The organism is Phreatobacter sp. (genome assembly GCF_051860605.1).
Taxonomy (GTDB): Bacteria; Pseudomonadota; Alphaproteobacteria; order Rhizobiales; family Phreatobacteraceae; genus Phreatobacter.
The window spans coordinates 54,704-164,931 of record NZ_JBHYDR010000009.1 but is presented as its reverse complement, the minus strand read 5'-3'; the positions used below and the strand labels follow the sequence as shown (position 1 = coordinate 164,931).

The window sequence follows — 110,228 nt, the reverse complement described above, 5'->3', positions numbered from 1 at the left end:
CAGCTCTGGTCGATCTGGTGGCTGGATGCCCGCCGCATCGCCATGGACGCGCCCGTCCACGGCCGGTTCGACGGCGGCATCGGCACCTTTTTCGGCGAGGATGTTCTGGCCGGACAGCCGATCCGCGTGCGCTTCACCTGGTCGGACATCACCCGCCAGTCGGCGCGCTGGGCTCAGGCCTTCTCGGCCGACGGCGGGGCAAGCTGGGAGACCAACTGGGAGATGGAGTTCCGCCGCGCCCGCTGACGGCAGGGACTGCCATTGCGCCGACTTTCCAGCATCAGGCCGGCATGGCATAGCTCGCGGAAGTCCCTGGAGGAGCCGATGCCGATCTATGCCCTGGGCGATGTTGCCCCCGTCCTGCCTGCCGACGACCGCTTCTATGTCGCCCCTGACGCCCATGTGATCGGGGCTGTGCGCATGGCCGCCGATGTCGGTATCTGGTTCGGCTCGGTGATCCGCGGCGACAACGAGTGGATCGAGATCGGCGAGGGCACCAATATCCAGGAAATGTGCATGCTGCACACCGACCCGGGGGCGCCCATGACCATCGGGGCGCATTGCACGATCGGTCATCGCGTCATCCTGCATGGCTGCACGATCGGCGAGGGCACGCTCATCGGCATGGGCTCGACCATCCTCAATCACGCGAAGATCGGGAAGAACTGCCTTGTCGGCGCCAATTCGCTGATCACCGAAGGCAAGGAATTTCCCGACAATTCGCTGATCGTCGGTTCACCGGCCCGCGCGGTGCGCACGCTGGACGAGGCGGCCCTTGCCCGCCTCAAGCTGTCGGCGGCCAATTACGTGCAGAACGCCTACCGCTTCAAGGCCAAGCTGCGGCAGGTCGGCTGACATGACCCAGCCCGTCGTCTCGTTTTTCTATGAGTTCGCCTCGACCTATTCCTATCCGGCTGCGATGCGGGTGGACGAGGCGGCGAAGGCCGCCGGCGTCCGGGTGGCCTGGCGCCCCTTCCTGCTCGGCCCGATCTTCGCCGATGCCGGCCTGACCACCTCGCCGTTCAACCTCAACCGCGCCAAAGGCGACTATATGTGGCGCGACCTGCAGCGCGTCACCGGCGCCCTGGGGCTGGCGCTGACGCGCCCCGATCCGTTCCCGCAGAACACGCTGCTCGCCGCTCGCATGGCGACCGCGCTGCCCGATGACGGCCGGCGCGCCGATTTCTCGCGCGCGGTCTATCGGGCCGAATTCGGCGAGGGAAAGGCGATCAGCGATCCGCAGGTGCTGGCAGCCCTCGCCGACAGGCTGGGCCTTGGCGGCGCCGCGCTGCTGGTGCAGGCCGGGACGGATACGGTCAAGCAGGCGCTGCGGGCAAGCGTTGACGAGGCACGGTCCCACGGGGTCTTCGGTGCGCCGAGCTTCGTCGCCGCCGATGGCGAGCTGTTCTGGGGCAATGACCGGATGGAGCAGGCCTTTGCCTGGGCGAAGGGCGAGAAGCCCGGCCCTGCGGCCGGCTGAGGTCTGGCACCCGGACCCCTGTCGCAATGCTGTCACCTCTCGCCTCTAACGCGGCCCCATGACCCTGCGCGCGATCCTCCTCGACAAGGACGGCACCTTCGTCGATTTCGACCGGACCTGGGGTCCGGCGGCCTTCCGCGTGATGGAGCGCATGGCGGGCGGCGACCGCGCGCGCGTCGAGCGCCTAATGGCGGTGTCGCAGTTCGACGAGGCGGTCATGCGCTTCCACCCGACCTCGCCGCTGGTCGCCGGCTCCTCGGCCGATTACGGCCCGCTCTGGGCGGGGGCGCTGGGGGTGCCCTTTTCCGCCGCGGTGACCGACGCGATGGACGAATTGTTCGTCGAGGAGGGGCTGGTCGCGCTGACCGCCATCGGCGATCCGCCGGCGGTGATGACGGCGCTGAGGGCGCGCGGGCTGGTTCTGGGCATCGTGACCAACGATTCCGAGAACGGTGCCCGCCATCAGGCGGCAAGGCTTGGCATCGACCACCATTTCGATTTCATCGTCGGCTGGGATTCCGGCCATGGCCGCAAGCCCGGCCCGGGCCAGATCGAGGCCTTCCTGCGCGATCACGCCATGGCGCCGCACGAGGTGGCCATGGTCGGCGACAGCCTGCACGACATGCATGCGGCGCGGGCGGCCGGGGTGGTCGCCATCGGCGTCGAGACGGGGCCGCTGGTGCCGGCGGATTTCCATCGGCATGCCGATGTCGTGCTGCCTTCGATCATGGATCTTGCGGGTTGGCTGGATGCGCGCCCCGCCGCTCAGCCAAGCCCTTTGGCGAACGCCTCCCCATCCTGAAGGCCGAGTTCGTAGGCGGCGCGGATGGCCGCCCCGTCGGTCACCGCGAAGCGGCTGGTGAGGATCGGCACGGACGGGCGCGCGACCGTGCGGTTTTCCACCTCCGCCATGGCGCGGCCGGCACGGGTGGTGAGCACCAGCGTGCGGCCGCCGCCGGCCTCCACCTGCGCGATGCGGTCCACCGGCGGATTGTCGACCAGGCCGCCGTCGAGGGCGGGCCGGCCATTGACGGTCCCCACGGGCATGAAGGGCGGCACGGCAGCGGTTCCCATCAGGGCGGCGACGAGGTCTGCCGGGGTTTCGGCCTCATGGGTCGAGACCCAGCTCGGAAACAGGCCGACATGGCGGCCGGCCCGCGAATGGGCGGCCCCCATCCAGACCTTCTCGATCTGGTAGGCGCCGATGGCGGCATAGGCGGCGAGCAGCGGGGGAAAGTAGCGGGGCGGATGGGTCAGCTGGATCAGCACCTCGGGGGCAGCCTTGAGCGCCGCCAGTTCCAGCTCGCCGAAGATGTCGGTGAGCAGGTCGCGATAGAGCCCGCCGACGATGAAGGGCGAGCGACCCTTCAGCACCTCGCCCCAGACGAGTTCCTTCTCGATGGTGGAGCAGGCATCGATGACGATGCGGCGCACCCGCGGACCCTCGCCGATCAGCGAGAAACAGGCCTGGAACGCGCCGGCGGAGACGCCGACCACCAGCGCCGGCGATTGCGGATGGACCGCGTTCAGCGCCTCCCAGAAGCCGCCCTGCCAGTAGCAGCGGTTGCCCCCTCCGGCGAAGGCCACGGCGTCGAAACGGGCTGCGGTCATGGTGGTGCGACGGCCGGTCCTAAGTGTCGGAAGCGCCGATGTTAGGGGCTGTGGCGGCCCCGCGTCGAGACCGGGCAAAAGGTCGCGCGACGGGGTTGCGCAGGGGCGGGCCCGCCGCTATACACGCGGCCTGTTTGCGGCGGAGTGTAGCGCAGCCTGGTAGCGCACTTCGTTCGGGACGAAGGGGTCGCAGGTTCAAATCCTGCCACTCCGACCATCTCTCCCGGCGCGGGAGACTGGTCGCGCCGCGGACATTGTTTCCATCATATCCGGACTGGCCGTGCGGGTTCATCGCCTTGCGGCGTGCGCCTGACGGAACTCTCCCGGCTGACGGGGCGTTGACGTTCTACGTATCAGATACGGAGGACCACATGCCCAGCCGAGACACGCGGCCCGATGACAAACGATCCGACGAGACGGGGACGATCGAGCGGGAGATCATCGACGCAATGCGGACCGATCCGCGCGCCGAGGATGGCCGGATCATCGAGGAAAACGGCACATTGGTGGAGCCCGATCGGCGCCAGATGCCGCCGCCGGCCGAGGCTGAGCCCGGTCCGCAGATCGTCAATGCCGACACGGTGCGTTCGGCTCCGCTCGGTCGCCCGGTGCTGATGGTGCTGACCGTGAGCCTGGCGGCGGCGGCGCTGGTTCTGTTCGTTCTGCTGTGGGGCTTTGCGTCCTGATCGGGCGCCTCCCGGCCACGGGAGCCTGGTCTCCCGTCCGAGCCCAAGGACCTGCTTCAGCAAGTCCTGCTTCAGGCAGTGACGAGGCGCCGGATTCCGGGATTGGGCGGTGGCGGGGAGACGCGGTATTCGCCGCACCAGTCGCTGCGTGACACCGATGGCCAGAGCGCCGTGCCATCGCCCTGCGCGATGGGCGGATGGGCGCGGCACAGCCCGCCATTGTCGCCGCGCGGCGGCTGCCAGAAGTTCCGGCAATTGGCACACATCTCGGCCATGGATGGCTCCGGCTGGTCGAACTTTCAGCCAGTGTCGCGCCTGTGCCCTTACTGCCGGGTTTCCCCGGGCGGGATGCTGTCGCCAGTCGGTGGTTTGGGTTAGCGCAGGGTTTCCATCAGGCCGGCGAGCAGGCGCGCGCGCGGCAGAATGGACGAGACGAGGCCATGCTCCTCCAGCGTGTGGGCGCCGGCACCATCGATTCCAAGCCCGTCGAGGGTCGGCACACCGAGCGCGGCGGTGAAATTGCCGTCCGAGCCGCCACCGGTCATCGGGCAGTCCTGGAGGTCGAAGCCGATGGCCTCGGCGACCGTGCGGGCATGGTCGAGCATGGCGCTGATCGGCGCCGTCTTGGGGTAGGGCGGGCGGTTCATGTCGCCCTCCACCTCGACGCTGACGTCCGGATCGGCGGCCTGCAGCGTCCGGATGCGGCGAACCATCTCCGCACCGGTCTCGGGATCGGGCACGCGCAGGTCGATCTCGGCCGTGCAGGTCTCGGGGATCACATTGGCCGCCGTGCCGCCGCTGATCAGGCCGACGGTGGTGGTGATGCCGCGGTCGTAGTCGGTCATGGCCTCGATGGCGAGGACCTGGCGGGCCATCTCGCGGATGGCGCTGCGGCCGTCCTGGTGGCGCGCGCCGGAATGGGCGGGCCGCCCGTGGGTTGAGATGCGGAAGCGGGCGACGCCCTTCCTGGCCGTGACGATGCGGCCGCCGTCGCGGGCCGGTTCCGTCACCAGCACATAGGCGGCCTTGGCTGCCTCCTCCTCGATGATGGCGCGCGAGGTCGGGCTGCCGATCTCCTCGTCGGGCGTGAACAGGAACGTCACCGGTCGCGCGGTGGGCACGCCGGCCCGCACCAGCGCGCGATAGCCGGCGACCGCCAGATAGGCGCCGCCCTTCATGTCGTAGAGACCTGGCCCGTACAGCCTGTCCCCATCGCGGCGGAACGGCAGGCGGCCGGCCAGCGTGCCCTTCGGGTGAACGGTGTCGACATGGGTGAGCACGAGGATCGGCTTATCGTTGGAATCTCCGGCGGTCGCGACCCTCAGCGTGCCGGCGAAGCCGTCGAGCCCCGGGCGGCGGTCGATGACCACCGGCAGGCCGGCGAAATCGTTCTCGACCTCGTCGAGCACCGCCTCGACGCCGGCAGCGTCGTAGGTCGGGCTTTCCACCGTCACCCAGCGGCGGATGCCCTCGATGATCTCGTCCTCGTCGAGGGGAACGCTGGCGGCTTTCACGCTCATGGTCATGCCTTCACTGCTGTCTCTGCGCGCGGCGCGCGGCAACCCTCAGGTCGTCCAGCGCCGCCACCACCCGCCGGGCATTGACCCCGAAATCCTGCCGTCCGTAGCGCGCGGCCGATCGCATGTCGATGCGGGCGCGGCCGTCGACGGCACGGACGCGGATGACGATGTCGTCCCGGAACCCCATGATGAGCGAGCGGTGCACCATTTCAAACCGCCCCTCGCGGTCCGGCCCGCGATAGTCGAGCCGGTCGAGCACGCGCCAGCCACGTCCTGCGACGAGTTCGGCGATGATCTCGTTGACGTCCTCGGGTGGGAGGTCGATCTCGAGCGGGCGGATTTCCGGGTAGAGGCGGCGCTGCAGCGGGGCGAAGGCAGCCGGATAGGCCACCGGGTTGGCGGTCGCCGGCCGGGCGCTCGCGGCGATGTCGAAGGCCGGCGGGTCGGCCGGATCGGTGGTGATGTCGTTCAACGCCGGATGACCGATGCCGATGGCGAGCGAGGCCACCGGATAGGCGAGGGTGGCAAGGCCGAGCAGCATGGCCGCAACCGCATAGCGCGCGCCGCGATAGCCCGAGAACCAGATCAGCATTCCGGCCAGCGCCGCGGCCACCACGCCGGCTGCCGTAACCCCCAGCCCCGCGGCGAGGGCGGCTGCGGCCTGCGCCCCGTCCAGACGGTCGGTGCGCGCCGCCAGCAGCGCCACCAGCGCCACGCCGATGCCGACCACCGTCAGCCTGAGGCTCCAGACGGCAAGCCGGGAGGTCGGCTCGATGAGGACATGACGGCGCATCTGCGGCGGGATCCGGGTGTCAGTCGGTCTTCTGGCAGATCGCCCGCAGCGCTGTCCATTGTTCCGGCGTCAGGGCCGGTCCGACGCGGGGGCGGTTCTCGGCGGATTGCCGGATGGCCCGTTCGCGCTCGACACCGGTCGGGTGGGTGGCGATCCAGGCAAAAGCGCGCCCGCCGCCGGATGACACGCTCTCGAAGAAGCGGGCGAGCGCGACCGGATCGCCGCCGGCCCGCAGCATCAGTTCGACGCCGAACCGGTCCGCCTCCCGCTCTGCATCGCGAGAGAAGGCTCTCGACATCAGCGTGCGCGAGGCAATGATCACCGCCGTGCCGCCGGCAAAGTCGCCGAAGACGGTGCCGAGCAGGAAGCCGAGGCCGCCGGCCTGGATGGCGGAGCGGAGGCTGTGGCGCAGCTTCACATGGCCGATCTCGTGCGCCAGCACGCCGGCCAGTTCGTCGGGCGACCGGGCACGCTGGATGAGGCCGTTGAAGAGGTAGATGTAGCCGCCGGGCAGGGCGAAGGCGTTGACCAGCCCATGGTCGAGCACCACCACCCGCAGCGGCAGATGCAGGTCGGCCTGGCGCTCGTAGCGGGCGACGAGGTCATTCAGCGCGGCGAGGCCGTCCGGGGCCGTACAGGTCTTGAGCGGCGCGTCGGACACTATGCCGCGCACCTGCGGATCCATGGCCTCGCCGAGGCGGATTTCGGCCGAGGCCGGCACCAGCGGGGCGAGCCGGCCGGCAATGGCCGGCAGCCCGTAGAAGGCCAGCAGCAGCAGCGAGGCGATGGCACCGAGGGCCCAGAACACGACCTTGCGTCGCTCGCGCCGGCCGGTGGCGCCGGCCGTCAGCGTCAGCGGGGCGCGCGCGGCCAGTTCGGCCGCGAAGGCCGCGTCTGTGATCTCAAGCCGTGGCTCGGCCGAGGAGCCGGGCTCGGGCAGGCGGGTGACCGCAAGGCCGGCGCGCGCAAAGCCGTCGATGCGGCGGATGGCCGGATAGGGCCAGAGGGCGAGGCGGTGACCGTCGGAGCCGAAGATCGCCAGCCCGTCGGGATGCAGCGAGACCTCCACCGTCTGACGGCGGCTGGTGATCCCGTCATAGAAGGCTGCCCCTGTCATCGCGGTCAGATCCCGATGCCGAAATCGACGGCATCGCCCAGGCTGTCGCCCATGGCCGAGGCATCGACGTTCCGGGCCGTGACACCGTCGAGCGCGGACAGATTGACCACGGACAGCGATTGGGCGCGGGCGCGGTAGAGGGCGAGGTCGATGAACAGCTGCTTGATGATCCAGTAGGTCCCGAAGCCGATGATATAGAGCAGCATGGCCAGAAGGATGCCAACGATCTCGGTCGCCAGGCCCGCGCCATAGCCCACCAGGGCCGGGACGGCGGCATAGACGACGCCGGTGGCGGCAGACGACACCAGCGACATCACCGCGAAGATGCCGAGGAAGCCGAGGATATACACCCTGTAGGATGTTCCGACGGTGAAGGCGCACGACAGGCTCGCCCCGCCGATCCGCATGCCCTCCATCCGCCAGCGGAACACGATGGCCTGGAAGGCGGGGAACAGCAGCAGCGGCACGGCGAGGATTGCCAGCACCACGCCCATGCCTGCCAAAAGGATCATGAGGATTTCGCCGGTCTGGGGAACCCGCGCGGCGGCCAGATCGACGACCAGCCGATCCAGGAAAGCGTCCGGCAGGGAGCGGACCACCGAGGTGATGATGGCCAGCGGCACGCTGACCGCCAGCGCCCAGAGCACGATGCCGCGGCGCAGCAGCGTGCCAGCGGTGCCGACGAAGGCGCCCTGCACATCGCCGTAGAAGGTCTCGCGCATCTTGATGCGCTCCAGCACGGTGGCGACCCATGGATAGGCGAGGCCGAGCGTCAGAATGACCAGGACGGACAAGCCGAAGGCCTTGGCTGCATAGGTCCAGGCCGAGCCCGTCATCCTGAGGCGCAGGCCGCGGAACGCACTGCGTGAGAGCCGGTATCGCCGGGCGGCATAGACGGCATACTGCCCGAGAAACAGGAAGATCAGGACCACGCCGATCGAAATGACAAACTGCGCCCCAGGCAGGCCGAGCGCCAGGAAGAAGGCCGCGGCCTGGATCGGCACGAGGATGGTCAGCGCCACAAGGAAGCCCTTGAACAGCTCCATGCCGAAGCCGGTATAGGCAATGTATTCGGGGCCGACGGTGGTGTGGCCCCAGTAGAAGCGCCGGATGTCGGTGGTCAGCCAGAACCGGTAGATGCCGAGCGTGACGAGCTGGAGCAGGAACCCCTTCAGCAGAAGACCGAAGAAGGCGCCCGCCTGACCGTAGAAGCGCACGGGCGCATCCGCCTGCGGCGCGGCGAGGCCCGGCGCGACAGCCGGCACGCTTGTACGCACGGCCTGCTCGGCCGCCTCCACCGCGCGCGCCGCGGAGCGCGGTCCCCACGGTCCCTGCCGGGTCGGGTCCTGCCGGGTCAGATCGGTCATGCGTGGCTCCGGACTCGACGGCCCGCCGCCAGTCTAGTCGCGCCGGTGTTTCTGCGCCACGGTGGCGCAGCCACGGCGATCATTGCGTGCGATGTCCCGCGACCCTGTTCAGGCCGTCGGCAGCCGATAGTCCCGGAACTGTTCGCGCAGCGCCATCTTCTGGATCTTGCCGGTGGCCGTGTGCGGGATCTCGCCGACCACCACCACGTCGTCGGGCATCCACCATTTGGCGATCTTGCCCTCCATGAAGACCATGAGGCTTTCGCGAGTCGGCGTGCGGCCGGCCTTGGGCACCACGATGAGCAGGGGGCGCTCGTCCCATTTCGGATGGGCGACGCCGATGACCGCGGCCTCCGCGACGTCGGGATGGCCGACCGCGAGGTTTTCCAGGTCGATGGAGGATATCCACTCGCCGCCCGACTTGATGACGTCCTTGGAGCGGTCGACGATGCGCAGGTAGCCGTTCGGATCGATCGTGGCGACGTCGCCGGTGTCGAAGAAGCCCTCCGCATTGAGGATCTGCCCGCCCTCGCCCTTGAAATAGGCCCCGGAAATGCACGGGCCGCGCACCAGCAGGCGACCGAAGGCCTTGCCGTCGCGGGGCAGTTCGGTCCCGGCGTCGTCGGTGATCTTCATTTCCACGCCGAAGGGCGGATGGCCGACCGTCTCCTTGATGTCGAGCCAGGCCTCGCCCTCGAGGCCTGCGACCTCGGGCTTCAGCGAGCAGACCGTGCCGAGCGGGCTCATCTCGGTCATGCCCCAGGCGTGCATCACCTCGGCGCCATAGACGTCGCGGAACTTCTGGGTCACGGCGCGCGGGCAGGCCGAGCCGCCGATCACCACCTGCCGCAGGTCCGGCAGAAGCGTGCCCCTGGCCTCCAGTTCCTGCAGCAGCATGAGCCAGACGGTGGGCACCGCCGCCGAATGGGTGACGCGGTAGGTGGTGAGCAGTTCGGCAATGCTCGGCCCGTCCATCTTCGCGCCGGGCATGACGATGGTGGCCCCGGCCATGGGCGCGGTGAAGGCGAGCGACCAGCCATTGGCGTGGAACATCGGCACCACCGGCAGGATGGTGTCCTTGGCCGAGAGCCCGAACATGTCGGGCCCGTTGGCCATCAGCGAATGGAGGATGTTGGAGCGGTGCGAATAGACCACACCCTTCGGATTGCCGGTGGTACCGGACGTGTAGCACATGCCGGCCGCGGTGTTCTCGTCGAAGCTCTTCCAGGCGAAGTCCTCGTCGACCTCGCCGATCCAGTCCTCGTAGGCGATCGCGTTCTTGAGGCCGGTCTGGGGCATGTGCGCGCCGTCGGTGAGCACGACATAGCGCTCCACCAGCGGCAGATGCTCCTGCAGCTTTTCCATGAGCGGCACGAAGGTGAGATCGACCATCATCATGCGGTCTTCGGCATGATTGGCGATCCAGGCGATCTGCTCGGGGAACAGGCGCGGGTTCAGCGTGTGATAGACCGCGCCGAGGCCGGTGATGCCATACCAGGCCTCCAGATGCCGCCAGGTGTTCCAGGCCACCGTGCCGACCCGGTCGCCGAGGCCGATTCCATCCTTCTCGAGGCGCTTGGCCACCTTCAGCGCGCGGCGGCGGAGGGCGGCATAGTCGGTCTCGACGATCGGCCCCTCGATGGAGCGGGAGATGACCTTGCGCGCGCCGTGATACATGCCGGCATGGTCGATGACCCTGTGGATCAAAAGGGGCCAGTCCTGCATCAGACCGAGCATGGTTTCCTCCGCGATTGCATGGGCTTGGGCCTTCGGGGGTGGCCTCGTTGGGCAGACCCTAGTGTGCCGGACGCCGCCCGTCCACACCTCTTGCAGCCGCCGTTCGTCGGGGGGCGGGAGCGGGGACGGGAAGCCGGCCCCCGGACGTCGCCGGGGGCGTTGAACCGCCGGGCCGGCGCAGCTATGGTCCGGCCGCTCCGGCGATGGGTCGTCGTCTAACGGTAGGACTCGGGTTTTTGGTACCCGCTATCTAGGTTCGAATCCTAGCGACCCAGCCAGCGCCGGCCGGATGCAGGCGATGCCGGACGCAGGCCATGCCGGACGCAGGCCATGGCTGCCATTGCGTCCATGGAACCTTAGCCGATCTTGGCGGTTGTCAGCGCAGAGGCCCTCGCCGGGCCGCATCCAGTTCAGCAACAGTTCGTACGGAACGCCGCCATGACCCAACGGTTCATGCGAATCTGTGCTGCCGCGCTTTTCGCCCTGGCAGCCACCCATGCTACCGCCCCCGCAGGCGCTGCCAATCCGCGCGCTTCCAATCACTGCCCGATCGAGACGGGTCTGGAGAGCCAATACCTGATGCCGAGCGAGGCCTTCATGCAGGCGGCCGGAGCCGGAACCATGCTCTACCGGGTGATGTCGCTGGTCGCCGGCCATTTCGGCGACTTCGATGTCGAGATGGCCATCGACGGTCCGATCGTCGGCGCGACGAAGGAGAGCCATGCCGAACTGATGAACGCGATCACCAACGAATTCGGCATGATGGGCGCGCCGGACGCCGCGAGCGAGCCTGCCAACCAGCGCTGACCGGTTTGCGCCGATCGGCTAGCGCGCGCAGATCCTGAAATCGTCGCCCTGCCAGCAGGCCCCGTCGCGGCCCGAGCGGCGGGCCGTGCCCCAGCGCGAATTGATACCCCCGGTGGTCAGACCGCGGACATCGGCGACGCCAGGCTCGATCACCATGACCGAGACGACGGAAACGCCCCGGAACAGCGGGGTGTCGGCACCGCCGCGCGCCGACAGCGTGAAGGAGCCGTCGCGGCCCTCGGGCTGGAAGTCGCAGGTGCGGTCCAGCACCACCCGCCCAGCCTGCTCGATGCGGCAGCCGGCATCGCGCGCCGCGGCAGGGCCGACCAGGGCCGGGACCGCCAGCACGGCGGCAAGCATCAGGGATGGGAGAGCAGGAGCAGCGAAGGGACGTCTTGCCGCGGTGCGGCCAACGGCATGTGTGCGGGTCGCGGCCACGCGGAAGGCAACGGCAGGGGGCATGTCAGGCTCCGGTGAGGCAAGGCGAAGACAATCACCCGCGCATTCCAGCCCGACGCTTGCGACGATTCCGAGGCAGAGCCGACACCCCGCCACCAGTCCCGTTCGGATGACCGGCTGCGATCACGCGGCCTTGTGGTGGCGCGCCGTGTTCTTCCAGTAGGTGACGATGGTGCCAATCATGGTGCGATAGCCTGACAGCGAGTCCGGTTTGCGGAACATGGCATTGGCACCGGCCTCGTAGGCCTTGTCGACGGAGGCGCGGCTTTCGTCGCCGGAAATGACCACGACCGGCAGGTGGCGTGTCAATTCATCCGCGCGAACCGCCTTCAGGAAATCGAACCCGGTCATGGCGCCGAGCTTCAGGTCGAGAATGATGACGTCCGGATCATCGACAAGCGGCGGATTCTCACCCTTGACGCCCTCGAAGTGCAGCCGCGCCAGAGCCTCCTCGGCGGAGGTGAAGGTCTCGATCTGACAGTCCGGCAGGGCCTCTTCGAAGAACTGGATCATGAAGCCGATGTCGGTCAGTTCGTCGTCTATGATCATGAGGCGCGTCAAATGGCGCATGTCCGTCTCCGGGAATGTCTGGATGCGAAGCGCACGAACGAGCCCGGCCGCCCCGGCGGATTCTACGTTACCAGACTACGGTCGCGCGGCGCGCTGCGCAATGCCTGCAACGCCGCAAGTGCGATTGCCAACAGGATTGTGCACGCATGACGGGAATTCAGGCGCTGCTTCGGACGCAGGTCCGGGTTGTGCCGCCGTCGCAGACCATCACTTTCGCATCAAGGCCCGCAGCCGCTGGCTCAACAGACTGGACCTCGCGACTGTCGCGCAGCACATGCGCGAGGAAGGCGAGAACCTGAAGGCCCTGCTGGAGCAGCCGGCCACATCTGCCTGACCCCACTGCTCATCCTTTGGGCAGCGATGGTATCCTGACGCCCGGGCGCGATTCGCCGATGCCCGCAAGAAGCCGCCACGCTGGAGGAGAGCCCTTGCAGGCGCCCGCCAAGGGTCCGGATGCAGTGCGGGACCGGCGCCCAGCGCCGTCCCTGTGGTTCTACATTGCCATGCTGGCGGCTGCCTTGACGCTGCCCCTGCTGGTGCTCGCCGGCATCGTGACCTGGCGCTATGCCGAGGCCGAGGCCGGGCGGCTCGAAGCGGCCGCCGCCCAGCGGAACGAAGACCTGGCCAGCGAAGTCGACCGGATCCTCGCGTCCCGGCTCGCCATCCTGCAGGTGCTGGCCTCCTCGCCCGCGCTGGACGGGGCGGGCGACATTGCCCGGTTCGACGAGCAGGCACGGCAGTTTTCGCGCGAGGGCATCGACATTCGCCTGCGCGAACTGTCCGGCCAACTGCTGGTCGACACCGGCCAGCCGCCAGGCACGGCCCTGCCGCACTGGCCCTTGCTGGACGCCATGAACCAGGCCGTGCAGGGCCGCCTTCCGGTTTTTGTCGATCTCTATGTCAGCCGGGGCACCGGCACCTACGCCGTCGCACTGGTCCTGCCGATCGTGCGCGATGGCGAGGTCCGCTATCTCGTCTCCACCATCTTCCATGCGGAGTTCTTCGCGCAGCTGCTCGCCGGAAGGGGCATCCGCCAGCCCTATTTCGCCAGCATCGTCGACCGCTCGGGCCTGATCATCGCGCGATCCGAGCGTCACGCCGAACTGGTCGGCAAGCCGCTGCCGGGCTTTGCCGAATCCCGCGATCCCGCGGGCCGGTGGCGCGGCATCAATTCGCAGGGCGTGACGGTGTCTGGCTATTACCGCCGCTCTCCCCTGTCGGGCTGGATGGTGACGGCGGGTGTGGACGTGGCCGCCCTGCGGGCGCCGCTGAACGTCTCGCTCGCCTGGCTGGCCGCGACCGCGACTGGCCTCGGCGTGCTGGCGGTCGGGCTGTCTGGTCTCATCATGCGCCGGGTCGGCCGCGCGGTGGTGTCGGTCACAGAGGCGGCGTCGGCCATGGGGCGCGGCCAGCTGACCGTGGTTCCGGAGACCGGGATCGCCGAGGCCAACGCCGTCGGCCAGGCCATATCCGAGGCCTCGATCCGCCTGCACCGGCAGGCCGCCCAGCTGGTCAGCGCCAATTCCGCCCTTGAGGATCGGGTCGAGGAGCGGACCCGGGAGCTTGCGGCCAGCGAGGAGCGCTACCGGCTGCTGGCCGATCATGCCAGCGACATGATCGTGCTGCGCAACATCGAGGGCCGCGTCTTTTACGCTTCACCCGCGAGCCTGAAGCTCATCGGCTACAGCCCCGAGGACATGCTGGACGTGACACCGTCGATGCTCGTCCATCCCGACGACATGGAGCGCGTCCGCGCGATCAGCGAGGCGATCGGCGCCGGCCGGGAGAGCGATTTTTCCATCCACCGCCTGAGGCACAGGGACGGACACTGGGTCTGGGTGCAGGCGGCCTTCAGCCGGCTGTCGGGACGGGGGGCCGACGAGCCCAACATCATGGCGGTGGTGCGCGACGACACCGAGCGCCAGCAGTCCGAGGCACGCCTGCGCCAGTCGAACGAGGCCCTGAAGCAGTTTTCCGCCATCGTTTCGCACGACCTGCAGGCCCCGCTGCGCCACATCAACATGTTTGCCGAGATGCTCAAGACGCGGGCCGAGGCCGCCGACCCGCAGACGGCCGAGACTGCGGGCCGGATCATGGCCAGCGCCGAGCGGATGCAACGCCTGATCCGCAGCCTCAACGCCTATACCCAGGTTGCCTATCGCGAGGTGCGGCAGGAGCCGGTGCCGCTGGCCCGCGTGGTCGCCGAGGCCCTGCAGCTTCTCGACGCCGATATCCGCGAGGCCGCGGCCGAGGTGAAGGTCTTCAACCTGCCCATGGTGCTCGGCGATCCGGACCTCCTGGTTCGCCTGTTTCAGAACCTCATCGCCAATGCCGTGAAGTATCGCGGCGAGGCAAGCCCCGTCATCCGCATCCGCTCGCGGCCCGCCGGCCGGTTCTGGGAGATCCGCGTCGAGGACAACGGCATCGGCATCGCCACCCAGCACGGCGAGAAGGTTTTCGAGATTTTTCGCCGGCTCCACCGGGACGAGAGCCGCTATGCGGGCATGGGGGTGGGACTGGCCCTCTGCCGGCGGGTGGTCGAGAGCCATGGCGGCGAAATCTGGCTCGATACCGAGGCTTCGCAGGGCGCCTGTTTCCGGTTTACACTCCCGCGCAGACGGGAGCCTGCCGCACCCCCCGAAGCGGGAGAGGACCATGGCGCGATCCAACAGGCGCATGCTGATCGTTGACGACGATCCGAACGAGGCGCTGTTTCTCGTGGATGCCTTTCGGTCAGCGCCTGAACCCGTCGAGATCCGTCACGCGGAGACCGGAGAGGAAGGTCTGGAAGCCATCGACAGCTTCGATCCCGGCCTCGTCCTGCTCGATCTCAACATGCCGGGCATGGACGGTTTCGACGTTCTGGCCGCGATCAAGGGCAATGACGCCCTCAGGAGCCGTCCCACCCTGATCTTCTCGTCCTCCGAGCGGGATATCGACATCGACCGGTCCTACCGGGGCCACGCCAATGCCTATGTGGTCAAGCCGCGTTCCTTCGACGGCTATCGCAAACTGGCCGAAGACATCGAGCGGTTCTGGTACGAGACCGCACGGGTCTGACGTGGCGGGTCAGTCGTAGCGCAGTTCCGTGGCCTTGCCGCGGAACACCCAGTAGGCCAGCACCGAATAGGCGATGATCACCGGCAGGACCACGCAGGTGCCGATGAAAATGATCATCAGACTCTCCGGCGCGGACGCAGCCTGCCAGATCGTCAGCCGCTCAGGCACCACATAGGGGTAGAACGAATAAGCCAGTCCGGTGAAGCCGAGCACGAAGATCAGCACGGCGCCGAGGAAGGGCACGCTGTCGAGCCGTGCATCGGGCCGCGGCATGCGCGCGAGGAACACCCAAAGGCCGAGGATCAGCGCGCCGGTCATCAGCGGGATCGGCGCCAGAGCGATGATCTCGGGGAAGGTGAACCACTTGGTGAAGATGCGGGAGGAGGCGAGCGGCGTTGCGATCGACACCGCCGCCATGCCGACCACGACGGCGAGCAGGGACCAGCGCGCCCAGCCGACGGCCTTGTCATGCAGGGCGCGCTCGGTCTTCAGGACCAGCCAGGTCGCGCCGATGAAGGCATAGGCGGCGGCAAGGCACACGGCGGTGAGCATGGCGAAGCCGTGGATGGCCCAGCCGCCGGCAAAGCCGGTGACGTAGAGGCCGAGCATGTAGCCCTGCGACAGGGCGGCCAGCAGCGATCCGGCGAAGAAGGCGCGGTCCCACCAGCGCTTGAACGGTGCGCCGGCCTTGGCCCGGAACTCGAAGGCGACGCCGCGCAGGATGAGCGCGATCAGGAGCACGGCGACCGGCAGGTAGAGCGTCGACAGGATGATGCCGTGGGCTACGGGGAAGGCCACCAGAAGGATGCCGACGGCCAGCACCAGCCAGGTCTCGTTGGCGTCCCAGAACGGCCCGATCGAGGCAATCATCCGGTCCTTTTCCTCCGGATTGGCGCCGGGCAGCAGGATGCCGACCCCGAGGTCGTAGCCGTCCAGGATGACATAGGCGAGGATCGACAGACCCATCAGGATGGCAAAGGCGAGGGGCAGCCAGACGGCGGGTTCCAGGGTGGCGGGGTCCATGGCTGTCTCCTCAGGCCTTCGCGACCGCGGGCGGCCCGTCGTCGTGGACGAAGGGGATCGCATCCTTGTCGCGCACCGTCGTGCCGGGCTTTGCCGCCTTGCGGGCGAGATAGAAGATCACGCTCACATAGGCCGCCAGAAGGAACAGGTAGGTGACGAGGTAGGCGGCGAGCGTTGCCGCGATCATCGGGCCGGGAACCGCCGAGACGGCTTCGGCCGTGCGCAGCACGCCCGTGACCAGCCAAGGCTGCCGTCCGATCTCGGTGACATACCAGCCGGCAAGCGTTGCCACCCAGCCGGAAAAGGTCATCGCGACCAGCGCCGCCAGCGTCCATCGGGGCAGGGTGCCCCGGCGCCAGAGCAGCCATGTCGCAAGCCACGCGACGAGCAGCATCAGCATTCCGGTGCCGACCATGATGCGGAACCCGAAGAAGACAGGGGCGACCGGGGGATGATTGCCGCGGAAATCGTCGAGGCCGGGCACCACGCCGCTGGGCGAGTGCTTCAGGATGAGGCTGGCGCCATAGGGAATGGCGATCTCGAACCTGTTCTCCCGCGTGCGCTCGTCCGGCCAGGCGAACAGGACCAGCGGCACCGCGCCGCGCGTCTGCCAGTTGGCCTCCATGGCCGCGACCTTGGCCGGCTGGTGCTGCAGCGTGTTGAGGCCGTGGGCATCGCCGACCGCGATCTGCACCGGGATGAGGATGGCGGCCAGCCGTACGGCGGTTCCGAGCGCGGCATGGACGGCCGGACGGTCGTCGCCGCGCAGGCGCTGGTAGGCCGACAGGCCGGCAACCAGGAAGGCAGCCGTCAGCCCGGAGGCAATGACCATGTGGGTCAGGCGGTAGGGCATCGAGGGGTTGAAGACGATCTGCCACCAGTCGACGGCATGGGCCACGCCGTCGCGCATCTCGTGGCCGGCCGGGGTGTGCATCCAGGAATTGAGGACGAGGATCCAGAAGGCGGACAACAGGGTTCCGACAGCCACCAGGACCGTCGCCAGCGTGTGCAGCCAGTTCGGCACCCGCCGGAAGCCGAACAGCATGATGCCGAGGAACCCGGCCTCGAGGAAGAAGGCGGTGAGGATCTCGTAGGCCAGCAGCGGGCCGGCAATGTTGCCGACCTTCTCCATGAAGCCCGGCCAGTTGGTGCCGAACTGGAAGCTCATGGTGATGCCGGAGACGACGCCGAGCGCGAAGGAAAGGGCGAAGACCTTCACATAGAGGCGATAGGCCTCCATCCACTTCTCGTCGCGTGAGACATTATAGCGCAGCTTGAAATAGATCAGGATCCATGACAGCGCGATGGTCACGGTCGGAAACAGGATGTGGAAGGAAATATTGGCGGCGAACTGGATGCGCGCGAGCAGGGTTGGATCGAGATCGGCCATCGTCAGACCTCCTTGCCATCTCTCTTCGACCGCCCGCCGGGCATGACGAAGAGCCTATCCTTCATTTCGAGAACTTTCACGACTTTCGCGCCGAGGGTGAGCAACTGGACCAGTCGCTCGGTCTCCAGCCGTTGCATCTCGGCATACCAGGAGGTCAGAAGCTCGATCAGCTCGTGCATCTCGCGCATGCGCGCCTGCGCATGGCGTTCGTCGTCCGAGGCCGGCGCCTGCATCAGCAATTCGCGCAGCACGGTGAGCGTCGGGTCGATCTCGCGCTTCTTGCGCTCCTCGACCAGGGTGCGGACGATGGTCCAGACATCGTCGGGAGCGGTGAAGAAGTCGCGCCGGTCGCCCGGCATGTGCTTCAGCCTGACGAGGTTCCAGGCCTGCAGTTCCTTCAGGCCCATGGAGACGTTGGAGCGGGAGACGCCGAGGCGCTCGACGAGATCGTCGGCGCAGAGCGGCCGCGGCGAGGCAAACAGCACCGCATAGATCTGGCCGACCGTGCGGTTGATGCCCCAGCGCGAACCCATTTCGCCGAAATGGAGCACGAAGGCCTGGACGAGCGGGGGGAGGTCCATCGGGGGATGGCTTTCTTTATTTCAGTAAAAACTGAAAATAATGAAAGCCGGGCCGGGCGCAAGATGGCCGACAGCGAGATCAGCAGAGTGTGAGGCGCGGCGTGAGGCCGCACCGGACCTAGTCCGGCAGGATCGCGGTCGCCTCGATCTCGATCTTCGCCGCCTTCTCGACCAGGCGCACCACCTGTACCACGGCCATGGCCGGGTAGTGCTGGCCGAAAATCTCCCGATAGGCGAGGCCGAGCGGGCGCAGGTTGGCGGAATATTCCTCGATGTCGGTGACGTACCAGGTCAGCCGCACGAGGTGATGCGGCCGCACACCGCCCTCGGCCAGGATCGCCGCGATGTTGGAGAAGCACTGGCGCGCCTGGGACGCGAAGTCCTCGGCGAAATTGCCCATCACATCCCATCCGACCACGCCGCCGGTGACGACGATGCGACCGCGGGCGGTCATGCCGTTGGCATAGCCGCGCGGCACGGGCCAGCCTTTCGGGTTGAGGGTAACGGGGCGGGCCTCGTCGTCGGCGATCGGGACGGGGATCACGGGCGGAACGGGCCTGGTCATGACACTTCCTTCGCCGCATCGGGATTTTGGGACTGTGCGCGGCCATCGGCCTCGCGGGCGGCCTGCTCTCGCAGCGCGAAGCGTTGCAGCTTGCCCGTCTCGGTGCGCGGCAACCGGTCCACGAAGACGATTTCGCGCGGATATTTGTAAGGCGCGATCTCGTCCTTCACGAAGGCCTGGAGTTCGACGACCAGCGCCGGCGTGACCGTCACGTCCGGCTTCGGCACCACATAGGCCTTCACGATCATGCCGCGCTCGGTGTCGGGCCGGCCGACGACACCTGCCTCCGCGACGGTCGGGTGGGCGAGCAGAGCCGCCTCCACCTCGGGCCCGGCAATGTTGTAGCCGGCGGAGACGATCATGTCGTCGTTGCGCGCCTGATACCAGAAATAGCCGTCTTCATCGGCCGTGTAGGTGTCGCCGGTGATGTTCCATCCGTCGACGACATAGGTGGCCTGGCGATCATCATCGAGGTAGCGGCAGCCGGTCGGACCGCGCACGGCGAGACGGCCCGGGGTTCCGGCAGGCAGGTTCTCGCCGCCGGGTCCGACGACCTTCGCCTGATAGCCCGGAACCGGCAGACCGGTCGCGCCCGGCCGGATGCGGCCCTGCGGCGCGGCAATGAAGATGTGCAGCATCTCGGTGGCACCGATGCCGTCCATCAGTTCCAGTCCGGTTGCCGCCTTCCAGGCATCAAACGTCGCCTTGGGCAGAGCCTCGCCCGCCGAGACGCATTTCTTCAGCGATCGCCAGTCATGGTCGGAGAGGGCACCCAGCATGGCCCGGTAGGCGGTCGGTGCGGTGAAGCAGATGGTCGGTTTAAATTCAGCGATGGCCGGCAGGAGGTCGCCGGGAGGTGCCTTTTCCAGCAGCACGGTCGAGGCACCGACCCGGAAGGGGAACAGGACGAGGCCGCCGAGACCGAAGGTGAAGGCGAGTGGCGGCGAGCCGATGAAGCGGTCATCGGGGTCAGGCTGCAGCACGTTGCGGGAATAGGCGTCGCAGATGGCGAGGAGGTCGCGGTGGAAATGCATGGTGCATTTCGGCTCGCCCGTGGTGCCGGAGGTGAAGCCGAACAGGCAGACATCGTCGCGGTGGGTCGCCACCGCCTGGAAGGCTGCGGGTGCGACATCGGCCAGTCCGTTGAGTTCGCCGAAGGTGACGCTGCGCTTCAGGAAACGGGAGGTGCCGGCCGCCTTCGTCAGTTCGTCGGTCAGCCGGTCGTCGCACAGCGCCAGCGCGATCTCGGCCTTGTCGAGGATCTGGCCAAGCTCCCTGGCGCGCAGCAGCGGCATGGTGGCCACGACAATCCCACCGGCCTTGATGACCGCCAGATAGGCCGCGACCATGGTCGGGTTGTTCGGCGCGCGCAGCAGTACGCGGTTGCCGGGAACGAGCCCGAATTGGCCGGTGAGCACATTCGCGATACGGTCGATGCGGCCGGCAAGCTGGGCATAGGTCCAGCGCGTGCCGTCCGGCGCCACGACGGCTACGCGCTCGCCGCGCCCTTCCGTCACATGCCGGTCGACGAATTCGGTCACGCAGTTCAGGCGTTCCGGATAGTGGAGTTCCGGCCGGTCGAACAGGAAGACCGGTTGGCGCTCGACCGGTGGCAGGCCGCGTGAGGCGAAGGGATCGACATGCGCTGATGCGGCCATGATCGGCTCCTAACCGGCGACCTTCGATGCCGCAGCCTCAGCCGCGGCGAGATGGGCCCGCGCAATGACGACCTTCTGCACTTCGGTCGCCCCCTCGTAGATGCGCAGCGCCCGGATCTCCCGGTACAGTTCCTCCACCTTCTCGCCCTTCTTCACGCCCAGACCGCCGAAGATCTGGATCGCCCGGTCGATGACCTTCTGCGCATTCTCGGTCGCGACCATCTTGGCGATGGCCGCCTCCTTCGTGATCCGCGGCTGGCCCTGATCCTTGGCCCAGGCGGCGCGCAGCACGAGCAGGGCTGCAGCCTCCAGGTCCGCCACCGAGTCGGCGAGGGATGCCTGGGTCAGCTGAAGATCGGCCAGCGGTGCGCCGAACATGTGGCGTCCGCGCGCCCGGCGGGTGGCCTCGTCGAGGGCGCGATAGCCCATGCCGAGGGCTGCGGCGGCGACCGTCGGCCGGAAGATGTCGAGATTGGCCATGGCCATGGCGAAGCCGCCGCCGGGCCGGCCGACCAGCGCATCGGAGGGAAGGCGGCAATTGTCGAAGCGCAGCGTTGCCAACGGATGCGGCGCGATGACGTCGATGCGCTCGGCGATGGTGAAGCCCGGCGCGTCGGGTGTGACGATGAAGGCCGAGATCCCGCGTGCGCCGGGCGCCTCGCCAGTGCGGGCAAAGACGACGTAGCGGTCGGCAATGCCGCCATTGGAGATCCAGGTCTTGGTGCCGTCCAGCCGCCAGCCGCCATCGACCGGCGTGGCGGTGGTAGCGAGCGCCGCGACATCCGAGCCGGCATCGGGTTCCGACAGGGCGAAGGCGGCAATGGCCCGGCCCTCGCGCACCGGCGGGCAGGCGGCCGCTTTCTGCTCCGCCGTGCCGAACAGCGAGATGACACCCGTTCCAAGACCCTGCATGGCGAAGGCGAAATCGGCGAGGCCGTCGACATAGGCCAGCGTGGCGCGCGTCAGGCAGAGCGTGCGCACGTCGAGGCTTTCCGTCAGCCCGCCCTGGTCGCCGGGCACGCAGGCCTTCAGCCAGCCGGCCTTGCCCATGGCCGCGACGAGACGCCGGCAGGAGCCATCGACGTCGTCGTGATCGACGAGGGGAGGGACCTCGCGCGCCGCCCAGTCCGCAAGGCGCACGGCGTGGTCGCGATGACGGTCCTCGAGAAAGGGCAGGGCGAGCAGGTCAGCGGGGAGCATCTCAATCTCCCTCGAAGACCGGCTTCGTCTTCGCGGCGAAGGCCTCGAAGGCGCGGCGGAAATCCTGCGTGTCCATGCAGATGGCCTGCGCCATGGCCTCGGCCTCGATGGCCTCGTCCACCGACATGGTCCATTCCATGTGGAGCATGCGCTTGGTGATGCCGTTGGCGAAGGTCGGACCCGCGGCGATTTCCTCGGCCAGCGCCGTCGCCTCGGCCAGCACCGTTTCGGAGGATGCGAGCCGGTTGAAGAAGCCCCAGGAATGGCCCTCCTCGCCGCCCATCATCCGGCCGGTATAGAGCAGTTCCGAGGCCCGGCCCTGGCCGATCAGGCGGGGCAGGATGGCGCAGGCGCCCATGTCGCAGCCGGCAAGGCCCACCTTGTTGAACAGGAACGCCACCTTGGCGCGGGCCGTGCCGACGCGCAGGTCCGAGGCCATGGCGATGATGGCGCCGGCGCCCACGCAGATGCCGTCGATGGCGGAGACGATCGGCTGCGGGCAAGCGCGCATCGCCTTCACCAGTTCGCCGGTCATGCGGGTGAACTGCAGCAGTCCCGGCATGTCGCGGCCGGTCAGCGGCTCGATGATCTCGAACACGTCGCCGCCGGCGCAGAAATTGCCGCCCGCACCGGTTATCACTACTGTCTTGATCGACGTGTCGAAGGCCAGCGCCCGGAACAGGTCACCGAGCTCGGCATAGCTCTCGAAGGTCAGCGGGTTCTTCCTCTCCGGCCGGTTGAGGGTGATGGTGGCAATCTTGCCCTTCACCTCCCAGAGGAAATGCGTGGCCTGCCATTCGGCGAGCTTCTGACGATGAGGGATGCGGTGGGTCAGGGGCTGCATGGCGCTTCCTTCAGAGTTCGCCGCCTGCCACCGGCAGGGCGATGCCGGTCACGGCGCCGGCCGCATCACCGACCAGCCAGAGCACGGCCGCGGCCACCTCCTGCGGTCGGATGAGGCGGCCGATCGGCATGGATTTCGTCAGCTCCGCCAGCGCCGTCTCGGGCGCGCGCCCGGTCTTCTCGACGATGGTGCCGATCGAACCGGCGACGAGGTCGGTTTCGGTGAAGCCGGGGCAAACGCAGTTGATGGTGACGCCGGAGGCGGCCGTTTCCTTCGCCAGCGCGCGCGTGAGGCCGACGACGCCATGCTTGGCCGCGCAATAGGCTGCGACATAGGGATAGCCGATCAGCCCCGCGGTGGAGGCGACCGAGACGATGCGCCCCTGGCCGCGGGCGACCATGCCGGGCAGGACGAGGCGGATGCCGTCATAGACGGCGGTCAGGTTCAGCGCGACCATGCGGTCGAAGACCCGGCGGTCGAGACGCCGGGCCGGCTGCGTTTCGGCGGCACCGGCATTGTTGACCAGAATGTCGAGGGGCCCGGAGAAGGTGATCGCCGCATGCAGCGCTTCCGGATCGGTGACGTCGGCAACGACATGGCCCGCGGCCTCGCCGGCCTCCACGACCGCCCGCAGGCGCGCCCCGTCCCGGCCGAGCACTGTGACATGGGCGCCAGCGCCGGTGAGGGCCGCCGCGATCGCCCGGCCGATCCCACGGCCGCCACCAGTGACCAGCGCGCGCTGCCCTGCGAGGGGCCGGCCGGCGGGGGAGCGGGGGGCAGTCTCGGTCGCCATCTGAGCCTCCTGCCCGAATGTTTTAAGCTTCAAATAATTCCGGGCAAGGCCCCGGCGGCCCTTGCCGGGATTTATTTTAGACCTAAACTATTTTCCGGATTGGTTCGCAGCGAGCCTCAAGGACGCAGTTGCCTGATGCAAGGCTGCAGGCCGAGATAGGAGATCTCCATGCGCATCGCGGTGATCGGCGGCGGACCTGGCGGGCTCTATTTCGCCATCCTGATGAAGGCCTGGCAGCCGGCCTGCGAGATCACCGTTTTCGAGCGCAACCGGCCGGATGACACGTTCGGCTTCGGCGTGGTGTTTTCCGATGCGACGCTCGACATTTTCGAGCGCTACGACCCGGAGAGCTACCGGGCAATCACCGAGAACTTTGCCTACTGGGACGACATCGAGGTCCATTTCAAGGGATCGGTGCATCGCATCGGCGGCAACGGCTTCTGCGGCTGCTCGCGGCAGACGCTGCTGCTGCTGCTGCAGGAGCGGGCGCGGGCGCTGGGCGTTGCGATGCGCTTCCAGTCCGAGGTCGAGCCGGATCTTTCGGCCTTTGACGGATATGACCTGATTGTCGCCGCCGACGGCATCAATTCGCGCATCCGCGAGGCCAGCCGCGACCATTTCCGCCCCGAGGTGGACCTGCGCCCCAACCGCTTCACCTGGCTGGGCTCGACCCGCGAGCTCGATGCGTTCTCGTTCTTCTTCCGCGAGACCGAGCACGGCATTTTCATCGCCCACACCTACCAGTACGCCGCCGGCCGCTCGACCTGGGTGATCGAGACGGACCCGGAAACCTTCGTCCGCGCCGGGCTCGACCGGATGGACGAGGAGGCCTCCGCGCGCTTCCTCGAGGGCGTCTTCGCCGAGGAGCTGGCGGGCCATCCGTTGATCACCAACCGCTCCCTCTGGCGGCAGTTTCCGATGATCCGGTCGAGGCGCTGGGTGAAGGACAACGTGGTCCTGATCGGCGATGCCAAGGGCACCGCGCATTTTTCCATCGGCGCAGGCACCAAGCTCGCCATGGAGGATTCCATCGCGCTGTTCGATGCCTTTCGCGCGAAGGGCACCGTCAGGGAGGCGCTCGCATCCTATGAGACCGACCGGCGCGAGGAGGTGGAGCGCACCCAGCATGCCGCGGATGTCTCGCTCGTCTGGTTCGAGCATGTCGACCGGTTCCGCGACATGGATCCGCGCCAGTTCGCCTTCGGGCTGATGACCCGTTCAAGGGCGATCACCTACGAGAACCTGAGGCTGCGGGCGCCGGACTTCGTCGCCGAGGCTGACCGCATGTTCGCCGAGACCGTCCCTGGCGCCGACGTCCACCGGCCGCGGCCGCCGCTGTTCCAGCCGCTCGCCCTTCGCGGCATGACGGTGGAGAACCGGGCCGTCGTCTCTCCCATGTGCATGTATTCGGCGGTCGATGGTCTGCCCGGCGACTGGCACATGGTCCATTACGGGTCGCGGGCCATCGGCGGGGCGGGGCTCGTCTACACCGAGATGGTGTGCGTCGCGCCCGAGGCGCGCATCACGCCCGGTTGCGCGGGCCTTTGGTCCGACGCACAGGAGGCCGCCTGGACGCGCATCGTCGATTTCGCCCATGCCAACGGCAAGGCGAAAATCTGCCTCCAGCTTGGCCATGCCGGGCGGAAGGGTGCGACCCGGCTGATGTGGGAGGGCATGGACCGGCCCCTCGCGGAGGGGGCATGGCCGATCGTCTCGGCTTCTCCCATCTCCTACTATCCCGACAGCCAGGTGCCCGCCGAACTGGACGAGGCCGGCATGGCGCGCATCGTCGGGCAGTTCGTGGAGGCGACCGGACGGGCCATCCGCTGCGGCTTCGACATGCTGGAGCTGCACTGTGCCCACGGTTACCTTCTGGCGAGCTTCCTCTCGCCGCTGACCAACACCCGCACCGACAGCCATGGCGGCAGCATCGCGAACCGCCTCAAATTTCCGCTGCGGGTTTTCGAGGCCATGCGTGCGGCCTGGCCTGCGGAGCGGCCGATGTCGGTGCGCATCTCGGCCACCGACTGGGCCGAGGGCGGGATCACGGAAGCCGATTCCATCGCCATCGCCCGTGCCTTCGCCGAGGCCGGCGTCGATGTCGTGGATGTTTCCACCGGGCAGACCACCCCGCAGAGCCGTCCGGTCTATGGCCGCATGTTCCAGACGCCGTTCTCGGACGCGATCCGCAACGAGGCGGACGTGAAGACCCTCTGCGTCGGCAACATCACATCGGCCGACCAGATGAACACGATCCTGGCCGCCGGCCGGGCCGATCTGGTGGCGCTCGGACGGCCGCATCTTGCTGATCCGTCCTTCATGCTGAAGGCGGCCGCCTGGTATGGCGTCGACATCCACCAGCCGCCGCAATATGCGCCGGGCAAGGACCAGGCGCTGCGCAATGCGGTCAGGGAGCGTGCCGACTTCGAGGCGTTGAAGGTCGCGGCCAAGCCCAAGCGCCATGCGAAGGGCAGCTTCGGCACGCAGGCGGCGGCAGAGTAGATCCGCTCAGACCAGGTCAGCGAGGCGCAACGCAACAGCCGTCAGGTCCGGATGGATGGGGCTCAGGGTCTCGCCGCGTCCGAGGCGCCTGATGCTGCCGTAGCCATCGGCGCGCGGCTCGCGATGGATGGTCACTTCAAGCGACTGCGCGTTGATGACCCAATAGTCCGTCACACCGGCCTGTGCCATCAGCCGGGCCTTCGGGCCAAGATCGAAACCGAGGCTGGAATCGGAAATCTCGATCACCAGCATGGCGCGGTCGGCGGTCAGGCGCGGCGCCTCGCTGTAGCGATAGAGAACGATATCGGGCTCGACGAAGGTGAAATCGTCGAGCTTCAGCGTCGGCTCGATGCCGACGGCGAGATCATCAGGCACCGCCCGGATGAGCGCCTTGGTCAGGCGGTTCTGTACGCTCTGGTGGAAGTTGTTCTTGGAATTCACCCGGACGAACTCCCCCTCGATCAGCTCGAGCCTCTCGTCAGGCCCGATGATCCCGGTTTCGACCATGCGGAAGGCATCCTCGACAGTGAAGAGCCGCCGGGACAGGTCATCGGCCTTGGGGGTGACCATCACGTTCATGGTGGCCTCCTTCTCGGGGAAGCATAGCAGCCGTGGCGAGGCCGGTCACGACGCATCACCGGCTCGCTGCCGATAGCCCTCCATCGACCGCGATCTCGGCGGCGGTGACATAGCGCGCCTCGTCGGACACGAGAAACAGCACGGCCTGCGCGACATCCCACGCATCGCCCATCTTGCCCGTCGGCACCTGCGCATTGCGCGAGGCGATGAGTGCCGATGCGTCGCCGCCCGCCACGGTCTTCGCCAGCCGGTGCTCGACCAGGGGAGTGTGCATCAGTCCGGGGATCACCGTGTTGCAGCGGATCGCCTGCTTCGCATAGGTCACGGCGATCGACCGCGAGAAGCCGAGAATGCCGAGCTTGGCGGTGGTGTAGGCGACGTGCGGCCGGTCGGGCAGGATGCGCACGCCCGCGATCGAGGACAGGTTGACGATGGCGCCGCCGCCCTGCTGCTCCATGACCGGAATGACATGCTTGCAGGCGAGGAAGGCGGTCTTGAGGTTCATGTCGAGCTGGCGGTCCCAGACCTCCTCGCTCATCGTCACCGGATCGCCGGGCGCCGAGCCGCCGACATTGTTGACGAGAATGTCGATTCGGCCGAAGCGGGCGAGGCAGTCGGCAACGGCTGCTTCCACCTGGGAGGCGGACGTCATGTCCACCGCGCGCGCGGCGCAGGTTCCGCCCTCGGCCTCGATCAGGCGCATGGTTTCTTCCGCGGCGGCCAGCGAAATGTCGGTCCCGTAGACGCGCGCGCCCTGGCGGGCGAGCAGCACGGCGGTCGCCTTGCCGTTGCCCCAGCCCTCGCCGACCGAGCCGGCACCGGAGATGAAGGCGACCTTGCCGGTCAGGTCATGCATGACGAATGCTCCTGCAATGGTGCGTTCAGACGAGGACGGACTGGGCCTTCATGCCTGCCGTGCCGAAGACGCGGCGATACCGTTCGATCTCGTCCTTCGGACCGGTCGCCTTCAGCGGATTGTCGGAAAGCTTCACCGCGGGCCGGCCATTGGCCTCGACCACCTTGCAGACCACCGAGATCGGCGCCAGCGCATCGGCGTCGCCATTCGGGACGCAGCCCTTGAAGTCGTTGGTGAGATTGGTGCCCCAGCCATAGCCGATGCGGACACGGCCTGCGAAATGCCGGGCGGTGGCCTCGATCGAGTCGATGTCCATGCCGTCGGACAGGATGACCAGCTTCCGTGCCGGATCCCGGCCCTTGTCCTGCCACCAGCGGATCAGTTCCTCGGTGCCCTCCATGGGTTCCTTGGAATCGGGCCGGGCGCCGGTCCAGTCGGCCACCCAATCCGGCGCATGGGCGAGGAAATGGGCGGTGCCGAAGCAGTCCGGCAGGATGATCCGCATGTTCTGGTCGTAAATGCGCGCCCAGTCCTGGAGCACCCGGTAGGGGGCGCTCAGAAGGTCCTCGTCCGTCTTCGCCAGCGCCGCATAGACCATCGGCAGTTCGTGCGCATTGGTGCCGATGGCCTCCAGGCCAAGGTCCATCGCAAGCTTCATGTTGGAGGTGCCGGTGAAAACCTCCGGCCCGAGCCCGTCGGCCATGGCCTCCATCATCCAGTGCTGCCACAGATAGCCGTGGCGGCGCCGGGTGCCGAAATCGGAGATCTTGAGCGTTCCGACCTCGTCCTTGAGGCGGCGCAGGCGCTTGATCTTCTCCCAGGCCTTCGCCTTGGCATTGGCGTAGAGGATGTCGAGCTCCAGCTTCGACATGGAGCGCATGGTGGCGCGGGCGCGCAGCTCGTTAATGATGGCGAGCGCCTGCACCTCCCACATCGTGGTCTCTGCCCACTTGCCTGCGAAGGTCAGTTCGAACTGCCCGTCTCGCTTCTCGAGCTGATAGTCGGGCAGGCGGAAATCCTTCAGGAAGGTGAGATAGTCCGGCCCGAAAATGCGCTCGCGGCCATAAAACGTATTGCCGGCGAGCCAGATCAACTCCTTCGGCCGGAAGCGCAGCTCGCGGGCATGATCGAGCTGGTCGCGCAGCTCGCGTTCCTCGATCACGTCGGCGAGGCGGATGGAGGTGGTACGGTTGGTCAGGGCAAAGGTCGCGTTCACCTCCGGGTGGAAGCGCCGGATGAACTGCTGCATCGAGAACTTGTAATAGTCGGAATCCAGCAGCGACCGGATGATCGGGTCGAGCTTCCAGGTGTGGTTGTAGACGCGGGTCGCGATGTCGACCATGGACGGGCCGTTTCCTTGCCGGCAGGGGCGCGGACCTTACCACCCCGGTCGAGCCTGACCAGCCGTCCGGCAGGCCGGTGGCTGCAAGGCAGCCGCGCAGACCGGTGCCGCTGAGCCGCCGGCTCAGGCGGGGACAGCCTCGCGCGACAGACCGAATTCGCGGCCCGGAATCGAGGCAAGCAAGGCTTGCGTATAGGGGTGCTGCGGCTGGCCGAAGACCTCGCCGATGGGGCCGGCTTCCACCACCTCGCCGTTCTTCATCACCGCGACCAGGTCGCAGACCTGCGCCGCGACCCTCAGGTCATGGGTGATGAACACGATGGACAGGCCGAGCCTTTCGCGCAGGTCCGCCAGGAGGCGCAGCACCTGCGCCTGCACGGAGACGTCGAGTGCGGAGACTGCCTCGTCGGCCACCAGCACTTCCGGCTGCAGGGCAAGCGCCCGGGCAAGGCCGATGCGCTGGCGCTGTCCACCCGAGAATTCATGCGGATAACGCTCGGTCGAGGCCGGATCGAGGCCGACGAGGGCAAAGAGCTCCTTTGCCCTCGCCAGCGCGTCGGCGCGGCTCAGACCATGGACAATGGGGCCCTGCGCAACCAGTTCGCCCGCCTTGCGCCGCGGATTGAGCGAGCCGAACGGGTCCTGGAACACCATCTGGATATGGCGCGTCTCGCGGCGCATCTCCTCGCGCGTCAGCTTCGCCAGGTCCCGGCCGTTGAGATTGATCACACCGGTATCGGGATCGATCAGGCGGATGATGCAGCGGGCCAGCGTCGACTTGCCCGAGCCGGATTCGCCGACAATGCCGATGGTTCCGCCCCTGGGCAGGCTCAGCGAGACGTCCTTCACGGCGTGGGTGACGCGAACGCCGCGCCCCAGAAAGCCGCCGGTGCGGAAGGTTTTCGACACGCCGTCGACTGTCAGGATCACATCGGTGGCGAGGCTGCGCGGAGGCGGTGCCTTCAGCGGCGGGACGGCAGCGATCAACTGCTTGGTATAGGGGTGCTTCGGCCGGTTCAGAATCTCGTCGGCCGGACCCTGCTCGACGACCAGCCCGTGCTGCATCACCGCCACCCGGTCGGCGATCTCGGCGACGACGCCGAAATCGTGGGTGATGAACAGCACTGCGGTGCCCTTGCGCGATTGAAGGTCCTTGATGAGGGCGAGGATCTGCGCCTGCGTGGTCACGTCGAGGGCGGTCGTCGGCTCGTCGGCGATCAGCAGCTTGGGGTCCAGGGCGAGCGCCATGGCGATCATGGCGCGCTGGCGCTGGCCGCCGGAGAGCTCGTGCGGATAGGCCCGGGCGGCAAGCTTCGGATCGGGGATGCGCACCTCTTCCAGAAGGCCCTGGACACGCCCGGCGATCTCGGACTTCGACAGCCGCGTGTGGATCGAGAACATCTCGCCGATCTGGTCGCCGATCGTGCGCAGCGGATTGAGCGCGGTCATCGGCTCCTGGAAGATCATGGCGATGCCCGCGCCGCGCACCTCACGCATCTCCGCCTCGGAGAGTTGCGTCAGGTCGCGCCCGCCGAACAGCACCTTGCCGCCGTCGATGGTCACGCCGGCCGGCAGGAGCCGCATGATCGCGTTGGCGGTCATCGACTTGCCGGAGCCGGATTCGCCGACCACGCAGAGGATCTCGTTCGAGGAAATGCTGAGCGAGACATCCTTCATCGCATGGGGCCGGTCGGCGCCCGGCGGCAGGCGCACGGACAGGGCGTCGAGAACGAGGACGCTTGGGTCGTGTTGGGTCATCGGCCCTTCAGCCTCGGATTGAGGGCGTCGTTGAGGCCCTGGCCGACCAGCGAGACGGCGAGCACGGTAACAAGGATGGCGATGCCGGGAATGGCGGACACATACCACTGCACGCGCAGGACATCACGGCCGAGGCCGATGAGGTTACCCCAGGACGCGACGTTGGGGTCGGACAGCCGCAGGAAGGCGAGGGCGCTTTCCAGGAGGATCGACACCGCCATGACCACGCTCGCATAGACGATGACCGGTGGCAGGGCATTCGGCAGGATCTCGCCGAAGATCAGCTTCATGTCCTTGAGGCCGAGCGTGCGGCCGGCCTGTACGAATTCCCGGTTCCTCAGCGACAGGAACTCGGCGCGCGTGAGCCTTGCCGGTGCCGGCCAGGAGACGATGCCGATCGCGATCGTGACATTGACGATGTTCGAGCCGAAGACCGCGACCAGGACCAGCAGAAGCAGGAAGTTCGGCAGGGTCTGGAAGGCCTCCGTGATGCGCATCAGCACATTGTCGACCCAGCCGCCGTAATAGCCCGAGAGCGCGCCGATCGCGATGCCGATGACGATGGCGATGACGGTTGCGACCCCGCCGATCAGCAGCGAAATGCGCGCGCCGTAGAAGATCTGGGCGGCGATATCGCGGCCCGAATTGTCGGTGCCGAGGGGAAAGCGCGGATTGGAGAAGGGCCAGAGCAGCGGACGCCCCGCAAGCGCCAGCGGATCGCGGGGGAAGAGGAAGGGGGCCGACAGCGCCATGGCAATGACGACGATGAGCAGGACGAGGCCGACAATGGCCGGTGGCGAGCGGAAATAGGCCTTGAGGAAGATCATCGCTCAGGCCCCCGAGGTGATGCGCGGATCGAGCCGGGCATAGACGAGGTCGACGAGGAAATTCACCGTGATGACCAGCAGAGCCGAGACGAAGATGATGCCCAGCAGTGTGTTGAGGTCGCGCTGCACCACGCTCTCATAGGCGAGCCGCCCGAGGCCGGGCAGCGAGAACACGCTCTCCACCACCACCGAGCCGCCCAGCATGGTGCCGGCCTGCAGGCCGATCAGCGTCACCATGGGCAGCAGGGCGTTGCGCAGCACGTGGCGGACTATGACGCGCGTCTCGTCGAGGCCCTTGGAGCGGGCCGTGCGGACGAAATCGAGGTTCAGCACCTCCAGCATCGAGGCGCGCATGATGCGCAGGTAGATGGCGAGGAAGATGAGCCCGAGCGTCAGGGTCGGAAGCACCAGATGCCGGGCGATGTCGAGCGTGCGCATGATGCCGCTATGGCTGGCGGTGATGTCCTCCAGGCCGCCCGCCGGCAGCCATTGCAGGTAGATGGAGAAGACGACGATCGCCATCAGGCCGAACCAGAAGGAGGGCGTCGCGTAGAAGATGAGGCCGACGGTCGAGATCAGCGTGTCAGGCCATTTGTTGACGCGGCGCGCGGCCAGAACGCCCAGGATCAGGCCGAAGAAGAATGCGAAGGACAGCGATGCGGTCATCAGCAGGATGGTCGCCGGCAGGCGTTCGGCAATGACGGTCGCCACCGGCTTGCCGTAGATCGCGGAGAAGCCGAGGTCGAAACGCACCAGCCGCCACAGGTAGTTGGCAAGCTGCGCCGAGACCGACAGATCCAGCCCGTAGAACTGGCGCAGTTCCTCGGCCATGCGCGCGTCGCCGCCGCCCATCTGCGCCATCATGGCGTCGACGGTGTCGCCCGGTGCGAACTGCAGCAGCAGGAACACGCCGATCAGGATCAGGAACAGGGTGGGGATCGAGGCGGCAAGGCGCCGCCCCGCAAGGCTCAGGATTCGCATGGGTTCAGTTCGCGGGCGAGAACGAGGGATACGACGCGGCACATGGCTGAACAGACCCTTCCCGTCATCCCCGGCCGAGCGAAGCGAGGGGAGGGGATCGAGGCTCCTTCATCGTTTCACTCGGTCTGCGGGGTCTGCTGCTTGCCCCTCGGCCTGTCCTGACGGCCGTGCCGGGGGACGTCCAGTGTCACGCAGGCGTGGCGGTCGCCGTCACTCGGCCAGCCACAGGTCGTGCCAGGTCGAGGAGCCCCAGCGCGGCGTGTTGGAATGGTTGCGGGCCTTGGCGGTGATGGTGGTGACGAAGATCTGCTCGATCGGCATCCAGATCATCAGTTCGCCGTTGGCGCGCTTGACGAAATCGGCGTACAGCGCCTTGCGCTTGGCCGCATCGACCTCGGTTGCGGCGTCGTCGATGATCTTGTCCAGCGTCGCATCCGCCACGCCCCACTGGTTGGTCCAGGGCGCGCCGGCGGGCTGGCCGGACCGGTACCAGACGGTGGTCGAGACCGCCGGGTCGTTGCGATACTGGTGCCAGCCGGTGGCAAGGTCGAAGGCGTGCTCGGCATAGACCTGGCGCAGGAAGCCGGCGGCGTCGTTGCGCACCACCTCGACACGCACGCCAACCTCGCCGAGCGACTGCTGGATGAAGGTGGCCCAGAGCGAGATATCCTCGCCCCACGGAGCGGGGAGAAGGCGCAGCGTCAGGCGCACGCCGCCGGCGCCCGGCCGCAGGCCGGCCTCGTCGAGCAGCCGCATCGCCTTGGCCTTGTCATAAGGGTATTGCGGCGTGTCCGCGCCCGGATAGAAATCCGTCGAGACCGAGGGGATCGGGCCGGTGCCGGCCTTGGCGAAGTCGCCGAGGAAGTTCTCGATGAAGAACGGCACGTTGATCGCGTGGGCGAGCGCCTGACGCACCTTCAGGTCGGCCAGTTCCTTGCGCCGGAAGTTGAACTCCAGCGTGTTGGTGCGGGCATTGCCCTCGTTGCCCTTGGTCGAGACGACGAAGCGCGGATCCTTGGCGAGCCGCGCCATGTCCGAGATGGTCAGGCCGGAGAACGGCGAGTAGTGGAGCTGTCCGGCCTCCATCTGCGCGGCGGCGGCGGCGCGGTCGGTGATGACGCGCCAGATGACGCGGTCGAGATAGGGGGCGCCGCGCCAGTAATTGTCGTTCTTCTCGGCGATAACGTGCTGGCCGCGCTCGTAGGAGACGAACTTGAACGGGCCGGTGCCGACAGGCGCGAGGTTGCGCGGGTTCTGGCGGATGTCGCCGCTGTCATAGAGGTGCTTGGGCGAGATGTAGCCGAGGTCCGGCAGTGCGCGCAGCAGCAGGTTGAGCGGCATGGGCCGCTCGTAGCGGAAGATCGCGGTATGCGGGTCGGGCGTGTCGACCGCGGTCAGGAACAGCTGCAGGGTGGAGCCGTAGTTGAGCAGCTTCTTCCACATTTCCATGGCGGTGAACTGGACATCCGCCGAGGTGAACGGCTTGCCGTCGTGCCAGGTGACGCCGCGGCGCAGCTTGAAGGTGATGGTCTTGCCGTCGGGCGTGGATTCCCAGCTCTCGGCGAGCAGGCCGACCGGCTGGCCATTGGCGTCCAGATCGACCAGCGGCTCCTGAATCTTGCCGCCGATGATGTAGACACCGGTGGAAGCCTGGAGGCTGGGGTTCAGCATGCGCTGCTCGGCGCCATAGTGAACCGTGAACACCCCGCCGCGGCGCGGCGTCTGCTGCGCGAAGGCGCGCATCGGATCGATCACGTTGGCGGCGATGGCGGCTGATGTCATCAGCGCGGCGCGGCGTGTCAGGTTCATGGTGGCCTCCTGGCGGTGAGCGGATCGGTTTGGCGATGATGGCGGGAGCGGCCCGCCACCGGAAGCACTGAATGACGGCGTGGCGGGCTCAGTGTGGCACGAAACTGACGATCACGCCGTTGGCGCGGGCGGCCGGCACGCTGAGGCCACCATCGCCGTGGGCGATGGCTCCCGACGCCTTGCCGGCGGCCGCGAGATCGGAGGTGGCGAGCACCAGCACGGCGGCCCCCTCGGTGGTGGCGCCGGCGCGCACCGCGTCCGGATAGAGGCGGCTGAAGGCCGCGGCGTCATAGAAGAGGAAGTCGGCGCGCTTGCCACCGGATGGCACGCGCCAGCCATCGGGGGTCTGGCTGGCCGGCTCGTCGATCAGGCCCGCCATCTTCTCCGCCGCAGCCCTGGGGTCCGCGGTCAGGACCTCGATGCGCGCGATGCGGGTCGCGCCGTTGGCATGGTTCAGAAGCTCCGGAATCCACACGGTCTCGCGCGTCAGGTGCTGGCAGGCGAAGATGCGCATCCCGCCGGGGTTCTGGTCGAGCGGCCAGCGGAACACGTTGAACTTGGCCTCGCCCGTGCCGCCGCCGGGCAGGTCCACCGGACGGCCAAAATGAACCGGGCCGAGCGGCTCCAGCCCGCGCGCCTTGAGCTCGGCCGCGCCACCCGCCGCGTCGTCGGTGGTGAAGGCGGTGCGCTCGATGCCCTCGCGCCTGGCCACGAAGTCGCGCGTGGGCTTGTTCTGGTCGGTCTCGACCAGCACGCCCAGCAGTTCCAGATAGTCATCAGCGAACATCATCGTGTAGTTGCCGGTTCCCAGATGCGGCGAGTGGGTGCCGCGCGGGGAGACGGTGAAGCCGAGCGCGGCCCAGGTCCTGGCGGCCGCGTCGAGATCGCGCACCGTGATGACCACGTGGTCCGCCCCGAGAATATGTTTGAGCGGCATGCCCTGCTCCCCCGTCTGACAATTTCACAGGCAAGTTGACCCTAATGCATCTGCCGAGGCAACGCATCAGGCCCGGCAGTTTTGGAGGGCCACCGCTGCGCTCACGTCATGGCTATCGAGAAATATCATTCTCGAACTGAGAGATTCAATCCAGCAAGAAGCAATAATAATTCTATAAAGTTCATATTATGTAGAACGATATACTATTTGTTCTATGTCTATTGCAAATCCGACAGCCGGTCCGCGACCCCTCGCCGCGGCTGCTGCGGCGGCCCTGCGCCTGCCGCACTTGTGAGCGCCGGGCCATGGGGCTTTCATGTCCCTTCACAGATCATGCCACACTCGCGGAAGAAGTCTTCATGTCCGATCCCGGCGCGCCCGCTCCCGTTACCTGGCCACCGTCCCTGTGGGCGGCCACCGCCCAGGATGGCCCCGTGCTGTCCTCCCTGAGCGGGGAGGTGGCCGCCGACGTGGTGGTGATCGGCGCCGGCTTCACCGGCCTGTCCACGGCCATCCACCTGCGCGAGGTGGGCGTGTCGGTCATTGTTCTGGAGGCGGCCGAGCCGGGCTGGGGCGCTTCGGGGCGCAACAACGGCCAGGTGATCCCGACGCTCGCAGGGCATGACCCTTCGGCCATGACCGCCCGGCACGGTGAAGCCGGCGAACGGTTCAACGCAGTGCTGCGCGACAGTGCCCAATATCTGTTCGATATCGTCCGCCGGTTCGACATTCCCGCCGAGGCCGAGCAGGCCGGCTGGGTGCAGCCGGTTCATTCGCCGGGGCGTTTCAAGGTGGCCGAGAAGCGCGTGCGGGAATGGTCCGGGCTCGGAGCGCCGGTCGAACTGCTCGACCGCGAGGCGATGGCAAGGATGCTCGGCTCGCAGGCCTGGTTCGGCGGCTTCTGGAACCGGACGGGCGGGCATATCAACCCGCTGGCGCTCGCGCGCGGGCTCGCGCATGTGGCCACCGGCCTCGGCGCAACGATCCATGCGCGCTCGCCGGTGACCGGGTTCGTCCGTGAGGGAGGCGGATGGGTGGCGCGCACGGCGGCAGGCTCTGTGAAGGCGAAGGCGCTGGTGCTGGCCACCAATGCCTATACGGGCGAGTTCGCGCCGGACCTTGCCCCCGACATCGCCCGCGAGGTCATTCCGATCCTGTCGTGGCAGATGGCCACGCGGCCGATCAGCGACAATGTCGCAAAAACCATCATCCCGGACCGGCAGGCCATGTCGGATACGCACCGCGAGCTCTATTTCGCCCGCTGGGATGCCCGCAACAGGCTGGTGACCGGCGGCGCAGCCGTGGTGCCGGGGCAGGGCGGCGCGAATATCAGGCGACAGGTCGCCGCGCGGCTCCAGGCGCTCTGGCCGCAGATCGGCGAGGTGGAGTTCGACTATGTCTGGTCCGGCTATGTCGGCATGACGCCGGACAATCTCCTCAAGCCCCAGGTGCCGGGCTTCCCGCGCTTCCACCGGCTGGGTCCCGACGGCTATGCCTGGGCGGGCTGCAACGGCCGGGCCGTGGCGCTGTCGATCTCGATCGGCCGGGAACTGGCGAAACTGACGCAGGGTGTGCCGGAGAAGGAGCTTGGCCTGCCGTTCTCCGAGCCGACACCGCAGCCGCTCCAGCCGCTGATCCGGCGCATCGCGCCGTTCGCCCTGCCGCTCTATCGCTATCTCGACCGCAAGGAGGTCTAGGCGATGGACCAGATCCCAGCCGAGGTGAAGGTCTTCGGACCGGAGGAGAGCCCGTCCTTCTGGCAGCCGGTGCCGGCCAACGGCTTCGTGCGCTGCGTCCTCAACCCGAAGACGGTGCGATCCGAGAGCCGCTTCTCCATGGGCACGCAAACGGTGGCACCAGGCTGTCACATCCGCGAGCACACCCATGACCGGCACGAGGAGGTGATCCACCTGACGGCGGGCCGGGGCTTTGCCCGCATCGACGGCGAGGATCTTGCCATGGAGGCCGGCTCGACCGTGTTCATCGGCCGCGACCGCAGGCACGGCTTCGTTAATCCGGGTCCCGAGCCGATGACCTTCGTCTGGTTCCTGATGCCCGGTGGTCTGGAGGACTTCTTCGCCGCCATCGGGCGCGAACGGACGCCCGGCGAGCCCGCGCCCGAGCCCTTCCCGCGGCCGGCCGATATCGCCGAAATCGAGAAGCGCACGGTGTTCGGCTGGACCGATCCGAGCCACAATCCCCAGGCGGCATCGCAGGAGGCGGGCACCGGCGCGCCTCAGGACAATGCGTCGAAACCGGCGAAAGGCTGATCCATGATCGTCGAGGAACGCGATTATCGCATCAAGGCCGGGCATCTGGCCGAGTTCGTCTCGCTTTACGAGGAGTTCGGCCTGCCGCTCCAGAAGGAACTGCTCGGCACGTTCCACGGCTATTTCACCAGCGAGACCGACGAACTCAATCATGTCGTCGCCTGGTGGTCCTACGAGAGCCTGGACGACCGGCTCGCCCGCCGCGACGGGATGATGGCGGACCCGCGCTGGCAGGATTATCTCGCGCGGGTGAAGGGGCTGGTGGAAACCCAGCACGTCCGTTTCCTCAGGCCGACGCGCTTCTCGCCCCTGCGCTGACAGGCAAGGTGCCATTGCGGCGCGAAACGGCCGGGTGCTAAGAGGCGCGGATCGTTCTTCCACCGGGTGATGACCGCATGTCCGTCGATCAGGCGACCGTCCGCCGCATCGCGCATCTGGCGCGCATAGCCGTGACCGAGGAGGAGGTGCCGCACCTCCAGGGCGAGCTCAACGCCATCCTCGCCTTCGTCGAGCAGCTCAACGAGGTCGACGTCACGGGCGTCGAGCCGATGACATCGGTCACGCCGATGGCGATGAAGAAGCGCCAGGACGTGGTCACCGATGGCGGCATTCCCGACGACATCGTCGCCAATGCCCCGGAGCGCGAGGGCCATTTCTTCGCCGTGCCGAAGGTCGTGGAGTAAGCCGATGACCGAGCTGACGCAGCTGACCATCGCCGAGGCCCGCGACGGCCTGACCAACCGGACCTTCTCGGCCACCGACCTGACGAAGGCCTATCTTGCCGCCATGGAGGCCGGCCGCAGCCTCAATGCCTATGTCCTGGAGACGCCGGACAAGGCTCTCGAGATGGCGGCGGCCTCCGACGCGCGTATCGCCAAGGGCGAGGCCGGGCCGCTGGAGGGCATCCCGATCGGCGTGAAGGACCTGTTCTGCACGAAGGGCACGCGCACCACGGCCTGCTCGAACATTCTCGGCAATTTCGTGCCGACCTACGAATCGACCGTGACGGCCAATCTGTGGCGCGACGGCGCGGTCATGCTCGGCAAGCTCAACAACGACGAGTTCGCCATGGGCTCGTCGAACGAGACGAGCTGTTTCCCCGGTCCGATCAATCCGTGGCGTCGCAACGGCTCCAATGTCGGTGCGGGGGCAGGGGGTATCGAGGGCAGCTATCTTGTGCCCGGCGGTTCGTCCGGCGGTTCAGCTGCGGCGGTTGCCGCCATGCTCTGCGCGGGCGCGACAGCGACCGATACCGGCGGCTCGATCCGCCAGCCTGCGGCCTTTACCGGCACGGTCGGCATCAAGCCGACCTATGGCCGCGTCTCGCGCTGGGGCATCGTCGCCTTTGCCTCCTCGCTCGACCAGGCCGGTCCCATCGCGCGCGACGTGAAGGATGCGGCGCTGATGCTCGCGTCCTTCGCCGGTGCCGACCCGAAGGACACCACCTGCACCGATCTCGCCGTGCCCGACTATGCCGCGGCGGTGGGCCGGTCGGTGAAGGGCATGACCATCGGCATCCCGAAGGAATATCGCCTCGACGGTATGCCGGCGGAGATCGGCAGGCTGTGGGAGGAGGGCGCGGCGATCCTGAAGGACGCGGGCGCGAACCTCGTCGAAATCTCCCTGCCGCACACGAAATACGCGCTGCCGGCCTATTACATCGTGGCGCCGGCCGAGGCGTCCTCCAATCTCGCCCGCTATGACGGCGTGCGCTACGGCCTGCGCGAGCCCGGCCGCGACATCGTCGATCTCTACGAGAAGACCCGCGCGAAGGGCTTCGGCAAGGAGGTGAAGCGGCGGATCATGATCGGCACCTATGTGCTCTCCGCCGGCTATTACGACGCCTATTACGTTCGTGCCCAGCAGTTGCGCACCCTCATCAAGCGCGACTTCGAGGAGGCCTATGCCAAGGGCGTCGATGCCATCCTGACGCCGGCGACGCCGTCGGCTGCCTTCGGCATCGGCGAGAAGGGCTCGGCCGATCCGGTCGAGATGTATCTGAACGACGTCTTCACGGTGACGGTGAACATGGCCGGCCTGCCGGGCATTGCCGTTCCGGCCGGGCGCGACGCGCAGGGCCTGCCGCTGGGCCTGCAACTGATCGGGCGGGCCTTCGACGAGGAGACGCTGTTCTCCGTGGCAGCGGTCATCGAGCGGGCGAAGGGCCGGTTCCCGGTGACGGAGCGCTGGTGGGGGTAGAATGGGCGAGTTCCTGCCCATTGCCAGGGCAATGGCGATTGCCTGCCTGACCGTGTCGGCCTGGCTCGCCTGGGCGATGACCGGCCTGCTTCTGATCTACGCCCTGATGAGCTGGCGCACCGGCGACCCCGCCTTCAAGATCGCCTATCTGCTCGGCTTCGCCGTGGGCGCCCTGGTTCTCGGCTTCCTGTTCCGGCGCCTTGCCCGGCGGATCGAACAGCCCGCACGGCGCTGAACCGCCACATTGGTCGGCGCTGCCGTTCGCGCTAGCGTGCCGCTGCATCCAACCGGGCGGCTGACGTGTAGTCGGCTTGTCGGTCGGGTCTGATCTGGGGGGAGAACCGGCATGGCGGCGACGCCCGACGACCTGAGAGAGGCTCTGGCGCGCTGCGGGCGGGGCGAGCGGGACGGATTGCGCCTGATCTACGAGAGCGAGGGGCCGGCCATGCTGGGCGTCTCCCTGCGCATCGTCAAACGGCGGGAACTGGCGGAAGAAGTGGTGCAGGAGGCCTTCGTCAAGATCTGGCGCAACGCCCATCGCTACGACCCGGACCTGGGTCCGGCGCGGGCCTGGCTTTATGCCATCGTGCGCAACCAGGCCCTCAACGTGCTGCGCGACGGCCGCCGCGAGGACCTTGTGGAGGAGGTGCCGGAGGATGTCGGGGCCGCCATCGAGGCGGGCGCGGCCTTCGACATGCTGCCCGACACCGAAGCCCTGAAGCGCTGCCTGTCGGCGCTCGATCCGCGCCGCCGCGCGAGCGTGCTGATGGCCTATGTGGACGGCTTTTCCCATGGCGAGATCGCCGGCCGGCTGGCGGTGCCGCTCGGCACGGTCAAGGCCTGGATCCGCCGCTCCCTCCTCGCGCTCAGGGAGTGCATGGGATGACCGACGATCTGGTCGCGACCGCCGGCGAATATGTCGCCGGCCTGCTGACGCCGGGGGAAATGGAAGCCTTCGAGCAGCGGATTGCCACGGATGCCGAGGCGCGCCGCGCCGTTGCCGACTGGCGGCGTCGCCTATTGGCGCTCGACGAGACGGCGCAGCGGGTCACGCCCTCCCCGGAACTCTGGGCGCGGATCGAGCGGGCCATCGGCAGGCCGGCCGCGGTCGATCCGGAGGCGGGCGGGACCTGGCTTCAACGCCTGTGGACCAGTCTGCCGGCCCTCAGGCTGGCCTCGCTCGCGGGTGCTGCCGCCGCGATACTCCTGGCCATTATCGTTGCGCTCCAGCCGGGACGGCAGGCCGTGGAGGCGCCGACCGTGGTCGCCATCCTCACGGCACCGAACACCAACGAGGCGGGTGCCATCGTCGAGGCCTTCGCGGACGGGCGCATCCGCGTCGTGCCGTTGCGGCCGATCGAGGTACCGGAGGGCCGCACGCTGCAGGTCTGGACCCTGTGGGACCGGCAGGTCGGTCCACGTTCGGTCGGCCTGATGGCGCAGGCGCGCCAGCAGGACTACCGCACCACCGGCATGCCGCGCCCCGTACGCGACCAGCTCTACGAGATCACGCTGGAGCCGGCCGGCGGCTCGCCGACGGGCCGGCCGACCGGGCCGATCCTCTATGTGGGACGCGGCACGCAGCCCTTGTGAGCAGCAAAAGGCGGGTGGCGAATGGCGAATGGAGGATGGTAAGGAAAAGCGATGGTGACGCGTGAGCGCTGCTCGGCTCGTCACCATCCTCTTTTCGTCAGTTGCCATCCGCCATTCGTCATCCGCCCGGGCCCGCCCATGACCATGCACACGAACCCGAAGAACCTGATCCCCGGTGCCACCGGCGACTGGGAGGTGGTGATCGGCCTCGAGATCCACGCGCAGGTTGCCTCGAACGCCAAGCTCTTCTCGGGAGCTGCGGTCGGTTTCGGCGACGATCCCAACAGCAATGTCAGTCTCGTCGATGCGGCCATGCCCGGCATGCTGCCGGTCATCAACGAGGAGTGCGTCCGTCAGGCGATCCGCACCGGTCTCGGCCTGAAGGCGCAGGTCAACCTGCGCAGCGTGTTCGACCGCAAGAACTATTTCTACCCGGACCTGCCGCAGGGCTACCAGATCAGCCAGTACAAGAGCCCGATCGTCGGGGAGGGCGAGGTGTCGGTCGACCTCTCGCCAACCGAGAGCTTCACGGTCGGCATCGAGCGGCTGCATCTGGAACAGGATGCCGGCAAGTCGATCCACGACCAGAGCCCGGGCCATTCCTATGTCGATCTGAACCGCTCGGGCGTGGCGCTGATGGAGATCGTGTCCCGGCCGGACATGCGCTCCTCGGAGGAGGCGCGCGCCTATGTCACCAAGCTGCGCACCATCCTGCGCTATCTCGGCACCTGCGACGGCGACATGGAGAAGGGCAACCTTCGCGCCGACGTCAACGTGTCGGTGCGCCGGCCGGGCGGGCCGCTCGGCACGCGCTGCGAAATCAAGAATGTCAATTCCATCCGCTTCATCGGCCAGGCGATCGAATACGAGGCGCGCCGGCAGATCGGCATCATCGAGGATGGCGGCACGATCGACCAGGAAACGCGGCTGTTCGATGCCGTGAAGGGCGAGACGCGGTCGATGCGCTCCAAGGAGGAGGCGCACGACTACCGCTACTTCCCCGACCCGGACCTGCTGCCGCTGGAATTCGACCAGGCCTATGTCGACGATCTGGCGGCGAAGCTGCCGGAACTGCCGGATGCCAAGAAGGCCCGGCTGATCGCCGACTATGGGCTGACGCCGTATGACGCCTCCATTCTGGTGCTGGAAAAGGAGAGCGCCGACTATTTCGAGGCCGTCGCGAAGGGCCGGGACGGCAAGAGCGCCGCCAACTGGGTGATCAACGAACTGTTCGGCCGCCTGAACAAGGAGGGCCGGGACGTGACCGCCTCGCCGGTGACGCCGGCGCAGATCGGCGGCATCATCGACCTGATCCAGGCGGGCACGATCTCGGGGAAGATCGCCAAGGACCTGTTCGAGATCGTCTTCACCGAGGGCGGCGACCCGGCGACGATCGTCGAGGCGCGCGGCATGCGGCAGGTGACCGATACCGGCGCCATCGAGAAGGTGATCGACGAGGTCATTGCCGCCAATCCGGACAAGGTCGAGCAGGCCAAGGCCAAGCCCACCATGCTCGGCTGGTTCGTCGGGCAGGTCATGAAGGCCTCGGGCGGCAAGGCCAATCCCGGCGCGGTCAACGAGATCCTGAAGGCGAAGCTCGGCATCGAGTAGCCCGCTGGCAAGGCGCGCCACCCGGTCTGCGCCTTGCATGTCGGACCCCGGCGCAGCAGGCGGGAGGGCAGGCCATTGCCGATGTCGGATGGGGGCGCAGGGCGCCCGGTCAATCTTGCCCTTGCCGGCCTTGCCACGGCCGCGGTGGTGCTGGTCGCCGCGCTTGCCTTCCGATCGGTCTCGCTGCCGCTGATGCTGGCATCCATCGGTGGTTCGGCCGTCATCGTGTTCGGCATGCCGGACAGCCGCATGGCGCGGCCACGCAGCCTCTTTGGCGGACATGCGGTCGGCATCGCCGCCGGCTTTGTCGCCGTCATGCTCGGCCGCTCGGATTATGCAGTCGCAGCCGCGGTTGCGCTCGCGCTGGTGGTGATGCTGATGACCGACACGGTGCATTCGCCGGCGGGCGCTGACCCGATCATCGTCGCCGCGAACGGGGCCGGGCCGGAGTTTCTCCTGATTGCCGCCGCGCTGCTGGCGCTGACCCATGTGATGGGCCTCGGCGTGACCCGGCTGTCACGCCGGCGGAACGAATGGCAGCGATGACGACGCGCGCTCTTGCGGCGTGTGGCAAACCTGTCTCCCATGCGGCGCCAACGGGAGAACGCCTCATGTCAAAACGCTTCACGCTCAACGGTTTCTGGCTGTCGGGGCCGACCTACAAGGTCGGTCTGATGCTCAGCCTCTGCGGCGAGGATTTCGCCTATGTGTCGCTCAATCTGCGTGCCGGAGAGCACAAGACTCCCGCCTTTCTCGCCAAGAACCGGTTCGGTCAGGTGCCGGTGCTGGAGGACCACAAGACCGGACTGACCCTGTGCCAGTCTGCGGCCATCCTTGAGCACCTCGCCGCTGAGCTGGGCAAGTTCAAGGGCGATGGCATCGGCGATCTTGCCCGCGCCCGCGAATGGATGTTCTGGGACTTCGACCGTCTTGCCGGGCCGGTCTACCGCTCGCGCGCCCAGCGCTTCGGTATCCGCAACTTCACGCAGGCTATCATGGAAATGTACTGGGCCGAGGGCAGCATGGCCCTGAAGGTGCTCGACGAGGCGCTGGCGACCTCCGATTGGCTCGCAGGATCGCAGCCGACCATCGGCGACATCGACGTCTATGGGGTCGTCGCCTATGCGCCGCAGGCCGGCTTCGACCTCAAGGCCTATCCCGCCATCGGTGCCTGGATGAAGCGCATGGAGGCGCTGCCGGGCTTCATCGCCAGGGACGATCTGCCCAAGGCCTCGCGTCCGTGACGGGGGACGCTGCCATCCTGCGCGAGGCGACCGCGGCCGACGTGCCGCGGATCGCCGCCCTCATCGCCATGGGCAATGCCTCGGCGCCGATGGACGCCGCCGCGGCCGAGGCGGAAGGCCGCCATCCCGCCTATGCCGCCGCTTACGGGCGGATCGTCGCCAGCGGGTCCAACCACCTGTTCGTCGCCGAGCAGGCGGGCAGGGTGGTCGGCACCTACCAGCTGACCGTGTTGCCGGGGCTTGCCGAGCGCGGGCGCGCGCGCGGGAAGATCGAGAGCGTCCATGTCGATCCCTCCCTGCGCGGCTCCGGCATCGGCGGCGCGATGATGCGCCATGCCATAGGCCAGGCGCGCGTGCTCGGCATCGGGCTCCTGGAACTGTCGTCCAACAAGAGCCGCACCGATGCCCACCGCTTCTACGAGCGGCTCGGCTTCGCCAGGAGCCACGAGGGCTTCAAGATGGCACTCGACTGAGGCGTGCGGACCAGTTCAGCTGCGCCGGCGCGCCCGGCATTCGGGCAGGAAACTGCGCCAGGTCTTGCCGGCGGCCTGCAGGCGTGCCTTGTCACGCCGCCATTCGGCGCCGCAGTCGCGCATGATCTGGTCGTTGCGCAGCTGTGCGGCTGACCGCGGCCGGCGCGGCGTCGTGGTGCCTGCCGGCGCCTGCGCCTGGCCGGCGGTGGCGCCGCGGGTGGCCGCGCCCGACTGGGCCACAGCCGGGGCGAGGCTGGCGAGAAGCAGAAGGGCGGCGCCCGCCGCCGCTGCAAACCGTGAAATCGACGCCATGTGACGGGCCTCCCGATGGGCTGTTCGCGCGCTGGTATGGGGTCTCGCACTGCGCTCTGTCCGGTTGCATCATGGCCTCTTGGCGCGCCGATGCAAATGAGGCATCGCACGGATATGGCCGATGAGGACTTGGCGGCGGGGGTGTCAGCCCATAGCCTCGCCCGCGCGGCACGGCGACGAGCAGGGCCGCGCCCAACGCGGAAGCGAGAGCGCCATGTCCGACACGCCCATCGACCTCTATTACTGGCCGACCCCGAACGGCTGGAAGATCACCATCATGCTGGAGGAGTGCGGCCTGCCCTACACCGTGATCCCGGTGAATATCGGCAAGGGTGACCAGTTCAAGCCGGACTTCCTCAAGATCGCGCCAAACAACCGGATGCCGGCCATTGTCGATCATGACGGACCGGGCGGCGAGCCGATCTCCGTGTTCGAGTCGGGCGCCATCCTCATGTATCTCGGGCGCAAGACCGGCCAGTTCTATCCGCAGGACGAGCGGAGCCGCGTTGCGGTGGAGGAGTGGCTCATGTGGCAGATGGCCGGCTTCGGCCCCATGCTCGGCCAGACCCACCATTTCCGCCTCTACGCGCCCGAAAAGATCGCCTATGCCGTCGACCGCTACACCAAGGAGGCGAACCGGCTGTACGGCGTGCTCAACCGACGGCTGGAGGGGCGCGACTATATCTGCGGCGACTACACGATCGCCGACATGGCCTGTATCGGCTGGGCCCGTGGCTGGGAGCGGCAGGGCCAGGACATTGCCGAATTCCCGAACGTGAAGGCGTGGCTGGAGCGCATGCTGGCCCGCCCCGCCGTGCAGCGCGGCCTCGCCGTGAACCAGGCCGACCGCAATCCCGCGGCCCTTCAGGACCCGGCTGCGCGGGCGGTGCTGTTCGGCCAGACGGCACGCTAGCGCCGCCAGCCTTCAGGCCGCGCGCGGTGCGTAGAGGATGATGGCGGCGCCGAGCAGGCACACGGCGGCGCCTGCCATGTCCCATCGGTCCGGGCGCACGCCCTCGGCCGCCCACAGCCAGGCCAGCGAGGCCGCGATGTAAACGCCGCCATAGGCAGCGTAGGTTCGCCCGGCGGCGCCAACCTCGACGAGGGCAAGCAGCCAGGCGAACAGGCCAAGGCAGAGCGCGCCCGGGACGAGCCATAGGACGGACGCGCCGAGACGCCACCATGCCCAGACGGCAAAGCAGCCGGCGATCTCAGCGAGTGCCGTCAGTGCGAAGATCAGGGCCGTGCGGGTCATGCGATGTCCGTTCGGGGCAGGACACCATGCTGGCCCGGCAAGGGCCGCCGAGCAAGCGAGGCTCAGTTCACCCGCGTCCAGGTCTGGCTGCGACAGATCAGGCCGCCCATGACGCATCCGGACAGGCTCATTGAATTGGCGCCCGGCATGGACATGCGGCCGTTATAGGTCTTGCCATCCTGGAAATTGTAGAGCGTCCCCTGCCAGGCATTCGCACCGGCCGGACGCATCGTGATCATGCGGACCCCGACAAGGTTGCGGTTGCGCAGGGAGGCATTCTCGTTCTTCTCGTCGCGGGTCTGGCCCCGCACCGAGACGATGGTGCCGCAGATCTGGCCGCCGCAGTCGGCGAACCGGACGCGGGTATCGCCGGTCTGGCTGGCGAAGGTGCCGATCGGGCTCTGGGCAAGGGCAGGGGCTGCGGTGAGCGCTGCTGCGAGCGCCGCGGCAGCGATGGCGAAGGGCTTCATCATGACATTCCTCCGGCGCGGTTCTTCACGGGGCCACGCCTTGAAGCACTCTGCCGCGCCGGCTGCGGCCCGTCCAGAGGCACCGTGGTGACGGACCGGTAGCGTTAAGTGATCATTGACCTATGGGAAGCAGACTGCCCGCTCGTGGAGGTAACCGGTGGCGGTTGCCCTGTCCGGATGCGGAGCCAACCCATGTCCGTCCCCCTTCTGCCGGAGGCCCAGTCGCCGTCCATCGTGCCGGATGTGCTGGCAGACCGGCCCGCGCGCGAACTGGGCATGCTCTATGCCGCCGGTCGTGCGGTGCCGCGCGACCTTGTCGCCGCCCATATGTGGTTCAACCTTGCGGCGCTCCGCGGAGACCGCGAGGCCGCATCCAAGCGGCAGGAGGTTGCCGCCGAGATGAGCAAGGACGAGATCGCCCAGGCGCTGTCCTGGGCCCGGGCCTGGCTCGACGCGAAGGGGCCTGTGGCGGTGTGAGGTGAGGGCGGCTGCGGCGGGCGGGCGCAACGTGGGTTCGGACCGCAGCCCCGTCGCGCGGGCCACCGCACCGCGCCAGCCAGTTCCCCCGTTGCGCCCGGTCTGGCGCCCCGCGCAGGGTGTCGATCCGCCGGCGGCAGGTACGGGGTCGCGGTCGCTCCCGATGCTTGCCAAGCCGGCCGTTCGCGGGCATAGAGGCGTCGCCGGATGGAGACGTGGCCGAGCGGCTGAAGGCACTCGTTTGCTAAATGAGCATACCCCAAAAGGGTATCGAGGGTTCGAATCCCTCCGTCTCCGCCGGGTTATTTTGTTTCGCCTTTTTTAGCGCTTGCCGAAAATTGCCGCGTTCTATCTGCAGGATTGGACGGACCTTAGTTTGCAAAGGATGGTCCAGCTTCCTTCCGCCTCGACTTGACCTGCTCGTTCGCGCCTCCTTCTCTATTGGGCTGCTTGTGGCAGTTGGATGAGGCAGCGCACGATGAATGACTCAGCCGCGAACGAGATGGACGATTGGCGCTTGAGCATTGCGCGAACTTGGGTCGGACGCGAAATTAGCATCACGATGGGTGTCGCCACTGTAGAGGCTCTTTATTTTCAGAGTGACGCGATGCCCATGCAGAACCCTTCGGCATCAATTGAAGCAATTTTGCTCGATACGTGGCGTATGCTGGAGGCGGCGGCGAGCACATTTACGCGCTCGGAATGGCAATTATTGATGTCATTTGAATCGCCTCTTGATCAACCTCATGACCTAAAATGTAACGCGGCCGCTGTAGCGCGTGATTTCATTGAGAGGTTTCCAGGGTCCCATTGGAACGGGAATGTCCTCGCTTTGAAAATTTTGATGAAGAAGGTCGCCCAACTTTCACAGGTAGAGTTCGCTGCTGTTCTCACGATTGTCAAAATTCTTCGAAATCTCGGTGGCGAGGAGAGGCTTCAAACTCTTGCAAGTCGTCTTCCAGCCCTGCTTAACGAGACGGTGTGACTATTTAACTGCGTATAGAAAAAATAGCCGAGACATTTGCCGAATTGCATTATAAGCATTTTCGATATACTGTACATTACCGAGTAAAATATTTGCTTGCAAATTATGCCAGCATGGACAATTCCGTACCCGGCGGATCGCGCGCATCCGGTGCAATGCGACCGTCCTCTTTGCCGCGCGCTCGCTTCAGCGCACGATCTGCGACATGCAGCAGTGATCCTGGACGCGGCGAACAGGCGCCGGCGATTTCAGGCGGCAGCTCGAGTCGCCGGCGCCTCCGCCAGGCGGGCGAACCAGCGTGTAGGCGTGGCAGCGCGCATCCGCGACACAGGCCTCCCGGCAGACATCGCCCCGCGCCGTGTTCGGCACGGGAAAGGCGTGGTAGTCGTTCCCCGGAAGATCGGTGCTCCACAGCCGCTCCGGTGTCGGGGCGGGCCTGGATGGTGCAGGCGCCTGTATCTGCGAGGCCTCAAACATCCGCCGGTCAAGGGTGTCGCGCGCCTGGTCGTTGATCGGCGAGAAGTCGACGAAAAAGCCCGTCCGCGACGCCCAATGGGCGAAGAAGGTCGCGTAGTTCACGCGATAGTTCGGGCCGGAAAAGGCATAGCCGCCATTGTGCCACATGTTCCAGCGGCCCGCCCCGAACCGGCGCATGGCGACGCCCGGTCCGTAGAACGCGCCGTTGCCGAGGTCATGTTTCGGCCAGTCGTCGGGACGGATGCGCAAGGGGCTGCGCTGGCTGTCGAAATAGCGCATGAACCGGCCGAAATCCTCGGCCGAGAACTGCCAGTCCACCCAGATGGGTGGCGGCCGGTGGCGATGGAACAGGCCGGCCCGGCCGGCGCCGACCGGTTCCAGAACGAGTTTCCGGCAGGCCGTGCCGTAGCGCTCGCCGGTCAGCTCCTGGATGATGAGGTCGATCAGCGCGAAATTGACATTGGCGTAGCGGTGCTGGCTGCCCGGCGGGTTCGGGATCGGGCGGCCGAGGGCCGTGCGGGCCATGGCATCGACCGAATGATGGGACCACACCCCGCGTGTCATCTCGTCGGTGAAGCCGCTCGTATGGGTCAGGAGCTGGGCGACCGTCACCGACCTGAAGCGTGGATCGGCCGGCTGACGTGTCCGCGCCATGAAGCGGCCAAGGACCTCGCCGAGCGGGCTGTCGTAGCGCAGCCGGCCCAGTTCAACGAGCCGGGTGATGCAGACGCCGCTCACCGCCTTGGACAGGCTGGCGATCGGATAGGGCGCGCCGGCGACGGCATTGCCGGCGACAGCGGTTCGCGCCACCTCGCCGTTGCGGATCACGGCGAGCGTCGCGCGCTCGATCCGGAATTCGCGCGCCCAGGCCTGAAACACCTGGACCATGCGGTCGGCGATGGGATCGCCCGGCTGGGCCGCGGCAGCGGGCGCGAGACAGGTGAGGGCCACCAGCGTGGCGATGATGCGCCCGGGCCACGATCCTGCGCGTTGCTCCGTCATGCCCTCTGCTCCCCCGGCAGCGATTGCCGGCCCCGCACGGTGGTGCAATCGGGAGCGGCTCGCGTCATCAATACGGAGGATGCGGGAGGCAGGCTCGGGTGGCCATCTGGCCGGTGGGCGACCCCGCCGACAGGTCGCGGGTCCGGCAACGAGAAGGACGCGCCCGCCATGAAGGCTTCTGCCCTTGCGATCCTGCCGATTCTCCTGGCCATGGCTGGCGCTGGCGATGTGCGGGCGAACCCGACCGAGCCAGGTCATCGCGGCCGGTTCGAGTTGCATTACAAGCCCGTTCCATGTTTCCGGCCACCCTGTCCGGGCGGCACCTATGTCGTCAGCGCCGCCGGACGGCGGATCCTTCAGGGCCGACGGCTGGTGATCGACGACCGCACCAGCCCGCGCGAGGCGGCCGCCCTGCGCCGCCTTGCTCCCTTTATCAGCGGCGCCATGGTCACCGGCACCGTAACGCTCGTCCCGGCCGACGGCGGCACGATCACAGTGCGGCCAACAGCGGTTCACGGCCGCCCCTGAGGCGGCCTGTGGGAGGGCCTCTTTCTAGCGTGAGACCAGTTCGACGCGCCGGTTGCGCGCACGGCCCTCATCGGTGCCATTGTCCGCGACCGGCCGCTGGAGTCCCTCGCCGGAGGCGGCAAGCCGGTCGGCCGTGATCCGGTGGCGCGACACCAGCGCTGCCACCACGGCCTCGGCACGGCGCTGCGACAGGCTGAGATTGTAGGCGGCGCTGCCCTGATCGTCGGTATGGCCGATCACGGCGAGCCGCAGTTGCGGACGCGTCGCCAGCAGCCGGGCGATCTGTTCCAGCGTCGCATCGGATTCCGACTTCAGATCCGCCCGGTCGAAATCGAACAGAATGCTGTAGAGGTCCACCCGGCCCGTGCGGTCGAGTTCCTCGCCCATCTGGTCCGAGGTCTTCACCTCGATCCGGCCGGTCTCCATGGGCTTGCCCTGGACCACATGAACGAAGGCGGTTGCGCGCTGCTGCCGTTCGCCGACAAAGATCACGACGTGGACGGCTCCGTCTCCCGTCTCGCGCTTGGCCAGCACATAGCGGGCGCGATCGAAATAGATCATCGAATTGGCATTGTCGGCATCGACCATGGCGCCGATCCTATAGACGTTGCTGCGGTCCGGCACCTGCAGGCATTGCGTGTCGGTGCAGGCGAACAGCGTCGTGAATCCGTTCTGCCGCAGCGCCTGCTCGTAGTTGCGCAGCACCTCGAGCGACGACCGTCCTTCCGGGATCGTATAGCGGATCCGGGTCACGGCCCCTTCGAGCTGGAGCCAGGACGGGCTCGATTCCTTCGGCTGGTCGGGGTTCATGGCGCGTGTCAGCAGCCATGCCTCGTCATAGGCATTGGAGGAATAATAGGCGATCTGCGACCCGGCATACCGGCCGACAAGCGGGTGGTCGGCCGATCCCGCGATATCCGCCGTGGCGGGTGCCGTAGCAGCGAGGGCGAACAGCGTCGCACCCAGGAAGGCTCGGATCATTGTCGTCTCCTGCAGCAAAAGAACGGTCGGCTGCAGGATGCCGGCGCCGTGGCGTGACGCATCCCTCATTCGAATGAGAGGCACGCGGCGATGCCGTCACCGATCGACGGATTGGGCAACATGGCGGTGCGGACGCACCACCGTTCGGACGGCCACAGGCTCTACGATGCACCTGGGAGGGGCTGTCGGGGAGGCGCATTGCGAGGCCCGCGCATGAGTGAACCCACGCTCGGTACCGTCATGGCCGCTGTCGACGGGCTGGTCGCTGCAGCGGGCGATCCCGCGGTCCTTCCAGGGGCAGTCGAGGATGTCCGCCGGCTGTTTTCCGGCTCCAAGGCCTGCCTTGCGCGTTTCGGGACCGACCTCGACGTCGGCGATGCCATTGCAACGGATGTCGATCCGGGCCTGCAGCGGCGGATCTCGGGCGACCTGAAGCCCGACTTTCAAGTGCTCAGCGCGGCGATCGAGCGCGTTCCGTTCGGCTTGGTCTATCAACTCCACTCGGTCGCGGGCCGCGAATGGCTGATGAACACCAGGGCCTTCCACGAATGGTTCGCCCCGCAGGACATGTATGACGGGATCGCCTGCCGTCTGGTCGGCGACCCGCAGTCCTACTGGTTCTTCGACGTCCAGCGGGGCAAGTCCCAGCCCCGCTTCGATACGGCCGAACGCGACATGCTCAGGCTGCTGTCTCCGGTCCTCACCCGCACGATGGAAGTTCGCCGCCATCTGGGCAGGGTGGAACTCGATCGCGACATGGCGCGAGACACGCTCGACATGCTCGCCGACGGGGTCGTCATCGTCGACCGGGACCTGACCATCATCCATGCCAACGATGCCGCCGAGCGGCTCATCACCGCCGTCCGCTCCGCCCTGCTGACCCGCCGCGGGCGGCTTGCGGCGCGGCAGGGGGACGACCAGCGCGCCCTGAAGGCGATCGTTGCGGAGACCCTTCTCGCGCACGATTCGCCGCTGCGGCGACACAGCAGCAGTTTCGTCGCGAGGGCCGGCGGCAGGGAACAGCCCGCGCTCTCGATCTGCGCGCTGCCATTCGCTGGACTTCGCTACCCCGGCCGTGTGGTCATCGCCATCAAGCCGCTGTCCGGCCGGCCGGACATGACAGACCACCTGGCGAGGCTCTTCGGCCTGACGCCGGCGGAGGCACGTCTGGCCGGCCTGCTGGCGGCTGGCACGACCGTGGCGGATGCCGCCTCCACCCTCGCTGTCCGACTGTCGACGGTGAGGACCCATCTTGCGCGGCTTTTCCAGAAGACCGGAACGCGCCAGCAGAGCCAACTCGTAGCTCTCCTCAACAGCGTGTCGCCGCCCTTCCCGGCGGCGTGAGCGACGACGGCGGGGCGCCTACCGGCGGTAGCGCGTCGCGTCGCCATCGCGATAGGGCAGGTCGAGACCGTAGATGCCGTGGAAGATGGCGTCGAGGTCCTGGCTGGTGAAGGGCTTCTTCAGGACGGCGGTCACGTTGAGGGCCGCATAGGTGGCGATCGCGGCCGCGTCGCTCGACATCAGCACGACACGCACCTGCGGATTGTGGGCGCGCAGGATGCGCAGCGTGTTCGGGCCGTCGAGGCCGTCCATGTTGATGTCGAGGATGACGATATCCGCCGGCTGGCGGGCATAGGCCTCGAAGGCGCTGACGCCGTCGCCGGCCTCGTCGATGGTGAGATGGAACACCGATTCGGCGAGGATCCGGCGGATCAGCTTCCGCTGTGTGCGTGAATCATCGACGATCAGCACGCGGGTCAGCATGGAGACGCGCTCGTAGGTGGCCAGAACCTTGTGGATCGCCTCGGCCTCGACCGGCTTGCGCAGATAATCATAGGCGGCGAGCCGGCGCATCCGCGCGATCTGCTCCGGATCGCCAATTCCCGACACCACCACGAAAAACGGCATTCGGTGGCCCACGGTGAAGGTGCGAACCACGTCTTCGCCGTGGATCTCGGGCATTGCGAGGTCGAGGAAGGCGAGATCGACAGGACGCGAGGTCAGGGCGTCGAGCGTCTGCTGGCCGTCAGCCGTCTCCTCGATCGTGACATGGCGATCAAAGGAGCGGACTGCAGAACGGATGAACTGCCGGGTCGTCGACGAATCATCAGCAATGAGCACGACCCAGGCAGGTTTTTCCACGAAATCGATGTCGGTCATGGCAGGTCAGGATGCTTTGGCCTCGCTGGAACAACGGGTAGGCGTATGTGCGCCCACATGCAAACCCGCATTGCACGCGGACGGTGACGACCTTGAACTGCGTGGCTATGAAGGCCGTCCGCATCATCGGGACGGCTCAATGACCGCTACAGCTGACACGATTGCCACCCGGCGCCGGGCCCTTTTCAGCCTGCTGCAGCGCCTGGGGATCGAGACGACCACTCACGAGCACCCGGCGGTGTTCACCGTTGCCGAGAGCCGGCACGTCAAGGAGACCATCGCAGGCGGGCATACCAAGAACCTGTTCCTGAAGGACAAGAAGGGCCGGCTGTTCCTGGTGGTCGCGCTGGGCGAGGCCGTGATCGACCTGAAACGGCTGCACGAGGTCATCGGGGCGTCAGGCCGGCTGTCCTTCGGCCCCGCGGACTTGCTGGAGGCGGTCTGGGGCGTCACGCCGGGCTCGGTCACACCGTTTGGTGGCATGTTCGACACGGACCATCGCGTCACCGTGGTGCTGGATTCGGCCATGCTCGATCATGCGATCCTCAACTATCACCCGCTCGAGAACACCGCGACCACCAGCATCGGCCGCGATGACCTGATCCGCTTCCTCGCCGAGACGGGCCACCCGCCGGCAATCCTTCCCGTCAGCCAATCGGCGAGCGCCGGGGCCTGATGCTTTGGGCGCCGTTCACGGCCCCGTCATGAGCGCCACCTTGCGGCCCTATTTCGGCCCCCGTGGGGTCAAGACGGGGGGAGACCCTGCGATTGTCGACTCGTCGCCCGCCTGTGGTGCTCTGGACTCTTCAGCCCCCCAGCCCCCCGGAGCGTCAATGGTGCGGGACGAGCGCCGCCGGTTCTGCCGGTGGTGACAACGTTCGGTCATCCCCTCCGACACGAACGTGCGGGCCGGTGCGCCCCGCCCCGCTTTTCTTTGCGCTACCCTTTGCTCACCGCCGCCCTATCATCGAAGACCGGAACGGGGACAAAGCCATGGCAGACAGATTGACGGGTGAGGGCCGGGCGGCAGGGCTCGCCAGCCTTCCGGACTGGGCCGAGGTGGACGGACGCGACGCCATCCGTCGCCGGTTCGTGTTCCGCGACTTCTCGGAAGCCTGGGGCTTCATGTCCCGCGTGGCGCTGGTGGCCGAGCAGATGGACCACCATCCCGAATGGAGCAATGTCTACCGGACGGTGGATGTCGTGCTGTCGACCCACGACGCCGAGGGCCTGACGGACAAGGATGTTCAGCTGGCAAAGGCGATGGACACGATTGCAGGGCGCTGAACCGCCATCTAGCGGTCGCAGGTCCAGGTCATGACCGGCAGTCGCGCCTCGCGCTCGTTGACGAAGCCGCGGGCCGAACGACCCGGGACCTCGACCTCCACCAGCCGGTTCGGACCGAAATCGATCACCTGCCTGAGCACGAGTTTCTCGCCGGGCTCCAGGCGAACCACCGGCTGTCCGCCGACCGGCGCGTCGATCAGGTCTGCGCCTTCACCGCCCACTTCGATCTCGAAGGTCCGGCATCCGGGTTGAACGGCCGCCTGCTGCTGGGGCGGCGCGGCCGGTGCCGGCGCAGCCGGCTGCTGCTCGAGCGGCGGAACCGTGATGGGCACGGTCCGCACCACGCGCGGGGTCTCCGGTCCGGGCTGAGCGGTGGAGCGGGTGGCATCGCCGGGCCCGTTGAGCGTCAGCATCGCCGCGATGCCGAGCGCCACGACGGCAGAGCCGGCCAGCGCGACCAGCACCCACCGCAGCCGGCGCGGTGAGGAATCGGGCACCTGCAACGGGGCCACCCCGCCGCGCCGCGCGGCGTCCAGGTCCTTCTCGATATCCGAGAGGGCCGTCAGATGGGCGATCTGGGCATCGAGATAGTCGAACCAGCCCTCGAAATCGAAGGGGCCGGGCTCGGCGGCGCGATAGGAGCGGTCGAGCCCGTCGAGGGTTGCCCTGAGTTCGATATGCGGGCCGATGGCCGGCGCGCCGATCTCGGTGCCGAACCGCGTGATGGCGATGGCAAGGTCGTTCTCGGCGCGGGCGATGACATCGCGCAGCGCGTTGCGCGTCTCCTGGTTGGTGCGGGACGCGAGCGCCTTCAGGGCATTCGGCGGATCGTTGACGAGCTTGAGGTCGGCCGCCGCCCGCTTCAGTGCCTCCTCGATGGTCGCCGCCGGCCTCGCCAGCCCACCCACCCGCGCTCCATGGGCATCGAGCACATGGAAGCGGTAGCGGTAGGCCGAGACGAGGGGGGAGACGTCCACGAAAGGTTCCGATTCAGCCGGTCATCGCGGCGCCATGCGGATCGCGCCATCAAGGCGGATGGCAAAGCCGTTCAGCATGTCGTTGTCGATGATGTGCTCGACCATCTTGGCATATTCCTCCGGCTTTCCGAGCCGGGACGGGAATGGCACCTGTGCCTCCAGCGATTGGCGCGCCTCGGGCGAAAGCGTGTCGAAAAGTGGGGTGTGGAAGAGGCCGGGCATGATCGTCATCACGCGGATGCCCTCGCGCGACAGGTCGCGCGCGATCGGCAGGGTCATGCCGACGACGCCGCCCTTGGAGGCCGAATAGGCGGCCTGGCCGACCTGGCCGTCCTCGGCGGCGACCGAGGCGGTGGACACGATCACGCCGCGCCCGCCATCCGGTGTCGCCGGGTCCAGCGAGGCCATGCCGGCCGCGCATTTGGCGATCATCTGGAAGGAGCCGATGAGGTTGACGTGGATGATCTTCGTGAAGCTGGCGAGATCATGCGGAACGATGCTGCCCGTGGCCTTGTCGCGGCTGATCGTCTTCTTCGGCGGGCCGATGCCGGCACAGTTGACCAGGATGCGCTCGATGCCATGGACACCGCGTGCCTTGGCAAGGCCGGCATCCACCGAGGCCTCGTCCGCGACGTTGACCTGGCACATGACGCCGCCGATCTCGGCCGCCACCTTCTCGCCGCGCTCGACATTGAGGTCGAAGATGGCAACCCTGGCACCATGGGATGCGAGCCGGCGCGCCGTCGCCTCACCCAGGCCCGATGCGCCGCCCGTGACAATGGCGGCGGTGTCCTTGCCGATCTGCATAAGCTTCCTCCAGGTTGCGCGCAGTGGCCCTGCGCCCGTTCGTTCGGGGTGCCAGCGTCTTAGGCGAAAGGTCGCGCCGAGGCAAAAGGTCCGAAGGGCAGGGGGCGGATCAGGTCCTGTGCAGCGGAAAGTGGGGCACGGTGACGGCGAGCCGCCGCTCGCGACCGAACAGCGGGATCGAGCGGTCCTTGAACACGGCCACCAGCGCGAAGCCAGCCGCGAGCCCTCCAATATGGGCCCACCAGGCGGTCACCCCTCCGGTCGAGACCACGAGATAATAGACCTGCAACGCCACCCAGGTGCCGAGCGCCAGCCAGACGGGGATCGTGATGGGAATGATCTTGAAGGCCAGGCCGAAGACCCGGACATGTGGATAGAGCAGGAGATAGGCCGCGAGCACCCCCGACACGGCGCCGGACGCTCCGACCAGGGGTGCCTGCGAGGCCGGGTTCAGCAGGAGGTGCGCCCCTCCGCCAACCAATCCGCAGATCAGGTAGAAGGCAAGGAACCGCACATGGCCCATGGCGTCCTCGACATTGTCGGCGAAGACCCAGAGGAACAGCATGTTACCGATCAGGTGCATCCAGCCGCCATGCATGAACATGTAGGTCAACCAGGTCGCCCAGGTCGGGACGGCCACCAGATGCGGGGCCAGCGCAGCCCGCTCCGTCACCACGGCCGGGATGAGGCCATAGCCAAGCGCATTGGCATTGGCGGTCGGGGTCGGAACCAGCCCGGTGGTGAGCAGGAAGATGATGACGTTCAGCCCGATCAGCGCGAACGTGACATAGGGCGCGCGGATCAGCTTGTGGGGGTTGTCGTCGGAGAGCGGCAGGAACATGGCGCAAGGTTAGCGCGGTCTGCGCAACCCTGTCATGATGTCAGTTGCCTGTTTTCGGACATGCGCAGCCGAGACTTGATTCCAAGATGTGAGAAATCTATTCCGGTATCGTGGAGCGGCCGTGCCGCCCGCATCGTCCTCCCTCTGTTTCCGGACCCAGCCGCATGACCGACCGCTCCCCCTCGCAAGGCCTCGACAGGCGCACGCTGGCCGCGCAGGCGCTTGGCTGGGAAGAGCCGGAAACCCATGGCGTCGTGACGCCCATCCACGTTGCGACAACCTATATCCGCGACCCCGACAACCAGTACCGCAACGGCTTCATCTACGGCCGCCCCGACAACCAGACGGTTCGCCAGTGCGAGGCGGTGCTGGCCATGCTGGAGGGCGGCGCCGAGGCCATGGTGCTCGGCTCGGGCATGTCGGCGGCGACCGCCGTGGTCATGGCGCTGCCCGCGGGCGCGCATGTCGTGGCGCCGACGGTGATGTACTGGGCCCTGCGCAACTGGCTGATGAACGATGCGGTGGCCTATGGCTACACGACCACCTTTGTGGACACGACCGACCTTGCGGCCGTGAAGGCCGCGGTCCAGCCCGGCAAGACGAAGCTCGTCTGGCTGGAGACGCCGTCGAATCCGCTCTGGTCGGTCTCCGACATCGCCGGGGCCGCCGAGATCGCCCATTCTGCGGGGGCCATCTGCGCCGTGGACTCGACCGTCGCAACACCTGTCTTCACCCGGCCGCTGGCGCTCGGTGCCGATATCGTCATGCATGCGGCGACCAAGTATCTCAACGGCCATTCGGACGTGGTGGCCGGCGCGCTGGTCGCGCGCGAGGCCAACGAGTTCTGGGCGAAGGTCCGGCGGGTCCGCTCCATGCACGGGCAGATTCTCGGTCCCTTCGAGGCCTTCCTGCTGATTCGCGGCATGCGCACGCTTCACGTCCGCGTTGAGGCGCAGGCGAAGGCCGCGCTGGCCCTTGCCGCGAAGCTCGAGGCGCACCCGCTGGTCGCCGAGGTGCTGTATCCCGGCCTGACGAGCCATCCGCAGCATGCTCTGGCCGCCCGGCAGATGCAGGGCGGCTTCGGGGGCATGATGTCGATCCGCGTCAGGGCGGGCGAGCAGGCGGCGATCTCCACCGCCGCGCGCGTGGAGCTGTGGAAGCGGGCAACCTCGCTCGGCGGCGTCGAGAGCCTGATCGAGCACCGCGCCTCGATCGAGGGCGCCGGCTCGCCCTGCCCGACGGACCTCCTGCGCCTGTCGGTCGGCCTCGAGACGGTGGACGACCTCTATGCGGACATCGACAGGGCGCTGAGGGCGGCAAATGCCTGAGGCGCTCAGGGCCGCGCCACCCAGCCGCCGGGATGAAAGGCGCGCAGCGCCCGCATCCCCACCCAGAGCATGACAGCAATGAGCAGGACTTGCGCGATGGCGAAGGGTGCCTCGCTTTGCGTCGGCGCGAGGCGGTGCAGCACCTCGATCTTCATGAAGGCCTGCGCGATCAGAACGAACAGCAGCAGATAGAGGCTCGCGACAAGGCCGATCGCATAGATTGCGCGCCATGGCCCGACGAAGTGAAAGACATATTGGGCAAGCAGCGTCGCCGCGAGCACGACGAGTGCGATGGCGCCGACGATGTGCGACGGCAGCACGTGGCTGAACGGGAACAGGAAGCCCGTCGCGCTGGTGATGACGGCCGTTGCGAGGAAGACCTCCGTCCAGAGGGCCGGCAGCGAACCGGCCGTGACGCGCAGGACCACGACGATGCCTGCAAGGATGGCGGCAAAGCTGACGAGGGTGTGGAAGCCGACGAGAGTGAACGGGTTGAACATCGGGGGGCTCCGGCAGCGCTGGCAAAATGCGCGCTGGCACGTTGCGCGCTCGGGCCGATGCAAGCATGGCCCGTGCCGATCCCGAAAGCGCGTGGGAGCGCGTAGTGCGCCGCCACCCCTTCGGCGCTCTCAGTTTCCGCCGTCCAGCAGCCGCCGCGCGATGACCTGCGCCTGGATCTCGGCCGCGCCCTCGAAGATGTTCAGGATGCGGGCGTCGCAGAGCACCCGGCTAACCGGATATTCCAGCGCGAAACCATTGCCGCCATGGATCTGCAGGGCATTGTCGGCGGCCGCCCAGGCTACGCGCGCGCCAAGCAACTTGGCCATGCCGGCCTCCAGGTCGCAGCGCCGGTCCAGGTCCTTCTGGCGCGCCGAATAATAGGTCAGCTGGCGGGCGATCATGACCTCGACCGCCATCATGGCGATCTTGTCGGCGACGCGCGGGAAGGCGATCAGAGGCTTGCCGAACTGGATGCGCTCCTGGGCGTAGCGCAGCCCGAGGTCCATCGCCGCCTGGGCAACGCCGACCGCGCGAGCCGCCGTCTGGATCCGTGCCGCCTCGAAGGTTTGCATGAGCTGCTTGAAGCCCTGGCCCTCGACGCCGCCGAGCAGGTTGTCGGCCTTCACCGCGAACCCGTCGAAGGAGATCTCGTATTCCTTCATGCCGCGATAGCCGAGCACCTCGATCTCGCCGCCGGACATGCCCTCTGCGGGGAAGGGGTCCTCGTCCGTGCCACGCGGCTTCTCGGCCAGAAGCATGGACAGGCCCTTGTAGCCGGGCTCGTCCGGATTGGTGCGCACGAGCAGCGTCATCACGTCGGCGCGGACCGGATGGGTAATCCAGGTCTTGTTGCCGTAGATTTTGTAGGTGTCCCCCTCGCGGACGGCGCGCGTCTTCAGCGAGGCGAGGTCGGAGCCGGTGTTCGGCTCGGTGAACACGGCGGTGGGAAGGATCTCGCCGGTGGCGATCTTCGGCAGCCAGTAGTCCTTCTGGGCATCGGTGCCGCCGGCGAGGATCAGTTCGCAGGCAATCTCGGAACGGGTGCCGAGCGAGCCGACGCCGATATAGCCGCGCGACAGCTCCTCGGAGACGACGCACATGGATTCCTTGCCGAGGCCCATGCCGCCGAAATGTTCGGGCAGAGTCAGGCCGAAGACGCCGAGTTCGGATAGCTTGGCGATGACGTCCAGCGGAATGTACTCGTTCTTCAGGTGCCATTCGTGGGCATGGGGAATGACCTCGGCCAGCGAGAACTTGCGCATCTCGTCGCGGATCGCCTCCAGCGTCTCGTCGAGCGCGGGTTCGCCGAAATGGCCGGAGGATTCCTGCTCCTGAACCAGCACTGCAAGGCGGGCCCGGTTCGCGGCGGTGTTGCCGGTTGCGATCAGCGTGTCGCAGGCGCCGGCAAAGCGCCTCGCGATGTCGGAGGCGGAGAGGCCGAGATCGGCGGGGCGGACCGTCTCGCCCTGGCTCATGGCAATGCCGCCGAGGATCTGCGCGAGATATTCGCCGAGCCCGATGCGGACGATCAGGTCCTCGATCTCGCCGAACTTGCCCTGCGCGCCCAGCCGCTCGGCATAGGATGCAAGCTGGCGAACGCTCTCCACATAGGTCGCCAGCCACGAGAGCCCGTGGGCGGCGCGCTGCTCGCGCTCCAGCGCGGCACTGGAGATGCGGCCGTTTTCCGTAACCAGCATGCGGACAGAAGCCACAGCATCGGCGAGGATTGCGTCCGCGGCGACGACAGCTCCCTGGGCGAGGTCCAGGAGGGGGGGCGGCTGGTCCTTGACGGCGAGAGCGGGGCTCATGGTCGGCTCCGGACGGGAGAGGGAGGGATGTTGCACCGCAAAATAGCGCAGACGGCCCGTGCTGCAATCCGGCGAAAGACTAGGGGCCGGTTCAGGCCGGGCGTGTTGCCAGCCACACACCGGCGGCCGTGACCGCCATGCCGGCGAGCTGGACCGGGGTCAGCGTCTCGCCGAAGAACAGGAAGGCCATCAGGGCCGAGACGGCCGGGACCAGATAGATATAGGCGGCGGCCCGCGAGACCTCGCCGCGCCGGATCAGGTAGAGAAACAGCCCGATTCCGCCGACGGACAGCGCCAGGACCGACCAGGCCATGGTCAGAACCAGCGTCTGGTTCCATTCCGCCTCGACAGCGCCGAACAGGGCCAGCAGCGGCAGGACGCCCAGGGAGGCCGCCACATATTGCAGGAAGGTGGTGGTGCGCATGTCGCCACCGGAGACGAAGCGCTTCTGGTAGAAGGTGCCGGCCGTCACCGCGACCATGGCGCAGAGGTTCACGACCAGCGGGGTCACGATGGCGTCAAAGGCCGTGGCCGAGACGCCGACCAGCTTTGGCGCCAGCACGAGAATGACGCCGAGGAAGCCCAGCGCCACGCCGAGAACCTGGCCGGGCGTGATGCGCTCGCCAAGGATTGCGGGTGCGAGAAGGGCGGTCATCACGGGCTGAAGGCCTGCCATGATCCCCGAAACGCCGGATGGCACGCCGTTGCGGACCGCCCACCATACGCCACCGAGATAGAGCGTGTGCAGGAGCAGGCCCGACACCATCGCGTGGCCGACCTCGCCGCCGGAGCGTGGCCAGGGCGCCCGCATGACCAAGGCAATGAGACCGATCACCGCCCCCGCCAGGGCGAAGCGCAGGAACAGGAACCACAACGGATCGGCGTAGCGGGCCGAGAAGCCCGCGACGATCCAGCCCGTCGACCAGAGGATCACGAAGAGGAACGGGGCGAGACGGGCTGCCAAGGACGTCGATGCTCATGAATCGGGCGGGCACCGTAACGACCGCAAGGCCGCGCGGCAATTACCCCTACGTCACCTTAAAAACGTCTGCAGCCACGCCATTTCTCTGGTTTCAGCAGAGCCGAATACCGTGGCGATATGGGTTCCTTAACCAATCGCTACGACAGTCTACGCGCCCATAACCGCGGATGCAGCCATGATTCCGATGCCTCGACTTTCGATCCGATTCAAGATCGCGCTCATGGCGCTTGTCCCGATCGCCGGCGTCGTCGCAGCCGGTGCCACGTCCTGGTACGGCCAGCGCTCAGCAGCCGCGGCGTTCCAGTCCTACGAGGCCTATGCGGAGCTCGCGACCGATGCGAGCCGGGTCAAGGCGAGTGTCCGCGACCTGCGCTATGCGGCAATCGATTTCGCCGAGCGCTACAATGCCGGCGCCTCGACAGCCTTTGCGCAGGCGCGCGTCGAGGCCCTGATGGCACTGCGCCAGATCCGCGCCAAGCCCGAGGCCGCCCGGTTCACTGCCGATGTCGACAAGGCCGTGACCCAGCTTCAGGACGCCCAGCAGGTCTTCGGCTTTGCCACGGCGACCGTCGAGGCGCTGGGCATGACCGAGACGACCGGGCTGACCGGCAAGATGAACGAGTCGGTCCAGCAGCTTGAGGTTCTCGCGCGCCGCGTGGCGCAGAACTTCGACGATGGCGCCGGCATCCTGGAGCAGGTGCTCCAGATGCGCCGGCACGAGAAGGATTTCATCATCCGGGGCGAGGAGAGCGATCTCGAGCTGTTCCGGCAGGCGCGTACCAAGTTCGTCAACGAGGTGTCCCGCTCGGTCATCGCCCCGTCGATGAAGACCGATCTGATGAAGGCCGGCGAGGCCTACTGGCCGGCGCTCGATGCCTATGTCGAGGGCCAGCGCTCGGTGCAGAGCACCAACGAGCAGCTCGATGCCCTGCTGGTGGGCCTCGACCAGACCACCAACCTGATGGTCTCGGCAGCCGGTGACGGTCGCACCCGTGCAGCGGAGCAGCGCATTGCCGCCGAAGTCGTTACCCGCAACTGGGTGATCGGCATCGTCGTGTCCATGCTGCTGCTGTGCGGGGTCGTCGGCCTCGGCCTCGGCCGGACCATCACCCGCCAGATCAGCGGCATCACCGGCGCGATGCGCACGCTGGCCGCCGGCGATACCAATGTCGAGGTCCCCGGCACCGAAGCCACCGACGAACTCGGCGAGATGGCCCGTGCGGTCATCGTGTTCCGCGACAATGCCGTGGAGCGCGAGCGCCTTGCCGCCGAGCAGGTCGCCGAGGCCGAGGCACGCAACCGCCGCGCCAATGCGGTCGACGGGCTGATCCGGGGCTTCGAAGAGGCCGTGGACCGCTCGCTGACCTCGCTGCGCTCCGCTTCCGGCGAACTGGACGGCGCCTCCGACAAGCTCGACGATGATTCCGGTGCAGTCAGCGACCAGGCGACCCTGGCCTCGCAGGCCATGGACCAGGCGGCCGGCTCGGTCGCCTCGGCCGCCGCTGCTGCGGAGGAGCTTGCCGCCTCGATCGCGGAGATCGCCAGCCAGGCGTCCAAGTCGACCGAGGTTGCCGGCACGGCCGTCACCGAGGCCGAGCGCACCGCACAGACCATGGGCTCGCTCGCCTCGGCCGCCAGCCGCATCGGCGAGGTGGTGAACCTCATTCAGGCGATCGCGGCCCAGACAAACCTCCTGGCGCTCAACGCCACCATCGAGGCGGCCCGTGCGGGCGAGGCCGGCCGCGGCTTCGCGGTCGTCGCGTCGGAGGTGAAGAACCTTGCCAGCCAGACGGCGCGCGCGACCGAGGAGATCGCCTCCCAGATCGGCGCCATCCAGGAAGCCTCGGGCGATGCGGTCGATGCGATCGACAAGGTCAGTTCGGTGATCGGCGAGATGCGCCAGATCGCGGCCTCGGTGGCAGCTGCGGTCGAGGAGCAGAACGCGGCGGTGTCGACCATTGCCGAGGCCGCCAACCGGGCCTCCGACGAGACGCGCGGAGGCGCCGAAGCCATGGGGGTTGCCGGCGGTACGGCGCAATCGGCGCGCCAGACGGCCGGCGCGGTCCGTTCGCTGTCCGGCCGGCTCGGCGACGAGGCACAGGCTCTCGAAGGCGAGATCCGAACCTTCCTGGATGGCGTTCGCGCCGCCTGATCTGCCGAACTTCCAGCAAAAAAAGGCCGCGGCACCTGGTGCCGCGGCCTTTTCATTCGGGAGACGGCCCTACTTGGCCGCGACCACCATGATCTCGACCGTATATTGCGGAGCGGCGAGCCTGGCCTCGACCGTGGCACGGGCCGGGGTGTGGCCCGCAACGACCCAGCCGTCCCAGACGGCGTTCATCTCGGCGAAGGTCGACATGTCCGACAGCCAGATGTTGGCCGACAGCAGGTTCTGCTTGGAGGTGCCGCACTCGGCCAGCAGGGCGTCGATGGTGGCGAGGATTTCCTGCGTCTGTTCGGTGACGGACTTGCCGGCCGCCTTGTGGGCAACCTGTCCGGCCAGATAGACGGTGTTGCCGTGGACGACGGCGCCGCTCATGCGCGGGCCGACCTGTTTGCGCTCGATTGCCATGATCTTTCTCCCTGAATGCCGGCCCGAAGCCCGGGCCGTGTCCTTAGCCCGGCGGCGCGCTGCGGCCAAGCCATCGGCCGGGCAGGGCCCATGCCGGGTGCGCGCGACTGGACCGGTTCACGCCCTTCCGCCCCTTGCCTTGGCGCCGCCGGTCTGGAAAATCGGCGACGGAGGCTGACCGACCATGCTCGACCGGTTCTTTTCGCTCTTTGCCGACTCTGCCAGCGAACTGCCGGAGCCTTTCGGCGAGGGCGACTACCGGCTGGCGGCTGCGGTGCTTCTCGTTCACGCCATGACGGTCGATGGCCGGGCGGCGCCCATCGAGATGGTGGTGCTGGAAGAGGCGCTCTCGACGGGCTTCGATCTCAGTCTCGACGATACGCGGCGGCTGATCGGGCAGGCGCAGGACGCCGAACAGCGCGAGGCCAACTGGACCGGATTTGCCGACATCCTCGCCCGCACCCTCGACGAGCCGTCGCGGCGGCGCATCATCGACATGATGTGGCGCGTGGTGCTGGCGGACGGGCGGATGCAGGAAATGGAGGAGGCGGTGGTCGAGCGCGCCGCGCAACTGCTCGGCGTGCCGGTTCCCGACCGGCCGGGCGGCGCCGGCTGAGCGGCTCAGGCCCAGACCGCCGCCAACTGCTCGTCCAGGTCGAGGGTCGAGCGCACGCCGATGTCGTCGAAATGGCTCTTGAGGAAATGCCGGGCCGCGCGGTGGCCGGCCTCGCGCAGCTTGAGCAGGAAGTCGTAGTCGGTGTCGGCCTTGGAACTGGCCGTCAGGTCGGCGAGGGCGTCGCTCAATGCGATGCGATGGACATTGATGTGGCGATACTGGCCCTTGTCCCGGCCACGCACCAGCTTGCCCTCGTCGATCAGCCGCGCGACGAAAGCCGCGGCCCTGAGCTCGCCCATGAGCGGTGAGTTGAAGGTGATCTCGTTGATGCGGTTGGTGATCTGGCGTGACGAGGTCGGCGTCTCGTTGCGCAGCACGGGGTTGAGCTGGACGATGACGATGTCCTCGGCCTCCGTGGTGCGATAGAGCGGGAACAGGGCCGGATTGGCCATGTAGCCGCCGTCCCAGTAGGGCACGCCATCGATCTCCACGGCCCGGAACAGGTTGGGCAGGCAGGCCGAGGCCATGACGGCCCGGCAGGTCAGGCTCTCGCGCCGGAACACGGTCAGCTTGCCGGTGCGCACATTGGTTGCCGAGACGAAGACCTGCAGCGGTTCGTAGGCCGCCAGCCTGTCGAAATCGACGAAGTGGTTGATCAGGTCCTCGAGCGGATTGATCTCGAAGGGATTGAGGTCGTAGGGCGAGAAATAGCGCTGCATGGCGCTGGTCCAGGCCTCCATCAAGGAGCCTTCGAAGGGCATCACGGAGAACAGCCGGTCCAGAACCCGGCGCTGCGCGGCCGGAAGGCTGCCATCGCGGGAGGCGGCCTGCCAGAAGCGCGCGAGCCGGTCATGTGCCGCCTTGCGCCCGCCCTCCGCCATTCCGTCGGCGAACAGCACCGCATTGACGGCACCGGCCGAGGTGCCGGTGACACCGTCGATGACGATGCGCTCGTCGCCCAGGAATCCGTCCAGCACCCCCCAGGTGAAGGCCCCATGGGCGCCGCCGCCCTGCAGGGCGAGGTTGATGCGGCGCGGCGGGGCCGGCGGCGCTGGCGCGGCCATCACGCCGCGGTCCAGCCGCCATCGATGACGTTATTGGCGCCGGTGATGTTCTTCGCCGCATCCGAGCACAGGTAGAGCACCAGGGCCGCGACCTCGTCGGTCTGGACGAACTGCTTGGTCGGCTGGGCGGCGAGCAGCACGTCGTTCATGACCTGCTCGCGGGTGAGGTTGCGCGCCTTCATCGTGTCGGGAATCTGCCGCTCCACCAGCGGCGTCCAGACATAGCCGGGCGAGATGCAGTTGGCGGTGATGCCGAAGGTGGCAAGCTCCAGCGCGATCGTCTTGGTGAAGCCGGCAAGGCCATGCTTGGCAGCGACATAGGCCGACTTGAAGGGGGAGGCGACCAGCGAGTGCGCCGACGCGATGTTGACGATGCGGCCATGCTTGCGTGCCTTCATGCCGGGCACCACGGCGCGGGTGAGATGGAAGGCCGCGCTCAGGTTGATGGCGATGACGGCGTTCCATTTGTCGACCGGGAAATCCTCCACCGGCGAAACATGCTGGATGCCGGCATTCGAGACGAGCACATCGACCTTGCCGAAGGCGCCCTCCGCTTCGCCGACCATGGCGGTGATCTCGTCCGGCTGCATCATGTTGGCCGGGGAGAACAGGATGGTACGGCCGGTCTCGGCCGCAAGCCGGGCGCGGGTGGCCTCGATCTCGGCCGCGTCACCGAGCCCGTTCAGCATCACGTCGCAGCCCTCGCGCGCGAGGGCCGTGGCAATGGCAAGGCCGATGCCGCTGGTCGACCCCGTGACGATCGCGCTCTTTCCCTGCTTGGACATCGTGCCTATCTCCCTGATGCGGACATTGTCGGTGTGGCCGGCATGATGGCGCCGGTTCCGCATTGCAGCAAGCCGGTGACCGGCGGGCGGCTTCGGCAGCGGCCTGTGACATGCTATCAGGACGGAACAGGGAGCGAAGGGCCGGACCATGCAGCGCGCGCGCCATAGCCATGACCACGCCTGCGAGCACGGGGATCCTCCGGTGGACGCGCTGAAGGTCGCGGAGGCGCGCTGCGCCGAGAAGCGGCTCAAGCTGACGCCGATCCGGCGCGAGGTGCTCCAGCACCTGGCCGGGTCACCCGCGCCGCTCGGCGCCTATGAACTGATCGAGCGGATGCACCGCGACAGCGGCCGGCGTCCGGCGCCGATCAGCGTCTATCGGGTGCTGGACTTCCTTCTCGATGCGGGCCTGATCCACCGGATCGAGAGCCGCAACGCATTTGTCGCCTGCGCGCACCGGCACGAGCGCTCCGACCTCGTGGTGTTCATGATCTGCGATGCCTGCGGCTGCGTCTCGGAGGCGCCGGGAGCGACCGTCGAGCGCGACCTCGACACCATTGCTAAGAAGGCCGGCTTCGCGCCGGCCTCCCGCGTGGTGGAGATGTTCGGCCGTTGCAGCCATTGCGACGAGGCGGGTACGGGCTGATCAGGCTGCCTTCAGCGCTCCGACGAAGCTCTCCACTTCCGCCTGCAGCGTTCCGGCATGGGACGACAAGTCGGTCGCCAGGGCCATGAGTTCGCCGGCGGAGCGGCCGGTCGCCTGCGCCGCCTGCCCGACATCGGCAATCGTGCCGGTGACGCCTGTCGCCGATTCGGCGGCGCGCTGGCAGTTGCCGGCTATCTCGCCGGTCGCCGCGCCCTGTTCCTCGACGGCGCTCGTGACCGCTGAGGTGATGGTCCTGATCTCGTCGATGGTGGCCGCGATCGAGGCGATCGAATCGACTGTTGCGGCGGTGGCTTCCTGGATTTCCGAGACCTTGGCGGCAATGTCCTCGGTCGCCTTGCCGGTCTGCGCGGCAAGGTTCTTCACTTCCGAGGCGACGATGGCAAAGCCCCGGCCGGCCTCGCCCGCGCGCGCGGCTTCGATTGTCGCGTTGAGCGCCAGAAGGTTGGTCTGATCGGCAATCGCCTTGATCAGGTTGACGACGTCGCCGATCCGGTCCGCGGCGCCGGCCAGTGCCCGGATCTGCTCTTCGGTCTTGCGGGCGCCCTGAACAGCCTCGTCCGCGCTTTCGGCCGAACGGACCACCTGTCCGGTGATCTCGCGGACGGAGGCGGCCAGTTCCTCGGTGGAGGCGGCGACCGTCTGCACGTTGATCGAGGCGTTTTCCGCCGCGCCGGCGACATCGCCTGCCTGGCGGGTGGTTTCCTCGGCGGTGGTGGACAATTCCCGAGCTGCGTCCTCGACGCGCGACGAGGCGACCGTGAAGCTGGCCGCAAGCTCGCTCATCTTGGCAACGAAATCTTCCGCCACGGCATTGCGGCGGGCGAGGCGCTCTGCCTCGGCCGCGCGGGCGGCGTCCTGGGCTGCGCGCGCCTCCTCGGCCTCGGCCAGACGGTCGCGGAACACGCCCATGGCGGCGGCCATGCCGCCGACCTCGTCGGTCCGCTCGCGGCCCGGAATCTCGGTGTCCAGGCGGCCCTCGGACAGCGACTGCATGGCGGACGTCATGCCGGCGATGGGCCCCACGATCATCCGGCCCAGCAGCAGGGCGATGACGAGACCCGCCGCAAGCGAGACGAGGGCGGCGACGATCAGCATGGTGGACAGCTGCGAGGCCTGCCCGCCGGCAGAGTGCGTGCCGGCATTGAGCATGGCGATCTGGGTGTCGATCAATCCACCCGAGCGGCTGCCGTTCGCATCGGCGGTTCCTTCCAGAGCCGTCAAAATCCGGCCGGTCAGCGGCAACACTTCCGAGCGCATCAGCGCCATGGGGGCATTCCAACCGGCTTCACCGCGCAGGGCGAGGATATCTGTCGCACCGAACTGGATGGCGGCCATGGCCGCGCGGACCTTCTCGAGGGCCTGGTTCTGCTCCGTGGTCAGCGTGCCGCTGAAGACGGTGATGTCGCCGAGCCGTTCCTGCGCCCGTTTCCACGATTCCTCGAACTGCTTTTTCTCGGCATCCCGTCCGAGATGGACGTAGCTGCCGAGATCGCGCACCGCCGAGAGCGTACGGGCCTGCAGCGCGACCAGGAACGACATGACCATTTCGGAGGCGTTCGCGCCCTTGTCGATCTCCCGGGCGACGAGGGTTGCCAGCGTCTCCTCCAGGGCACCCAGCCGAGGCACGATGTCCTGCTCATAAGCGGTGAGGGCCGGAAACTGCTCGGATGTGCCGATCAGGTTCAGGACGCGCCTCTGGCTCGCCTTCATCTCGTCGAAGACCGGCCGAGCCTCCGTCCAGCGTGCGCGGTCCTCCTCGCGAACGAAGCTGGCCGCGTAGCGGTCCATGGCATCGCGATCTCGCGCGATCTCCTCCCAGGTCTGCTCCCAGAGCGCGGCGTTCTGCTCGCGGGGGTCGATGATCTGGTCGCTGACCACAAGGCGGGCCTGGTTGACGGCCGTCACCAGCCGGGCACCAAGGAGCGCGGCGGGGGCGCGAATGTCGGCGACGGTCCGCACGCTGTCGGCAATATAGCGCGCCTTCCAGAACGAGAGCGCGGCGCTGGCGGCCGAAATGGCGATGAGGGCGGCGAAACCGATCAGCAATTTTCCGCGCAGTTTCATGGCAGCCACAGGCATTCCCCCACATTATTGTGGAGCGCAGGACACCAGATCATGGTCAATTTTCAGTTAAATGAGCGTCCCGGCATGCATCTGGCAGGCGCCCGCGCGGACGACGCTGGCGCCGGTCGGCGCAAGGCGTTATGTGCGGGTCGACAGCGGAGATCGGTTGCATGTCGCAGGGTTTCGGCGTGAAGGCACGGCATCGGACCGTCGGCGTCGTGGTCGGGCAGGGTGCTGCGGCCGTCCGGGTCGGCGCCGGCGCCCCCGTCGTCGTCCAGTCGATGACCAATACGGACACAGCCGACATCGAAGCGACCGTCCGCCAGGTGGCGGCGCTGGCGCGGGCCGGTTCCGAACTGGTCCGGATCACAGTGGACCGCGACGAGAGCGCGGCCGCGGTGCCGCATATCCGCGACCGGCTGATGAGAATGGGCGTCGGCGTGCCGCTGGTCGGCGACTTCCACTATATCGGCCACAAGCTGCTCGCCGACCATCCTGCCTGCGCGGAGGCCCTCGACAAATACCGGATCAATCCCGGAAATGTCGGCTTCAAGGACAAGAAGGACCGTCAGTTCGCGATGATCGTCGAGAAGGCGATCGCGCATGGCAAGACCGTCCGGATCGGTGCCAACTGGGGCTCGCTGGACCAGGACCTGCTGACCCATCTGATGGACGAGAATGCCCGGCAGCCGGAGCCGCTCGATGCCCGGGCGGTGATGCACGAGGCCATGGTGCAGTCCTGCGTGCTGTCCGGCGATCGGGCCGTCGAGATCGGACTGCCGAAGGACCGGATCATCCTTTCCGCCAAGGTCTCGGCCGTGCAGGACCTCGTCTCCGTCTACCGCATGCTGGCGGCGCGCTCCGACTACGCCCTGCATCTGGGGCTCACGGAGGCCGGCATGGGCTCCAAGGGCATCGTCGCCTCCTCGGCGGCGCTCGGCATCCTGCTGCAGGAGGGCATCGGAGACACGATCCGCGTGTCGCTCACCCCCGAGCCTGGCGGCGATCGCACGGTGGAGGTGAAGGTCGCGCAGGAGATCCTGCAGACCATGGGCATCCGCACCTTCGTGCCGCTGGTGGCGGCCTGTCCGGGATGCGGTCGCACCACCTCGACCCTGTTCCAGGAACTGGCCCAGGACATCCAGGGCTTCATCCACACCTCCATGCCCGAGTGGAAGACGCGCTATCCGGGCGTCGAGGCGCTGAATGTCGCCGTCATGGGCTGCATCGTGAACGGACCGGGCGAATCCAAACATGCCGATATCGGCATCTCGCTGCCGGGCACCGGCGAAAGCCCGACGGCCCCGGTCTTCGTGGATGGCCAGAAGGTGGCGACCCTGCGCGGACCGACCCTTGCCGCAGATTTCAAGGCCATGGTCATCGCCTATATCGACAAGCGCTATGGCGGCGGGTCCTCGCAGGCGGCGGAATAGGCATGCGCTCCTGCGTGATTACCGGCGTCTCGTCCGGCATCGGCGAGGCGATTGCCTCGGATCTTGTCGCCCGGGGCTGGCGGGTTTTCGGCACGGTCCGCAGTCCGGAGGATGCGGACCGGCTGGGCAGCGCGCTCGGGCCGGGGTTCACGGCGCTGATCGCGGATGTGACGGATGCCGACAGCCTGTCGCGTGCGGCGGCGACTGTCTCGACCGGCCTCGACGGCGAGCCGCTCACCGGACTCGTCTGCAATGCCGGCGTCTCGCTGCCCGGGCCGCTGCTGCATCAGCCGCTGGACGAACTCGATCGCCAGTGGAAGGTCAACGTGCTCGGCCAGATCGCGACCGTGCAGGCCTTCGGGCCGCTGCTCGGCGCACAGGAGGGTTTCGCCGGCAAGCCGGGACGCATCGTCATGATGTCATCGGTGTCAGGCCGGCTGGTCTGGCCCTTTGTCGGCGGCTATGCGGCTTCCAAACACGCGCTGGAAGCGGTCAGCCACGCCCTGAGGCGGGAACTGATGCCGTTCGGCGTGGATGTGGTGATCGTCGGGCCGGGGCCGGTCGATACGCCCATCTGGGAGAAATCGGGTCGGGCGATCGACCGCGTGCGCTACCAGCCGACCTTCTACGGCCCGATCATCGAGCGTTTCGAGAAGGCGGTGCTGGAACGGGCAGCCGACGCGCTTCCGGCCTCGGCCGTGGCTGACACCGTCCATCTGGCGCTTACCGCCGACAAGCCGAAGGCCCGCTATGCGCTGACCCGCGCGATGCTGATGAACTGGTACCTGCCGCTGATCTTGCCCGATCGCTGGCTGGACAATCTGGCGGCAAGGCGCCTCGGGCTGCTGCCACGCAAATAGCGGCCGGTTACGCCTCGTAGGTCGCGATCAACTCCTCGGCGAAGCTGGCCTCGTCGATGAAGGTCGTGCCGCCCAGCGTGACGGCGGTGATGTCGCCGCCCGCATCGCGGACGAGCCGTGCCGGCTCGCCGGGGCTGGCAAAGCCGGGTGCGCGCGCGATCACCCCGCTGTCCGGGCCGTCGAGCGCGATCTCGAAGGTCTCGAAGAAGGGCGGCAGCACCGCCGGGTTCATGGCGAGGACCTTGTCGCCCACGGGCACGAAATCGACCGCGTTCCACAGCATCCAGCGCCGCCCGGCCCATTCGGCCGCCTGGCTGGAGGGGGCACCGCCCGCCGCGTGCGTCTTCAGGATGTGGACGATGCCATCTACCCAGGTATGGGCCGGCCCGTCGATGGCGTTGACCAGCACGGACACGGTAAGGTCCTGCCCGGGCAGCACGGCCGTGCGCGACAGCGTGCCCTGAAAGCTGCCGGAATGACCGAAATAGTCCCAGCCGGCCACCGTGCCGCTGATCGTGCCGAGCCCGTAATAGCGCTCGACCGGGGTCTCCTGGTCGCGCCAGTGGCGGCGCGACAGGTCGCGACGGCTGGCCGGCGAGAGCAGGACGGTTTCGGCGGCCGGCGAGAGCTGCGCGAAGAAGCGGGCCAGATCGGCCGCCGTCGTCGTGAAGCCGGCTGCCGCGGCCACGCCGTTGGTCGGATTGTCGCCGGGAAAGACAAGGCGACGACCGAGTGGCAGGCGGGTGGAATGACCCGATGCGAGCGTGCCCTCCGTCAGCCAGGCGGTATCGGAGACCGTTTCGGTGAGGCCGGCAGCCGCGACCACCTCGCGCGTGATCCAGTCGTGGTAGGTCTCGCCGGTGACGGCCTCGATGACCATTCCGAGCAGGGCATAGCCGTGGTTCGAATATTTGAACCGGGACCCCGATGGGATCGGCGGCGGCTCGGCGAGTTCCGCGCGCACCTCTTCGGCGGACAGGAAACTGCGCCGGCTGGCGAACTGGCCGCTGTCACGGCCATCGCGCGTCAGGCCGGCACTGTGCGACAGCAACTGGCCAAGGGTTACCGAGGCCGCCTCGGGGTGCAGGCCCTGAACGAAGCTGCCGGCCGCATCGTCCAGACGCAGGAGACCGCGCTCCTTCAGTTTCAGAATGCCGACGGCCGTGAAGGTCTTGGAATGGGAGGCGGCGCGAAAGCGGTGGCGGGGGGAGAGAGGCTCGCCGGTCACGAGATTCGCGACGCCGAAGGCCTCCTCCAGCACGACCTCGCCCCTGTGGGCGATGGCGATGGAGCAGCCCGGCTGGTCGGCGTGCTGGACCTGAAAGTCGATCCAGCGTGGTACATAGGCGAGCGCGGCGTCGAGCCAGTCGGGAAGGGTGGTCGTGTCATGCATGGCGGTCGGTCCTAGTGAGGGCGGCGGACCATCGCACGGCGGAGGGAGGAGAGGGAATGGGCGGCAGCGTCAAGTAAAAAACGACACATCGGCCTAACCGGTATTCTCTCCATTGGAACTGATGGTGTTTAACCATGCAGGTAAAGTCATTTGTCTATTTTTAAATTCATCGACAAGAGCTAGAAGGTATCCGTGCTCAATTTTGATATAATCTGTATTGTAAATTTCAATCAAAGGCAATGGTGACCCATCTTGCCACTCGGATGCTTTGCCATTTTCATCTTTCCGTTTTGATTTTTCAAAGAAATCTCTGTATCTAAATGGAGCGATTCCCACAAGTGGCTCGAATACTATCTTGCCGTCAATATATTCAGATGATCTAGAAAGGGAAATTTCCTTGGAATACAATTCCGTGGCGTAGATTTTAGGGTATGGCTCGATGTATACAACCTTCCGTATTCCTGATGAAAGAATATGTTTGGCGCAGAGATGGCAAGGAAATGTTGTACAATAGAGGGTCGTGTTCTCAAGTGGAATTCCACATCTAGCGGCATCGGTAATTGCATTCATTTCTGCATGCAATATGCGCCCATATTCTATTATTTCCATCATCAATAGAGATTTATCTAATTTAATACCGTGATCGGATTTGACCTTTTTCAGAAAATCTCTCGGCGCCAGATTTGCCAATTTTTTATCAACATAACCAATTTCCGCCAATTGCGACAGAACATCGCTCAACAAGCGTAGTTTGAATTTTTCGTTTGTATCTTCACCGCCGATGAATTCTCTATTGTCGCCATCATCATTTTCCCAGAATGTACCTCCTTTCGGACTCGGCACCTCATTGCACCCCAGAACCTTCACCTCGCCTCGGCGATTAAAGATAGCGGCGCCAACTTGCCTTGAAAGGTCCACTGATCGAAGTGAGGCGGATTTTGCAATGTACATTCCATATTCGTCGCGAGATGGAGAGTGAAAATTGTAGCCAAATATAATCTTTAGGAAGCGATCCATAGTTTGCCGGATCGATTCGGCAGAAGTGGCATCAATAAAAACATCTGCGAGTGGGAATACGTCGCGAAGCCTCTGACCGTAGTCTAGCGAGCCTTCATTCTCGTCGCGGTTGATAAGCGATAGTGCATCGCGCTCAAAGTCGCTCTGCCGCGTCTTAGCCTTGTCGAAATCACGCATTTTCTGTGCAAGCCGCGATCGGCGAGGGGCTGGATCTGCATAAGCTGATATCTGGAAAACCTGCTTCCCATAGATCTGCCGTAGAAGTTGAATTTCTTCGGGCCGCTTGAGTTGACGGATCACATAAGCAGTGCCTCGCGCTCCGCTTTGAGGCACTGGACCTGCGATTTTCTGGTTTGCGCCCCGTCGTTCATCAATTCGTATCATGGCGAGTTTTGCCATAAGCGCGGGGTCTTGAAATTTCTCGCGATACGCATTGGCGCCGTCAATTAGATCGGCGTATCTTTGACTTAATGAGTCGTGCTGCCGTGCGTGCATTCCATCAATTGATTTAAGTATATCTGTGATGTGAATTACATCTACATCATATTGATAATAGGATAGTTGCATTTCAAGTTTTGATGCAACCTCCTCAAGATTTACACCAATTGGCCCCACAAGCCCAAAAAAGAGTTCTGGTCGACTTATTTTTGTTTGTGTCACAGAATTTTTTCTCTCGTTATTCTTTTTGCCGAAACTATAGGCGTGACTGCGCGTTTACCTGATGGTAATGTGATTCCAACGAGTCATAAAATGTCAAGAGGAGCTGGACGATGAGCAACATGGACCGCAACTGGTTGGCAGAGCGTATGGCAGCGATCGTTTCAGTGCCCGTTTCAACGACTAATGTTGTAGTTTCGAACGTTAACGTCACCGAAGTGCGATCCTACGTCCAATCAGTGCAATCTCGCGTCAATCGACAGACCGAGAGCATCGCGCGCCCCGCTCCAAATTGTCGATGAGCCTGAGATAGCTTTGATATCGGAGCCCTTTGAAATTCCCGATTGCTTGAATGACGGCCCTCAGCCAGCCGAGAGCTTTTTCTCCACCAGCCGCGCATAGAGCGTGGCCGCGAAGGGCAGGAGCGCGTCGTCGTAATTGTAGGCCGGATTGTGGACCGGCGCCGAATCGCCGTTGCCGATGTTGATATAGGCGCCCGGCACCTTCTCCAGCATGAAAGAGAAGTCCTCCGACGCCATGATCAGGTCGCGGTTGCGGTTGACGTTGTCGGGGCCGGCGATTTCCTCCGCGACCGATGCGATGAAGTCCGTCTCGGCATCGGCATTGACCAGCGGCGCGAAGATGACCCGGAAATCCATCTCGGCAGTCGCACCGAAGCCGGCCGAGATGCTGGTGGCGAGCCGCTTCATGTTGCCGCGGATGATCTCCAGCACCTCCGGCTTGAACCAGCGGGCGGTGCCGCGCAGGAACGCCTGGTTCGGAATGACGTTGTAGGCGTCGCCGCCCTCGATCCGGGTGATGGAGATGACCGCGCCGTCCACCGGCGGCACGTTGCGCGCGACGATGGACTGGATGGCCGTCGCGATATGGCAGGCGACCAGAACCGGATCGATGCCGTTCTCGGGCGCTGCGCCGTGCGAGCCGCGGCCCTCGATGCGGATGTCGAAGAAGGCGCCGCCCGCCATCATGGCGCCGGGCCGGATCGCGAACTTGCCGACCGCCAGCTTCGGGGTGTTGTGGTAGCCGAACACGGACTGGCAGGGGAACCGCTCGAACAGGCCGTCGGCGATCATGGCGGAGGCACCGCCGACCCCTTCCTCTGCCGGCTGGAAGATGAGGTTCACGGTGCCGTCGAACCGCTTCGTCTCGGCGAGGTATTTGGCCGCCCCCAGCAGGCTCGCCGTGTGGCCGTCATGGCCGCAGGCATGCATGCGGTTCTCGACCGTCGACCGATAGGCGAGCTGGGTCGTCTCCTGCATCGGCAGGGCGTCCATGTCGCAGCGCAGCCCGATGGTCCGGTCCGACGTTCCAACCTTGAGGCGGCCGACGACGCCGGTGCGGCCGATCTCCCGGTGGACCTCGTAGCCCCAGGATTGCAGCGCCTCGGCGACGATCCCGGCCGTGCGCTTCTCCTCGAAGCCGATCTCCGGATGGGCGTGGAAATCCTGCCGCCAGGCAGTCATCTCGGAGTGCAGGGTCTTGATGGCGTCGAGGATGGGCATGGCGTCAACAACCGTCTGGCATGGGGGGAGGGCACCCGGCCCGGGCGGGCACGATAGCCCCGGGCGCGGGCAAAAATCACCTGTGCCGTCCCATCGTGCGGGGTGGGTCAGATATGCGAGCCGTCGCGCACGGGCGCTGGCGCCGCAGCTTCGGCCGGTTCGGGCGGCGATCCGGGCGCGGCTTCAGACCGGTCGGGGCCTGCAGGCGGGGCGGTTCCGATGCCGGCCGTGCGGGCCACCTCCTCGATGATGCCGCGAGCGATCTCGCGCTCGCCCATGATGACGATGCCGGCTCCGAGCCCGGACAGGTGGCTCACCTCGGCGTCGGAATGCGCGCGGGCGATGATGATGAGGGCCGGATTGACCGCCTTGGCCAGCTCGATGATCCGCCCGGCCTCGAAGGCATTGGGAATGGCGACGATCAGCCGGTTCGCCGCCGCGATATTGGCGCAGTCGAGGATCGTGTCGCTCGCCGCATTGCCGGCGATCATCTCGACATGCTCCTCGCGCAGGCGCGACTGCGGGCGATCGGCATCCTCGATGACCAGAAACGGCACCGCCCGGTCGCGCAGAGCATCGCCCACCAGGCTGCCGACGCGGCCGTAGCCGACCAGCACCGTATGGTCGGTGAGCAGGGTGCGCTCCGGCGGCTCGTCCTCGTCCGGCACCGCGGCGACCGGCTGGGGAGAGGGGCCGGCCGCGGCTGTCTGCTCGCCGGCCTTCTGGTCCATGCGGCGCTTGAGCCAGCCGACGCCCGCAAAAACCAGCGGGTTGAGCATGATCGACAGGATAGCGCCGGCCAGGATCAGGTCGCGTCCCCGCTCGGGCAGAAGCTGGAGCGCCACGCCGAGCTCGGCCAGGATGAAGGAGAACTCGCCGATCTGGGCAAGGCTTGCCGCGATCGTCAGCGCGGTCGCGGCCGGGTGTCGGAAGGCGACCACGATCAGGAACGCGGCAACGGATTTGCCGATGACGATGATGAACAGCGTCGCGATCAGCGGCCAGGCGTCGACGATGATGCTGGCCGGATTGAACAGCATGCCGACCGACACGAAGAACAGCACCGAGAAGGCGTCGCGCAGCGGCAGCGATTCCTCCGCCGCCCGGTGGCTGAGCTCCGACTCGCTCATGATCATGCCGGCGAAGAAGGCGCCGAGCGCGAACGAGACGCCGAACAGCTTGGCCGCGCCGAAGGCCACGCCCAGCGCGATCGACAGCACGGCAAGACGGAACAGTTCGCGCGACCCGGTATGGGCGACGTAGTGCAGCACCCAGGGGATCAGCTTGCGGCCGAACAGCAGCATGACCGCGACGAAGCCGATCACCTTGATCATCGTCATCGCCAGGATGCCGGCAACGCCGAGGTCGAGCCATTGGACGATGGGATCCGAGGCGGTGCTGGTCTGGGCCGTGCCGCCGAGAAGGCCGGCGACGGCCGGCAACATGACCAGCGCGAGCACCATGGCAATGTCCTCGACGATCAGCCAGCCGACCGCGATGCGGCCGCGTTCGGTCTCCACGAGACGGCGCTCCTGCAACGCGCGCAGGAGAACGACCGTGGAGGCGACCGAGAGGGCAAGGCCGAACACCAGTCCTGCCCCCCAGGACCAGCCAAGCAGCCAGGCCAGCCCCATGCCGAGGCCGGTCGCCATGACGATCTGCGCCAGCGCGCCGGGGATCGCGATGGCCCGGACCGACAGCAGGTCCTTGAGCGAGAAATGCAGGCCGACGCCGAACATGAGCAGGATGACGCCCATTTCCGCCAGTTCGGTGCCCAGCTTCTGGTCGGCGACGAAGCCCGGCGTATGGGGTCCCACCATGACGCCCGCCAGCAGATAGCCCACCAGCGGCGGCAGCCTCAGGCGGTTGGCGATCGCCCCGAAGACGAAGGCCAGCCCGAGGCCCGCGACGATCGTGGCGATCAGAGGCGTGTCATGCGGCATGAAGGGGCGAACCTCGTCGTCGATTGGGTGGGTTCCGCCGCCTGCGCGGCAGAGCATGTGCAGTATGGGTTCGCACCGGCCTGTGGACAACCTGCGGGTATGGAATCACCGAGTCTCCCGGGATGTCGGGATTCGCCAGCGCCGACCGGTCGGCACGACAACCACGGGAACCCGGGCAAACCGGGTGCCGAGGCGGCGTTAAGACCGGCCGCGACTGTAGAATTCTGAAAACATGCGCAATATCAACGATCTATATCTCTTCACGGCCGCGTGAGGTTGGTTAAGAGGGCCGTGACCTTCCTGCAACACTCCCTGGCAAAGCCCCCTTTGGCCCTGTGAGAACCCGTTGTTTCCGTTGATCGGCCCGGAACCATCGGTCATGTTCACCTTGCGACGAAGGGGGGCACCCCAGTCGCACCGCCTTTCCTGGGTTCGCACGGCTCAACCCCACGGAGACAGGACAGGCGGCTCGCGGGGAATAAGGGTTCCAAAGGCAGGCCGGCTCGCTGGCAAGACCGTAAAGCCCTCAAGCTCCCTTCAGGAGAAACATTGGAGGTCTACACAATGAAGACGGTTAAGAGCCTTCTTCTCGGCACGGCGGCGGGCTTCATGGCCATCGCCGGCGCGCAGGCGGCGGATCTCCCGGGTAAGGCGGCTCCGGCCGAGTACGTTCGCATCTGCGACACGTATGGCGCTGGCTTCTTCTTCATCCCGGGCACCGACACCTGCCTTCGCATTGGCGGCAGCGTCAGCGTGAACTACGTCATCAACACCTCGCCGGGCAACGCGACCGGCCCCGGCCAGAACGGCGTTCTCGGCACCTCGTACTTCGACCAGGCCTACTCGACCAACGTGAACTTCGCGTTGAACGCCGATGCCCGTGCGAATACCGAGTACGGTCTGCTCCGCGCTTTCGGCCAGATGCGTGCCTATCGCGGCGCCTTCTCTGGCGCCTTCTCGTCGCAGGGCCTGGTCAACTCGGGTGCCGGCCAGTCGCCGCGCGCCTCGCAGCTCAACCTTGACCGCGCGTTCATCCAGTTCGCTGGCTTCACGTTCGGTTTCTCGGCTTCGTTCTTCAACTTCTACCAGGGCGACGTGCAGATGACCGGCAACTTTGCCGCCACTGCCCGCGGCACCACGGTGCTGGCCTACACGGCTTCGTTCGGATCGGGCTTCTCGGCCACGGTCTCGCTCGAAGACAACATGTACCGCCGCTATTCGAATGGCGACGTGTTCACCGCCACGGGCCTTCAGCGTCCTCTCTCGGGCGCCGGTGGCATGACCTATGCCGGCCAGCAGATCCCGGATGTCGTCGCCAACCTGCGCGTCGATCAGGGCTGGGGTTCGGTTCAGGTGATGGGTGCCCTTCACCAGCTGCGTGACTTCGGCTTTGCCGGTGCTCAGAACGCTCCGACGGCTTCCGCCGGCAGCAAGTGGGGCTGGGCCGTCGGTGCCGGTCTGCGTCTCAACCTCGACATGCTCGCCCGCGGCGACGTGCTCTGGTTGCAGGCTGTCTACTCTGACGGTGCTCTCGACTACGCTTTCGGCACTGCCAACCAGGGCGGCGACCGTCAGACCATCTCCGGCGCGGGCAACCTCGCTGGCGTGAACTCGTTCGGCTCGCAGATCCGTGACGCGGCTGTGATCGGCGGCGTCATCACGACGACGAAGGCCTGGTCGATCGCGGCCGGCTTCCGCCACTTCTGGACCCCGGCCCTGCGGTCGGCGATCTTCGGTGGTTACTCCAACATTGACCAGCCGACTCTGTCGACTCTCAACGACATTCGCTACTGGAATGTCGGTGTGAACACGATCTGGTCGCCGGTTCGTAACCTCGACCTCGGCCTGGAAGTTGTTTACCACAACATCCACTGCCGCACGCAGGCTGGTGCCAACTGCACCTTCCAGGGCGGCAATGCCCGCTCCAACGAAGGCGCCTGGGTCGGTACCTTCCGCGTGACGCGCAACTTCTGATCCGGAACCGGTCTCAGACCGGATCCGAATGCAAAGACCCCGGCGGGAAACCGCCGGGGTTCTTTTTTGTCTGAAGGTTCAGACAGTTGAACGCCCGTCCCACGTTAGCCGTAGATGTCGGCCGCTTTTCGCTGCCGCTCGAGTGTGGTCCATTCGGCCGGATCGATTCGCTTCCCGGGATTCGCGCGAACTGCGTGAAACAGGACGATGCGGTCGGAAGCCGGAGGGGCTGGATGACCGATCCGCCCGGGCTGTATCGTGCGGATGATGGAATGCGCTTGCTGCGATTGGGATTGTCGGCCACGCTGTTGATTGCGGGCCTCTTGCTGACCGGCCCTGCCTCGGCCGGGACGGCTGATCAGGGTATCACCAACCTGAATCAGTTTGTGAGGAAGTCTCCGCAAACGGTTGAATTGTCGCGTGATATTGTGATTGCTCAAGGCGCACCGACATCGATCAATTCAGGTTCACCGGACACCGCAGCGGACCCTGCCTCCGACCGGAGCCCGCCTCCGCCGCCATCCTCCTCCGCCTCTCCGGATGCCTCAGCGGCACCGACAGGCGACGGCACGGCACCGACCGGACCTGCCGGCCAACAGGCTGAGCCGTCCTCTCGATCAATCTCCGCTCCCATCGCGACTGATCCCTCAGCAGCGGGTATTCCCGCGCCTGAAGCGGCCGCTCCGGCTGCCGATGTCGCACCACCGGTCGGGCCCGCCCGCGCCGATCCCTACCGGCTCGCACTGTTCCGGTCCGGGGAGGGCGTGACGATCGAGGGGCACATGCCGTCCGAAGCCGCGCGCGAGGCGCTGGTTGCGGAAGCGCGTTCGCTGCTTGCAGGTCTCGTCGTCACCGACCTGATCGAGATCGCCAGCGGGGCGCCCGATGGCGCGGACTGGCATGCGGCCGGCCGCTTCCTCGTCCTGCAGGCGCTGCGGCTACGGCAGGGCGAACTGCGCGTGACCGGCCTCGACCTCGCCGTGCGCGGGGAGCCGGCCGATCGTACCGGGTTCGTCGCGCTGAACAATGCCCTTCGGCAGGGACCATTGCCGGGCGGGTTGCGGCTGGCATCGGCCGAGATCGCGCATCCTCGCGTGTCCCCCTATGTCTGGAGTGCTGTTCGCGCCGGCGAGGCGGTAGTGCTGCGCGGCTATGTGCCCTCCGTGGCGGAGGGCGAGGCGGTGCGGACACTGGCCGGTGTGCTGTTCGGGCAGGCCGTGGTGCAGGACGAACAGGTCGTCGCATCCGGCGCGCCCGAGGGCTTCGCCGGGGCGGTGGCTGCGGCCCTCGGCCATCTTGCACTGCTCGATCAGGGGCGGGCGGAGCTCTCCGACAAGGCTCTGGCCATATCCGGCTCCGCCTCCTCCGATGTGGCGGCCGCCGCTGCCGGGGCCGCCATCGGCGCCTCGGCGCCTTTCGGCTTCACGGTGCGTCACGCGATTGCCGCGCCGCCGCCACCTGCGCCGCCGCCTCCGGCTGCACCGCCGCCGCCCGCCGACACCTGTTCCCCGCGTATCGCCGAGGTGATGGCGGAGGGTGGCATCGTCTTCCAGTTCGGGCGGGAAACCATGCGGCCTGACAGCCTGCAGAGGCTGCGTCGCATCGCGGACATTCTCAAGGACTGCGAGCGGATCTCGTTCGTAGTGGAGGGGCACACCGATTCCGATGGCGTTGCCGCGCAGAATCGCGATCTCTCCGAACGCCGCGCGGCGGCCGTGGTCAGCGTGCTGATCCGGCAGGGGATCGCCGCCTCGCGCCTGACCGCCGAAGGCCTCGGCCAGACCCGGCCGCTGGTGCCGAACGACAGCGCCGCCAACAAGGCGCGCAACCGGCGCATCGAGTTCCGGGCCGTGCGCTAGCCGCACCGCCCACCGGCCGGAGGCGCCCATCGCCGGCGCCTTCGCGCGCGTATCATGCGCAAGCGTTTGAAGCTGGCGCAACCTTCAGCTAAACGGACGCTCTCGCCATTCGCCTTCCGGGGCGCGCGCCCCCTGCCGCGCCCTCATCCGAGGATATCATGCACCGCTACCGCACCCATACCTGCGGGGAACTCCGCGCCGCCCATGTCGGCGAGACGGTCCGGCTCTCCGGCTGGTGCCACCGCATCCGCGACCATGGCGGTATCCTGTTCGTCGACCTGCGCGACCATTACGGCATCACCCAGTGCCTGGCCGATCCGGACTCGCCCGCCTTCAAGGCGCTGGAGGCCTGCCGCGCCGAGTGGGTCATCCGTATCGACGGGCGGGTGAAGGCCCGCGACGAGGGGTTGAAGAACCCGAAGATCGACACCGGTGATGTCGAGGTGTTCATCACCGACCTCGAGGTGCTCGGCAAGGCGGACGAACTGCCGCTGCAGGTCTTTGGCGACCAGGAATATCCGGAGGAGACGCGGCTGAAATACCGCTTCCTCGACCTGCGCCGCGAGAAGCTGCACAGGAACATCATGACGCGCGGCGAGGTGGTGGACGCCATCCGCCGCCGCATGAAGGGGCAGGGCTTCTTCGAGTTCCAGACGCCGATCCTCACGGCGTCCTCGCCCGAGGGCGCGCGCGACTTTCTCGTTCCGAGCCGCATCCATCCCGGCAAGTTCTACGCCCTGCCGCAGGCCCCGCAGCAGTACAAGCAGCTCATCATGATGAGCGGCTTCGACCGCTATTTCCAGATCGCGCCGTGTTTCCGCGACGAGGACCCGCGCGCCGACCGGCTGCCGGGCGAGTTCTACCAGCTCGACCTCGAAATGAGCTTCGTCGAGCAGGAGGACGTGTTCGCGGCAGTGGAGCCTGTGATCCGCGGCGTGTTCGAGGATTTCGCCGAGGGCAAGCCGGTCACGCAAAGCTTCCCGCGCATCCCCTACGCCGAATCCATGCGCAAATATGGCTCGGACAAGCCGGACCTGCGCAATCCGCTTGTGATGCAGGACGTTTCCGAGCACTTCCGCGGGAGCGGCTTCAAGGTCTTCGCCCGCATGCTGGAGGACCCGAAGAACCAGGTCTGGGCCATTCCGGGGCCGGCCGGCGGCTCCCGCGCCTTCTGCGACCGCATGAATGGCTGGGCGCAGGGCGAGGGCCAGCCCGGCCTCGGCTACATTATGTGGCGCGAATTGTCTGCAGAGACTGCTGCGGACGGCGAAAAAATCGTCAAAGACGTCCTTGAGGCCTCCCGTGGTGCCGGTGCGGGCGATAGCGTTCGCGTCGACCCCGGAACCGTAGGCGCAGGCCCGCTCGCCAACAATATCGGTCCGGAACGCACGGAGGCGATCCGCCAGCAACTGGGCCTTGCGGCCGGCGATGCCGCCTTCTTCGTTGCTGGCGATCCCGAAAAGTTCGTGAAATTCGCGGGGCTCGCCCGCACCAAGGTCGGCGAGGAACTCAACCTCATCGACAAGGACCGGTTCGAGCTCGCCTGGATCGTCGATTTCCCCTTCTACGAGTGGAACGAGGACGAGAAGAAGGTCGATTTCTCGCACAACCCCTTCTCCATGCCGCAGGGCGGTCTGGAGGCGCTGAAGACGCAGGAGCCGCTCTCCATCAAGGCGTTTCAGTACGACATCACCTGCAACGGCTACGAGATCGCATCGGGGGGTATCCGCAACCATCGTCCCGAAGCCATGGTCAAGGCCTTCGAACTCGCCGGCTATGACGAGGCAACCGTAATCGAGCGGTTCGGCGGCATGTATCGCGCCTTCCACTACGGCGCGCCGCCCCATGGCGGCATGGCTGCGGGCGTCGACCGGATCGTCATGCTGATCTGCGGCACGCAGAACCTGCGCGAGATCTCGCTGTTCCCGATGAACCAGCGGGCCGAGGACCTGTTGATGGGCGCGCCGAACGAGGCGACGCCGAAGCAGCTCCGGGAGCTCTCCATCCGCGTCGCCGTCGACCCCAAGAAGCCGGCCTGAGGCCATGAGCGCAGGCGGTCAGGACGCTTACCAGAACGTCGCGGTCACGGCCGGCGACGGCCTGACCCTCAATGTGCGGGTCTATGGAACGCCGGTCCGCGGCCGCCTGCCGCTGCTGTGCCTTGCCGGTCTGTCGCGGAACAGCGCCGATTTCGACATGCTGGCCCGCGCCCTTTCGGCCGAACGGCAGGTGTTCGCCCCCGACTATCGGGGCCGCGGCCTGTCGGGCCGGGACCCCAACTGGCAGAACTACGCCCTGCCGGTGGAACTGCAGGACCTGCTGGCGGCCACGACCGCGCTCGGCATCGAGAAGGCCGTGTTCGTCGGCACCTCGCGCGGCGGCATCCTCACCATGCTGATGACGGCCGCCCGGCCGGGGCTGATCGGCGGGGCGGTCCTGAACGATATCGGCCCGGTCATCGACGGCACCGGCCTTGCCCGCATCAAGAGCTATCTCGGCAAGCTGCCCGAGCCTGCCAGCTGGGACGAGGCGGTGGCCCTGCTCAAGAGCATCAACAGCTCACGGTTCCCGGCCCTGTCGGAGGACGACTGGCGCCGCCATGCCGCTGCGATCTGGAACGAGCGCGGCGGGCGCCTCGAGGTCGCTTTCGACCCGGCGCTGGCGAAGACGCTGGAAGGCCTCACCTTCGATGCCGGCATGCCGACCCTCTGGCCGCAGTTCGACGGACTGGCCGAGGTCCCGACCATGGTCATCCGCGGCGAGAACTCGGACATCCTCTCGGCCGGCACGGTTTCGGCCATGACGGAGCGGCGTCCGGATCTCGATGTTCTGACCGTTGCAGGGCAGGGCCATGCACCGCTGCTGATGGACGAGGTGTCCATCGGCCGCATTGCCGCCTTCGCCAGGCGCTGCGATCCGCGCTGACCGGCTACGGCCCCTGCCTTGGCAAGCTATCGGGGCCGCTCTAGTGTCCCGATTCTCGGGCCGGGCGACTGCACCAACGTGAACATTCCCAATCTTCTCACCCTCGCGCGTATTCTGCTGGTGCCGGTTGTCGTGTGGGCCATCGCGCAGGGCCAGATGTCCATCGCCCTGGCGGCCTTCGTCGTTGCCGGCATCACCGATGCTGTGGATGGCTACATCGCCAAGCGCTTCGACCAGCAGACGGAACTTGGCGCCTATCTCGACCCATTGGCCGACAAGACGCTGATCGTCTCGATCTATGTCTCGCTGGCGATCTTCGGCTTCATCCCGCCCTGGGTGGCGATCCTCGTCGTGTCACGCGACATCATGATCGTCGGGGCCGTCGTCCTCTCGACCCTGATCGAGCGGCCGCTGACGATCCAGCCGCTGATGGTCTCGAAGGCCAATACCGTGGCCCAGATCGTCTTCGCCGCGCTGGTTCTGGCCTCCAAGGGCCTCAAGATCGACCTCGACTGGGCCATCTTCATTGCAATGTGGTCAGTCGCAGCCCTGACGCTCGCCTCGGCCGCCGCCTATCTGGTGTCCTGGACCCGGCACATGTCGGGCTGAGGGCCGTCGGGTCCTCGCGTCGCGCAGATAGGACCAAGGTCGCAGCCCCGCCCCGGCGTCATCTGGCGGTTCGGCCTTGCCAGTATGGGGACAAGTTGCGACCTTGCAGCCGCCTTGTGCCCGGCCGATGGGGGCGGGCAGGTGGTGCGAGGCGTTCGGGAGATGGGGTCGTGACCCTGCAGCGACAGGTCGGCTTCTGGATCGGCGGCGTCATCGTGCTCGCCCTGCTGCTCTATGTGCTGCGCGGCATCCTGCTGCCCTTCATTGCCGGTCTGGCGCTCGCCTATTTCCTCGACCCCGTGGTCAGCCGGCTGGAGCGCGTGCGCGTGCCGCGGGCGGTGGGGGCGCTGGTGGTGATCGGCACCTCGGTCGTCGCGCTTGTTGCAATCGCCATCGTCATGCTGCCGGTGCTGACCAACCAGCTCACGGCCTTCGTTGCCCGGTTGCCAAGCTATGTCATCCAGCTTCAGGCGCTGATCACCGAGCAGAACCGCGAATGGCTGCAGCGCATCTTCGGTGATCGGCTGCCCGACGTGTCGCGGCCCGTGACCGACCTGGTCGCCCAGTCGACCGGGTGGATCGCCGGCGTCATCCAGGGACTGTGGACCGGCGGGACGACCTTCCTCTACCTGTTCGGCATCCTGGTGATCACGCCGGTCGTGGCCTTCTATCTGCTCAAGGACTGGCCGCGGATGATGCTGAAGATCGAGTCCTGGCTGCCGCTGCACCAGAAGGAGACCATTCTCGGCCTGATGCGCGAGATGAACGTGGCCATGGCGGGCTTCGTCCGCGGGCAGGCCACGGTCTGTGTCATCCTGATGATCTACTACGGCGCGGCACTGCCGGGCGCCGGGCTCAATTTCGGGCTGCTCATCGGCATCACCACCGGCTTTCTCGCCTTCATTCCCTATGTCGGCGCCATTACCGGGCTGACTCTGGCGGTGGGCGTCGCCATCGTCCAGTTCTGGCCCGACTGGACGCTTGTCATGGTCATCCTCGGCATCTTTGCCGCCGGCATGTTCATCGAGGCCTATGTCCTCTATCCGGGTCTGGTCGGTGAATCTGTCGGCCTGCATCCCGTCTGGATCATGTTCGCGCTGTTCTCGTTTGGCGCGCTGTTCGGATTCGCCGGGCTTCTGCTCGCCGTCCCGCTCGCCGCCTCCATCGGCGTGCTTGCGCGCTTTGCCATCCGACATTATCTCGCCAGTCCTCTCTATACCGGTGCGCCGCGCCAGCATCCGGCCACGCCGCCCGAGGCCTGAACCATGCTCCCCAGCGCCTTCGGCGCCGGACCACGCCAGATGGCGCTGGATCTGGCGCTGCCCGAAAGTCATGCACGCGACGACTTCCTGGAAGCGCCCTGCAACATGGCGGCGCTGCGGCTGATCGAGTCCTGGCCGAACTGGCCCGCGCCGGTGGTTGCGCTCGTGGGGCCGCCCGGGTCGGGCAAGAGCCATCTCGGCGCCATCTGGGCGGACCTCGCCGGTGCCCGGCGCCTGTCGGCGCGCGACCTTGCCGGCACGGTGCCGGCCGATGCGCTGGCGACCGGCGCATTGCTGCTGGAGGATGCCGGCCCGAAGACCGCCGAGGTGGCGCTGTTCCACCTCATGAACAGCGCGCGCGAGGACAAGGCCTTCGTGCTGATGACCACGCGCGAGGCTCCCGTGGCCTGGGGCGCCGGTCTGAAGGACCTGGCGTCGCGGCTGAGGGCCCTCCCGGTGGTGGTCCTCGACGAGCCGGAAGACGCGCTCCTGAGGGCGGTGCTCGTCAAGCTCTTTGCCGACAGGCAGATGCTGGCCGATGCCGAAATCGTCGAGTTTCTGGCCCGGCGCATGGAGCGATCGCTGGATGCGGCGCGGCGGCTTGTCGCGGGTCTCGACCGCGAGACGCTCGAACAGGGCCGGCGCCTGACCCGTCCGCTGGCCGCCCGGGTTCTCGATCGCATTATGCAGCCGAGCCTGATCTGAGCCGGCTCTGCATGGCTGCCCCCGGGGGTCCTGTTTGACGATCGTCACAGCAGCGTCATGATCGCAGAGGATGGGTCGGGGAACCGGGGCCACCGCGAGGACATCATGGCGACGCTCGAGACCCGCAAGGAAGCCACCCGCCCCGAAGCCGAGGCGGTCGCGGCACGGCTGTCGGAGCCGGCCGTATCGGAGCTGCGCCACCAGCCGGCCCGCTTCATCAACCGGGAGCTGTCCTGGCTGCAGTTCAACCGGCGGGTGATGGAGGAGGCGTCCAACCGGAACCACCCGCTGCTCGAGCAGCTGCGTTTCCTGTCGATCTCGGCCAACAATCTCGACGAGTTCTTCATGGTGCGCGTCGCCGGCCTTCGCGGTCAGGTGCGGGCCGGCTTTTCGGACATCTCGCCTGACGGACTGACGCCGGCCGAGCAGCTTTCCCGGATCTCCGATGCCGTGGCGACGCTTGCCTCCGACCAGCAGAAGCGCTGGCGCGAGCTGCGCGACGACCTGCTGCAGGAAGGCATCGTGCTGGTCGATGCGCCGGAACTCACCAAGGCGGAGAAGGCCTGGCTGGAAGATCATTTCCTCGGCCACATCTTTCCGGTGCTGACGCCGCTGGCCATCGACCCGGCCCATCCCTTCCCGTTCATTCCCAATCTCGGCTTCACGGTGGCGCTGGCGCTGCAGCGGGCATCCGACGGGCGGGCCATGCGCGCACTGATCCGCGTGCCTGCCAAGATCGACCGCTTCATCAAGCTGCCCGACATTGCCGAGACTGGCGCCCGGCGCTTCGTCACGCTGGAGCAGACGGTCGGCCTCTACATCAACCGGCTCTTTCCCGGCTATCTGGTCAAGGGGCAGGGTGCCTTCCGCGTCGTCCGCGACAGTGACCTCGAGATCGAGGAAGAGGCGGAGGATCTCGTCCGCCACTTCGAATCCGCGCTAAAGCGCCGTCGCCGCGGTTCGGTAATCCGGCTCGAGGTCGAGGTCTCGATGCCGGAGGATCTGCGGCTGTTCATCGCCTCCGCGCTCGACGTCTCGGAAGACGAGATGTTCCGCGTGGAGGGCGTGCTCGCGCTGAACGAGCTTTCGCAACTCGTTGCGCTGGAACGGCCGGACTTGAAATTCGTGCCCTACGCGCCGCGCTATCCCGAGCGCATCCGCGACCAGGGCGGAGATTGTTTCGCGGCGATCCGGCAGAAGGACCTCGTCGTCCACCACCCTTACGAGAGTTTCGACGTGGTGGTGCAGTTCCTGAACCAGGCGGCGCGCGACCCCAATGTGGTTGCCATCAAGCAGACGCTCTATCGCACCTCGTCGGATTCGCCGATCGTCAAGGCGCTTGCCGAGGCCGCCGAGGCCGGAAAATCCGTCACGGCGCTGGTCGAGCTGAAGGCGCGCTTCGACGAGGAGGCCAATATCCGCTGGGCGCGCGACCTGGAGCGGGCCGGCGTCCAGGTGGTCTTCGGCTTCATCGAGCTGAAAACCCATGCGAAACTCTCGATGGTCATCCGGCGCGAGGGCGAGAACCTCGTCACCTATTGCCATGTCGGAACCGGCAATTACCACCCGATCACGGCCCGCATCTACACGGACCTGTCCTATTTCACCGATGACAGGGCCATCGGCCGCGACGTGGCGCGCATCTTCAATTTCATCACCGGTTATGCCGAGCCGCAGGAACTGGAGGTGATGGCCGTTTCCCCCGTCGGGCTGAAGGCCAAGCTCCTCGCCCATATCGAGGAGGAGATCACCTTCGCGAAGGCCGGCAAGCCGGCGGCGATCTGGATGAAGATGAACTCGCTGGTCGATCCGATGGTGATCGACGCGCTCTACGACGCAAGCCAGGCCGGCGTCTCGGTCGACCTCGTGGTGCGAGGCATCTGCTGCCTGAGGCCCGGCCTGCCGGGCCTGTCAGACAATATCCGCGCGAAATCCATCGTCGGCCGTTTTCTCGAACACAGCCGTATCTATGCGTTCGGCGGGGGCCACGGCCTGCCGCATCCGAAGGCCCATGTCTACATTTCGTCAGCCGACCTGATGCCGCGCAATCTCGACCGCCGCGTGGAAACGCTCTGCCCGCTGGCCAATCCGACCGTCCATGAGCAGGCGCTCGACCAGATCATGGTCGCCAACTTCAAGGACAACCAGCAGAGCTGGCGTCTCTTGCCGGACGGGACCTCGGAGCGTATCAAGCCGGCCGAGGGCGAAGAGGCCTTCAACGCCCATATGTATTTCATGACCAATCCGAGCCTGTCCGGACGTGGAAAGTCGCTCAAGGAATCATCTCCCCGTCGGCTCGCCCGGCGGGAGCGCTGAACCGGCCGATTTCTTCGAGATCGCCCCTGGACGGCTCCAGCTCGGGCCAACCATCGGCGTCATCGATATCGGCTCCAATTCCGTGCGGCTCGTCGTCTACGAGGCGCTGACGCGGTCCCCGACGCCGATCTTCAACGAGAAGGCGCTCTGCGGACTTGGCCGCAACGTGCAGAGCTCCGGGCGGCTTGGTGATGAGGGGGTGGCGAAGGCTTTGGCCTCCATCCGCCGGTTCCGGGCGCTCTGCCGCCAGCTTCGGGTCGGCGAGCTGCATGTGCTGGCCACCGCTGCCGTGCGCGATGCCGCCAATGGCCCGGACTTTGTCTCAGCGGTCGAGACGATCTGTTCCGTGCCGGTGCGCCTGCTGTCGGGCCGCGAGGAGGCTCACTATGCAGCCCTTGGGGTCATTGCCGGGTTCTGGAAGCCGCAGGGCATTGTCGGCGACCTCGGCGGCGGGTCGCTGGAACTGGTCGATGTCCGGAACGATCGGATCGGCGGCGGCGTCACCCTGCCGCTCGGGGGGCTCGCCCTGCAGGACATGTCCGGCCAATCCGTCAAGAAGGCCGAGCGGATCGCCGCCAAGGCGCTCGCCAAGGTGGACCTGCTCAAGAAGGGCAAGGGCTTGACCTTCTACGCTGTCGGCGGCACCTGGCGCTCGCTGGCAAAGCTGCACATGGCGCAGCGCGGCTATCCCCTCAACGTGATGCATGGCTACTCGCTGTCGGGCAAGGAAATCGCCGATTTCTGCTACCTCGTCAGCCGCCAGCCGACCGATTCCATCTCCCGTATCGATGTGGTGGCCGAGAGCCGGCGGCCGCTGCTCGCCTATGGCGCACTGGTGCTCGAGGCGGTTGTCCGCGCCTCGAAAGTCGATCAGGTGGTGATCTCGGTGCTGGGCGTGCGCGAGGGACTGCTGCATTCGCTGCTCGACGAGGAGGAGCGCCAGCACGATCCGCTGATCGCCGCCGCGCACGAATTGTGCCTTTTGCGTTCGCGCTCCCCCCGCCATGGCGAGGAACTGATCGCCTGGACCGACCGGTTCATGGAGGTCGCGCATCTGGAGGAGGCGCCGGAGGAGCGGCGCCTGCGCCATGCCGCCTGCCTGCTCGCCGATATCGGCTGGCGCGCCCATCCCGACTATCGCGGCGAGCAGAGCCTCAACATCATCGCCCACGCCAATTTCGTCGGTGTCGATCATCCCGGCCGTGCCTATCTAGCGCTGGCGAGCTTCTACCGGCACGAGGGGTTGCTCGACGAGTTCATGTCACCGCGCATCCGGGAACTGGTGGGGGTTCGGCTGCTCGACCGCGCGCGCATCCTCGGGGCCGCCATGCGGGTGGCCTATCTCGTCTCCGCCGCCATGCCCGGCGCCTTGCCGCGCGCGCCCCTGAAGGTCGAGGACCGGCGTCTGGTGCTGACCCTTGCCGGCGACCTTGCCGGCCTCGCCGGCGAGCGGCTGGCCAACCGGCTTCGCGCCCTCGGGAGGCTGGTCGGGCGCGAGAGCGAGTTGCGCGCCATCCCCTGACCGCTTCCGCCTCAGCGGCCGTTCATGGCCGCCGGGCCTGCCTGCCGGCTGTCGAAGGCATCCTGTGCCGCGGCGATCTCTCCGTGGTGGGCAACCGCCCAGCTGGTCAGCGCCAGGATCGGCTCCATCAGCGAGTGGCCGAGCGGGGTCAGTTCATAATCCACGCGCGGAGGGATGGTCGGATAGACCGTGCGCGAGACGAGCCCGTCGCGCTCCAGCCCGCGCAGGGTCAGCGTCAGCATGCGCTGCGAAATTCCGCCGATCGCCTTCTTCAGCGCATTGAATCGCTGCGGGCCGGGCCCGAGCATGCGCACGACCAGCACGGCCCATTTGTCGCCGACGCGGGCGAGCACCGGCTTGACCGCCGCACAGTCGGGCAGGGCGTGGCGTATCACCGCCTCGGTCACATGCATGTTCCTCGCGCTCACAAACGTGCCTCCTTGCGGAACATGGGAGTGGTTCCGTAGTTAGTCCTGGTCACAAACAGTAACCGCCTTTCCGTTCCGGGTGAAGGCCGCGCGCCGCCCGGACAGACTGCCAGGAGCCCTTCATGCCGATGACATTGCAGACCATCATCACCAGCACCCGTCCGGGCCGCGTCGGGCCCCAGGTGGCGCGCTGGATGAACGACCAGGCTGCCGCCCATGGCGGCTTCACGGCCGAACTGGTGGATCTCGCCGATTTCGACCTGCCGGTCTTCGATGAGCCGAAGCATCCCCGTCTCGGCCAGTACGAGCATGCGCATACGCAGAAGTGGAGCGAGACGGTGAAGCGGGCCGACGCCTTCGTGTTCGTCACGCCCGAATACAATTACGGCGTGTCGCCGGCCTTCCTGAACGCGCTGACCTATCTGGCAACCGAATGGGCCTACAAGCCGGCGGGCTTTGCGGGCTATGGCGGACTGTCCGGCGGCCTGCGCGCCATCCAGTCGATCAAGCCGATCGTCACCACGCTGAAGATGATGCCGCTGCCGGAATCCGTGGCCGTGCCCGGCTTCGGCTCGTTCCTCGGCCCGGACGCCACCTTCAAGCCCAACGACATGATGGAGAAGGGCGCGAAGGACATGCTGGACGAACTGGCGAAGTGGGCAGGGGCCCTGAAGCCGCTCAGGGGCTGACGAAAGCGTCTTTCGGGGCAGAAGCTGGCACGAAGGTTGCGACTTTCGGCTCGTCATCCCATCAGCGGAGTGGACGGGTCGGGGCTTGCCCACTAGAACCCGTCCCATCCGCTTCTGTCGCGTGCTGCCCCGAAAGACTTCCTGCATGTTCAAGAAGATCCTCATCGCCAACCGCGGCGAGATCGCCTGCCGTGTGATCAAGACCGCGCGGAAGATGGGCATCGCCACCGTCGCGGTCTATTCGGATGCCGACCGCGATGCCATGCATGTCGAGATGGCCGACGAGGCGGTCCATATCGGCCCGCCGGCGGCGGCCGAAAGCTACCTGGTCATCGAGAAGATCATCGAGGCTGCGAAGCAGACTGGCGCGGAGGCGGTTCACCCCGGCTACGGCTTCCTGTCGGAGCGTGAGGCCTTCGCCCAGGCGCTGAAGGACAACGGCATCATCTTCATCGGTCCGAACCCGGGCGCCATTGCTGCCATGGGTGACAAGATCGAGTCGAAGAAGGCTGCGGCGGCCGCCAATGTCTCGACCGTTCCCGGCTATCTCGGGGTCATCGAGGATGCCGACCACGCCACCCGCATCGCCGACGAGATCGGTTATCCCGTGATGATCAAGGCCTCTGCCGGCGGCGGCGGAAAGGGCATGCGCATCGCCCATTCGGCCGGCGAGGTGGCGGAGGGCTTCAACCTGGCGAAGTCGGAGGCAAAGTCCTCGTTCGGCGACGACCGCGTCTTCGTCGAGAAGTTCATCGTCAATCCGCGCCACATCGAGATCCAGGTCCTCGGCGACAAGCACGGCAACATTGTCTATCTCGGCGAGCGGGAGTGCTCGATCCAGCGGCGCAACCAGAAGGTCATCGAGGAGGCGCCGTCACCGCTGCTCGACGAGAAGACCCGGCGCGCCATGGGCGAGCAGGCGGTCGCGCTGGCGAGGGCGGTGAACTATGATTCGGCCGGCACGGTGGAGTTCGTCGCCGGCCAGGATCGCTCCTTCTACTTCCTCGAGATGAACACCCGTCTGCAGGTGGAGCATCCGGTGACGGAGATGATCACCGGCGTCGATCTCGTCGAGCAGATGATCCGCGTGGCCTATGGCGAGAAGCTCGCCCTCACGCAGGACCAGGTGAAACTGAACGGCTGGGCGGTCGAAAGCCGCATCTATGCCGAGGATCCCTATCGCAACTTCCTGCCGTCCATCGGCCGTCTCGTCACCTATCGCCCGCCTGCCGAGGGGCCCGCCGGCGATGCCATCGTCCGCAACGATACCGGCGTGTTCGAGGGCGGTGAGATCTCGCTCTATTATGACCCGATGATCGCCAAGCTGGTGACCTGGGCGCCGACGCGCGAGAAGGCCATCGCAGCCCAGGCCGACGCGCTCGACGGCTTCGCCATCGACGGCATCCAGCACAACATCCCGTTCCTCGCGGCGCTGATGCAGCATCCGCGCTGGCAGTCGGGCAACCTGTCCACCGGCTTCATCGCCGAGGAATATCCGGACGGCTTCAAGGCCCGTGCGCCGGAAGGCGAGGCGGCCGGCGTGATGGCTGCGGTGGCAGCCTTTGCCGACCATCTGCTGAACGTGCGCAAGCGCCGCATTTCAGGCCAGATGCGCCAGGGCCACCGCGTTGCCTTCGACCGCGAGCGGGTGGTGCTGCTGGACGGCAGCCGCCACGATATCGAGGTGATCGACGAGGAGGGGCGCATCGCGGTCCGGCTGTTCGACGGGCCCGGAGGCTCGGAAATCCGCACGCACACGGTCGCGTCGTCCTGGGTGCCCGGCCAGCCGGTGTTCTCCGGCCGCGTCGACGGCAAGCCGGTGAACCTTCTCGTCCGCGCCGTGCCGAACGGCCTTGCGATTGCCTATCGCGGCATTGCCGCCCGGGCCCATGTCTATACCCGCCGCGAGGCCGAACTGGCCGCGCTGATGCCGGTGAAGGTGGCCGCCGACACGGGCAAGAAGCTGACCTGCCCGATGCCAGGCCTCGTCAAGTCCATCGCCGTGACGGTCGGCCAGGAGGTCAAGGCCGGCGAGGCGCTGTGCGTCGTCGAGGCGATGAAGATGGAGAACGTGCTGCGGGCCGAGCGCGACGGCAAGGTCAAGTCGATCGCCGCCAAGCCGGGCGACAGCCTGGCCGTGGATGCCATCATCATGGAGTTTGAATGAAGGCTGTTGGCGGGGCTTCCTCCAGCCTTGCGGGCCGGGAAACGCTCTGCTAGACAGCCGCCCGTCGGCTTGCCCGGCTGTGCGGTCGTGGCGGAACTGGTAGACGCGCTGCCTTGAGGTGGCAGTTCTTAACCGAGTGGAGGTTCGAGTCCTCTCGACCGCACCATTCTTCTCCGGATCCCCGTCCGGTGAGGCGACAAATCCCCGCTCCGGTCCCGGCGCGGGGATTTGTCGTTTTGGGGCCTGCCTTGCTATAGCGCACCCGCCTTGCGTGCGGGGAGGGACATCTCAGGCGCGGCTGCCGGGATCGGGCGGCTGACCATCGGCCTGGCCCTCGGCACCTACCGCGGCGGCCGGAGGGCTCTGCGAGAGGACGACCCGGCGCTGCGCAATGGCCGTGTCCAGCCTTTCGGTGAGGATGTCGAAGGCCGGCTTCAGCTCAAGGTCGATCCGCCCGTCCAGCATGTTGGCGGACAGCGTGGCGAGCAGGGCGTCCGCCTCGGCGACCAGCACATCGAGCACTTCGGGGGAGCGCGCGTGGCGCGCCCGGCCGACGAGAGCCTCGAAGGCGTGGTGTTCCTCGTGAACCAGCAGGCGGCGGGTCGGGAACAGCGATCGCCAGATCCAGATGAACCCCGACAGGATACCGCTGAAGCCGAACAGCAGGATGTAGATCAGCGTTTCGTAGCGCTCGAAGAAGCTCTTGGCCTCGGCGTCATAGTAGGTCGCCGCGCCCGGGTGCAGGGTGAAGGCCGAGCCCCGATCGGTGGGCAGGGCCTCGATCCGAGCCGCCGCCGGATATTGCGAGATCAGCCCATGCCGCAATGTGAACAGCTGCTTGGTGAATTCCTCCACCACGTCATCGGCAAGCCCCCGCCGGGCGACGAGGATTGATGAGAAGGCAAGGGTCGACATGGCGTCGGCCGGCAGGGACGGGTTCGCCGCGAACTCTGCCGCGACGATCTCGACCGAGGCAAAGATCCGGTTGCGGGCCTGGAAGACGCTCCCCTCGGCCAGCGGAACGATGGCCAGGCTGCGGCCCTCGGGGCAGGCCATGGCACTGAGGACCGAGCCGATGAGCTGATCTCCCCGCGGCGCGGACACGAAGATGCCGTCGAGCGGCTGGCTTCTGGTCTGCGTCGCGATGTCGGCGACCTCGGTAAAGGTGACGATCGTGACATCGCCGGCGGCCAGGCCGTGATAGGCGGCGAGCCTTGCGAAGAGGGCGCGATTTGCCGGACCCCGGCCGAGCACGCCGACGCGCCGGCCCCTCAGATCCGCAAATCCCTGGATCGATGCCGGTCTGACAGCCGCCGGGGGCGCTCCGCGCCGGGCCGGTGGTGGCTGGGCCGCGATCGGATTGCAGGCCGCAAGGATCACAATGTTCTGGTGCAGGCTGGCAACCGCCAGTCCTGTCGCCGGCAATCGATAGTCGGCCCGGGCAATGGCGAGATCGACGTCGCCGGCATCGATCGCTGCCGAGGTCTCGGCCAGGTTCGTCAGCGGCGCCAGGACGAGGCGGACCCGCAGCTTCTCCGCCTCGCTGACTCTTGCAAAGGCCGCGAAGAAATTGGCGGCCTCGCTGCCGGTCGGCGCCACGGCCAGCCGCAGCACGATGGGCGACAGGTAGAGATACCAGTAGATGCCCGCCGCACCGGTGACGGCCACGCAGATGATCACCACCCCGACGAGTGTGCGCCATGCCTTCATTGCCGGGGCCGTCCGATGGGAGCATCATTCATGATCGAGCCACATCATGCCGACAACCCGGCCGTCGTGAACCAGTTCGATGCGCAACCCCGAGCCGGTTTCCCAGTGATCGCCGACCTCGAGGCTGCGGGGATCAACGTCTTCCCAAAGGGTGCCCTGCTGCTCGCCGGCGATCATCAGCGGCCAGCGCCTGACGCCGCGACCCGTCGTCCAGTCACGGCCCTTGCTGGCGGTTGCCAGCAGCCGCTTCGCGCGTTCCGCGATCGCGGCGGGCGCGGCGACCAACTCCCGGGCGCCAGGCCCCAACGCCATGACAGGGCCCGCCCCCAGGGCGAGCAGGACGGTCCTTCGGGTGGCCGGCTGGCGGGACATGGCACGATCCGGGCGGATGACGACCAAAGGCAATGGCATGGTGGCGGATCTGCGCATTGATATGGCTCACCGGGGCGGTGTCTGCGTCGGTCCGATCAGCCTGTATAGCGCGACGCGGTGCTTGCGCGCCTGATCAGGATCATACACATTCCGTTTTCTATATGCGAGAGTAGCAATCGCCATGCCCCCATCCGGACATCCGCCCATGACCAGGTTCTTCCAGTTCGGCCTCGACCACCCGGCCTATCCGGTGCGCGTTCTCAACGAACGCGAGGCCCGAGCCGGCGCCGGCCTGCTGCTTTTGCTGGCGGGCGTTGCCTTCATGAAGGCATGGTTTCTCGGCGACTTTTCGCTCACGCGGGTCGCTGTCGTCGCCTTCTTCATCGACTTCACCATCCGCGTTCTGGTCAACCCGACTTATGCCCCCAGCCTGGTGCTCGGCCGCATCTTCGTCCGGCACCAGAAGCCGGATTATGTCGGGGCGCCGCAGAAGCGATTCGCCTGGAGCATCGGCCTCGCACTCGCCGCGGCGATGATGGTGCTGGTCGTCTTCAACGACGTGCGGGGGCCGCTGGTCCTGCTGGTCTGCCTGCTCTGCATCACCTTCCTGTTCTTCGAGGCGGCCTTCGGCATCTGCATCGGCTGCACGATCTACAACCTGTTCAACCGGGAGAAGGCGCAGCTCTGCCCGGGCGGCGCCTGCGAGATTCACCGGCGCGAGGACGTCCAGCGTCTCGTGCCGGGGCAGCTCGCGGTTCTTGCGGCTTCTGTCCTCATTGTCGGCGTGGTGGCCCTGCAACTGCCGCCGGCCACCGCCCGGGGCGTCAGATCGGCCGATTCAGCCGCGGAGGCCGAACGCTGCCGTGTTCCCGCATTCGCGATCGCCATCGGGCACGAGCAGAAGTGGAAGCTCCACAACAACTGCCCGTGACGGCGGATCGGCCCGGTTCAGACGGCGTGAGATCCGGCAGCGCTCGACCGGAGGACAGCCTGACCGGACTTGCGGCGGCTCATGGGACGGGTAACCTTGTGCCGCTGGATGATTTCAGGGAGCCACGATGTCGATCAGGCTGGTATCGGGTCCCCTGTCGCGGCAGGAGAAGCTCAGGGTCGCCTATTCGGCCTGGGCCCGCGGCGATGCCTCCGTCATGTTCTCGATCGTCACCGATGACTGCGAATTCACGCTGGTCGGCAATCCGGCGGTCAATCCGCATGCGGGAACGCGGGTTGGAATCGAAGGCCTGAAGGTCGCGATGGCCGAGTTCCACACGGACTTCGTCATCCGCGACATTGTCATCGAGACCATCGTCCTGGTCGGAGACCATGCCGCGATCAATTGGCATGGCACCTTCGAGATCAAGCGCACCCACAGGATCCACGAGAGCGAGCGGCTCGATCTCCTGGAGTTTCGCGGCGACCTGATCTGCCGGGCCCGGTGCTTCTATGATTCGGCGACCATGGCGCTGATGACCGGCCGCGCGACGCTGCGCATGCCGGCCGATCTGCCGAGTGGCTGAGGCCGGGCCCTGACAGCCCGGCCTTCGCAAGGGTTCCACTTTTGATCCGGGGTCACGCGTTCGGCATGGTCCGGTTCGAAGGGTCGCGCATGAAGGCCGCGAATTCGCCGGCCAGATCGGCATAGTTGCGGATCGTGAAGCTGATCGCATCGCGCGTCGTTCCGGGGAACACGGCGTGGTCCGTGGCGAAAGCGACCACGTTCTCGCCGGAATGCCGGCTGCGATGGACATAGGCCACCGCATATCGACGGTGATGGCTCCACCGGTTGGTGGCGACCAGGGCAGCCTGCAGATCGGCCGGGTCCGTGGTCAGGCCGAAGAACGGCAGGGTTGCCGTCAGGCGCAGCTGCAGCGACGAGCACTGGCGGCCCTCGTTGCATCCGACCAGGGTCATGACGACGGTCATGCCGGCCATCCGCGTCTCGATATCGACATTGCGGGCATCCGCGTGGGAGATCCGCGCGCGATAGCCGATCGACTGGAGCAGTTCGACGGCCTGCTGCGGGTCGATGCGGGTCATCACCGGGACAGATACAGGAGCAGGAGCCGGGGCGGCCGAACTCTCCTGGTTCCGGGGGGCGGTGTCGCTGGCGGACAGCTTGTCGGCGGCGGCGGGCTGGATGGTGCCTGCAACGGCCATGATGGCCAGGGCGGCTGCAGTCGTGAACATGCGGTGGGCCATGATGCTCTCCTCTGATGGGCGACAGCGGTCGTGCTGCCATGGCGGGAGGAGGTACGGGCCGTCTCTGCGGCCGGCCATTGCAGCGGCTTGCGGGACCGTGGGCCTGGTTGCGGACCTACCATGCCGCCAGCCCGTCAGCGCGCGATGACGGGACGCTCCTCGCGCCTTGCCAGCAGCAGGACCAGGGTTCCGACCAGCCCTGAGGTGAGCGAGCCCATGAGCACGCCGATCTTCACCTGATCCTGCAGCGCCGGCGCATCGGGGAAGGCAAGCAGGCCGATGAACAGGCTCATCGTGAAGCCTATTCCGCACAGGAGCGATATGCCGAACACCTGGGTCCAGCTGGCATTGTCCGGCTTGTCGGTGAGACCGGCCTTGACCGCGATCCAGGTCGCCAGGAACACGCCGACGAGCTTGCCGAACAACAGGCCCGCCGCAATGCCGAGCGGGACGGGCTGCATCACGGCGGCAAGGTTGATGCCGGCGAGCGAGACGCCGGCATTGGCGAAGCCGAAAACCGGCACCACCAGGAAGGCGACCCATGGGTGCAGCGCATGCTCCATCGTGACCAACGGCGGATGGCCGTAGGCGGCAGGCCCCGGAGCGACGCGCAGCGGAATGGTCAGGGCCAGCGCCACGCCCGCCAGCGTTGCGTGGACGCCGGACTTCAGCACGAAGAGCCAGAGAACGAGGCCGAGGATGATGTAGGGCACAAGCGAAGTCACACCGACGCGGTTCAGAACGACCAGCGCGGCCAGCGTGAGCAGGGCGGCCGCGAGCCACAGCAGGGCGAGGTCGGCCGTATAGAAGGCCGCGATGATCGCCACCGCGCCCAGATCGTCGATGATGGCGAGCGCGGTCAGGAAGATCTTCAGCGAGATCGGCACGCGCGAGCCCAAAAGGGCCAGCACGCCGAGGGCGAAGGCAATGTCGGTCGCCGTCGGGATCGCCCAGCCGCGCAGGGTCGCCGGCGTGCCGATGTTGAACGCGACATAGATCAGCGCCGGCACGATCATGCCGCCAGCTGCGGCGATGCCGGGCAGCATGCGCCGCGGCCAGGTGGAGAGCTGGCCTTCGATGAACTCGCGCTTGATCTCGAGCCCGACCAGCAGGAAGAACACGGCCATCAGGGCATCGTTGATCCAGTGCAGGACGTTGAGCGGCCCGACATAGGTCTTCAGCGCGGCGAAATAGGCCGGAGCCAACGGGGAGTTCGCCACCACCATCGCCGCCACCGCCGCAATCATCAGCGCGATGCCGCCGCTCGCCTCGCCCCTGAACATGGCTCGCAGGAGGGCCGAGGCAGGGCGCCGGGCAGCGGCCGGGGGGCGTTCAGACATGGCGCTGGACCCCGGAGTCGGGCATGCCGGTGACCGGGCAGGCATTGGACGATCGGCGACGGAGGGCGATCATCCCCGCTTCATAGGCATTCGCCCTTCCGGCGTCAGCCCCCGTCTCACGAAATACGTCAAAGCCCGGCCATTGCGGGCCGAGCCCGACAAAAGGAAGGATCCCCGGGAGATGGCTCCCCCGGGGATCCGGCTGTTCAGGCCTTGGGCGTCAGCGGCGCGCCATGCGTCCGCCACCAAACCCTGGCCGGTGACCAGGCCGACCCATGAAGGGGCCGGGGCGATGGCCGGGCCGACCCATGAAGGGGCCGGGACGCGGGCCGGGCCGGACGATGATCGGGCGCGGCATTATCGGCCGACCCATGCTCGGGCGGGGCACGAAGGGGCGCAGGTTCGGGCGGTTCACGCCGCGGCAGGCCGGCAGATGCGGCCGCGTGGCGCAGAGGGCACCGAGCGGACCAGGCGTTGCGCCCGGCGGCAGCTGGACCCCGCCGACAACCGGGCCGGGGCGCCGGCATCCCGGCAGGTGGGGCCGCGTGGCGCAGACCGGCCGGCACCAGGACGGACGGATGCCCGTCGAGCAGCTCGGCGGCAGGCCACCGACCACCGGCCGGCAGATGCGCAGCCAGGGCTGCCGGCGGCAGCGATCGATGACGAGGATGCTGACCCCGCCGCCGATGACGGCCCCGCCGATGGCGCCGTATCCGACCTCGCCCATCATGGCCGGTCCCGGCATCATGGGGGCAGCGGCACGCTGCGGCGGCGGCGGACCGGGCTGGCGGCAGCCGGCATTGAACGACATCTGGTCCTGCGTCTGCCAGCCTTCGCGGGGCGACTGGCCGCCATGCTGGTCGGGCAGCATCGGCGCCCAGCTGATCTCGCGCTGACCGGTGCGCCAGACGACCCAGCCCGGTCCGAAATTGGCATCGGCGATCCAGACCCAGCCGAACTGCGGATCATTGGCCCAACGGCCGTGACGGTGGACGATCCCGCCCCATTCGGTCGGGTCGTTGAACACCCAGGTGCGCTGCTCGCGGTCGAACTGCCAGTGGCAGCGCGGATAGGGGCTCCAGCCCGGGGCGGCGACCTGCTCGGAGGGCCGCCAGACCTCGCCGTAAAGCGGATGCTGGTGGAACGAGCCGAACCGCTGCAACGTCTCGCGGAACTGGTCCATGGCGCTGGCCGTGGGGGCAGGCGGCGGCCTGTCGGTTGCCGTGCTGGCCGTGGTGTCCGGCGGCGGGGGCGGCGGGAAGGACGAGGCCGTGCCATCGGCAGCGGCGAAGGCGGGACCGCTCGCCAGGCCGATGACAAGCATCAGCGTGGGAACAACGGCCCTGCAGGACAGGAGGCTTGAGCTGCGCATCGGTCGGCTCCTCGGGTTTTGAAAGGGGGTCCCGAAGCATCGGTCGCAATGACGCGCCGAAAGGTTCACGCGCCGCGTCAGGTTCTTCCCGCCGTGCCGACAGCCAGGAACGAGTCCTTGATCGTTTCGCGGGTTGGGCTATGCAGGTTGCATGTGGCTGAACCAGCGAACCCTCGATGCGATCCGCCTGATGGCCGAGCTCTCGGCGCGCTGGCCGCAGGCGGTCAAGGCCGCGGATCTCGCCACTGCGACCGGGATCACCTTCCTCAACGTCCAGAAGACCGCACATGCCCTGTCCCGCTCAGGGCTCCTTGAAGCGGAGCGGGGGCGCTATGGCGGGCTGCGGCTCGTGCGCAGTGCCGACGAGATCAAGGTGGCCGAGATCGTGCGGGCCTTCGAGCCGACGGACTGCCCCGCCAATTTCCTGCTGACCGACCAGACGGATGACCCCGTCGCCAAGCTGATGTTCCGCGCCCATCGCGGCTTCTTCCAGCCGCTGGAGGAGACCAGCCTGGCCGATATCGAAACGCGCGCGGTTGCCGGCCAGGGTCAGGCGGCGCCGCGCTCCATCCGCGTCAGGGCATAGTTCTGCGGCAGCACCACCGGCAGGCCGGCAACGCGCGCCTCGTCGCGGGCAAGGTCGACGCCGAACACCTCGCGCACGAGACGCCGGGTCAGGACCTCGGCCGGTGCGCCGAGCGCATGGGTCTGACCCCGGCTCATGACCAGAACCCGGTCGGCGAAGGTCGCGGCCAGGTTGAGGTCGTGAAGCACGGCCACGACGGCGATGCCCTCGCGCGCGAGGCTCGCGGCGCTCTCCATCAGGGCGATCTGGTGGGCAAGGTCGAGGCTGGCCACCGGCTCGTCGAGAAACAGGAGCTGGGCCGAGCCGTCCCGGCGTCCCGCCCTGAGTTGCGCCAGCGTGCGGGCGAACTGGACCCGCTGCTGCTCGCCGCCCGAAAGGGTCTGGTAGCTTCGGGCCAGCAGGTTGCCGACATCGGCGGCTGACAGCGCCTCGGCGATGATGCCTTCACGGGTCGCCCGGGGCAGCGCGCGGCCGACGCCATCGATGCCGATGCGCACCACCTCGCCGACCGTGAAGGGGAAGGCGAGGCGGGCCGCCTGAGGCATGACGGCGCGGCGGGCGGCAAGACGCCAGGCGGGGATTGCGCCGAGCGGCTCGGTGCCGAGCAGCACCGTGCCGGAGGAGGGGGTGACCTCGCCGGTCAGCAACCGCGTCAGGCTGGTCTTGCCGGCGCCGTTCGGGCCAACGATCACCAGCAATTCGCCGGCCGACAGGCTGAGCGACACCCCGTCCACGGGGCGGGCCGGACCATAGGCGAGCGCCAGGTCGCGCGCTTCCAGAAGCACGCTCATGAGTCCAGCGTCCGGTCGCGACCGAGCAGCAGCCAGAGGAAGAACGGTGCGCCGATGGCAGCGGTGAGGATGCCGATGGGCAATTCGGCGGGCGCGACGAGCACCCGCGCGACAAGGTCGGCCGCCGTCAGCAGCGTTGCGCCGGCAAGGGCCGAGAACGGCAGCAGCATCCGGTGGTCCGGCCCGAACATCAGGCGCAGCAGATGCGGCACCACGATCCCGACGAAGCCGATGACGCCCGCAGCCGCCACGCTGGCGCCGACGGCTATCGCGACCATGACAATGGCGAGGGTCTTGAGCTGCTGCACGGCGATGCCGAGGTGATAGGCCTCCGCCTCGCCGAGCAGGAGCGCGTTGAGCCCGCGGGCAAGCATCGGCACGGCAAGCAGGACGGGCAGGACCAGCGGCGCCACCACCGTGAGCTTGGTCCAACTGGCCCCCGACAGCGAGCCGAGCGACCAGAAGGTGAGGTCACGCAGCTGGCGGTCGTCGCTGACATAGGCGAGCAACCCGGTCATGGCTCCTGCGAAGGCGCCGATGGCGACGCCGGCGAGCAGCATGATGGCCACGGAGGTCCGGCCGTGGCGTGTGGCGATTCCATACAGGACGAAGGTGGAGACGAGCCCGCCGAAAAAGGCACCGATAGGCAGAAGGATGAACGGGGTCTGACCCGAGGCCATGCCAAACAGGCGGTCGCCGAGGACGATGGTCGCGGCGGCGGCAAGCCCCGCACCGGCCGACACGCCGACAAGGCCCGGATCGGCCAGCGGATTGCGGAACAGGCCCTGCATCAGCGCGCCGGACACGGCGAGCGCCGCGCCGATCAGCGCACCGAGCAGCAGCCGGGGCAGGCGGATCGACAGGACGATCAGCCCCTCGCGCGACTGAAGGGCCTCACGGTCGCCGGACAGCGCGGCGCCCAGCACCTCGATGACCCGGCCCGGCGCGATGCGCACCGCACCGACGCCAAGCGCCAGAACCGCCAGGACGAGAAGCAGCAGGACGAGCAAGCCGGCGGCCAGGGCGAGCCGGCGTCGCCGGGCGGCGAACAGGCCCGTGACCGAAGCCTGTGAGGCGGCGAGGCTCACGGCGCCGCTCCGGCGGGGCGGGGCCTGCCGTAGACAGCGACCATCAGGTCGCGCGCGGCTGCGGGTGTGCGCGGGCCGAAGCCCAGCAGGTAGAGGCCGTCCATGGTGACGAGCGCCCGAGCGCGCGCTGCCGGGGTGGCTGCGAATGCCGCCTGACCAAAGACCTGCTCTGCGGCCACGGCATGGTTGCCACGCTCCATCATCAGCACCACGTCGGGCGCCGCCTCGATGATGCCCTCGTCGGTCAGCGGCTTGTAGCCTTCGACCCGATCGGCGGCATTGACCGCACCCGCATAGCCGATGATCGCGTCGGCGCTGCTGCCGCGCCCGCCCACCATGGCGCGGCCGTTCTGCAGCGACAGCACGAAGAGCACGCGCTTGCGCCCTTCGACCGCTGGTCGCTCGCGCTCCAGGACCGCGAAATCCTGTTCGACCCGACCGGCCAGCGCCTCGGCCGCCTCGACCTTGCTGACCAGGCGGCCGATGGTGCGGATGCGGGTGGTGACACCGTTCGGGGACGTGTCCTCGGAGATGCGCGCGACCCTGACGCCTGCCTCGGCGACGAGGCGCAGCGCGTCGGGCGGGCCGGCGCCATCGATGGCAATGACCAGGTCAGGTGCGAGCGACAGCACGCCCTCTGGCGACAGGGCTCGGACGTAGCCGACATTCGGCTTGTCGGTCAGGGCGCTGGCCGGATGCAGGCTGGTCGCGTCGACGCCGACGATCCGGTCCTGCGCGCCGAGCGCATAGAGAATCTCGGTCACGACGCCACCTGCGGCGACGATCCGCCGGGGCTCCACCGGGGTGGCGTGGCCCGGGCGGAAGCCGAGCGGGCCGAGCCCCGCGGCCAGTGCCGTGGCAAGGACCGCGCGGCGGTTTGGCTGGAGGCGTGAGAGACGGGACTCCGGGATCATGGGCGCAGGGGTCATTTCGTCAGGATGAGCTTGTCATTGGCCGTCAGCCGCAGCCGGTAGCGTTCGCCCCGGTGCAGGATGATCGCCTCGCGTCCCTCGCCGATCAGGGTCACCACGTCGATGGTGGGAGGCGAGTCCGGGCCGGGAGATGATCCCACGGTCGCAGCAGTCGCGCCGTCGCCGCGGGCGGTCGATCGGGGAAGAGACATCATTTTGAGGCCTAGTTTAGAACAGCAACAATCAGGTTCATGACTCTGAAAACGTTCAAATCTAGGAACGATCAGAGATTGTTGACATTGGTAGTCAGCTTATCTACGAACCGTCAAGTGCGCTGCGGCAAAGACCGCAGTATCCCGCCAGCCAGCCGGACGCCCAGCGTCGAGCCAGCCAGCCGAAACAATGTCATTCAGGCTTGCGGTTCCGCCATGTCACAGTCCTCCGGTCGCGCGACGCTTCTGGCGTCGGTTCCCCTCCTTGCTCTTGCCACGATGGTGCATCCAGCCGGCGCCCAGGACGGGGCGTCCGATGGCCGTGCGATGTCGGCGCAGGACGAGATCGTCGTCTCCGCCGAGCGCACCCCGTCCACGGTCTACAACGCCCCCGGAACCGTAACCGTCACGACGGACCGCGAGATCGACCGCACGCTGGTCCAGAGCCCGCGCGACCAGGTCCGTTCGGAGCCGGGCCTCGCGGTCAGCAACTCGCCCACCCGCACAGGGTCGGGCACCTATTTCATCCGCGGCATCGGCGACAACCGCGTGCGCCTCGAGGTCGACGGCGTCCGCGTCCCGGACTATCCGGGCTCGAATGTGGGGCCGGGGCTCTACACCCGCGACGTGATGGACTTCGACAGCCTGAAGCGCGTCGAGATCATCCGCGGTCCGGCCTCGGCGCTCTATGGCTCCGATGCCATCGGCGGTGTCGTGTCGTTCATCACGAAGGATCCGGGCGACTACCTGCGCGAGGTCGGGCGGGACTGGTATGCGGGCACGAAGCTGTCGTTCAACAGCGTCGATCGCTCGTTCGCCGAGACGATCACCGGCGCGGCCCGGCGTGGGCCCTTCGAGATGCTGTTCCAGTACACCCGGCGCGACGGGCACGAGACGCAGATCAACTCGGCGACGCGCCGGGCCAATCCGCAATATTACCAGTCCAACAACATCCTGACGAAGCTCATCTACGAGACGCCCGATGCCGGCCGCATCCGGCTGACCGGCGAGTTCTTCTGGCGCAACATCGCAACCGATCTCGTTTCGGCGCGGACGGCCGCCATCGCCCAGCAGATCACGCATGACACCAACAAGCGCTTCCGCATCAGCCTCGACTGGACGCGCCAGCTGTCATGGGCGCTCGCCGACGAGGTGCGCGTGCTGGCCTATGTCACCGATTTCGACCGGCAGGAGAACACCGCCGAGTATCGCCGCACCGGCGTGCCGGCGACCGACCCGGCCAACCGCCTGCGCCGCTCCGACTTCGACTTCCGCCAGCAGGTCTTCGGCGTCGACCTTCAGTTCACTGCCCGCCGGCAGTGGGGCGGCTGGGACCACACCATCGTCTACGGCGCGACGGCGGACCTGACCACGTCGTCGCGCCCGCGCGAGCGCACGGAGGCGACGTTCCCCGGCGGTGTGCCCGTCGCATTGCCGCCCGGCGAGATCTTCCCGAACAAGAACTTCCCCGACACGCGCACCAGCCAGGCGGCCTTCTACATCCAGGACGTCATGCAATACGGGGCGCTGCGCATCATTCCGGCGATCCGCTTCGACTACTACAACCTGAAGCCGCTGCCGGACGCCTGGTTCATGAACTCCAATCCGGGCTTTGCCATCGGCACGGTCTCGGCCTTCGCGGTCTCGCCCAAGCTCGGCGCGACCTATGACCTGAACGAGAATTTCCGCGTGTTCGCGCAATATGCGCGCGGCTTCCGCGCACCGCCCTACGACAATGCCAATTTCGCCTTCTCCAACCCGGTGCAGTTCTACGAGATCCTGCCGAATTTCGGCCTGAGGCCGGAGACCAGCAACAGCTTCGAGGCCGGCCTGCGCGGCCGCTTCGCCAATGGCTCGAGCTTCCAGGTCACCGCTTTCTACAATCTCTACAAGGACTTCATATCGACGGTGGTGGTCGGCATGAACGGCCCGATCACACAGTTCCAGTACCAGAACCTGTCCTCGGTGCGGATCTGGGGCGTCGAGGCCAAGGGCGAGTGGCGCATCACGCCGGAATGGTCGCTGCACGGCGCGGTCGCCTTCGCGGAAGGCACCGACCAGACCACGGGCGCGCCGATCGACTCGGTCGATCCGCTCACCGGCGTCGCCAGCCTGCGCTACACCAGCCCCCATGCCTGGACCATCGAGGCCAGGGTGCGGGCGGCAGCGGCCAAGAACAGGGTCTCGGCTGCCAACATCTTCCGTCCGGGCTCCTATGCCACGATGGACCTGCTCGGCTCCTACGAGATCAACAAGCACCTCACCGTCCGGGCCGGCGTCTTCAACATCTTCAACGCCCGCTACTTCAACGCCATCGACGTGGCCGGGCTGACAACGACCAATGCCAATCTCGAGCTGTTCCGGGCACCCGGTCGCTCGGTCTCGGTCAACATGTCGGCGAAGTTCTGACAGCCATGGTGCGGGCCTCAGCAGTTCCCAGGGATCGTCGGGTGCCGGCACCGCCGGCACCGCGTCGGACTGGCCTGCAGGACCGTCCCGGGCCCGCCGGCCCGGGAGAGGGGACGGCGACGGCCGCCATCCTGCCGCTCGTGCTGCGCGCCGAGCGCCACGTAGTGGTCGACGATGCGTCGGCGCCGCCGGTGACCCTCGCGCCTGTACCAGCGTCCGGCGCTATCGCAGCGCCGGCTGTTCTGGCCCCCGACGGCGTCTGCGAGGCGGCACACACCGCCCCGGCCGTCACGCCCGACCGGCCCGGCTGTCCCTATGCCACGGCGGGCGGACGCCTGACCGCCTTCATCCTGGCATCCATCATCCTGCACACCACGGTTGCGGCCTTCGCCATCTGGATTGCCTGGATGAAGCCGCCGGCGGCCACGTCCGGCGAGGATGCCGTTCCGGTCGAACTGGTGGTTGCCGCCGAGGAGGGGGCGGCCGCGCGGCAGGAAAGGGCAAGCGGAACCGAGGACACGACCGCCGATGCCGTGCCCTCCGAGGCTCGCCAGGCCGTCGAGGCGCCGCAGACGACCGAGATGCCCCAGCCGGCTGCCGAACCGGTCGAGGCCGCGCCCGAGGGCCCCCCGGTCGATCAGCCTGATCCCGAGACGACAGCCGAGCGGATCCTCGACCAGTTGCCGGTGCCCCCGATGCCCGATCAGGTGCCGGTCATCGAGACCGCGCAGCCACCGGTGCGGGTGCCGGATCCCCAGCCCGATCCGCAGGCGGTCGCCGCCGCCATACCCGTGCCGGACCTGCCCGCCGAGACCGAGCTTCCCGCAGCGCTCCAGCCGCCGCCGCCCACGCCCCAACCCGATGAACGGGCCGTCGCGGCAGCCGTTCCGGTCCCGGACCTGCCTGCCGAGACGCAGGTGTCGGCCGCGCTCCAGCCGCCGCCGCCCGCCCCACAGCCTGATCCGCGGGACGTCGCTGCCGCCGTGCCGGTGCCGGACCTGCCGGTCGAAACGCCGCTTCCCGCCGAATTGCAGGCGACGCTGCCGCAGCCACGCCCCGATGCGGAACAGCCGGCGCCTCCGCGGCTTTCGGCCGTGGCCCAGCCCAATGCCCGTCCGACGCCTCCTGCCGTCCAGCCTCCGCGCGCGACCCCGCCTGTGGCGCAGGCGACCCGGCCTGCAAGCCGTCGCGAGGCCCCGACCACCACCCGCCGGACCCGGCCGACGCAGCGCGCCGCGGCCACACCGCAGCCCGAGCGGCGGGCGCAGGCCAGCCGTCAGACCGCCGCGCAGGCGCGGACCGCACCGCGCGGGGAGGGGACGGGCCAGCGCAACAGCCAGGAATCGCGCGGCACCGCGAATTCAGGCGCTGCGGCCGCGGCCGCCATGGCAGGCTACAGGGCGCGCGTGCTCGCCCATCTCGCCCGGTTCAAGATCTATCCCGACCAGGCCCGCGAGCGCGGTGTGACCGGACGGGCCGTGATCGCCTTCACGCTCTCGGCCAGTGGCCAGGTCACGGCCTCCTCGCTCGCCGGTTCGTCCGGTGCCGCGGTGCTCGACCAGGCCACGATGGCCATGCTCCGCCGCGCCCAGCCGTTTCCACCGATGCCACCGGGTTCGCCCGGCACCATGCGGTTCACCGCCGGCATCCGCTACAATCTCCATTGACCCAAGCCAGTCCGCCGGATGTGCCGGGGACGAGCCAGAAAGGAAGACCCCATGTATATCGCGATGAACCGCTTCAAGGTCATCAAGGGCTGCGAGGCCGATTTCGAGACCATCTGGCGCACGCGCGAGTCCTATCTCGCCGAGCTGAAGGGCTTCGTGGAGTTCACGCTCCTGAAGGGTCCGGAGAAGGAGGACCACACGCTCTACGCCTCGCACACCGTCTGGGAGACGAAGGACGACTTCGTCGCCTGGACCAAGTCCGACCAGTTCCGCAAATCCCACGCCCGTGCCGGCACGCAGAACAAGCCGACCTCGCTCGGTCATCCCGAGTTCGAGGGCTTCGAGGCGGTGATCGTCGAGGATCATCGCGGCAAGACTGCCGTCGCGGCTGCGTGAGGCAAGGATGAGCGCGCAGATCATCGCCTTCGAGGACCGGCTGTCGGCCGCGCGCGCGGCGCTCGCCGCCAAGCCGGACGGTGTCATCGAGAATGTCGCGCGGGAGCATGGCCTGCCGCCGCGCGAGGTGCTGGCCATGCTGCCCCCCGGCGAGGCGGTCAGCGCACCGCCGGCCGCCTTCGAGGCCATCTGGACCGATGTGACGACGTGGGGCGAGGTGCTGTTCATCGTCAACACGCCGGACATCGTTCTGGAGTGCCATGGCCCGCTCGTGCCGGGCTCGTCCGGACATGGCTGGTTCAACGTCCATGGCGACAGCCCGATCGGCGGTCACATCAAGGCGTCGAACTGCCAGGAGATCTGCTTCGTGGACCGCAAGTTCCACGGACGCCGGTCGCTCTCGATCCAGTTCTTCAACGCGGCGGGCGAGGCGATGTTCAAGATCTTCGTGCGTCGCGACAAGGCGCGCGACCTGATGGCCGATCAGGTCCTGCGCTTCGAGGCGCTGAGGACGACCTACCTCTGACGACTCATCCCCGCCGGACTTGCGCGCGCGCCCTTGCCATCATCAGATGAGCCAGGGGTCCGCGACGAGGCCGGCGGGGAGGGTGCCATGACCAGCGAGACGGCCGATTTCATCATTGTCGGCGGCGGGTCGGCCGGCTCGGTGCTGGCTGGCCGGCTGAGCGAGGATGCCGCGAC

General features: G+C 67.3%; 107 protein-coding genes, 4 tRNA genes and 1 pseudogene (2 of these 112 running past the window's edge). 57 read left to right on the top strand and 55 right to left on the bottom strand.

The genetic code is table 11. The annotated features are described in order from the left end of the window. The 4 genes from ACTIFS_RS16395 to ACTIFS_RS16380 form a co-directional block, all read left to right on the top strand. Nucleotides 1-246 carry the final stretch of a DUF1579 domain-containing protein gene (locus tag ACTIFS_RS16395; protein ID WP_439575192.1) on the top strand. It extends 255 nt beyond the left edge of the window, so the window shows 246 of its 501 coding nt (coding positions 256-501); its start codon lies off the left edge, out of view; it ends in the stop codon at nt 244-246. 78 nt (nt 247-324) lie between these two features. Further along, nucleotides 325-855 (top strand): gamma carbonic anhydrase family protein, encoded by a 531-nt coding sequence (locus ACTIFS_RS16390; RefSeq protein ID WP_439575191.1) that lies wholly within the window; start codon nt 325-327, stop codon nt 853-855. Nucleotide 856: 1 nt separating this feature from the next. Continuing rightward, nucleotides 857-1,480 carry a 2-hydroxychromene-2-carboxylate isomerase gene (locus ACTIFS_RS16385; RefSeq protein ID WP_439575190.1) on the top strand — a complete coding sequence of 208 codons (624 nt, stop codon included), beginning with the start codon at nt 857-859 and terminating at the stop codon, nt 1,478-1,480. Nucleotides 1,481-1,538: 58 nt separating this feature from the next. Continuing rightward, nucleotides 1,539-2,282 (top strand): HAD family hydrolase, encoded by a 744-nt coding sequence (locus ACTIFS_RS16380; protein ID WP_439575189.1) that lies wholly within the window; start codon nt 1,539-1,541, stop codon nt 2,280-2,282. Here ACTIFS_RS16380 and ACTIFS_RS16375 read toward each other — a convergent pair. After that, on the bottom strand, nt 2,246-3,091 hold the full coding sequence (locus ACTIFS_RS16375) for a patatin-like phospholipase family protein (RefSeq protein WP_439575188.1): 846 nt from the start codon (nt 3,089-3,091) through the stop codon (nt 2,246-2,248). The two genes, ACTIFS_RS16380 and ACTIFS_RS16375, sit on opposite strands and share 37 nt — an antisense overlap. 140 nt (nt 3,092-3,231) lie before the next feature. Between ACTIFS_RS16375 and ACTIFS_RS16370 the strand changes: the two genes are divergently transcribed. Together ACTIFS_RS16370 and ACTIFS_RS16365 are read left to right on the top strand one after the other, a co-directional pair. After that, nucleotides 3,232-3,308, top strand: a tRNA-Pro gene (locus tag ACTIFS_RS16370). A 154-nt stretch (nt 3,309-3,462) separates the two neighbouring features. Next, entirely contained in the window at nt 3,463-3,777 is a 315-nt protein-coding gene (locus ACTIFS_RS16365) for a hypothetical protein (protein WP_439575187.1), read from the top strand. A 71-nt stretch (nt 3,778-3,848) separates the two neighbouring features. Here the strand turns inward: ACTIFS_RS16365 and ACTIFS_RS16360 are convergent, their stop codons facing one another. From ACTIFS_RS16360 to ACTIFS_RS16335, 6 genes are all read right to left on the bottom strand, one after another. Further along, nucleotides 3,849-4,052: a hypothetical protein gene (locus ACTIFS_RS16360; protein WP_439575186.1), complete on the bottom strand. Its 204-nt coding sequence runs from the start codon at nt 4,050-4,052 to the stop codon at nt 3,849-3,851. Nucleotides 4,053-4,151: 99 nt separating this feature from the next. Beyond that, a complete protein-coding gene (locus tag ACTIFS_RS16355; RefSeq protein WP_439575185.1) occupies nt 4,152-5,297 on the bottom strand; it encodes a M20 family metallopeptidase in 1,146 nt (381 codons plus the stop codon). A 10-nt stretch (nt 5,298-5,307) separates the two neighbouring features. After that, nucleotides 5,308-6,090: a DUF1499 domain-containing protein gene (locus ACTIFS_RS16350; RefSeq protein WP_439575184.1), complete on the bottom strand. Its 783-nt coding sequence runs from the start codon at nt 6,088-6,090 to the stop codon at nt 5,308-5,310. Nucleotides 6,091-6,109: 19 nt separating this feature from the next. After that, entirely contained in the window at nt 6,110-7,207 is a 1,098-nt protein-coding gene (locus ACTIFS_RS16345) for a M48 family metallopeptidase (protein WP_439575183.1), read from the bottom strand. A gap of 5 nt (nt 7,208-7,212) precedes the next feature. Next, entirely contained in the window at nt 7,213-8,574 is a 1,362-nt protein-coding gene (locus ACTIFS_RS16340; protein WP_439575182.1) for a DUF898 family protein, read from the bottom strand. Between the two features lie 108 nt (nt 8,575-8,682). After that, nucleotides 8,683-10,311, bottom strand: a complete 1,629-nt coding sequence (locus ACTIFS_RS16335; RefSeq protein ID WP_439575181.1) for a long-chain-fatty-acid--CoA ligase — start codon at nt 10,309-10,311, stop codon at nt 8,683-8,685. Nucleotides 10,312-10,515: 204 nt separating this feature from the next. On the opposite strand from ACTIFS_RS16335, the gene ACTIFS_RS16330 reads away from it, so the two are divergent. Together ACTIFS_RS16330 and ACTIFS_RS16325 are read left to right on the top strand one after the other, a co-directional pair. Then, a tRNA-Gln gene (locus ACTIFS_RS16330) sits at nt 10,516-10,589 on the top strand. A gap of 160 nt (nt 10,590-10,749) precedes the next feature. After that, a complete protein-coding gene (locus ACTIFS_RS16325) occupies nt 10,750-11,118 on the top strand; it encodes a hypothetical protein (protein ID WP_439575180.1) in 369 nt (122 codons plus the stop codon). Nucleotides 11,119-11,136: 18 nt separating this feature from the next. Here the strand turns inward: ACTIFS_RS16325 and ACTIFS_RS16320 are convergent, their stop codons facing one another. Together ACTIFS_RS16320 and ACTIFS_RS16315 are read right to left on the bottom strand one after the other, a co-directional pair. Beyond that, entirely contained in the window at nt 11,137-11,580 is a 444-nt protein-coding gene (locus ACTIFS_RS16320) for a hypothetical protein (protein ID WP_439575179.1), read from the bottom strand. Nucleotides 11,581-11,700: 120 nt separating this feature from the next. Beyond that, nucleotides 11,701-12,147, bottom strand: a complete 447-nt coding sequence (locus ACTIFS_RS16315; protein ID WP_439575178.1) for a response regulator — start codon at nt 12,145-12,147, stop codon at nt 11,701-11,703. Nucleotides 12,148-12,575: 428 nt separating this feature from the next. Between ACTIFS_RS16315 and ACTIFS_RS16310 the strand changes: the two genes are divergently transcribed. Next, the gene (locus ACTIFS_RS16310; RefSeq protein ID WP_439575177.1) at nt 12,576-14,837 is read left to right on the top strand and encodes a sensor histidine kinase; all 2,262 of its coding nucleotides are present in this window, start codon (nt 12,576-12,578) and stop codon (nt 14,835-14,837) included. Beyond that, nucleotides 14,803-15,207 carry a response regulator gene (locus tag ACTIFS_RS16305; protein ID WP_439575176.1) on the top strand — a complete coding sequence of 135 codons (405 nt, stop codon included), beginning with the start codon at nt 14,803-14,805 and terminating at the stop codon, nt 15,205-15,207. Before ACTIFS_RS16310 ends, ACTIFS_RS16305 begins: the two co-directional genes overlap by 35 nt. 9 nt (nt 15,208-15,216) lie before the next feature. Here ACTIFS_RS16305 and ACTIFS_RS16300 read toward each other — a convergent pair whose 3' ends face one another. From ACTIFS_RS16300 to ACTIFS_RS16265, 8 genes are all read right to left on the bottom strand, one after another. After that, entirely contained in the window at nt 15,217-16,230 is a 1,014-nt protein-coding gene (locus tag ACTIFS_RS16300) for a cytochrome d ubiquinol oxidase subunit II (RefSeq protein WP_439575175.1), read from the bottom strand. A 10-nt stretch (nt 16,231-16,240) separates the two neighbouring features. Next, nucleotides 16,241-17,620, bottom strand: a complete 1,380-nt coding sequence (locus ACTIFS_RS16295; protein ID WP_439575174.1) for a cytochrome ubiquinol oxidase subunit I — start codon at nt 17,618-17,620, stop codon at nt 16,241-16,243. 2 nt (nt 17,621-17,622) lie between these two features. Continuing rightward, a complete protein-coding gene (locus ACTIFS_RS16290; RefSeq protein ID WP_439575173.1) occupies nt 17,623-18,201 on the bottom strand; it encodes a GbsR/MarR family transcriptional regulator in 579 nt (192 codons plus the stop codon). Nucleotides 18,202-18,319: 118 nt separating this feature from the next. Then, nucleotides 18,320-18,766: a RidA family protein gene (locus tag ACTIFS_RS16285; protein ID WP_439575172.1), complete on the bottom strand. Its 447-nt coding sequence runs from the start codon at nt 18,764-18,766 to the stop codon at nt 18,320-18,322. Beyond that, entirely contained in the window at nt 18,763-20,424 is a 1,662-nt protein-coding gene (locus tag ACTIFS_RS16280; RefSeq protein WP_439575171.1) for an AMP-binding protein, read from the bottom strand. The genes ACTIFS_RS16285 and ACTIFS_RS16280 overlap by 4 nt, the downstream gene beginning before the upstream one ends. Nucleotides 20,425-20,433: 9 nt before the next feature. Continuing rightward, a complete protein-coding gene (locus ACTIFS_RS16275) occupies nt 20,434-21,624 on the bottom strand; it encodes an acyl-CoA dehydrogenase family protein (RefSeq protein WP_439575170.1) in 1,191 nt (396 codons plus the stop codon). A 1-nt stretch (nt 21,625) separates the two neighbouring features. Beyond that, a complete protein-coding gene (locus tag ACTIFS_RS16270; protein ID WP_439575169.1) occupies nt 21,626-22,468 on the bottom strand; it encodes an enoyl-CoA hydratase family protein in 843 nt (280 codons plus the stop codon). Between the two features lie 10 nt (nt 22,469-22,478). Then, nucleotides 22,479-23,261 carry an SDR family NAD(P)-dependent oxidoreductase gene (locus tag ACTIFS_RS16265; RefSeq protein WP_439575168.1) on the bottom strand — a complete coding sequence of 261 codons (783 nt, stop codon included), beginning with the start codon at nt 23,259-23,261 and terminating at the stop codon, nt 22,479-22,481. A gap of 168 nt (nt 23,262-23,429) precedes the next feature. Between ACTIFS_RS16265 and ACTIFS_RS16260 the strand changes: the two genes are divergently transcribed. Continuing rightward, a complete protein-coding gene (locus ACTIFS_RS16260; RefSeq protein ID WP_439575167.1) occupies nt 23,430-25,763 on the top strand; it encodes a bifunctional salicylyl-CoA 5-hydroxylase/oxidoreductase in 2,334 nt (777 codons plus the stop codon). 6 nt (nt 25,764-25,769) lie between these two features. On the opposite strand, the gene ACTIFS_RS16255 is transcribed toward ACTIFS_RS16260, so the two are convergent. From ACTIFS_RS16255 to ACTIFS_RS16220, 8 genes are all read right to left on the bottom strand, one after another. After that, complete coding sequence (locus tag ACTIFS_RS16255) at nt 25,770-26,342, bottom strand: Uma2 family endonuclease (RefSeq protein ID WP_439575166.1); 573 nt, start codon at nt 26,340-26,342, stop codon at nt 25,770-25,772. A 55-nt stretch (nt 26,343-26,397) separates the two neighbouring features. Next, nucleotides 26,398-27,198 (bottom strand): SDR family NAD(P)-dependent oxidoreductase, encoded by an 801-nt coding sequence (locus tag ACTIFS_RS16250; protein WP_439575165.1) that lies wholly within the window; start codon nt 27,196-27,198, stop codon nt 26,398-26,400. Nucleotides 27,199-27,223: 25 nt separating this feature from the next. Next, on the bottom strand, nt 27,224-28,540 hold the full coding sequence (locus tag ACTIFS_RS16245; protein WP_439575164.1) for a nicotinate phosphoribosyltransferase: 1,317 nt from the start codon (nt 28,538-28,540) through the stop codon (nt 27,224-27,226). A 123-nt stretch (nt 28,541-28,663) separates the two neighbouring features. Beyond that, nucleotides 28,664-30,298 (bottom strand): ABC transporter ATP-binding protein, encoded by a 1,635-nt coding sequence (locus ACTIFS_RS16240; protein WP_439575163.1) that lies wholly within the window; start codon nt 30,296-30,298, stop codon nt 28,664-28,666. Continuing rightward, nucleotides 30,295-31,125 carry an ABC transporter permease gene (locus ACTIFS_RS16235; protein ID WP_439575162.1) on the bottom strand — a complete coding sequence of 277 codons (831 nt, stop codon included), beginning with the start codon at nt 31,123-31,125 and terminating at the stop codon, nt 30,295-30,297. Before ACTIFS_RS16235 ends, ACTIFS_RS16240 begins: the two co-directional genes overlap by 4 nt. Nucleotides 31,126-31,128: 3 nt before the next feature. Continuing rightward, on the bottom strand, nt 31,129-32,106 hold the full coding sequence (locus tag ACTIFS_RS16230; protein WP_439575161.1) for an ABC transporter permease: 978 nt from the start codon (nt 32,104-32,106) through the stop codon (nt 31,129-31,131). A gap of 210 nt (nt 32,107-32,316) precedes the next feature. Next, entirely contained in the window at nt 32,317-33,915 is a 1,599-nt protein-coding gene (locus ACTIFS_RS16225) for an ABC transporter substrate-binding protein (RefSeq protein ID WP_439575160.1), read from the bottom strand. Between the two features lie 88 nt (nt 33,916-34,003). Next, the gene (locus ACTIFS_RS16220) at nt 34,004-34,852 is read right to left on the bottom strand and encodes a VOC family protein (RefSeq protein WP_439575159.1); all 849 of its coding nucleotides are present in this window, start codon (nt 34,850-34,852) and stop codon (nt 34,004-34,006) included. A gap of 359 nt (nt 34,853-35,211) precedes the next feature. Between ACTIFS_RS16220 and ACTIFS_RS16215 the strand changes: the two genes are divergently transcribed. The 12 genes from ACTIFS_RS16215 to ACTIFS_RS16160 all read left to right on the top strand — a co-directional run bounded on the left by ACTIFS_RS16215 (nt 35,212) and on the right by ACTIFS_RS16160 (nt 44,242). Continuing rightward, nucleotides 35,212-36,549: an NAD(P)/FAD-dependent oxidoreductase gene (locus tag ACTIFS_RS16215; RefSeq protein ID WP_439575158.1), complete on the top strand. Its 1,338-nt coding sequence runs from the start codon at nt 35,212-35,214 to the stop codon at nt 36,547-36,549. A gap of 3 nt (nt 36,550-36,552) precedes the next feature. Then, nucleotides 36,553-37,122 (top strand): cupin domain-containing protein, encoded by a 570-nt coding sequence (locus ACTIFS_RS16210; RefSeq protein WP_439575157.1) that lies wholly within the window; start codon nt 36,553-36,555, stop codon nt 37,120-37,122. A gap of 3 nt (nt 37,123-37,125) precedes the next feature. Further along, nucleotides 37,126-37,440 carry an NIPSNAP family protein gene (locus ACTIFS_RS16205; protein WP_439575156.1) on the top strand — a complete coding sequence of 105 codons (315 nt, stop codon included), beginning with the start codon at nt 37,126-37,128 and terminating at the stop codon, nt 37,438-37,440. A 77-nt stretch (nt 37,441-37,517) separates the two neighbouring features. Next, nucleotides 37,518-37,805 (top strand): Asp-tRNA(Asn)/Glu-tRNA(Gln) amidotransferase subunit GatC, encoded by a 288-nt coding sequence (gatC, locus tag ACTIFS_RS16200; RefSeq protein WP_439575155.1) that lies wholly within the window; start codon nt 37,518-37,520, stop codon nt 37,803-37,805. A gap of 4 nt (nt 37,806-37,809) precedes the next feature. Then, on the top strand, nt 37,810-39,321 hold the full coding sequence (gatA, locus tag ACTIFS_RS16195; RefSeq protein WP_439575154.1) for an Asp-tRNA(Asn)/Glu-tRNA(Gln) amidotransferase subunit GatA: 1,512 nt from the start codon (nt 37,810-37,812) through the stop codon (nt 39,319-39,321). 1 nt (nt 39,322) lies between these two features. Then, nucleotides 39,323-39,556 carry a hypothetical protein gene (locus tag ACTIFS_RS16190; protein ID WP_439575153.1) on the top strand — a complete coding sequence of 78 codons (234 nt, stop codon included), beginning with the start codon at nt 39,323-39,325 and terminating at the stop codon, nt 39,554-39,556. Between the two features lie 111 nt (nt 39,557-39,667). Next, the gene (locus ACTIFS_RS16185; RefSeq protein WP_439575152.1) at nt 39,668-40,207 is read left to right on the top strand and encodes a sigma-70 family RNA polymerase sigma factor; all 540 of its coding nucleotides are present in this window, start codon (nt 39,668-39,670) and stop codon (nt 40,205-40,207) included. After that, nucleotides 40,204-40,914, top strand: a complete 711-nt coding sequence (locus ACTIFS_RS16180) for an anti-sigma factor (RefSeq protein ID WP_439575151.1) — start codon at nt 40,204-40,206, stop codon at nt 40,912-40,914. Before ACTIFS_RS16185 ends, ACTIFS_RS16180 begins: the two co-directional genes overlap by 4 nt. Nucleotides 40,915-41,052: 138 nt before the next feature. Beyond that, nucleotides 41,053-42,525, top strand: coding sequence for an Asp-tRNA(Asn)/Glu-tRNA(Gln) amidotransferase subunit GatB (gatB, locus tag ACTIFS_RS16175; protein ID WP_439575150.1), 1,473 nt, complete (start codon nt 41,053-41,055; stop codon nt 42,523-42,525). 81 nt (nt 42,526-42,606) lie between these two features. Continuing rightward, on the top strand, nt 42,607-43,071 hold the full coding sequence (locus ACTIFS_RS16170) for an HPP family protein (protein WP_439575149.1): 465 nt from the start codon (nt 42,607-42,609) through the stop codon (nt 43,069-43,071). A gap of 65 nt (nt 43,072-43,136) precedes the next feature. Further along, nucleotides 43,137-43,769, top strand: a complete 633-nt coding sequence (locus tag ACTIFS_RS16165; protein ID WP_439575148.1) for a glutathione S-transferase family protein — start codon at nt 43,137-43,139, stop codon at nt 43,767-43,769. After that, a complete protein-coding gene (locus ACTIFS_RS16160; RefSeq protein WP_439575147.1) occupies nt 43,766-44,242 on the top strand; it encodes a GNAT family N-acetyltransferase in 477 nt (158 codons plus the stop codon). The genes ACTIFS_RS16165 and ACTIFS_RS16160 overlap by 4 nt, the downstream gene beginning before the upstream one ends. Nucleotides 44,243-44,257: 15 nt before the next feature. Here the strand turns inward: ACTIFS_RS16160 and ACTIFS_RS16155 are convergent, their stop codons facing one another. After that, nucleotides 44,258-44,554 carry a hypothetical protein gene (locus tag ACTIFS_RS16155; RefSeq protein ID WP_439575146.1) on the bottom strand — a complete coding sequence of 99 codons (297 nt, stop codon included), beginning with the start codon at nt 44,552-44,554 and terminating at the stop codon, nt 44,258-44,260. Between the two features lie 214 nt (nt 44,555-44,768). On the opposite strand from ACTIFS_RS16155, the gene ACTIFS_RS16150 reads away from it, so the two are divergent. After that, the gene (locus ACTIFS_RS16150; RefSeq protein ID WP_439575145.1) at nt 44,769-45,467 is read left to right on the top strand and encodes a glutathione binding-like protein; all 699 of its coding nucleotides are present in this window, start codon (nt 44,769-44,771) and stop codon (nt 45,465-45,467) included. A 12-nt stretch (nt 45,468-45,479) separates the two neighbouring features. Here ACTIFS_RS16150 and ACTIFS_RS16145 read toward each other — a convergent pair whose 3' ends face one another. After that, entirely contained in the window at nt 45,480-45,809 is a 330-nt protein-coding gene (locus tag ACTIFS_RS16145; RefSeq protein WP_439575144.1) for a YnfA family protein, read from the bottom strand. Nucleotides 45,810-45,871: 62 nt separating this feature from the next. After that, on the bottom strand, nt 45,872-46,282 hold the full coding sequence (locus ACTIFS_RS16140) for a DUF2147 domain-containing protein (protein ID WP_439575143.1): 411 nt from the start codon (nt 46,280-46,282) through the stop codon (nt 45,872-45,874). Nucleotides 46,283-46,471: 189 nt separating this feature from the next. On the opposite strand from ACTIFS_RS16140, the gene ACTIFS_RS16135 reads away from it, so the two are divergent. From ACTIFS_RS16135 to ACTIFS_RS16125, 3 genes are all read left to right on the top strand, one after another. Next, nucleotides 46,472-46,756, top strand: coding sequence for a hypothetical protein (locus ACTIFS_RS16135; protein WP_439575142.1), 285 nt, complete (start codon nt 46,472-46,474; stop codon nt 46,754-46,756). A gap of 209 nt (nt 46,757-46,965) precedes the next feature. Further along, nucleotides 46,966-47,053: transfer RNA gene (locus ACTIFS_RS16130), tRNA-Ser, on the top strand. A gap of 181 nt (nt 47,054-47,234) precedes the next feature. Then, nucleotides 47,235-47,741, top strand: a complete 507-nt coding sequence (locus tag ACTIFS_RS16125) for a hypothetical protein (RefSeq protein WP_439575141.1) — start codon at nt 47,235-47,237, stop codon at nt 47,739-47,741. 186 nt (nt 47,742-47,927) lie between these two features. Here the strand turns inward: ACTIFS_RS16125 and ACTIFS_RS16120 are convergent, their stop codons facing one another. Beyond that, the gene (locus ACTIFS_RS16120) at nt 47,928-49,220 is read right to left on the bottom strand and encodes a serine hydrolase (protein WP_439575140.1); all 1,293 of its coding nucleotides are present in this window, start codon (nt 49,218-49,220) and stop codon (nt 47,928-47,930) included. Nucleotides 49,221-49,388: 168 nt separating this feature from the next. Here ACTIFS_RS16120 and ACTIFS_RS16115 point away from each other — a divergent pair, with 168 nt between their 5' ends. Continuing rightward, on the top strand, nt 49,389-49,748 hold the full coding sequence (locus tag ACTIFS_RS16115; RefSeq protein WP_439575139.1) for a hypothetical protein: 360 nt from the start codon (nt 49,389-49,391) through the stop codon (nt 49,746-49,748). 24 nt (nt 49,749-49,772) lie between these two features. On the opposite strand, the gene ACTIFS_RS16110 is transcribed toward ACTIFS_RS16115, so the two are convergent. After that, nucleotides 49,773-50,729, bottom strand: a complete 957-nt coding sequence (locus ACTIFS_RS16110) for an OmpA family protein (RefSeq protein WP_439575138.1) — start codon at nt 50,727-50,729, stop codon at nt 49,773-49,775. Nucleotides 50,730-50,942: 213 nt separating this feature from the next. On the opposite strand from ACTIFS_RS16110, the gene ACTIFS_RS16105 reads away from it, so the two are divergent. Further along, complete coding sequence (locus ACTIFS_RS16105; protein WP_439575137.1) at nt 50,943-52,073, top strand: helix-turn-helix transcriptional regulator; 1,131 nt, start codon at nt 50,943-50,945, stop codon at nt 52,071-52,073. Nucleotides 52,074-52,091: 18 nt separating this feature from the next. Here the strand turns inward: ACTIFS_RS16105 and ACTIFS_RS16100 are convergent, their stop codons facing one another. Next, on the bottom strand, nt 52,092-52,892 hold the full coding sequence (locus tag ACTIFS_RS16100) for a response regulator (RefSeq protein WP_439575136.1): 801 nt from the start codon (nt 52,890-52,892) through the stop codon (nt 52,092-52,094). Nucleotides 52,893-53,031: 139 nt separating this feature from the next. Between ACTIFS_RS16100 and ACTIFS_RS16095 the strand changes: the two genes are divergently transcribed. Both ACTIFS_RS16095 and ACTIFS_RS16090 read left to right on the top strand, forming a co-directional pair. Further along, the gene (locus ACTIFS_RS16095) at nt 53,032-53,568 is read left to right on the top strand and encodes a prolyl-tRNA synthetase associated domain-containing protein (protein ID WP_439575135.1); all 537 of its coding nucleotides are present in this window, start codon (nt 53,032-53,034) and stop codon (nt 53,566-53,568) included. 290 nt (nt 53,569-53,858) lie between these two features. Then, nucleotides 53,859-54,179 (top strand): 4a-hydroxytetrahydrobiopterin dehydratase, encoded by a 321-nt coding sequence (locus ACTIFS_RS16090; protein WP_439575236.1) that lies wholly within the window; start codon nt 53,859-53,861, stop codon nt 54,177-54,179. Between the two features lie 8 nt (nt 54,180-54,187). Here ACTIFS_RS16090 and ACTIFS_RS16085 read toward each other — a convergent pair whose 3' ends face one another. The 3 genes from ACTIFS_RS16085 to ACTIFS_RS16075 form a co-directional block, all read right to left on the bottom strand. Next, nucleotides 54,188-55,156 (bottom strand): hypothetical protein, encoded by a 969-nt coding sequence (locus tag ACTIFS_RS16085; RefSeq protein WP_439575134.1) that lies wholly within the window; start codon nt 55,154-55,156, stop codon nt 54,188-54,190. A 21-nt stretch (nt 55,157-55,177) separates the two neighbouring features. Further along, the gene (locus ACTIFS_RS16080; protein ID WP_439575133.1) at nt 55,178-55,963 is read right to left on the bottom strand and encodes an SDR family NAD(P)-dependent oxidoreductase; all 786 of its coding nucleotides are present in this window, start codon (nt 55,961-55,963) and stop codon (nt 55,178-55,180) included. Nucleotides 55,964-56,072: 109 nt separating this feature from the next. Continuing rightward, nucleotides 56,073-56,804 carry a rhomboid family intramembrane serine protease gene (locus ACTIFS_RS16075; RefSeq protein WP_439575132.1) on the bottom strand — a complete coding sequence of 244 codons (732 nt, stop codon included), beginning with the start codon at nt 56,802-56,804 and terminating at the stop codon, nt 56,073-56,075. A gap of 164 nt (nt 56,805-56,968) precedes the next feature. Between ACTIFS_RS16075 and ACTIFS_RS16070 the strand changes: the two genes are divergently transcribed. Next, nucleotides 56,969-58,132, top strand: a complete 1,164-nt coding sequence (locus tag ACTIFS_RS16070) for a trans-sulfuration enzyme family protein (RefSeq protein ID WP_439575131.1) — start codon at nt 56,969-56,971, stop codon at nt 58,130-58,132. Between the two features lie 5 nt (nt 58,133-58,137). Here ACTIFS_RS16070 and ACTIFS_RS16065 read toward each other — a convergent pair whose 3' ends face one another. The 3 genes from ACTIFS_RS16065 to ACTIFS_RS16055 form a co-directional block, all read right to left on the bottom strand. Continuing rightward, nucleotides 58,138-58,632, bottom strand: a complete 495-nt coding sequence (locus ACTIFS_RS16065; RefSeq protein WP_439575130.1) for a hypothetical protein — start codon at nt 58,630-58,632, stop codon at nt 58,138-58,140. 129 nt (nt 58,633-58,761) lie between these two features. Further along, a complete protein-coding gene (locus ACTIFS_RS16060) occupies nt 58,762-60,441 on the bottom strand; it encodes an acyl-CoA dehydrogenase family protein (RefSeq protein WP_439575129.1) in 1,680 nt (559 codons plus the stop codon). 91 nt (nt 60,442-60,532) lie between these two features. Beyond that, nucleotides 60,533-61,405, bottom strand: a complete 873-nt coding sequence (locus tag ACTIFS_RS16055) for a DMT family transporter (RefSeq protein ID WP_439575128.1) — start codon at nt 61,403-61,405, stop codon at nt 60,533-60,535. A gap of 1,123 nt (nt 61,406-62,528) precedes the next feature. Here ACTIFS_RS16055 and ACTIFS_RS16050 point away from each other — a divergent pair. Next, nucleotides 62,529-63,575: pseudogene (locus ACTIFS_RS16050) on the top strand (methyl-accepting chemotaxis protein); the annotation flags it as partial. Nucleotides 63,576-63,644: 69 nt separating this feature from the next. Here the strand turns inward: ACTIFS_RS16050 and ACTIFS_RS16045 are convergent. Beyond that, entirely contained in the window at nt 63,645-63,995 is a 351-nt protein-coding gene (locus tag ACTIFS_RS16045) for a RidA family protein (protein ID WP_439575127.1), read from the bottom strand. 184 nt (nt 63,996-64,179) lie between these two features. Here ACTIFS_RS16045 and ACTIFS_RS16040 point away from each other — a divergent pair, with 184 nt between their 5' ends. After that, a complete protein-coding gene (locus tag ACTIFS_RS16040) occupies nt 64,180-64,611 on the top strand; it encodes a TerB family tellurite resistance protein (RefSeq protein ID WP_439575126.1) in 432 nt (143 codons plus the stop codon). A 5-nt stretch (nt 64,612-64,616) separates the two neighbouring features. On the opposite strand, the gene ACTIFS_RS16035 is transcribed toward ACTIFS_RS16040, so the two are convergent. Both ACTIFS_RS16035 and ACTIFS_RS16030 read right to left on the bottom strand, forming a co-directional pair. After that, nucleotides 64,617-65,675, bottom strand: coding sequence for a patatin-like phospholipase family protein (locus tag ACTIFS_RS16035; protein ID WP_439575125.1), 1,059 nt, complete (start codon nt 65,673-65,675; stop codon nt 64,617-64,619). Beyond that, on the bottom strand, nt 65,675-66,460 hold the full coding sequence (locus ACTIFS_RS16030; RefSeq protein ID WP_439575124.1) for a 3-hydroxybutyrate dehydrogenase: 786 nt from the start codon (nt 66,458-66,460) through the stop codon (nt 65,675-65,677). The genes ACTIFS_RS16035 and ACTIFS_RS16030 overlap by 1 nt, the downstream gene beginning before the upstream one ends. Nucleotides 66,461-66,608: 148 nt before the next feature. Between ACTIFS_RS16030 and ACTIFS_RS16025 the strand changes: the two genes are divergently transcribed. Next, on the top strand, nt 66,609-67,106 hold the full coding sequence (locus ACTIFS_RS16025; protein ID WP_439575123.1) for a transcriptional repressor: 498 nt from the start codon (nt 66,609-66,611) through the stop codon (nt 67,104-67,106). Here ACTIFS_RS16025 and ACTIFS_RS16020 read toward each other — a convergent pair whose 3' ends face one another. After that, on the bottom strand, nt 67,107-69,191 hold the full coding sequence (locus ACTIFS_RS16020; RefSeq protein WP_439575122.1) for a methyl-accepting chemotaxis protein: 2,085 nt from the start codon (nt 69,189-69,191) through the stop codon (nt 67,107-67,109). Nucleotides 69,192-69,361: 170 nt separating this feature from the next. Here ACTIFS_RS16020 and ispG point away from each other — a divergent pair, with 170 nt between their 5' ends. After that, nucleotides 69,362-70,624 (top strand): flavodoxin-dependent (E)-4-hydroxy-3-methylbut-2-enyl-diphosphate synthase, encoded by a 1,263-nt coding sequence (ispG, locus tag ACTIFS_RS16015; RefSeq protein WP_439575121.1) that lies wholly within the window; start codon nt 69,362-69,364, stop codon nt 70,622-70,624. A gap of 2 nt (nt 70,625-70,626) precedes the next feature. Further along, nucleotides 70,627-71,484, top strand: a complete 858-nt coding sequence (locus ACTIFS_RS16010) for an SDR family NAD(P)-dependent oxidoreductase (protein WP_439575120.1) — start codon at nt 70,627-70,629, stop codon at nt 71,482-71,484. Nucleotides 71,485-71,491: 7 nt separating this feature from the next. Here ACTIFS_RS16010 and ACTIFS_RS16005 read toward each other — a convergent pair whose 3' ends face one another. The 4 genes from ACTIFS_RS16005 to ybaL all read right to left on the bottom strand — a co-directional run bounded on the left by ACTIFS_RS16005 (nt 71,492) and on the right by ybaL (nt 78,017). Continuing rightward, nucleotides 71,492-72,877 (bottom strand): serine hydrolase domain-containing protein, encoded by a 1,386-nt coding sequence (locus ACTIFS_RS16005; protein WP_439575119.1) that lies wholly within the window; start codon nt 72,875-72,877, stop codon nt 71,492-71,494. A 93-nt stretch (nt 72,878-72,970) separates the two neighbouring features. After that, entirely contained in the window at nt 72,971-74,554 is a 1,584-nt protein-coding gene (locus tag ACTIFS_RS16000) for an anti-phage dCTP deaminase (protein WP_439575118.1), read from the bottom strand. A 359-nt stretch (nt 74,555-74,913) separates the two neighbouring features. Continuing rightward, nucleotides 74,914-76,074 carry a M20 aminoacylase family protein gene (locus tag ACTIFS_RS15995; protein WP_439575117.1) on the bottom strand — a complete coding sequence of 387 codons (1,161 nt, stop codon included), beginning with the start codon at nt 76,072-76,074 and terminating at the stop codon, nt 74,914-74,916. 107 nt (nt 76,075-76,181) lie between these two features. Then, entirely contained in the window at nt 76,182-78,017 is a 1,836-nt protein-coding gene (ybaL, locus tag ACTIFS_RS15990; protein WP_439575116.1) for a YbaL family putative K(+) efflux transporter, read from the bottom strand. A 549-nt stretch (nt 78,018-78,566) separates the two neighbouring features. On the opposite strand from ybaL, the gene ACTIFS_RS15985 reads away from it, so the two are divergent. From ACTIFS_RS15985 to ppx, 9 genes are all read left to right on the top strand, one after another. Then, nucleotides 78,567-79,991, top strand: coding sequence for a porin (locus tag ACTIFS_RS15985; protein ID WP_439575115.1), 1,425 nt, complete (start codon nt 78,567-78,569; stop codon nt 79,989-79,991). A gap of 86 nt (nt 79,992-80,077) precedes the next feature. Next, the gene (locus tag ACTIFS_RS15980; protein WP_439575114.1) at nt 80,078-81,850 is read left to right on the top strand and encodes an OmpA family protein; all 1,773 of its coding nucleotides are present in this window, start codon (nt 80,078-80,080) and stop codon (nt 81,848-81,850) included. Nucleotides 81,851-82,008: 158 nt separating this feature from the next. Then, complete coding sequence (gene aspS, locus ACTIFS_RS15975) at nt 82,009-83,889, top strand: aspartate--tRNA ligase (protein ID WP_439575113.1); 1,881 nt, start codon at nt 82,009-82,011, stop codon at nt 83,887-83,889. Nucleotides 83,890-83,893: 4 nt separating this feature from the next. Beyond that, the gene (locus ACTIFS_RS15970; protein ID WP_439575112.1) at nt 83,894-84,775 is read left to right on the top strand and encodes an alpha/beta fold hydrolase; all 882 of its coding nucleotides are present in this window, start codon (nt 83,894-83,896) and stop codon (nt 84,773-84,775) included. Between the two features lie 78 nt (nt 84,776-84,853). Beyond that, complete coding sequence (locus ACTIFS_RS15965; protein WP_439575235.1) at nt 84,854-85,384, top strand: CDP-alcohol phosphatidyltransferase family protein; 531 nt, start codon at nt 84,854-84,856, stop codon at nt 85,382-85,384. A gap of 170 nt (nt 85,385-85,554) precedes the next feature. Further along, complete coding sequence (locus tag ACTIFS_RS15960; RefSeq protein ID WP_439575111.1) at nt 85,555-86,646, top strand: AI-2E family transporter; 1,092 nt, start codon at nt 85,555-85,557, stop codon at nt 86,644-86,646. Nucleotides 86,647-86,649: 3 nt separating this feature from the next. Then, nucleotides 86,650-87,351 carry a chromosomal replication initiator DnaA gene (locus ACTIFS_RS15955; protein WP_439575110.1) on the top strand — a complete coding sequence of 234 codons (702 nt, stop codon included), beginning with the start codon at nt 86,650-86,652 and terminating at the stop codon, nt 87,349-87,351. A gap of 105 nt (nt 87,352-87,456) precedes the next feature. Next, nucleotides 87,457-89,667 carry an RNA degradosome polyphosphate kinase gene (locus ACTIFS_RS15950; protein ID WP_439575109.1) on the top strand — a complete coding sequence of 737 codons (2,211 nt, stop codon included), beginning with the start codon at nt 87,457-87,459 and terminating at the stop codon, nt 89,665-89,667. Nucleotides 89,668-89,686: 19 nt separating this feature from the next. Further along, nucleotides 89,687-91,189, top strand: a complete 1,503-nt coding sequence (gene ppx / locus ACTIFS_RS15945) for an exopolyphosphatase (RefSeq protein WP_439575234.1) — start codon at nt 89,687-89,689, stop codon at nt 91,187-91,189. An 11-nt stretch (nt 91,190-91,200) separates the two neighbouring features. Here ppx and ACTIFS_RS15940 read toward each other — a convergent pair whose 3' ends face one another. Continuing rightward, entirely contained in the window at nt 91,201-91,602 is a 402-nt protein-coding gene (locus ACTIFS_RS15940; protein ID WP_439575233.1) for a winged helix-turn-helix transcriptional regulator, read from the bottom strand. A 137-nt stretch (nt 91,603-91,739) separates the two neighbouring features. On the opposite strand from ACTIFS_RS15940, the gene ACTIFS_RS15935 reads away from it, so the two are divergent. From ACTIFS_RS15935 to ACTIFS_RS15925, 3 genes are all read left to right on the top strand, one after another. Further along, nucleotides 91,740-92,306: an NADPH-dependent FMN reductase gene (locus ACTIFS_RS15935; RefSeq protein WP_439575108.1), complete on the top strand. Its 567-nt coding sequence runs from the start codon at nt 91,740-91,742 to the stop codon at nt 92,304-92,306. Between the two features lie 145 nt (nt 92,307-92,451). Continuing rightward, nucleotides 92,452-94,473: an acetyl-CoA carboxylase biotin carboxylase subunit gene (locus ACTIFS_RS15930; RefSeq protein ID WP_439575107.1), complete on the top strand. Its 2,022-nt coding sequence runs from the start codon at nt 92,452-92,454 to the stop codon at nt 94,471-94,473. An 81-nt stretch (nt 94,474-94,554) separates the two neighbouring features. Next, nucleotides 94,555-94,639 (top strand) — tRNA-Leu (locus tag ACTIFS_RS15925). A 122-nt stretch (nt 94,640-94,761) separates the two neighbouring features. Here the strand turns inward: ACTIFS_RS15925 and ACTIFS_RS15920 are convergent. Beyond that, a complete protein-coding gene (locus ACTIFS_RS15920; protein ID WP_439575106.1) occupies nt 94,762-96,183 on the bottom strand; it encodes a TAXI family TRAP transporter solute-binding subunit in 1,422 nt (473 codons plus the stop codon). A gap of 24 nt (nt 96,184-96,207) precedes the next feature. Beyond that, nucleotides 96,208-96,555, bottom strand: coding sequence for a hypothetical protein (locus tag ACTIFS_RS15915; RefSeq protein ID WP_439575105.1), 348 nt, complete (start codon nt 96,553-96,555; stop codon nt 96,208-96,210). Between the two features lie 205 nt (nt 96,556-96,760). Here ACTIFS_RS15915 and ACTIFS_RS15910 point away from each other — a divergent pair, with 205 nt between their 5' ends. Both ACTIFS_RS15910 and ACTIFS_RS15905 read left to right on the top strand, forming a co-directional pair. After that, entirely contained in the window at nt 96,761-97,486 is a 726-nt protein-coding gene (locus ACTIFS_RS15910; protein ID WP_439575104.1) for a DUF4395 domain-containing protein, read from the top strand. A 127-nt stretch (nt 97,487-97,613) separates the two neighbouring features. After that, nucleotides 97,614-98,072 carry a nuclear transport factor 2 family protein gene (locus ACTIFS_RS15905; RefSeq protein ID WP_439575103.1) on the top strand — a complete coding sequence of 153 codons (459 nt, stop codon included), beginning with the start codon at nt 97,614-97,616 and terminating at the stop codon, nt 98,070-98,072. 52 nt (nt 98,073-98,124) lie between these two features. On the opposite strand, the gene ACTIFS_RS15900 is transcribed toward ACTIFS_RS15905, so the two are convergent. The 3 genes from ACTIFS_RS15900 to ACTIFS_RS15890 form a co-directional block, all read right to left on the bottom strand. Then, nucleotides 98,125-98,754, bottom strand: a complete 630-nt coding sequence (locus ACTIFS_RS15900) for a YbjN domain-containing protein (protein WP_439575102.1) — start codon at nt 98,752-98,754, stop codon at nt 98,125-98,127. Nucleotides 98,755-98,888: 134 nt separating this feature from the next. Continuing rightward, nucleotides 98,889-100,094 carry a Na+/H+ antiporter NhaA gene (gene nhaA, locus ACTIFS_RS15895; protein WP_439575101.1) on the bottom strand — a complete coding sequence of 402 codons (1,206 nt, stop codon included), beginning with the start codon at nt 100,092-100,094 and terminating at the stop codon, nt 98,889-98,891. 220 nt (nt 100,095-100,314) lie between these two features. Beyond that, nucleotides 100,315-101,466, bottom strand: coding sequence for a DUF6600 domain-containing protein (locus ACTIFS_RS15890; RefSeq protein ID WP_439575100.1), 1,152 nt, complete (start codon nt 101,464-101,466; stop codon nt 100,315-100,317). 151 nt (nt 101,467-101,617) lie between these two features. On the opposite strand from ACTIFS_RS15890, the gene ACTIFS_RS15885 reads away from it, so the two are divergent. Then, nucleotides 101,618-102,052 (top strand): RrF2 family transcriptional regulator, encoded by a 435-nt coding sequence (locus ACTIFS_RS15885; RefSeq protein WP_439575099.1) that lies wholly within the window; start codon nt 101,618-101,620, stop codon nt 102,050-102,052. On the opposite strand, the gene ACTIFS_RS15880 is transcribed toward ACTIFS_RS15885, so the two are convergent. The 4 genes from ACTIFS_RS15880 to hemP are packed head-to-tail and all read right to left on the bottom strand — an operon-like array spanning nt 102,016 to nt 105,057. Next, nucleotides 102,016-102,843: a heme ABC transporter ATP-binding protein gene (locus ACTIFS_RS15880; RefSeq protein WP_439575098.1), complete on the bottom strand. Its 828-nt coding sequence runs from the start codon at nt 102,841-102,843 to the stop codon at nt 102,016-102,018. The genes ACTIFS_RS15885 and ACTIFS_RS15880 overlap by 37 nt on opposite strands. Next, complete coding sequence (locus ACTIFS_RS15875) at nt 102,840-103,931, bottom strand: FecCD family ABC transporter permease (protein ID WP_439575097.1); 1,092 nt, start codon at nt 103,929-103,931, stop codon at nt 102,840-102,842. The genes ACTIFS_RS15880 and ACTIFS_RS15875 overlap by 4 nt, the downstream gene beginning before the upstream one ends. Then, nucleotides 103,928-104,845, bottom strand: a complete 918-nt coding sequence (locus ACTIFS_RS15870) for a heme/hemin ABC transporter substrate-binding protein (RefSeq protein ID WP_439575096.1) — start codon at nt 104,843-104,845, stop codon at nt 103,928-103,930. The genes ACTIFS_RS15875 and ACTIFS_RS15870 overlap by 4 nt, the downstream gene beginning before the upstream one ends. 11 nt (nt 104,846-104,856) lie before the next feature. After that, nucleotides 104,857-105,057, bottom strand: coding sequence for a hemin uptake protein HemP (gene hemP / locus ACTIFS_RS15865; protein WP_439575095.1), 201 nt, complete (start codon nt 105,055-105,057; stop codon nt 104,857-104,859). A gap of 213 nt (nt 105,058-105,270) precedes the next feature. Here hemP and ACTIFS_RS15860 point away from each other — a divergent pair, with 213 nt between their 5' ends. From ACTIFS_RS15860 to ACTIFS_RS15840, 5 genes are all read left to right on the top strand, one after another. Then, complete coding sequence (locus tag ACTIFS_RS15860) at nt 105,271-107,463, top strand: TonB-dependent hemoglobin/transferrin/lactoferrin family receptor (RefSeq protein WP_439575094.1); 2,193 nt, start codon at nt 105,271-105,273, stop codon at nt 107,461-107,463. A 41-nt stretch (nt 107,464-107,504) separates the two neighbouring features. Beyond that, entirely contained in the window at nt 107,505-109,130 is a 1,626-nt protein-coding gene (locus tag ACTIFS_RS15855) for a TonB family protein (RefSeq protein ID WP_439575093.1), read from the top strand. A 51-nt stretch (nt 109,131-109,181) separates the two neighbouring features. Then, nucleotides 109,182-109,526, top strand: a complete 345-nt coding sequence (locus tag ACTIFS_RS15850) for an antibiotic biosynthesis monooxygenase family protein (protein WP_439575092.1) — start codon at nt 109,182-109,184, stop codon at nt 109,524-109,526. A 7-nt stretch (nt 109,527-109,533) separates the two neighbouring features. Then, complete coding sequence (gene hutX, locus ACTIFS_RS15845) at nt 109,534-110,052, top strand: heme utilization cystosolic carrier protein HutX (RefSeq protein ID WP_439575091.1); 519 nt, start codon at nt 109,534-109,536, stop codon at nt 110,050-110,052. Between the two features lie 87 nt (nt 110,053-110,139). Beyond that, nucleotides 110,140-110,228, top strand: the 5' end (the start) of a protein-coding gene (locus ACTIFS_RS15840; RefSeq protein WP_439575090.1) for a GMC family oxidoreductase. 1,507 nt of this gene lie beyond the right edge of the window; only the first 89 of its 1,596 coding nucleotides appear in the window; its start codon is at nt 110,140-110,142; the stop codon falls past the right edge of the window.

What these genes read in the sequence shown, in the direction of transcription:
- ACTIFS_RS16285 (WP_439575172.1), bottom strand. Translation starts at nt 18,766, where the DNA reads ATGACCAGGCCCGTTCCGCCCGTGATCCCCGTCCCGATCGCCGACGAC.
- ACTIFS_RS16340 (WP_439575182.1), bottom strand. Translation starts at nt 8,574, where the DNA reads ATGACCGATCTGACCCGGCAGGACCCGACCCGGCAGGGACCGTGGGGA.
- ACTIFS_RS16100 (WP_439575136.1), bottom strand. Translation starts at nt 52,892, where the DNA reads ATGACCGACATCGATTTCGTGGAAAAACCTGCCTGGGTCGTGCTCATT.
- ACTIFS_RS16345 (WP_439575183.1), bottom strand. Translation starts at nt 7,207, where the DNA reads ATGACAGGGGCAGCCTTCTATGACGGGATCACCAGCCGCCGTCAGACG.
- ACTIFS_RS16185 (WP_439575152.1), top strand. Translation starts at nt 39,668, where the DNA reads ATGGCGGCGACGCCCGACGACCTGAGAGAGGCTCTGGCGCGCTGCGGG.
- gatC (WP_439575155.1), top strand. Translation starts at nt 37,518, where the DNA reads ATGTCCGTCGATCAGGCGACCGTCCGCCGCATCGCGCATCTGGCGCGC.
- ACTIFS_RS15950 (WP_439575109.1), top strand. Translation starts at nt 87,457, where the DNA reads ATGGCGACGCTCGAGACCCGCAAGGAAGCCACCCGCCCCGAAGCCGAG.
- ACTIFS_RS16150 (WP_439575145.1), top strand. Translation starts at nt 44,769, where the DNA reads ATGTCCGACACGCCCATCGACCTCTATTACTGGCCGACCCCGAACGGC.
- ACTIFS_RS16035 (WP_439575125.1), bottom strand. Translation starts at nt 65,675, where the DNA reads ATGGCCGCGCCAGCGCCGCCGGCCCCGCCGCGCCGCATCAACCTCGCC.
- gatB (WP_439575150.1), top strand. Translation starts at nt 41,053, where the DNA reads ATGACCATGCACACGAACCCGAAGAACCTGATCCCCGGTGCCACCGGC.
- ACTIFS_RS16180 (WP_439575151.1), top strand. Translation starts at nt 40,204, where the DNA reads ATGACCGACGATCTGGTCGCGACCGCCGGCGAATATGTCGCCGGCCTG.
- ACTIFS_RS16190 (WP_439575153.1), top strand. Translation starts at nt 39,323, where the DNA reads ATGGGCGAGTTCCTGCCCATTGCCAGGGCAATGGCGATTGCCTGCCTG.
- ACTIFS_RS15910 (WP_439575104.1), top strand. Translation starts at nt 96,761, where the DNA reads ATGACCAGGTTCTTCCAGTTCGGCCTCGACCACCCGGCCTATCCGGTG.
- ACTIFS_RS16125 (WP_439575141.1), top strand. Translation starts at nt 47,235, where the DNA reads ATGAATGACTCAGCCGCGAACGAGATGGACGATTGGCGCTTGAGCATT.
- ACTIFS_RS15850 (WP_439575092.1), top strand. Translation starts at nt 109,182, where the DNA reads ATGTATATCGCGATGAACCGCTTCAAGGTCATCAAGGGCTGCGAGGCC.
- aspS (WP_439575113.1), top strand. Translation starts at nt 82,009, where the DNA reads ATGCACCGCTACCGCACCCATACCTGCGGGGAACTCCGCGCCGCCCAT.
- ACTIFS_RS16280 (WP_439575171.1), bottom strand. Translation starts at nt 20,424, where the DNA reads ATGGCCGCATCAGCGCATGTCGATCCCTTCGCCTCACGCGGCCTGCCA.
- ACTIFS_RS15900 (WP_439575102.1), bottom strand. Translation starts at nt 98,754, where the DNA reads ATGGCCCACCGCATGTTCACGACTGCAGCCGCCCTGGCCATCATGGCC.
- ACTIFS_RS16220 (WP_439575159.1), bottom strand. Translation starts at nt 34,852, where the DNA reads ATGCCGCTCAAACATATTCTCGGGGCGGACCACGTGGTCATCACGGTG.
- ACTIFS_RS16290 (WP_439575173.1), bottom strand. Translation starts at nt 18,201, where the DNA reads ATGGACCTCCCCCCGCTCGTCCAGGCCTTCGTGCTCCATTTCGGCGAA.
- ACTIFS_RS15905 (WP_439575103.1), top strand. Translation starts at nt 97,614, where the DNA reads ATGTCGATCAGGCTGGTATCGGGTCCCCTGTCGCGGCAGGAGAAGCTC.
- hemP (WP_439575095.1), bottom strand. Translation starts at nt 105,057, where the DNA reads ATGATGTCTCTTCCCCGATCGACCGCCCGCGGCGACGGCGCGACTGCT.
- ACTIFS_RS16080 (WP_439575133.1), bottom strand. Translation starts at nt 55,963, where the DNA reads ATGCAGATCGGCAAGGACACCGCCGCCATTGTCACGGGCGGCGCATCG.
- ACTIFS_RS16215 (WP_439575158.1), top strand. Translation starts at nt 35,212, where the DNA reads ATGTCCGATCCCGGCGCGCCCGCTCCCGTTACCTGGCCACCGTCCCTG.
- ACTIFS_RS16240 (WP_439575163.1), bottom strand. Translation starts at nt 30,298, where the DNA reads ATGACCCAACACGACCCAAGCGTCCTCGTTCTCGACGCCCTGTCCGTG.
- ACTIFS_RS16105 (WP_439575137.1), top strand. Translation starts at nt 50,943, where the DNA reads ATGAGTGAACCCACGCTCGGTACCGTCATGGCCGCTGTCGACGGGCTG.
- ACTIFS_RS16030 (WP_439575124.1), bottom strand. Translation starts at nt 66,460, where the DNA reads ATGTCCAAGCAGGGAAAGAGCGCGATCGTCACGGGGTCGACCAGCGGC.
- ACTIFS_RS16110 (WP_439575138.1), bottom strand. Translation starts at nt 50,729, where the DNA reads ATGATCCGAGCCTTCCTGGGTGCGACGCTGTTCGCCCTCGCTGCTACG.
- ACTIFS_RS16350 (WP_439575184.1), bottom strand. Translation starts at nt 6,090, where the DNA reads ATGCGCCGTCATGTCCTCATCGAGCCGACCTCCCGGCTTGCCGTCTGG.
- ACTIFS_RS15930 (WP_439575107.1), top strand. Translation starts at nt 92,452, where the DNA reads ATGTTCAAGAAGATCCTCATCGCCAACCGCGGCGAGATCGCCTGCCGT.
- ispG (WP_439575121.1), top strand. Translation starts at nt 69,362, where the DNA reads ATGTCGCAGGGTTTCGGCGTGAAGGCACGGCATCGGACCGTCGGCGTC.
- ACTIFS_RS16335 (WP_439575181.1), bottom strand. Translation starts at nt 10,311, where the DNA reads ATGCTCGGTCTGATGCAGGACTGGCCCCTTTTGATCCACAGGGTCATC.
- ACTIFS_RS16165 (WP_439575148.1), top strand. Translation starts at nt 43,137, where the DNA reads ATGTCAAAACGCTTCACGCTCAACGGTTTCTGGCTGTCGGGGCCGACC.
- ACTIFS_RS16025 (WP_439575123.1), top strand. Translation starts at nt 66,609, where the DNA reads ATGCAGCGCGCGCGCCATAGCCATGACCACGCCTGCGAGCACGGGGAT.
- ACTIFS_RS16075 (WP_439575132.1), bottom strand. Translation starts at nt 56,804, where the DNA reads ATGTTCCTGCCGCTCTCCGACGACAACCCCCACAAGCTGATCCGCGCG.
- ACTIFS_RS16140 (WP_439575143.1), bottom strand. Translation starts at nt 46,282, where the DNA reads ATGATGAAGCCCTTCGCCATCGCTGCCGCGGCGCTCGCAGCAGCGCTC.
- ACTIFS_RS15935 (WP_439575108.1), top strand. Translation starts at nt 91,740, where the DNA reads ATGCCGATGACATTGCAGACCATCATCACCAGCACCCGTCCGGGCCGC.
- ACTIFS_RS16320 (WP_439575179.1), bottom strand. Translation starts at nt 11,580, where the DNA reads ATGCCCCCTGCCGTTGCCTTCCGCGTGGCCGCGACCCGCACACATGCC.
- ACTIFS_RS16170 (WP_439575149.1), top strand. Translation starts at nt 42,607, where the DNA reads ATGTCGGATGGGGGCGCAGGGCGCCCGGTCAATCTTGCCCTTGCCGGC.
- ACTIFS_RS16040 (WP_439575126.1), top strand. Translation starts at nt 64,180, where the DNA reads ATGCTCGACCGGTTCTTTTCGCTCTTTGCCGACTCTGCCAGCGAACTG.
- ACTIFS_RS16295 (WP_439575174.1), bottom strand. Translation starts at nt 17,620, where the DNA reads ATGGCCGATCTCGATCCAACCCTGCTCGCGCGCATCCAGTTCGCCGCC.
- ACTIFS_RS15970 (WP_439575112.1), top strand. Translation starts at nt 83,894, where the DNA reads ATGAGCGCAGGCGGTCAGGACGCTTACCAGAACGTCGCGGTCACGGCC.
- ACTIFS_RS15860 (WP_439575094.1), top strand. Translation starts at nt 105,271, where the DNA reads ATGTCACAGTCCTCCGGTCGCGCGACGCTTCTGGCGTCGGTTCCCCTC.
- ACTIFS_RS16095 (WP_439575135.1), top strand. Translation starts at nt 53,032, where the DNA reads ATGACCGCTACAGCTGACACGATTGCCACCCGGCGCCGGGCCCTTTTC.
- ACTIFS_RS16135 (WP_439575142.1), top strand. Translation starts at nt 46,472, where the DNA reads ATGTCCGTCCCCCTTCTGCCGGAGGCCCAGTCGCCGTCCATCGTGCCG.
- ACTIFS_RS16145 (WP_439575144.1), bottom strand. Translation starts at nt 45,809, where the DNA reads ATGACCCGCACGGCCCTGATCTTCGCACTGACGGCACTCGCTGAGATC.
- ACTIFS_RS15940 (WP_439575233.1), bottom strand. Translation starts at nt 91,602, where the DNA reads ATGCATGTGACCGAGGCGGTGATACGCCACGCCCTGCCCGACTGTGCG.
- ACTIFS_RS15880 (WP_439575098.1), bottom strand. Translation starts at nt 102,843, where the DNA reads ATGAGCGTGCTTCTGGAAGCGCGCGACCTGGCGCTCGCCTATGGTCCG.
- ACTIFS_RS16235 (WP_439575162.1), bottom strand. Translation starts at nt 31,125, where the DNA reads ATGATCTTCCTCAAGGCCTATTTCCGCTCGCCACCGGCCATTGTCGGC.
- ACTIFS_RS16365 (WP_439575187.1), top strand. Translation starts at nt 3,463, where the DNA reads ATGCCCAGCCGAGACACGCGGCCCGATGACAAACGATCCGACGAGACG.
- ACTIFS_RS16230 (WP_439575161.1), bottom strand. Translation starts at nt 32,106, where the DNA reads ATGCGAATCCTGAGCCTTGCGGGGCGGCGCCTTGCCGCCTCGATCCCC.
- ACTIFS_RS16020 (WP_439575122.1), bottom strand. Translation starts at nt 69,191, where the DNA reads ATGAAACTGCGCGGAAAATTGCTGATCGGTTTCGCCGCCCTCATCGCC.
- ACTIFS_RS16120 (WP_439575140.1), bottom strand. Translation starts at nt 49,220, where the DNA reads ATGACGGAGCAACGCGCAGGATCGTGGCCCGGGCGCATCATCGCCACG.
- nhaA (WP_439575101.1), bottom strand. Translation starts at nt 100,094, where the DNA reads ATGTCTGAACGCCCCCCGGCCGCTGCCCGGCGCCCTGCCTCGGCCCTC.
- ACTIFS_RS16070 (WP_439575131.1), top strand. Translation starts at nt 56,969, where the DNA reads ATGACCGACCGCTCCCCCTCGCAAGGCCTCGACAGGCGCACGCTGGCC.
- ACTIFS_RS15890 (WP_439575100.1), bottom strand. Translation starts at nt 101,466, where the DNA reads ATGCGCAGCTCAAGCCTCCTGTCCTGCAGGGCCGTTGTTCCCACGCTG.
- ACTIFS_RS16250 (WP_439575165.1), bottom strand. Translation starts at nt 27,198, where the DNA reads ATGCATGACCTGACCGGCAAGGTCGCCTTCATCTCCGGTGCCGGCTCG.
- ACTIFS_RS16155 (WP_439575146.1), bottom strand. Translation starts at nt 44,554, where the DNA reads ATGGCGTCGATTTCACGGTTTGCAGCGGCGGCGGGCGCCGCCCTTCTG.
- ACTIFS_RS16205 (WP_439575156.1), top strand. Translation starts at nt 37,126, where the DNA reads ATGATCGTCGAGGAACGCGATTATCGCATCAAGGCCGGGCATCTGGCC.
- ACTIFS_RS16225 (WP_439575160.1), bottom strand. Translation starts at nt 33,915, where the DNA reads ATGAACCTGACACGCCGCGCCGCGCTGATGACATCAGCCGCCATCGCC.
- ACTIFS_RS16315 (WP_439575178.1), bottom strand. Translation starts at nt 12,147, where the DNA reads ATGCGCCATTTGACGCGCCTCATGATCATAGACGACGAACTGACCGAC.
- ACTIFS_RS15920 (WP_439575106.1), bottom strand. Translation starts at nt 96,183, where the DNA reads ATGAAGGCATGGCGCACACTCGTCGGGGTGGTGATCATCTGCGTGGCC.
- ACTIFS_RS16245 (WP_439575164.1), bottom strand. Translation starts at nt 28,540, where the DNA reads ATGGTCGACATCGCGACCCGCGTCTACAACCACACCTGGAAGCTCGAC.
- ACTIFS_RS16260 (WP_439575167.1), top strand. Translation starts at nt 23,430, where the DNA reads ATGCGCATCGCGGTGATCGGCGGCGGACCTGGCGGGCTCTATTTCGCC.
- gatA (WP_439575154.1), top strand. Translation starts at nt 37,810, where the DNA reads ATGACCGAGCTGACGCAGCTGACCATCGCCGAGGCCCGCGACGGCCTG.
- ybaL (WP_439575116.1), bottom strand. Translation starts at nt 78,017, where the DNA reads ATGCCGCATGACACGCCTCTGATCGCCACGATCGTCGCGGGCCTCGGG.
- ACTIFS_RS16380 (WP_439575189.1), top strand. Translation starts at nt 1,539, where the DNA reads ATGACCCTGCGCGCGATCCTCCTCGACAAGGACGGCACCTTCGTCGAT.
- ACTIFS_RS15995 (WP_439575117.1), bottom strand. Translation starts at nt 76,074, where the DNA reads ATGCCCATCCTCGACGCCATCAAGACCCTGCACTCCGAGATGACTGCC.
- ACTIFS_RS16385 (WP_439575190.1), top strand. Translation starts at nt 857, where the DNA reads ATGACCCAGCCCGTCGTCTCGTTTTTCTATGAGTTCGCCTCGACCTAT.
- ACTIFS_RS16115 (WP_439575139.1), top strand. Translation starts at nt 49,389, where the DNA reads ATGAAGGCTTCTGCCCTTGCGATCCTGCCGATTCTCCTGGCCATGGCT.
- ACTIFS_RS16355 (WP_439575185.1), bottom strand. Translation starts at nt 5,297, where the DNA reads ATGAGCGTGAAAGCCGCCAGCGTTCCCCTCGACGAGGACGAGATCATC.
- ACTIFS_RS16060 (WP_439575129.1), bottom strand. Translation starts at nt 60,441, where the DNA reads ATGAGCCCCGCTCTCGCCGTCAAGGACCAGCCGCCCCCCCTCCTGGAC.
- ACTIFS_RS15885 (WP_439575099.1), top strand. Translation starts at nt 101,618, where the DNA reads ATGTGGCTGAACCAGCGAACCCTCGATGCGATCCGCCTGATGGCCGAG.
- ACTIFS_RS16265 (WP_439575168.1), bottom strand. Translation starts at nt 23,261, where the DNA reads ATGGCGACCGAGACTGCCCCCCGCTCCCCCGCCGGCCGGCCCCTCGCA.
- ACTIFS_RS15870 (WP_439575096.1), bottom strand. Translation starts at nt 104,845, where the DNA reads ATGATCCCGGAGTCCCGTCTCTCACGCCTCCAGCCAAACCGCCGCGCG.
- ACTIFS_RS16305 (WP_439575176.1), top strand. Translation starts at nt 14,803, where the DNA reads ATGGCGCGATCCAACAGGCGCATGCTGATCGTTGACGACGATCCGAAC.
- ACTIFS_RS16270 (WP_439575169.1), bottom strand. Translation starts at nt 22,468, where the DNA reads ATGCAGCCCCTGACCCACCGCATCCCTCATCGTCAGAAGCTCGCCGAA.
- ACTIFS_RS15955 (WP_439575110.1), top strand. Translation starts at nt 86,650, where the DNA reads ATGCTCCCCAGCGCCTTCGGCGCCGGACCACGCCAGATGGCGCTGGAT.
- ACTIFS_RS16210 (WP_439575157.1), top strand. Translation starts at nt 36,553, where the DNA reads ATGGACCAGATCCCAGCCGAGGTGAAGGTCTTCGGACCGGAGGAGAGC.
- ACTIFS_RS16300 (WP_439575175.1), bottom strand. Translation starts at nt 16,230, where the DNA reads ATGGACCCCGCCACCCTGGAACCCGCCGTCTGGCTGCCCCTCGCCTTT.
- ACTIFS_RS16005 (WP_439575119.1), bottom strand. Translation starts at nt 72,877, where the DNA reads ATGCATGACACGACCACCCTTCCCGACTGGCTCGACGCCGCGCTCGCC.
- ACTIFS_RS16325 (WP_439575180.1), top strand. Translation starts at nt 10,750, where the DNA reads ATGACCCAACGGTTCATGCGAATCTGTGCTGCCGCGCTTTTCGCCCTG.
- ACTIFS_RS16375 (WP_439575188.1), bottom strand. Translation starts at nt 3,091, where the DNA reads ATGACCGCAGCCCGTTTCGACGCCGTGGCCTTCGCCGGAGGGGGCAAC.
- ACTIFS_RS15915 (WP_439575105.1), bottom strand. Translation starts at nt 96,555, where the DNA reads ATGTCCCGCCAGCCGGCCACCCGAAGGACCGTCCTGCTCGCCCTGGGG.
- ACTIFS_RS16390 (WP_439575191.1), top strand. Translation starts at nt 325, where the DNA reads ATGCCGATCTATGCCCTGGGCGATGTTGCCCCCGTCCTGCCTGCCGAC.
- ACTIFS_RS16360 (WP_439575186.1), bottom strand. Translation starts at nt 4,052, where the DNA reads ATGGCCGAGATGTGTGCCAATTGCCGGAACTTCTGGCAGCCGCCGCGC.
- ACTIFS_RS16045 (WP_439575127.1), bottom strand. Translation starts at nt 63,995, where the DNA reads ATGGCAATCGAGCGCAAACAGGTCGGCCCGCGCATGAGCGGCGCCGTC.
- ACTIFS_RS16065 (WP_439575130.1), bottom strand. Translation starts at nt 58,632, where the DNA reads ATGTTCAACCCGTTCACTCTCGTCGGCTTCCACACCCTCGTCAGCTTT.
- ACTIFS_RS16010 (WP_439575120.1), top strand. Translation starts at nt 70,627, where the DNA reads ATGCGCTCCTGCGTGATTACCGGCGTCTCGTCCGGCATCGGCGAGGCG.
- hutX (WP_439575091.1), top strand. Translation starts at nt 109,534, where the DNA reads ATGAGCGCGCAGATCATCGCCTTCGAGGACCGGCTGTCGGCCGCGCGC.
- ACTIFS_RS16255 (WP_439575166.1), bottom strand. Translation starts at nt 26,342, where the DNA reads ATGAACGTGATGGTCACCCCCAAGGCCGATGACCTGTCCCGGCGGCTC.
- ACTIFS_RS16275 (WP_439575170.1), bottom strand. Translation starts at nt 21,624, where the DNA reads ATGCTCCCCGCTGACCTGCTCGCCCTGCCCTTTCTCGAGGACCGTCAT.